Genomic DNA, 107,855 nt, shown 5'->3' on the forward strand with positions numbered 1-107,855 from the left:
AAAAGGGGCCGTGAGGCCCCTCAAATCGACAGGAAAACCGATGAAACCCGCTCGCGCGAACCTCAGATCCAGCCTCGCGAAACGCGTGCGTCGAAAATCGGCCGCTAAATCAGCGTAGCCCTAGCTAGTTGGCCTGCTCGCGCTGATGCACGAGATCGACCACAACGGGCTCAAGCATCTGCTCGATCCTTTGCGCGGCCGCCCTTCCTAGCGGCCCCCGAAGAAGAGCCCCGGCCACCGGCCTTCGCGACCTCCCTCAGCGGGTTCGCCGCTTGTGTAGGACACGTCTATTGCTGGCCCGCCCCCGTTTACATCGCCCGCGGTCCTCCCCCGACGAAGCCCCCCATTGGCTGCGCGCAACCATGTAGTCACACCAACCAAGGAGCAGTACACATGAAAAAACTTTCCCTGATCGCCGCCGTCGTCGCCTTGGGCACGGCCTGTGCCATGCCCGTGATGGCTCAAGACACGATGACGATGGGCTCGGGCCGCAGCACTGCCAATACGCAATCCACGGCCGCCGCTCCGGACACGGCGAGCACGTCCACGCAGACGATGGGCGCCGGCCCGTCCGACATGGGCTCTTCGTCGACGACGCAGCGTGACGACCATCGCGACATGGGCTGGATCGGCCTGCTCGGCCTGGCCGGCCTGCTGGGCCTGCGCCGCAAGCGCCACGACCACCACGAAAACTACAACCGCACTTCCACCGCGCGCTGATGTTCTTCTTCTTCTCGAACAAGCTCGGCTGGGTCGGTTCGATCCTGGTCTCTCTCGTGCTCTCGCTGCTGGTCTGGGCCTTGTTGAAGCTCTTCTAGCGCAGGGCGGTTGACGGTGCGGGGTGGGCCCAGGCTCACCCCGCTTTGCTTCAGCGCGCGACAATGCCAGCATGTCGGACCCGCTCGACCTCCTCGTCAAAACCGAAATGCCCTACGGCAAGCACAATGGCACGCTCATCGCGGACCTCCCCGGCAACTACCTGAACTGGTTCGCCCGCGAAGGCTTCCCCCCGGGCCAGCTGGGCCGCCTGCTCGCCCTGATGCACGAGATCGACCACAACGGGCTCAAGCACCTTCTCGATCCCTTGCGCAACCGACGTCCCTAACGCCCGCCAAGAGGCATCGGCGGCAGCGAGCGCAGGTAAGCCATCATCGCCGCAATGTCGGCATCGGTCATCAGGCGGTACGCCGCCGTCGGCATCACGGGCTTGTACTTGATCCCCTGCGGGCTCACGTTCTCGCGCAGCGCCGCCGCGAACTGCGCTTCGCTCCAGTCGCGCAGCCCGCTCTCGTGCGGCGTGAGGTTGCGGCTCAGGCTGTCGCCGTACGGCCGCTTCAGCAGCTGGCCGCCGGCGCCCGTGAACTGCTTCAGCGGCTTGCCGCTGTCGTCTCGCGGCGTATGGCAACCCATGCGGCGCGGTAGCTTTCGAAGGGCATGGGCGGCCCGATGACGCTGCCGTCCGGCCGGATGCCCTCGCGGATCGCGCGCGCCAGTTCGGCATCGGTCCACTTGCCGATGCCCGTCTCGGGGTCCGGCGTGATGTTGGACGCGAATGCGCGATACGCCGGCTCCGGCAGCGCGATCCCGCCGGCCAGGCCGAGGGCGGGCTTGCGCTCGCCATTCAAAGCCTCCATCCGTGACGATCACAACGGTAGCGCGATAAACTGCGCCATGCCCGACACAGCTCGCGCAACGTCTCGCCGCCACGCGGTGGTGGCATTCTGTGCGGGCGTCCTGGCGGCACGCTTTGCGCGTGCCCAGGCCAAGGTCCATCGTATCGGTTACCTCACCCCGGGTGCAAACGGCAGCGCCCTCCAGAACGCTTTCTTCCAGGGCATGCGCGCGCTGGGCTATGTCGAAGGCGCCAATCTCGCCGTCGAAAAACGTTTCACCGGCAACCAGTACGAGCTGTTCCCCGGCCTTGCGGCCGAACTCGTGAAGCTGAAGATGGACGTGATCGTCGCCGTCACGACCCCCGCCGCGCTCGCGGTGCAGAAGGCAAGCAGCACGATCCCCACGGTTGCCATCTCCGTGAGCGACCCGGTGGCCTCCGGCCTTGCATCGAGCCTGGGGCGGCCGGGCGGCAACGTCACGGGCATGTCGGACACGACCACGGACCTCGCCCCGAAGCTGCTCGAGCTGTTGAAGAGCCTCAAGCCGGCACTTGCGCGCGTGGCACTCCTGGTCAACCCTGGCAATCCCAATCACCTGGTCTACGCCAACGCGTTCCCGCCGGCGGCTACCCAGTTCGGTGTGGCGGTTGCTCGTTACGACGCAAGCTCGGTGCAGGAGCTGGAGCGCGCCTTCACCCTCATGGCCGATGCGCGGCCGGACGGGCTGGTCGTTGCCACCGACGCATTTCTCTATAACCACAGTGCGCTGATCGCGAAGCTTGCATTGGCCAACAAGCTGCCTGCGGTGTTCGCATACCGGCAGGAAGCGCTCAATGGCGGGCTGATGAGCTATGGGCCCAGCAGCCTGGACCTCTTCCGCCGCGCCGCGGGCACGGTGGACAAGATCCTGCGGGGCGCCAAGCCGGGCGAACTGCCCTTCGAGCAGCCGACGCTGTTCGACCTTGTCGTCAATCTCAAGACGGCGAACGCGCTCGGCATCAAGGTGCCGCAGTCGCTGCTGGTGCGCGCCACCGAAGTTGTCGAGTAACGCGCAACCCCAGCTCATCCACATCTCCGGGGTAAGCTGAGCGGCTACGTTCCAGGGGAGACCTCCATGCCGCAACAAGACTTGCCCGGCGCACCCGAACCCGCCGACATCGACTTCACCCGCCGGCGCCTCATGCTCGGCGCGGGCTCCGCCATCGCGCTCGGCAGCACACTGGGCCTGGCCGCATGCGGCGGCGGCGGCGACGCGGAGAAGGAGCCCTTCGGCTTCGGCGTCGCGAGTGGCGACCCGCTGGCGGACCGCGTCATCATCTGGACGCGTGCGAACCGGCTCTCGGAGTCGGTCACGCTGCAGTGGGAGATGGCGCTCGACACGTCTTTCACCAACATCGTGAAATCGGGCACCGCGCTGGCCGAACTCGCGCACGACAGCACCGTGAAGGTGGACGTGACCGGCCTGCAGCCCGCCACCACGTACTTCTACCGGTTCAAGAACGGCTCGGTCATTTCCGAAACGGGCCGCACGCGCACGCTGCCGGTCGGCGGCGTGCAGCAGGTCAAGCTCGGCGTTTTCTCGTGCGCCGCCTATTCGATCGGGCAGTTCCACGTCTACAACCACGCCGCCGCCCGCGGTGACCTCGACGCAGCGCTCATGCTGGGCGACTACATCTACGAGACGGGCCTCACCGACACCGAGCAGCTGGCCGCGCGCGTCATCGGGCGCGAGGCCGACCCGAAGGGCGAACTGCACACGCTCAACGAGTACCGCCTGCGTTACCAGCGCTACCACTCCGACGCCGACCTGCGCGGCATCCGCCGCAACATGCCGCTGATCGGCGTGTGGGACGACCACGAGATCGTCAACGACCTGTGGCGCGATGGCGCAGGCGGGCACGACCCGGCCACCGAAGGCAGCTTTGCCGCGCGCAGGGCCGCGGCCGTGCAGGCGTACCACGAGTGGATGCCCACGCGCACCGGCACGGACCCGCTCAGGATCTACCGCTCCTTCGACTTCGGCAACCTGGTGTCGCTGCACATGCTCGACACGCGCCTCATCGGCCGCGATGCGCCGATCGGCCGCGACGCTTACCTCGCAGGTGCGGCGGACGCGCCGGGCCGCCAGATGCTCGGCCCCGAACAGGAGGCGTGGCTGGCCGCGGGGCTGCAGGCATCCTCTGCCACGTGGCAGGTGCTGGGGCAGCAGGTGGTGTTCGGCGGCATGCGCATCCCGCTGTCCGTCTACGACAACTTCAGCGAGGACGCGATCAACGCCTTCCTCGCCGCGCTGGACACGCCGGAGGCCTCGCGCAGCGACGCGCAACGCGCGCTCCTCGCACAGCCGCGCATCGGCTACGAGCTCACCAACTGGGACAGCTTTCCCGCGGCGCGCGAGCGCGTGATGGCGATGGCTCGCGCCGGCGACAGGAACCTGGTGGTGCTCTCGGGCGACAGCCACAACGCGTGGGCGCACGACCTGCGCGACGCGGCCGGCCGTCGCATCGGTGTGGAGTTTGCAACCCCCTCGGTGACGTCGACGGGCCTGGAGATCGCGCACCCGAAGGTCGCGCGCGGCTTCCTTGCCGATTCGTTCCTGCGCATGGTGCCGGACCTGAAGTACGCGGACACCGCGCGGCGCGGCTACGTGGCGGTGAATTTCACGCCCACGTCGGTCACGGGCGAGTTCGTGTTCGTGACTTCCGTCCTGGAGAACAACTATTCGGCGGCCGTGGGCCCGGCGCTGCAAGCGCAGGCGGGGCCGGCGGGGCGCGAACTCAGGAGGGTGTAGGGGCAGGGAACTGGCGGGCGGCCGCCGGTGCGCTACAGTTTGAGCCTCATCAATGGATGAGCTCGACCCCGTCGGGAGACTGTCGCATGGAAAACGAATCGCCGCCTCCGCGTCCGCTTGCCGGCGGCAACGGCGACATGCTCACGCGGGCCGAAGAAATGGCCAAGGTAGGCGGCTGGGTCACCGATCTGGCCGACCGCACTTTGGCCTGGACGCCCGGCATGCATGCGATCCACGGCGTGCCCGCGGACTACAAGCCGTCCTTCAACGAACACCGCCGCTTCTTCGACGACGCATCCAACGCGCAGATCGACCGCGCCGCCGATGCGGCGGTCAAGGAGGGCAAGGGCTGGGACCTGCAGTTGCCGATGCGCCGCCCGGACGGCTCGCAGGTCTGGGTGCGCTCGGTGGGCCACGTGGAATGGCAAGAGGGGCGTGTCCGCAGGCTGGTGGGTACCCTGCAGGACATCACGGAGCTGCACGAGCGCGAGGTGAAGCTGGCGGCCGCGAACGAGCTGCTCCACTCCGTCGTCGACAACCTGCCCTGCGGCCTGAGCGTGTTCGACGAATCGCTGCGCCTGCTGGTCGACAACGCGGAATTCAGGCGGCTGCTCGGCCTGCCCCCGTCGCTCTTCGCGGACGGCGCGGTGGACTTCCAGCGGATCATCCGTTTCAATGCCGACCGCGGCGAATACGGGCCCGACGCCGATGCGGCATTCGAGTCGATCGTGGCGCGCGCGGCGGCGCCCGTTCCGCACGCGTTCCACCGCACGCGGCCAAACGGCACCGTCCTCGACATCCGCGGCGCGCCGCTGCCCCGCGGCGGCTTCGTCACCACGTACATGGACGTCACCGCGGAGAGCCGGATGCGGGAGGCCCTGCGCCGCAGCGAAGAGCGCCAGGCGCGTGCCCTGGATGCGTCCCGCGTCGTGCTCTGGGACTACGACGCCGCAGCGGACGTGCTCTACCTCTCCGAACGCTGGTCGGAGCTGATGGGGGAGCCCCGTGCCCCGACGGTCACCTCGATGTCCGCCCTGGTCGCACGCATTCCGCAAGAAGAGCGCGAGGCCGTGCGCGCAGCGTGGTTCGCCGCGTTGAGAGGCACGGCCGGCCAGTTCACGAGCGAACACCGGGTGGTCGCCGCCTCCGGCAACGAGGTCTGGTTCATGGTGCAGGGCAGGGTGGTCGAGAGGGACACGGGCGGCAGGGCACTGCGAGTGACCGGTACGAATACCGACATCACGCGCCGCAAGGCGATGGAGAGCGCGCTGGAGGCCGCCAAGGCCGCGGCAGAGCGGTCCAATCGGGCAAAGAGCGACTTCGTTGCCACGATCAGCCATGAGATGAGGACGCCGCTGCACGGCGTGCTGACCTTGCTGCGGCTGATCCCCGCGCAGCACGACCCCGCCGTTGCGGCAAGGTATGCGGGGCTCGCGGAGTCCAGCGCGCAGGCCATGCTGAAATTGATCGACGAGCTGCTCGACGACAGCAAGCTCGAGGCCGGCAAACTCCAGATAGCTGCCGCGCAGTTCGACCAGGAGGCGATGCTCGACGAGCTCGGCGCGGTCTTTCGCGAGCGCGCACGCGAGAAGGACCTCGAGTTCGTCGTCCAGCGTGGCGCGGGCGTGCCCGGGTACGTCAGGCTGGACGGTTTTCGCCTGCGGCAGATCCTGCAGAACCTGCTCGCCAACGCGATCAAGTTCACCGGGTCGGGGTCGATCACGCTGGCCGTCTCGTGCGAAGCGGACGGCATGCTCGCCTATGAGGTGCGGGACACCGGCATCGGCATGAGCGAGGGGGCACTCGCGCGCTTGTTCGACCGGTTCCACCAGGCCGACGCTGCGACGGCAGCGCGCTTCGGCGGAACGGGGCTGGGGCTGGCCATCTCGAAGGAGCTGGCCCAGCTGATGGGGGGCGACATCACGGTGACGAGCGAGGAGGCGGTGGGTACCCGATTCCTGCTGCGGGTTCCCTTCGAACCGTGCGATGCGCCCCGGCACGGCTTCGCGCCGACGGCGGCGCCGGTGGCGCAGCCGATGTACAGGCGCGATGGCAGGGTGGTTGTCGTGGACGACAACGAATTGAACCGGCTCGTCGCCTGCGAACTGCTCAAGCGCCTCGGCGTGAAAGAGGTGGACACGGCGACCGACGGGCACGCCGGAGTGGAACTTGTACTTGCGCGCCGGCCCGACCTCGTGCTGATGGATTGCCAGATGCCCGGGTTGGACGGCTACGAAGCCGCAGCGCGCCTGCGGCAATCCGGCTATGACGGCGGCATCGTCGCATTCACGGCGGGGCAAGGCGAGGCGGAGCTTGCGCGTTGCAGGGCGGCGGGCATGGACGCCACGCTGGGCAAGCCCGTGGACGTGCAGACGCTGCGTGCCGTCCTCGACCAATGGCTGGTGCGGGATGCGCAGCGTACCGAGCTGGACTTCAACCGGGCCGCTTTCGAGGACCGCTTCGCGTCGGATCGTGACCTGGGCCGCATGGCGCTGGTGATCTTCGTGGAAACCGGGGCTTCGGACATTCGCGCGCTGCTCGAGGAAGCGCAGCGCGGTGACCGCCAAGCCATCCACAGGATCTCGCACAAGCTGGCCGGCAGTGCCGGTACCGTGGCTGCCGACCGGGTGTGGAAGCTGTCCACATGGCTGGAGGCATTCGCCGCGGAAGCCGCGATCGACGAGCTCGGGCAAGCGGCGCAGAAGCTTCGCGATGCGTTTGACCGCTTCGCGGGCGCGGCGCAAGCTGAGCTCGCTCGGCGCGGGCAGGGTGACCGGTAACCGGCTGCTGGCCGAGCTCGCGGGTGGCTGGGCGCCGATTGCTTTGATCGTCAGCGATACCGCGGGTCGTTCGGGAAGCGGTCGTACGCGTTCGGCACGCCGTCGCCGTCGTTGTCGTACTGCGGCGCCATCGCGTACGGCGTGCCACTGGAGATCACGTTGCCGTACTGGTCGACGTAGGTCGGCTGGCTCACGATGGTCTGCCGGCCGTCCTTGTCGACCTGCACCTGGCGGCCGTACGCGTCGGTGTACACCTGCACGATCGTGCCGGCCGGGCGCGGGTCGTACGGGATGCCGAAGATGCTGGAGATGGCGTTCCCCACGCTGTCGATCACGTCGGCTTGCGCCACACCGCCGAACGCGCATGCAGCCACGGCGGCTGCGGTCAAGATGAACTTCTTCATGAGCTACTCCTGTGCGGATCATTCCGCTTTCAGCCATTGCAACCGCGAGCCGGCAGCAGCGGCAGCAGTGCACCGGCCGCGCAGGTGTGCGGCGAGTCCTGCGCGGCTGTAGGCCCGGGAGGCTCATACTTGGCCCCATGAAAACCATCACGCTGCCCAGCGGTGAAACAGTGCCTGCGCTGGGCCAAGGCACATGGATGCTCGGCGACGACCCGGCTCGCCGCCAGGAAGAGATAGCGACCATCCAGCTTGGTATCGACCTGGGGCTCACGCTGGTGGACACGGCAGAGATGTACGGCGACGGCCGCAGCGAGTCGCTCGTCGGCGAGGCCATCGCGAGGCGGCGCGACGACGTGTTCCTGGTCAGCAAGGTCTATCCGCACAACGCTTCGCGCGCCGCGATGCGCCGCTCGTGCGAGGCGAGCCTGCGCCGGCTGCGCGTGGAAACGCTGGACCTGTACCTGCTGCACTGGGAGGGCAGCGTTCCGCTCGGCGAAACCGTGGAGGCTTTCGAGGCGTTGCAGCGGGCGGGGAAGATCCGGCAATGGGGCGTCAGCAATTTCGACACGGATGCGATGGAGCGCCTCTGGCGCACGCCCGGCGGCGATGCGTGCCAGACGAACCAGGTGCTCTACAACCTCGGCAGCCGCGGCATCGAGTGGGACCTGCTGCCCGCCATGCGCGCTCGCGGGCTGCCCGTCATGGCGTATTCGCCGTTCGACCAGGGGCGGCTGCTGCGCAACGCGAAGCTCGTGCGGTTCGCCCGCGCGTGCGGGATGACGCCTGCGCAGGTGGCGCTGGCGTGGCTGCTTGCGCGTGACGGGGTGATTGCGATCCCGAAGACGGGGCGGCGGCAGGCGCTGGAAGAGAACGTTGCGGCTTCCGCGCGACCGCTGTCCGCCGACGAGCTGGCCGAACTGGACAAGGTGTTTGCGCCGCCCGCGGGTGCGACGCCGCTTGCGATGCTGTGACCATGGGTGACGATCTCGACCGGGCGATCCACGAGGACATCGTGCTCGTTCCCCACCGCCCCGAGTGGGCGATGGCGTTCGAGCGCGAGAAGGAGCGCCTGCTCGGCCTCTACCCTCGTGAGTTCGTGCAGATCGAACACTTCGGCAGCACCGCCGTCCCGGGCATGCCGGCCAAACCGATCATCGACATGCTTGCGGGCGTGGCTGCCATGAGCAGTGCGGACGCATTGCTGGAGTCGCTGCTGTCCAACGGCTACACGACCTCGCGCGAGTTCAACGCGATGCTGCATGACCGCAAGTGGTTGATGCGCGCCAGGGACGGGCGGCGCACCCACCACCTCCACATCGTGGAGTACGGGGGCATGCAGTGGCGAGACCGGCTGCGCTTCCGTGATGCGTTGAGGCAATCGCCGGGGCTCGCGCAGTCGTATGCGGAGCGGAAGGCGCGCCTTGCCGTCGCGCATCGGGGTGACCGGGAAGCCTATACGGACGCGAAGAGCGGGTTCGTGGCGCGCGTGCTTGCGTTGCAGCCGTGATCGCCCGGCTACGGACGACTCCTTTTGCCGCGCGCCTTAGTAGAAGATGCCACCAAGGCCTGCGCCTCCTTCACCCTGCTGCCCACGAACCGCGTCCAGAAGTGCTCGTCGTGCATCCGGTCCTTGTAGAAGGGCACGGAAGAGAGCCGTTCTTTGTACAGTCGTGACGCCAGGAGGACCAGCTGCTCGAAGTCCTCCTTGCCCGAGTAGGCGGGCGATATCACCCGCTCCGAGAGGGGAACGGTCAGGCGCTTGGAACTGGCGAGCGTGGACATCGTAGGTGATCGAGTTTGCCGCTGGTTCGGCAGCAGGCCAGTTCGAGCAACGTTGTTGCAAGTGACTCGGCGGGATCTGCGTTGGCGATGGGGTTCGGAGCCTCCATTGCTCAATTCTGCCTCCAGTCCTCGAGGCCCAGCCAAGGTAGCGTCCACGCGAGCCCAATGCGCACAGGGAGCCTCCTACACTCCGGCCCATGCGCCGGTATCGGATCAACGCCGCCGTTACCTCGCGCTGAACTGCCAGCCGCTGCCATACCGCAGTTCGGTGAACGCAAGCGGGCGCGGCTGCCCCGCCGGCAGCACGATGTGCCAGAGGTGATCGAACTCGTTGCGTGGGTAGCAGCTGTTGTCCGTGCACGGAACGGGAATGCCGAGGCGGTTCAGCACCGCGTAGATGTTCTCGCTGTTCAGTGCCGCCAGGGCCACACTCCCGGGCGGAAGCGACAGCAACGCGTGCGCAATCGGCTCGATCGGGGCACGGCGCGAAGTCTGGTCGGTCACTGGCTGCCCTTCCAGCATGGAACCGGGCTTCGGGAGCTGGACGATCTCCAGCGCGTGCACTTGCGCGATGCCATCAAGCATCTGCCTGGCCCGCACCTGTGCGTGGCGAAGAGATGCGTGAAGCGCACGCCCTTCACTGTTTCGGCGAGTTGTTGCGCCCGCGCGCGGCCCTGCGCGCTGAGCGGCAGCGTCTCGGGCCGTGAAGCGTCTGTCTCGGCGTGGCGCACGATGATCACGGTCACCGGCTTCTGCGCGCCACCAGGTGCGAGGGAGCTGCTGGATTCCGGCGTCGTGCTGCACGCAGCAACAAAGGTGGCAGCCGCCAGGACGAACAATGTTTTCATCCGTATCACCCCCGCTCGAACACGAGCAACAGGTTGTTCGCAGGCATCGGTTGCCGCCGCGTCAAGGCGAGGCCATTGCGCGCGGCCTGAGCAGCAACATCATCCAGCTGCCGAATCCCCCACGACGGATCCCGCGCCCGCAAGCTCTCGTCGAACTCAAGGTTGCTCGGGGCCGTCGTGACGTTCTTCTCGAAGTAGGGCCCATACGTCACCAGCACGCCGCCAGCCGCGAGGTGCCGTGCGGCTCCGGCCATGAGCCCGACGCACGCCTCCCAAGGCGCGATGTGGATCATGTTCGCGCAGAAGATCGCGTCGAACTTGCCCGTCACCGGCCACTGCGGCTGCATCACGTCGAGCCACAGGGGAGGCAGCACATTGCCCAACCCGGACTGCGCAGCCCTCTCGGCGATGACGGGCACCATGTCCGCATCGAAGTCCGTCGGCTGCCACGTCCACCCGGGCAGGCCGGCGGCGAACCACACCGTGTGCTGCCCCGTCCCCGAAGCGATCTCCAGCGCGGTGCCGCGCTCACCCAGGAGGGCCCTGAGCTGCGCAAGGATGGGCTCCTTGTTGCGGTCGGCGGGCGCGCTGTGGGGGAGGGTGGACATGACGAGCGAGGCTCAGGATAACGCCGAAAGCGCACATACTCCACCCAGCCCCCAAGGAGCCCACCATGTCCAGCCACGTCTACAAGATCCTCGAACTCACGGGTTCGTCGCCCACCGGCATCGAGGATGCGGTGAACACCGCGCTCGCCAAGGCCAGCGAAACCGTTCGCAACCTGCAGTGGTTCCAGGTCGTCGAAACGCGCGGCCACATCCAGGGCGGCAAGGTCGCCCACTGGCAGGTCACGCTCAAGGTCGGCTTTACGCTCGAGTGACAGGGATCAGCGCCCGCACGACCCCAGCCACGGGTCGTAGCACCAGACGGTGGCGGGCGCCATTGGTGCGCCCATCACCACGACGGTCGGCATCGGTGAAGTGACGACGGCTGCGCGTTGCGGCGGTGCCGTGCTGCACGCGGCGAGACCGGCCACGACGATGAGAGAGAAGAGGATCCTGGACATCGCATTGCTCCTTGGTCCCAGCATCGGTCGCGGACACCCGCTTCGCAGTGGGAATAACGACTGACCTCATGTCGGTGTGGACAGGCTGAGCAGTGCGCCATGCGGGTTCCCACACGTTCGAGGACTTCGTCGCTGCCGCGCGCCAGAAGACGCTGGCCGTCGGCAACGGCGGCAACGGCTCCACTTGGCACCTCGCGGCGGCGTCTATCGAGGAGAAGACCGGCCTGAAGTTCACGCACGTGCCGTTTGGCGGTGCGGCGCCGGCGATCCTGTCGCTGCTCGGTGGCCACCTCGACGCGGTGACCGTGAGCGCCGCCGAAGTGTCGACGCACGTAGCGGGCGGCAAGCTGAAGGTGCTCGCGGTCATGGGCGACCAGCGCATCAAGGGTTTCGAGAAGGTGCCCACGCTGAAGGAGCGCGGTGTCGACGTGGTGATGGGCACGTTCCGCGGCCTCGCGGTTCCCAAGGGCACGCCGCAGGACGTCGTGGATGCCTTGCGCGCGGCCACCGCGAAGACGGCGCGCGAGCAGTCCCTGCTCGACGCGCTCGACAAGCAGAACATGGGCTATGCGTATGCCGAAGGCGATGCGTTCCGGCAGCTGATGGCACGCGACCATGCGACGTTCAAGACGCTGATCGGGAAGCTTGGGATCAAGCCGTAGCGTCTTCGTGCAAGGCCGCCACCGCGCCCGCGAGCCCGCGAGCTCGTGATCGGGAACGGCCGCTTGAGGGCTTCAGGTCCCCGCAACCAGCCTGGCTTGTGCGTCCTGGAACGCCCGCTCCAGCGTCTGGGCGCTGGCGAGCTCTTTCTGGATCCGCGCCACGGCCTCGGGCGCACGGTCCGCGGGGTCCTCGATGGCGAGTTCGATCAGCGTCAATGCATAAGTCAGGCGCTCCCCGTGCAAGGCGCCGAGTGCGTGCATCAGGTGCACGGATTCCCAGGCGTCGGGCTCCCGGCCGTCGGCGACACGGATTTCCTTGAGGACCGCCAGCGCGAATGCGGCGACGACCTGGACCTTCTGGTCCCTGTTCATCTCCCGGAAGGCGCGGTCGGTGGGGGCGAGGTTGTAAAGCTGGTCTCGGTTCATGAGCCTGCCCATTATTCCAGTGCACGGCGACCGCGTCGCGCAGGTTCACAATTGCGCCTATGACTTCGCCCCGCCTCAACACGATCGAGCGCAGCACGCTCTGGGACCGTGCCTATGTCGCCCTGAAGGACGCGATCCTGGCGGGCAAGTTCGCGCCGGGCAGCCGCGTGGTGCTGCGCCAGGTGGCCGACGACCTGGGCATCAGCCTCACGCCGGTGCGCGATGCCGTGAACCACCTCATCGCCGAGAAGGTGCTCGATCGCGGCGGCCTCGGCCCCGGCGGTGCGGCGATCGTGCCGCTGCTGGATGCGGACCAGTTCAGCCAGCTCATGACCATCCGCAGCAGCCTCGAACCCATGGCTGCCCAGGCGGCGGCGGCGCACACCACCGCCGAGGGCTTGCACGCCGTCGAGCGCCTGCTCGTGGAGATGAAGCGCTCGGTGCAGGAGAACCGCACCGAGCAGTACCTGCAGGCGCACTACCAGTTCCACTTCCGCATCTACGAGATGTGCCACATGCCCATCGTGGAAGAGATCATCGAGAACGCCTGGCTGCGCTGCGCGCCCACGCTGCGCCTGGCCTTGCCCGAATACATCCCGGGCCTGAAGCGCTACGAGTGCCACGTTGCCACGCTCGCCGCGCTCGCCCGCGGCGACGGCGCGTCGGCGGCGGCGGCCATCCGCTCCGACATCGAGAGCGCGCGCGAGGACATCACGGCCCTGCTCGTGCAGCAGCAGGAACGGCGCGCCCACGGCTGAGGCGGCATGCCCCGGCGCTGCGGCGGGACATCCAAGCTCGGCTTTGTTGTTTGTTATAACATTGCGCCTGAGTCCAGCCCAGACCTCACCAGGAGACACCCCCATGCGCAAATTCATTGCCCGCCTCGCGGCGGCCGCCCTGACTGCCGCCTGCCTTGCCGCAAGCGCCGCCGACCCGTTCCCCAACAAGGAGATCAAGCTCGTCGTGCCGTGGAACGCCGGCGGCTCGAACGACATCGCCGCGCGCCAGCTGTCGAGCATCCTGGCCGAAGACGGCATCCGCCTGATCGTCGAGAACGTGCCGGGCGCCACCGGCTCCATCGGCATGACCAAGGTCGCCAACGCCGAGCCGGACGGCTACACCATCGGCATGGGCACCAGCTCCACGCTCGCGCTGATCGCGCAGGGCCTGACGCCGCTGAAGAACGAGCAGTTCGCGCCGATCGCGCGCGTCACGCTCGACCCGCTGGTGCTGCTGGTGCCGACGGGCGCCCCGTACGCCAAGGACCTGCCCACCTTCCTCGACTACGTGAAGAAGAACCCCGGCAAGGTGTCGATCGGCACGCCCGGCAACAACAACCTCAACCACATCTTCGCCGTGATGACGGGCCGCGCCGCCGGCACCGAGATCATCGCCGTGCCGTACACCGGCGGCGCCAAGGTGATCACCGACCTGGCCGGCAAGCAGATCCAGGCCGCCGTGCTCAAGCCCTCCGAGAGCAAGGGCCAGATCGACGCCGGGCTGGTCAAGCCCATCGCGGTGTTCGCCAACGAGCGCCTGAAGAACCTGAAGGACGTGCCGACCTTCAAGGAAAAGGGCTACGACGTGTTCCCGTACGGCCCGCTGGTGCAGATGGCCTACCTCGTCGCGCCGGCCGGCACGCCGGCACCCGTGCGCGAGAAGCTCACGCAGATCTTCCACAAGGCCATCCAGAGCCCGAAGTTCCGCCAGCCGACGGAAGCCGCCGGCGCCGTCGTAGACGACGTCACCGGTGCCGCACTCGAGCGCGAGATCAACAACGTCCAGAAGTCGCTCAACGAAGTGGGCAAGAAGGTCTTCGTGGCCGAGAAGAAGCAGTAACGCCATGACCACGTCCACCATCAAGAAAGTCACCTGCCACGTGGTCTCCGCGCCCGTGGAGCGCCCCTTCACCTCGTCGCGCGGCTGGCTGTACAAGACCCGCGGTTCGTGCATCGTGGAGATCGAGACCAGCGACGGCATCGTCGGCTGGGGCGAGTGCTACGGCCCCTCGGCCGTGGCCAAGGCCTTCATCGACACGCAGTTCGGCCCGCGCATCATCGGCCGCGACGCCTTCGACGTGGAGGTGATCTGGGAAGACCTGTACAACCGCATCAAGGACTACGGCACCACCGGCATGGCGATCTCGGCGCTCTCGGGCATCGACATCGCGCTGTGGGACATCATCGGCAAGTCCACCAACAAGCCGATCCACAAGCTGATCGGCGGCGCCTACCGCAGCGAGGTCACCTGCTACGCCACGGGCCTCTACTTCATCGACATGGACCGCCTCATCGAGGAAGCGGTGGAAGAGGGGTGCGAGTTCGCCGAGCAGGGCTTCCAGGCCATCAAGATGAAGATCGGCCTGGGCGACCCCAAGCTGGACATCCGCCGCGTGGCCGCGGTGCGCGAGGCGATCGGCGACAAGGTGCGCCTGATGGTCGACGCCAACCACTGCTTCACCGTGCCGCAGGCCATCCGCATCGGCCGCGAGCTGGAGAAGCTGGACATCGAGTGGTTCGAGGAGCCGATCTCCCCCGAGGACGTCGACGGCTACATCGAAGTGACGCGCGCGCTGGACATGGCCGTGGCGGGTGGCGAGAACGCCTTCACCCGCTGGGGCTTCCGCGACCTGGTCGTGCGCAAGGCGATGGATATCGTGCAGCCGGACGTGTGCGCCGCCGGCGGCATCAGCGAGTGCCGCAAGATCGCCGCGCTGGCGATGACGCACGGCGTGGAATGCGTGCCGCATGCCTGGGGCTCCGCCATCGGCGTGGCCGCCACGCTGCACTTCCTGGCCGCGCTGCCGGACCAGCCGCCGTCCTATCGCCCGATGCCGCCGATGCTGGAGTTCGAGCAATGCGAGAACCCCTTCCGCGACCACCTGTCGCGCGAGCCGATCGTGCAGCAGCGCGGCAAAGTGCAGATCCCCACGGGCGCGGGCCTGGGCATCGAGATCGACCGCAAGGTCCTCGACAAGTACCGCGTCGGCTGAAGCGATGAGGTTCGTCACCTTCACCGGCGCGTCCGGCACACCCACCACCGGCGTCGTGCACGGCGAGCAGGTGCTGGACCTCTCGCACCCGGCCTGTGCCGCGATCGTGGGCGGCACGGCCCCCACGCTGCTGCAGATGGTGGAGCAGGGCCTCGCGCGCTGGGCCGACCGGCTCTCGAGTGCCGCGGTTCCTGCGCAGGCGCTGCGGCCGCTCGCGCAGGTGAAGCTGCTTGCGCCGCTGCGCCCCGGCAAGATCGTCGGGGCCGCCTTCAACTTCACCGACGCGCTGGCCGAGCGCAACATGAAGGAGCCGGCCGAGCCGGTCACTTTCGTGCGCTCCGGCTGCACGGTGGTGGGGCCCGGCGAGCCGATTCTGATTCCGCCCGACGTCGGCAACGTGGGCTACGAAGCGGAGCTCGCGGTGGTGATCGGCAAGCGCGCGCTGCGCGTGAGCCCCGAGCAGGCGATGCGCTGCGTGGCCGGCTACACCGCGCACAACGACGTGAGCGGCAGCGACCTGGTCAAGGGCGACGGCGGCAACTTCGTGCGCGGCAAGAACCTGCCGGCATCGTCGCCGCTCGGCCCGTGGATCGCGACGCCGGACGAAGTGCCGGACCCGTACGCCGTGCGCATCCGCCTCGACATCGATGGGCGGCCGCTGCAAGATGGGTCCACCGCGACGATGCTGTTCCGCATCGCCGAACTGATTTCATACGTCTCGCATCGCATGCCGCTGGAGCCCGGCGACGTGATCGCAACGGGCACGCCTGCCGGCGTCGCGGCGATGCACACGCCTGCGGCATGGCTTGCTCCGGGACAGACCGTCACGGTGGAAGTCGAGGGCTTCGGCCGCCTGTCCAACCCGGTGCAAAGAGGGGAGCCTTTCCTTGAAAACTAAGCCGCGCGTCCTGCTGACGAACCCGATCCACCCGCAGCTGCTGCCTGTCCTGGAGCAGCATTGCGAGGTGGTGCTCGCGCCCGGCACGAAACCGGAGACGCTGGAACGCCTGGTCGCGGACGTCGAAGGCCTCGTCGTGCGCGCGCAGTTGCCGCCCACGATCTTCGATCACGCGCCGAAACTGCGCGCGGTCGTGCGGCATGGGGTCGGCCTCGACATGATCCCGGTGGAGGCTGCCACCGCCAAAGGCATTCCCGTGGCCAACTTGCCGGGCTCCAACACGCAGGCGGTCGTCGAGTACTGCCTGGCCGCGATGCTGCACCTGCGCCGCGGCCTCGCCACCCTCGATGCGCGCCTGCGCAGCGATGGCTGGGCCGCAGCGCGTCCGCTCGCGGACCGCGGCACCGAGCTCGGCGGCAGCACGCTGGGCATCGTCGGTGTCGGTGCCATCGGCAGCCGACTTGCCAGCCTGGGCAACGCGATGGGCATGCGCGTGCTGGGCCTCACCCGCCGCCCGGACAGCCTGCCCGCGGGCGTGAACGCCGCGGACAAGGCGACGCTGTTCGCGCAAGCGGATGTCGTGGTCCTGTGCTGCCCGCTGAACGAGCAGACGCGCGGCCTGGTGGATGCAGCGACGCTGGCCACCATGAAACGCGACGCGATCCTCGTCAACGTGTCGCGCGGTCCCGTCGTCGACACGCCGGCCCTGCTGGCCGCGCTGCGTGAAGACCGGCTGGGCGGCGCGGCGCTCGACGTGCACGACAAGCAGCCGCTCACCGGCGAGGAGCCGGTGTTCTCTGCGCCCAGGCTGCTGCTGACGCCGCACGTGGCCGGCATCACCGACACGAGCATGCGGGCCATGAGCGAGGGCGCGATCGCCACGTTGCTGGCCCTGCTGCGCGGCGAACGCCCCGCCAACGTGGTCAACCCCGAAGTCTTCCGCTGAACAACCTTTCACACTGAATCCCATGCGTATCGCCGACATCCGGGCCGTGCCCATCTCCTTCCCCGTTCCCGCCGACAAGTCGGTGCGCCTGGGCATCGGCCGCAGCGTCAAGCGCGACTCGGTGCTCGTGCGCGTCGAGACCGACGAGGGCCACGTCGGCTGGGGCGAAGCCCACCACGGCCGCTGCCCCGGTGCGATCGCCAAGCTGATCGACACCACGATGCGCGAGCTGGTGCTGGGCCTGGACGCGCACGACGTGGCCGGCGTCTGGGCGCGTGTCTACAAGATGCAGCTGGCCAGCCACGGCATGGGCGCGGCGGCCGCTCTCGCGCTGAGTGGCGTGGACATGGCGCTGTGGGACCTGAAGTGCCAGGCCACCGGCCTGCCGCTGGTGCAGTTGCTGGGCGGCTCGGCCAAGCCGATCAAGGCCTACGCGGGCGGCATCGCCCTCGGCTGGCAGGACCCGGCTTCGCTGGCCGAAGAAGCACAGCGCTACGTGCAGCAAGGCTACCGTGCGCTCAAGCTGCGCATGGGCGATACGCCGGTGCGCGATATCGCGCGCGTGCGCGCCGTGCGCAAGGCCGTCGGCGACGAGATCGACATCCTCACCGATGCCAACACCGCGTACACGCTCGACGACGTGCGCCGCGTGATGCCGGCCTTCGAGGAGTGCGCGGTGGGCTGGCTGGAAGAGCCGTTCCCGCCGCAGGACCGTCGCGCCTATGCGATCGCCGCGGGCCTCGGGCGCGTGCCGCTCGCCGCGGGCGAGAACCACTACACGCGCTACGAGTTCGCGACGCTGCTGGAAGACGGGCACGTGCAGTTCGTCCAGCCGGACCTCTCGAAGACGGGCGGCGTGACCGAGTCGATGCGCATCGCCGCGATGGCCAGCGCCCAGAAGCTCACCGTGAACCCGCACACCTCGGCGACGGCGATCAACATGGCGACGAGCATCCACTTCCTGTGCGCCGTGGACAACCCCGGCTACTTCGAGGGCGACGTCACCGCGCTCAACCCGTTCCGCGACCACATGGCCGACAAGGCGCCTTATGCGCTGGACGACAAGGGCTGCGTGCGGCCGCACGAAGGCGTGGGCATCGGCCTGAAGATCGACCAGCACTTCATCTCGGAGCATCCGCTGATCGAAGGCCCCTGCTACGTGTGAGGGCCTGCCGTAGAGCAGGCAACGTTGGTACATTCCGCTCATGAGTGAACCGACCCCCGCCGAACTCAACGCCCGCCGCATGTGGGACGCCCGCGTCGCACGCCAGCCGTACGCGAACCTGCCCGACTCGGGCACGCCGCTGTCGATCGAGGAAGCGTACGCAGCGCAGGAAGCGTACTGGCGCCTCGCGGAGCCGGTGTACGGCCCCGTCGCGGGCGTGAAGGTCGCGACCACCACGAAGGTGATGCAGCAGCTGATGGGCATCACGCACCCGTGCGGCGGCGCGATCTTCGCAAAGACGGTCCATGCTTCGCCGGCTCGCATCTCGAAGGGCTCGTTCGTCAACATGCGCGTGGAGAGCGAGATCGCATTGAACCTCGGCACCGACATGCCGGCTGCGAGAGCGCCATGGACCGCCGAAACGGCCGCGCAATGCGTTGCCGGCGCGATGCCCGCGTTCGAGTTGATCGAGGACCGCAACGCCGTCTACAAGGAGACGCGTGCTACGTCGATGATCGTCGACAACTGCTGGAATGGCGGTGTGGTGCTCGGGCCGATGAAGAAGGTCGCACCCGGTGACGTCATCGGCGTAAAGGGCCGGCAAACGCTCAACGGCCAACCTTCAGGCGAAGGGAACGCCGAGAACCCCTATGCCACGCTCGCATGGCTCGCCAACCTGATGGCGTCGCGCAAGCTCGACCTGAAGAGCGGCATGGTCGTCATCACGGGCAGTGTCGTGCCGACGTTCTCCGTGTCGCCCGGCGACCGCGTGGTGTTCACGGTCGAGGGCTTGGGCGAAGCCGTGCTGGACGTCACCTAGAACTGCGGCGGCAGTTCCTCCACGCGCGCGTTACGTTTCTCGACGTGGAACTGCTCGGCCATGGCGGCCGGCTGTTCGGGCGCCTTGATTTCGACGACGGGCCGGCTCACCGCCTCGGGCGGCAGCCCGAGCCACAGGAAGAGGGCGGCCAGGGCAAGGACGAACGTCAGGGCCGAGTAGCTGCGCCAGTGCTTCATGAGTCCTCCGTGCGTGGTGAAGCGGGTTGCTCCAACCTAGTCCACGGAGGCGGTTATTTCTTCACTCGATCGGGTGAGCGGGTGCGAAACCGTACACACCTGGCTCGAAGTGAAATGAAGTTCAGGGCGACAGGCCGAAAAAGCCGAGCAGCGCGTCGACCTGCCCGCTCAACATGTGCACGCCCGCGTGGGTCGGCAGCCCGCGAGCGCCTGCAGCGGCGAGCAGCGGTGTCCACGCCGGCTTCAACACGATGTCGACGACGAGGGTGCCGCTGCGCACCGCGGAAAGATCGACGGGAAGTTTGTCGCCATCCGGCGGCGCGCAGTTGACGATGACGTCATGGCGCTGCGTGTCCTCATCGCCCTGCCGCCGTGCGCTCACCGCAACTTTGGGATGGACCTGGCCGACCGCTTCGGCAAGCTGCCGCGCGCGTTCGCCGTCCCGGTCGACGAGGGTGATGCTTGCCGCTCCCTCGGCGGCGATCGCATGCGCAATGGCGCGGCCCGCGCCGCCGGCACCGACCATCAGCACGTGTCGCCCTTGCAGTGCATGGCCGTGTTGCCGCAGCCCCTCGATGAAGCCTGCGCCGTCGTAGTTGTCCCCCACGAGGCGCCCATCGCTTTCCTTGCGGATGGCGTTCACCGCGCCCGTCAATCGTGCGGCAGGAGCGAGTTCGTCGACGAGGGCACAGACGGCCACCTTGTGCGGCACGGTGACCACAAGGCCGTCCCAGTTGGCGCTCTGGCGGAAGAGGGCGATCGCACCGGGCACCGCCGACGGCGGCACTTGCATCGGCACGAGCACGGCCGGTATCCCGTGCTTCCTGAACGCCTGGTTGAAGAGCCCCGGCGACCCGGCTTGCTCGATCGGGTCCCCGATGATCGCGAAGAGCCTTGTCGCACCCGACAGCGGCAGCGGCAAGCCCAGCGGCGCGCCCGTCTCGCTCACGCCAGCCCCGCCGCTAGAAGCCTCTCGTTCAGCGGGCGCTTGCGCGGCTGCAGGCGCCCCGCGAGCTGCATGGGCTCCGAGCGGAAGATCCGCTCGTCCATCAGGCGCAGGTCCTTCGAGATCGCGGGCCGGAAGCCCATCTGGTCCAGGACCTCGCGTTGCAGGTCGATGCCGGGGGCGACCTCGATCAGTTCGAGGCCGTCCTTCGAGCTGCGGAAGACCGCCCGCTCCGTGACGAAGATCGTTTCCTGCCCGCGCTCGCGCCCGTAGTCGCCGCTGTACGAAACCTGGCCCACTTTCTCCACGAACTTGTGGTGCCTGCCCTCCTGCGCGATGCGCAGCTTTCCGTCGCCCGTTTCGATCTTCAACCCGCCCGCCGTGAGCGTCCCGCCGAAGACCATCTTCTTCGCGTTCTGGCTGATGTTGATGAACCCGCCCACGCCGACCACCTTGCCCGCAAAGCGGCTGATGTTGACGTTCGAGCGCGGGTCGACCTCCACCGCCGACAGGAACGCGATGTCGAGGCCGCCGCCGTCGTAGAAGTCGAACTGGTAGGGCTGGTCCACCATCGCCGCGTAGTTGCGCGCGGCGCCGGCGTCCAGGCCACTGGCGGGCGCACCGCCGATCAGCCCCTGTTCGTTGGTCAGCACGATGCTGTCCAGCACCTTCTCCTCGGCGGCAATGATGCCGATGCCGGTGCAGATGCCCGAGCCGATGTTGCACACCGCGCCGTCCTGGAGTTCCATCGCGCAGCGCCGCGCCACGATCTTGCGTTCGTCGAGCGGCAGTTTCGGGAACGCGTCGAGAGGTATCCGGATCTGGCCGGCGAACGCGGGGTCCTGCCGGGTCTGGTACGTCTGCATCTGGTCGGCGTCGACGACGACGAGGTCCACGAGCAGGCCGGGGATCTTCACCGTCTTGCCGGGCAGGGCGCCGCGTTGCGCGAGGCGCTTGACCTGCACGATGACGAGGCCGCCGCAACGCCGTGTCGCCTGCGCCATGGAGAGCATCTCGCCGAAGATCGCTTCGTCCTCCATGGAGATGTTGCCGTCTTCGTCCGCGGTCGTGCCGCGCAGGAAGGCGACGTCGATCTGGAACGGCTTGTAGAACAGCCACTCGCGGCCGGCGAGCTGCACGAGTTCCACCAGGTCGTCCTTCGCGCGCTCGCTCTGGCGTCCACCCGCCTGGCGCGGGTCCACGAACGTATGCAGGCCCACGTGGGTCAGCAGCCCGGGGCGGCCCGCGGCGATCTCCCGCATGAGTTGCGACAGCGCGCCTTGCGGCAGCGTGTACGCCTCGACCTGGTTGGCGGCGGCCATCTCCGCAACCGCGGGCGCATCGACGATCGTGCCGCAGACGATGCGCTTGAGCAGGCCGGGCTTCGCGAAGCGCGACACGCCGCGATGGCTGCGATCGCCGATGCCGACGGGGTGGAGCGACGTGATGTCGCGCGGGGCCCCCTCGGAGAGGAACCGGCGCTCGACGGCTTCGATCAGCGACTCCGGCACCGCATGGCCGGACCCCGAACCCCCGATCAAAACCGTGTCGCCGTCCTTCAACAACGCCGCGGCGGCCTCTGCAGTAATCACGCGCATAACAACCTTCACGCATCCTTGGATGCTGAAAGTCTAGGACTTATTTACAGGTAAGTCAATTGCGCTTTCGCTTCGTACGGCCGGTGCTCGAGGGCGCGTGAGGGCCCGCGTACGCGGAGAGCACCACCCTCGAGAATGCGTCGAAGAAAAGTTCGAGCCTGTCGAAGCCGCCGGTGCCGTGCGTGAACACCGACGAACTGTTGACGATGTTCAGGATCAGGAAGGCGAGGTCCTGCCTCGGCGTGGACTCGTCCAGTTCGCCGCGCCGCCACGCATCGTCGACGGCGGTGCGAATGAGCTCGTGAAGGGTCGAGGTGAACGACGCGAGGCTCTTGCGCGCGTCGTCGCTCAGGGCCTGGCTTTCGAGCCGCATGCGGCCGATCAGGCTCCACGTGTTGCCGCCGTCGCGCCCCTTGTTGACCTGCTGGTAGCGCTCCCAGTTGTACTCCACGAGCTGCCGCAGCTTCTCGGGCAGCGACTTGTCCGCGGCGAGCCAGATCGTCCGGTGGCGCGCCTCGACCTCCGCCACGTAGTCGGCGATCACCTCGTCCACCAGTCCGTTCTTGTTGCCGAAGTGGTAGTGGATGTTCGTGGTCGTGATCCCGAGCTCCATCGCGATGTCGCGGAAGCTCACGCCGTTGAGCCCGTGGACGGTGAGAAGGCGTGTGGCCACCTTCTTGATGGCCTGGCGCATCTCCACCTTCGGGGCGTCGGCGCCGCCGCGCACCTCGGCAGCGGCGGGCTTGGCTGCGGGGCGGCGTCCGGGGCCCTTCTTGACCGCTGAGCGTTCCATGCGGTGCGATGGTAGCGTCAATGCCCGGCAGCGGACATCCGGATGAGCAGCTGCGTCTCGCCGTCCTGGATGGTTTCGCCGCGCTGGTTCACCACGCGCATGCCCAGCGTCACGATGCCGCGATCGCCCCGCCGCGTCGTCCGCTTGGCCACCACCCACAGCCGCGCATGGATCCGGTCGTTCGGCAGCAGCGCCGCCCGGAAGGACCAGTTCCAGCCGAGCGTGGCGATGCCCAGCAGCCGCACGGAGCACCGCGTCTTCAGCCCGTCCGCCATGGCCAGGCCCAGCAGCCCGTGCGCGATGCGCCCGGGAAAGCCGGCCTCGCGGGCGAACTGCTCGTCCATGTGCACGTCGAACAGGTCGCCGGTGAGGCCCGCGAACCCGACGATGTGCGCTTCCGTGACGGTCACGCCGGCGGTTTCGTACCAGTCGCCGGGTTCGAGCTGGTCGAAGGCGTACTCTCCCGCGGGGAGCTGGCGGCCGGTGTCGGCGGCAGGTTGGGGTGTCGTGTCCATGGCTTCGGCACTTCCTGGATGAATGGGCTTATCTTACTTGCTTATCGATAAATAAGCTGTTGTAATTTGCAGATGGCCTCAGTCAGCATCTCCAACGTGCAGAAAAGCTTCGGCGAGGTCGAGATCCTCAAGGGCGTCTCGATCGACATCGCGGACGGCGAGTTCGTCACGCTCGTCGGCCCCTCGGGCTGCGGCAAGTCCACGCTGCTGCGCATGCTCGCGGGCCTCGAGAAGATCTCCGGCGGAACGATGGCCATCGACGGGCAGGTCGTCAACGACCTGCCGCCCAAGGACCGCGACATCGCGATGGTGTTCCAGAGCTACGCGCTGTACCCGCACATGACCGTGCGGGAGAACATGGCCTTCTCCCTGCGGATGCGGGACGCTTCCGCCGAGGAGACGCGGGCCAAGGTGGACCGGGCGGCGGAGATCCTCGGCCTGGGCAGCCTGCTCGACCGGTTCCCGAAGCAGCTTTCGGGCGGCCAGCGGCAGCGGGTCGCGATGGGCCGTGCGATCGTGCGCAACCCCAAGGTGTTCCTCTTCGACGAGCCGCTGTCCAACCTGGACGCGAAGCTGCGCGTCGCGATGCGCGGCGAGATCAAGGAGCTGCACCAGCGCCTGCGCACGACCACCGTCTACGTCACGCACGACCAGATCGAGGCGATGACCATGGCCAGCAAGGTCGTGGTCATGCGGGAAGGGCGCGTGGAGCAGGTCGGGCCGCCGCTGGCGCTGTACGACCGCCCGGGCAACATGTTCGTCGCGGGCTTCATCGGCTCGCCGTCGATGAACTTCATCCCGGGGAAGGTGTCGGGCGGGGAGTTCCTCGCCGACTGCGGGCTGCGCCTGCCCTTGCCCGGCGCGCCGGCGGACGCGCAGCGTGCCGTCTACGGCATCCGCCCCGAGCACTGCAGGCTCGACCCGGCCGGCTTCGAGATGAACGTCGTCGTCGTCGAGCCGTCGGGGTCGGAAACCCAGATCGTCCTGCGCCAGGGCGGCCAGGACCTCGTGTGCTTGGTTCACGACCGCGTCGACGCGCAGCCGGGGCAGGCGGTGCGCGTGCTGCCCGACCGCGCCAAGGCCCACCTCTTCGACCCGGAGACGGGTGTGGCATTGACTTTCTAGTAAGTAAGTGAGACGATGGCTCGCCGGTCCGCGCACCGGCAGCCGTTTCAACATTCAGGAGACAGTGATGGGATTCCACCGCGAATCGTTCGCCAGGCCGCTGGGCTGGTTGCGCCACCTGGCCGTGGGCACCGCCATGTTGGCATCCGCCCATGCGGCTTTCGCGCAGCAGGCGCTGGTCATCAACACCGACCGCAGCGGCACGGGCCAGAAGGCCGCCTTCAACAAGATCGTGGCCGACTTCGAGGCGCAGAACCCCGGCGTGAAGGTGACGGTGAACTACAGCGACGTGGAGTCGTACAAGACTTCCATCCGCAACTTCCTGGTGACGAGCCCGCCGGACATCGCGTTCTGGTTCACCGGTGCCCGCATGCGCGCCTTCACCAAGCGCAACCTGTTCGAGGACCTGTCGGGCTTCCTGAAGGAGAACAAGCTCACGGACACGATGAAGCCCTTCATTCCCGCGGTCACCGACGGGGGCAAGCAGTACATGATGCCCACCAACATGACCACGTGGGGCTTCTATTACAACAAGCAGGTCTTCGACAAGGCCGGCGTCAAGGTGCCCACGACGTGGACCGAGCTGATGACGGCCGCCGGCAAGCTCAAGGCGTCCGGCATCGTGCCGTTCACCATCGGCACGCGCGACCTCTGGGCCAACTCGCTGTGGTTCGACTACCTGAACCTGCGCACCAACGGCCTGGACTTCCACATGCAGCTCATGGACGGCAAGGTGAAGTACACCGACCCGCGCGTGAAGAAGGTCTTCGAGCTGTGGGCCGACCCGGTGAAGAAGGGCTACTTCCTGGAGAACGCTTCGTCCTACGGCTGGCAGGAAGGCATCCCGTTCCTGTCGCAGGGCAAGGCGGCCATGTACCTGCTGGGCCCGTACGTGCGCACGTCGCTGCCCGCCGAGATGCACGCGAACATCGGCTTCTTCCCGTTCCCGGCGCTCGACCCGAAGATGCCGAACTACGAAGAGCTCTCCGTGAACGGCGTGGGCATTCCCAAGGGCGCGAAGAACAAGGACCTCGCGAAGAAATTCCTGAAGTTCTTCGCCGAGAAGGACAACAACATGCTGTTCGCCAAGGGCGGCGCGGTGCTGCCGTCGCGCATCGACGTGGCCATCACGGACGACCCGTACGCGGCCGAACAGTTCGCCCACGCGAAGGGCGCGAAGGGGTCCTCGCAGTTCTACGACCGCGACACCGACCCCGACATGGCGCAGGCCGGCATGCGAGGCTTCCAGGAGTTCCTGCAGCAGCCCGACCGCGTCGACGCCATCCTCGAGCGGCTCGAGAGCACGCGCGAGCGGATCTTCAAGTAAACCCGCGCACCAGGAGGAAGAGCGGTGCGTCAGTTGTGGCTCAGGCACCAGTCCTGGTTGACCCCGGCACTCCTGCTCTTCCTGCCCGTGCTGTTGTTCGGCACGGTCATCGTCGCATCGGCGGTCCAGAGCGTCTGGTTCGGGTTCTTCGACTGGGACGGCACCGGCCCGAAGACCTGGGTCGGGCTGGGGAACTACCGGGAGCTGTTCGGCGACCCGCAGTTCCTCGTCTCCCTGAAGAACAACGTCATCTGGCTGGTGCTGTTCCTGCTGGCGCCGGTCATCGGCCTGGCGCTCGCCCTGTTCCTCAACCAGAACCTGCCGGAAATCCGCGTGGTCAAGGCGGTGTTCTTCATCCCGCTGGTGCTCGCGCACGTGATCATCGGCGTGGTGTTCGCGTGGTTCTACGACCCCACGTTCGGCCTCCTCGCGATGGCTGCACGTGCCATCGGCGTGACGCCGGTCGCGATCCTCTCGAACGAGCACCTGGTGACGTTCGGCATCATCGTCGCCGCGTTGTGGGCGCAGGTGGCTTTCTGCCTGGTCCTTTTCCTGGCGGGCCTGTCGCAGATCGACCATGAGCTCGTCGCGGCGGGCCGCCTCGACGGCGCGACCGGCTGGCGCCTCTTCCGGTTCATCGTGCTGCCCCAGCTGAAGTCCGTGACCTTCGTGTCGGCCATCATCACGGTCATCATGTCCCTGCGCAACTTCGACATGATCTCGGTGATGACGCAAGGCGGGCCGTACGGCCGCTCCACCGTGCTCGCCTACCAGATGTACGACGCGACGATCTTCAGTTATCGGGCGGGGTACGGCGCCGCGATCGCGACCGTGCTCTTCGCCATCATGAGCATCTACATCGGCTGGTTCCTCGTGCATACCCTGCGCGAGGAAAGGAGGCGCCGCTGATGTACCCCGCGCCCATCGCAGACGCGTCGCCTTCGCGCCGGCTCGCCTATCGCGTTGCACTCTACGTGTCGATGCTGCTGTGGATGGCGCCCTTGATCGCCATCTTCATGACCGCCGCGCGGCCGCAGGACGACCTGCTCGCGGGCAACTACTGGGGCTGGCCCAGCAAGATCGCCTTCGCCGACAACTTCCGGCAGGTGTTCGCCACGTCGCCGATGGCCGGTTTCTTCGTCAACAGCGTGGTTGTGACGGTCGCGACGGTCGCGGGAGTGCTCGTGTTGAGCACGCTTGCCGCCGTGGCATTGGCCAAGTACGAGTTCCGCGGGCGCACGTTGCTGTTCGCCATGTTCATCGCGGGCAACTTCCTGCCGTACCAGATCCTGATGATCCCGGTGCGCGAGCTGGCCGTCGGCCTGGGCCTGTACAACACGGTGTGGGCGCTCGTGGTCTTCCACACCGCGTTCCAGACAGGGTTCGCGACGCTCTTCCTCAGGAACTTCATCGCCGGCCTGCCCGAGGAGCTCTTCGAGGCCGCCCGCATCGAGGGCGCCAGCGAATTGCGCATCCTGCGCGTCATCGTGGTCCCGCTCATCCGGCCCGCGCTCGCGGGGCTGGCCGTGCTCGTCTTCACGTTCGTGTGGAACGACTACTTCTGGGCCCTCGCCCTTGTCCAGAGCGATGCGGCCAAGCCCCTGACCCTCGGGCTCGCTGGCTTGAAAGGCGAGTGGCTGACGGCGTGGAACCTGATTTCGGCCGGTGCATTGATGGCGGCGTTGCCGCCCGTGCTGCTGTTCTTCTTCATGCAGAAGCACTTCGTCGCGGGGCTGACGGCCGGCGCAGTCCGCGGGTAGGCGTTGGCTGACACGGCCAGCCGTGTCCTGGCCCGAAGATGGGTCCATGCGGATCGCCACCTACAACGTCAACGGCGTCAACGGCCGCCTTCCCCGTTTGCTCGAATGGCTGGAGGAGACCAGCCCCGACATCGCATGCCTGCAGGAGATCAAGACCGGCGACGCCACGTTCCCGGCCGCGAAGATCGAGGCGGCGGGCTACGGCGCCATCTGGCATGGGCAGAAGTCGCACCACGGCGTGGCCATCCTCGCGCGCGGCGAGGTACCGCGCGAGGTGCGCCGCGGCGTGCCCGGCAATGACGAGGATTTCGAGGCCCGCTACATCGAGTGCGACTACCACGGGCTGCGCATCGCTTCGGTCTACCTGCCCAACGGCAACCCGGCGCCCGGGCCTCGGTTCGACTACAAGCTGGCCTGGCTCGCGCGCCTGCATCGCCATGCACGCACGTTGCTTGATTCGGACGTGCCCGCTGTGCTGGCAGGCGACTTCAACGTGGTGCCCACCAACGCCGACATCTACAACTGGTGGCTGTGGCAGGCCGATGCGGTGCTGCAACCGGAAACGCGTGAAGCGTGGCAACGCTTCCTCGCCGAGGGCTGGACCGACATCACGCGGGCGCGGCATCCGGACGAACGCCTCTACACCTTCTGGGTGAATGCGGACGCGTTCCGCCGCAACGCGGGCTTCCGCATGGACTTCCTGCTTGCGAGCCCGCCGGTGGTGCCGCTCGTCACCGCCGACGGCATCGACCGCGAGTACCGCGGCCGCGAGAAGCCGAGCGACCACACGCCGGTGTGGATCGAGCTCGCCTGGCGGTGACTTGCGCGCGGCGTGCTAAGTTCGCGCTTTCGGCTCCGCGCGAGGAGGGACCCGCCCATGGAAACCGACTACCTGGTCATCGGCGCCGGCGCATCCGGCATGGCCTTCGCCGACACGCTGCTCGACGAGGCACCGGACGCGCACATCACGCTCGTCGACCGCCATGCCAAACCCGGCGGCCACTGGAACGACGCGTATTCCTTCGTGGGCCTGCACCAGCCCTCGGCGTTCTACGGTGTCAACTCCATGGAGCTGGGCTCGCTGCGCAAGGACGAGGACGGGCCGAACAAGGGCATGTACGAGCTGGCGAGCGGGCCGGAGATCAGCGCCTACTACGACAAGGTGATGCAGCAGCGCATGCTGCCCAGCGGCCGCGTGAAGTTCTTCCCGATGAGCGAGTACGCGGGTGACGGCCGCATCGTGTCGCTGCTGTCCGGCGCGGTCACGCAGGTCGGTGTGCGCCGCAAGGTCGTCGATGCCACGCGCTTCTCGCCGACCGTACCGTCGACGCACAAGCGCAACTTCCAGGTTGCCGACGGCGTGCGCGTCGTGCCGCCCAACGAGCTGCCGCAGCTGTGGCACACGCGCGAGGGCGAGACGCCGCCGCGCGCGTTCTGCATCGTGGGCGCGGGCAAGACGGCCATGGACGCCGGCGTGTGGCTGCTGCGCCATGGCGTGCCGCCCTCGGCCATCCATTGGGTGATGCCGCGCGACTCCTGGGTGCAGAACCGCCAGTGCGTGCAGCCGGGCGCCGAGTTCTTCTTCCACACGATCGGCGGCGAAGCCAGCCGCATGGCCGCCTGGGCACAAGGCACCTCCATCGACGACGTGTTCCTGCGCATGGAGAAGACCGGGCAGATGCTGCGCATCGACCCGTCGCGCACGCCCACCATGTACCACTACGCGATCCTCTCCACGGGCGAGGTCGAGCTGCTGCGCAGCATCACGCAGGTGATCCGCATGGGCCGCGTCGAGTCGATCGAGCCCGGCGAGCTGGTGATGCAGCAGGGGCGCGCGGCGATGGCGCCCGGCACGCTGTACATCGACTGCACCGCTTCCGCGCTGCAGTTCCGCAAGGCCGAGCCGGTGTTCCAGGGCGACCGCATCACGGTGCAGCTGCTGCGCGCGCCGCTCATCACGCTCAGTGCCGCGGTCACGGCGTACGTCGAAGTGCACGGCGCGGACGACGCGCAGAAGAACGAGATGTGCAAGCCGGTGCCGCTGCCGCGCAACCTGGCGGGCTATGCGCCGGCCACGCTCGTGAGCATGTCCAACCAGATGCGCTGGTCGCAGGACGCCGCCTTGCGCACGTGGCTGCGCAACTCGCGTCTCGATGGCTTCGGCAAGCTCGTTGCCGACGTGGGCAAGGACGATGCCGAGAAGCAGGAGGTTCTTGCCCGCTTGAAGACCAGCGCGATGGCCGCGGTCGGGAACATGCAGAAGTTGATGGCGGGCGGTTAGCTCGCCAGCCGCTCACCGTCCTGCAGGTCGCCGGCCGGCCCCGCTGCCGCCGCGCCGCGCTGCGCGCGCTCGTACGCCACGGCCGGCGCGAGCGCCGCGTCCGGCAGGGACGGAAAAAGCCGCCCCAGCAGCCAGCCGACGCGGGCGCGCCGCGGCACCACGATGAACTTGCGGTTGCGCGCCACGCCGTCCAGCGTCTCGGCGGCCATCCTGTCCACGGGGTAGGGCATGCCGCTCACCTTGGTGAGGTAGCGGCGCACGTCCGGCAGCCACCAGCCGGCGCCCGCCTCGGGCGGTATTTGCGAGGCGAGTATCGGCGTCTCGATCACGCCGGGGCACACGACGCTCACGCGCACGCCGAACGGCGCCGCCTCCACGCGCAGGCTGGCGCTCAGCCCCACCACCGCGTGCTTGGTAAGCGCGTACGGCGTCAACAGCGGCGCGGGCCCGAGCCCGGCCATCGAAGCCGTGTTCACGATGTGGCCGAAGCCCTGCTGGCGCATCAGCGGGTACGCGGCCTGCACGCCGTGCACCACGCCCCAGATGTTGATGTCGACGACGCGATGCCAGGCCTCGAGCGGGATCTCGTGCACCTCGCCGCCCATGCCGATGCCGGCGTTGTTGAACATGTAGTCGAGGCGCCCGCGCTCGCGCGCGAATCGCTGCACGGCGTCACTCGTGGCAGTCGCATCGCACACGTCGAGCGTCATGCTGGTTGCGCTGCCGCCGCACTCCTGCGCGACACGCTGCGCGCCGGCGCCATCGATATCGGTCACGCAGACGCTCGCGCCGCCCGCCGTGAGGGCCTTCGCCAGTGCGCGGCCGATGCCGGACGCGCCGCCGGTGATGAACGCCGTCTTGCCTTGCCAGGTGCCCATGGTGTGCTCCTCAACGAGTCTGCGTCGGGGCATTGTAGGAAGAGGCCGCCTCACTGGGAATCGAAGAACCGCTCCCACTCGGCGCCCGGCGCCGCCTCGATGCGCAAGCCACCGGGCAAACGCACCGCGAGCGCATGCAGCCACAGCCGCTGCGCGCCGAAGTACGCCGCCGCCGCGCGATTGAGCGGGCCCTTGCCATGCGTGGAGTCCCCCACGATCGGGTGCGCGATGTGCTTGAGGTGCAGGCGCACCTGGTGGCGCCGGCCGGTGACGGGTTGCGCTTCCACAAGTGCGGTGCGCGTGGTCGCGTGGCGCTCGTCCACGCGGAACGGCCACTCGTGGCAGGCAAGGCGCTGGAAGCGCGTGAGCGCCTCGCGGTGCGGCTGCCCCGCCGAGGGCTTCTCGGGGTCGCGCGCGAGCGGGTGGTCGATCGTGCCGCTCTCGGGCGGCCAGCCGCGCACGAGTGCCAGGTAGCGTTTCTCCGTGGCCTCGAAAGCCGCCGCGAAGTGGCGCGCCGCTTCGGCCGAGCGCGCGAACAGCAGCACGCCGCTGGTGGCCTTGTCGAGGCGGTGCAGGGGAAACAACTTCTCGCCCAGCTGGCCCTCCAGCGCCGCGAGCGCCGTCTCCCGCTCGTGCGCGTCGAGCCGGCTCGGGTGCACGAGCAGGCCGGCGGGCTTGTCGATGGCCACGAGGTCCGCGTCGAGGTGGAGGATCTTCAGCATGGGGGCGGTGGGGACCTGATCTGCCTCAAGTCGCGCGGCGGCGGATGGCTCATCCTTCGGTGCTGCCGATCCTACCGCTCGACGACCGCCCCCTCGATGGCCCACCCCTCCCTCCAGTACCTGCGCGACTACGAGTCGCTGTACGGCGTGTGGGCGCGGGCGAACGAGGCCGCGGACGCGGCCGAGAAGGCGCTGGAGGGCAACGGGTCGGCCGAGGCGGAAGCCCAGGCCCAGCAGTTGCGCCGCGCCGCGGACGATGCCTTCGAGGCGCTGGCGATCTTCATCCGCAGCAACCCCCTCTGACTAGGACGATTCCTAGGCGCCCTCGGCCGGCGCGCCGGGGGTAACTAGGAACCGGCCGATGTGCCATTTCAGCAGGCGCCGATTTTGCGGAACGTCGATCGCGGCCAAAGTTCCACCCATGCAAGCCGCCGCCCACACCACCCCCGTCCAGTTCGTCCCCCGCACCGCGATCGCCGCCCGCGGCGCCGCGCCGCTGGCCACCAACTGCTCCGCCTGCCACCTCAAGGAGCTGTGCCTGCCCTGCGGTTTGCCGGGCGAGGACGTCGAGCGGCTGGACCAGCTGCGGTTCGCCCGCCGCCGTGTGAAGCAGGGCGAGGCCCTTTACCAGGCGGGTGAGAAGTTCGGCTCCATCCACGCGGTGCGCTCGGGCACGTTCAAGACGGTGCTCACGCTGCGTGACGGCCGCCAGCAGGTGACCGGCTTCCACATGGCCGGCGAGATGATGGGCATGGACGGCCTGGCCACCGGCAGGCACGCCAGCGCCGCCGAAGCGCTGGAAGACTGCGAGGTGTGCGTGGTCCCCTATGCGCACCTCACCCAGCTGGCAGCCAGCAACAGCAGCCTGCAGCACGTCGTGGGCCGCCTCATGAGCCGCGAGATCGTGCGCGAGCACAGCCTGATGCTGTTGCTCGGCTCCATGAACGCCGAGGAGCGCCTGGCCGCTTTCCTGGTGAACATCTCGCAGCGCCTGCAGGCGCGCGGCTACTCCGCCACCGAATTCCACCTGCGCATGATGCGCTCCGAGATCGGCAGCTACCTCGGCCTGAAGCTCGAGACGGTCAGCCGCACGTTCTCGCTGTTCCAGTCCATGGGCCTGCTCGCCGTCGACAAGAAGCATGTGCGCATCCTGGACATGGAGCGCCTGTCTTCCACGATCGAAGCGCGGGTGCACTGAACCGGTTTTTGCATGGGTCTCCTCTGAAGCTTGGGCCGCACGGCGACGTGCGGCCTTTTTTCTCGCCCCGTCGTCAAGGGTGCCACGTCGCCCGCAGCGCCGTCGCCGGCATCGCGCCCAGCACTTCGCCCAGCTTCTTCGCCGCCAGCACCGTCGGTGCCGCGTGCCGCGCCAGCACGCCGGCCGTCAGCCGCTTGATCGGGCCTGCGGTGCTCACGGAGCCGAGCACCGTCCCATGCGGGCCGCGCACGGCAGCGGAGACGCTCGCCACACTCGAATTGCGTTCGCCGCGCGTGATGTGGAAGCCGCGCCGGCGGATGCGTTCGTAGAGATCGCCCGGCTCGCCGAGCGCGGCCACGATAACGCGCCCGGCCGAGCCGCGGTCGAGCGGGAACACCTCGCCGGGGCGGATCTGGCTCTGCACGCCGGCTTTGCCCTCGCAACGCATCAGGCACGCGCGCAGGTTGCCCTCGAACACGAAGAAGGACGCGGCTTCGCCCGTGGATGCACTCAGCCGGTGAAGGATGGGCTCGATCGCGGAGTCGAGGTCGAACTGCGCCTGGTAGCGCGAGCCGATCCAGCCGGCCGCCGGCCCCAGGCGCCACGCGCCGTCTTCGCGCCGCACCAGGAAGCGCGCCGCCGCCAACGTGCGCGCGAGCCGCAGCACCGTGGGCTTGTGCATGCCCGTGCGCCGCGCGAGCTCGGCGAGCGGCAGGTAGAGCTCGTTGCCCTCGAACGACGTGAGGATGGACAGGGCACGCGCCACGGCGTTGACGTTTTCGTGGCGCACGGCCTTCGCGGGCGCTTCGCCCACGAGCAGCTGCTTCAGCGCGTCCGAGGGTGGATGGGAGTCGGCCTTGCGCGGCATCGGGCGATGGTACCGTGAGGGGGCGGCCCGTTACGCCAGGCGTAACGCATTGCGGCGCACGGGCCTCCTTGCGGATCATGGCGTCCTCGATCCCCAGGAGACCCTTTCATGACCCGCATGCCGTGCAGCCGCCGCGCCTTCCTCGCCTCCACCGCGGCCTTTGCCGCCTTCGGCGCCAGCGCGCAGGGCGGCTCCGCTGCCGGCCCGACGCGCATGGTGATCCCCTTTGCCGCCGGCGGCGCGACGGACGTGCTCGGCCGTGACCTGGCCAAGGCGATGAGCGGGCCGCTGGGCCAGGCCTTCGTCGTCGAGAACATCGGCGGCGGCGCAGGCGTGCCGGCCTTGCAGAAAGTGACGAGCGCTCGCCCCGACGGCACGACGTTGCTCTTCGCGGCCTCCGGCAACATCACCGCGCAGCCGCTGCTGCAGAAGCCGCGCGTGGACATCCTCACGCAGCTTGCGCCCGTCGGCATGATCGCCACCGCGCCCCATGTGCTGGTGGTCACGTCGAAGATGCCGTTCAAGACGGTCGCCGACCTGGTGGCGTACGCGAAGGCCCATCCGGGCGAACTCAACTTCGGCTCCGCCGGCGTCGGCGGCCTGGCCCACCTGGGCACCGAACTCTTCGCCCGCGCGGCGAAGATCGACGTCAAGCACGTGCCGTATCGCGGCGCATCGGCCGCGCTGACGGACCTCGTCTCGGGCCAGATCCATGCGATGTTCGGCACGATGCCGTCCTTCACCGGCATGGTGCAGAACGGCTCCATCCGCGCGATCGGCCTCACCGCGCGCACCACCGCCAGCTCGCTCAAGGCGATCCCGCTGATCTCGGCCACGGTCCCCGGTTTCGGCTACAACAGCTGGAACGGCCTGTTCGCTCCCGCCGGCACGCCCGCGCCCGTCATCGCGCGCATCTACGCCGCGATGAAGCAGGCCGCGGCCGACCCCGGCGTGGTGAAGCGTTTCGACGAGCAGGGCGTCGACATCGACCTCGCGGATGCGGCCGAACTCGCCGAGATGATCCGCAAGGAGCGGGCGACCTGGGACAAGGTGATCCGGGAAGCGCACATCGAGGTGAATTGAGGGCGCGATGAAGCTACTGTCGCTCGACGATTACGAGACCGCGGCGCGGCGCCACCTGCCGCGGCCCATCTTCGCGTACATCTCCGGCGGCGCTGAAGACAACGCGTCGCTGCACGACAACCGCGCCGCTTTCGCGGAGTACGGCTTCGTCACGCGCGTGCTGCGCAACGTGTCGCAGCGAAGCCAGGCGGTGGAGCTCTTCGGGCGGCGCCATGCGTCGCCCTTCGGCATCGCGCCCATGGGCATCAGCGCGTTGAGTGCCTATCGCGGCGACCTTGTCCTCGCGCGCGCAGCGGCCGCCGCCCATGTGCCGATGATCATGAGCGGCTCGTCGCTGATCCGTCTGGAAGACGTGATCGCTGCCGCACCCGACACATGGTTCCAGGCTTACCTTCCAGGTGACACGGGCAAGATCGAAGGGCTGGTGGACCGGGTGATCCGTGCGGGCGTGAAGACGCTCGTGCTCACCGTCGACACCGCCGTGCTCGCCAACCGCGAGAACAACGTGCGTGCGGGGTTTTCCACGCCGCTGAGGCCGAGCCTGCGGCTGGCGTGGGAGGGCATCACGCATCCGCGCTGGACCGTCGGCACGTTCCTGCGCACGCTGGCCAATCACGGCATGCCGCACTTCGAGAACTCCTTCGCGACTCGTGGCGCGCCCATCCTCTCGTCGAGCGTGATGCGCGACTTCGCCGCCAAGGACCACCTGGACTGGGAGCACCTCGCGCTGATCCGGCGCCGTTGGAACGGCACGCTCGTGGTCAAGGGCATCATGAGCCGCGACGATGCCTGCAAGGCACGCGACATGGGCGCGGACGGCGTCATCCTGTCCAACCACGGGGGGCGCCAGCTCGATGGCACCGTGTCGCCGCTGCGCGTGCTGCCGGAGGTGGTGGCCGCGTTGGGCCCCGGCTTCCCGGTGATGATGGACAGCGGCATCCGGCGCGGCACGGACGTGCTCAAGGCACTTGCGCTCGGTGCGAAGTTCGTCTTCGTCGGCCGGCCCTTCCAGTACGCGGCGGTTGTCGGCGGCGAGGCGGGTGTGCGGCAAGCGTTGCGCATCCTCGCGGACGAGGTCCAGCGTGACCTGGGATTGCTGGGGCTGGTGTCCGTGGAGGAACTGGATACCGCACAGCTGCGCGCACTTGCGGCTCGGCAGTAAGCCCCTTACCGCTGGCCCGAACGGTCCGACGCAGATGCTGGACCCTCGCCGATGCCGCCAACCCCTGCTCGGCAGCATGCTTTCTTCATGTCCTTATGAGGAGTTCGACATGAAACACATCAAATTGATTGCTGCTCTCGCAACGGCCGGTAGCCTCTTCGGTATGGCCGGCGCCGCCCACGCCATCGCGCCGGCCGCGGCCCTGGGCCTCGCGGCCATCAGCGGCGCCGCCATCGGCAGCTCCGCGCAGGCCAACCACGACATCAACAAGCAGGCTCCGCAAGCCGCCGTGGTGGTGCCGGCGAACCCGACCGTCGTGATGGGTGCGCCCGCGGCGACGGTGATCACCACCACCCCGTCCGACCCGGTGTTGAACGGCACGCTTCCGTCGGTCACCAACTACGACCACGACGGTGACGGCGTGCTCAACAACGTCGACCGCTACCCGAACGACCCGAGCAAGAGCTGACCGGCGAACGCTGGTTGAAAGGGGCACCCCGGTGCCCCTTTTTTTCATGGCTTCTGCGGCGCGCGAGGGCGAGGGCCCATCTCGGCGCGGCTCGAAAGCGCGCCGTCCTCCGTCAGTTTCATCAGGATGTCGGCATACCACGCACAGTTGAGCCCCAGGGTCTCGTCCTGCACGAGGTCGCGCGTGCCCATGTCCAGCCGGCCGGCGTGCACGCCCAGCAAACGCCATGGCATGCGCTCGCCGGCCTCCGCACCGGCCCAGCGCATGACGACGGGCGCCCCGCTCGAGCCGCGGTGCATCCGCGCATCGGTGAGGAAGTAGCCCTCGCCCTGGAAGCGGATGCCGAACGGTGACGCCGTGATCGCCTGCCGCACGACCGGCAGGTAGTGCACCGTGTCGTAGAAGCCGAGCGGAAACCCGGGCACCAGCAGCGGCTCGCCAACGCCGACTTCAGGTACGGTCAGATGGCGCGGCTCGAAAGCGCACAACACGTGCGCCTCCGGCAAGGCAGCGCGGTCGAGCTCGAGCACGGCGATGTCCACCTCGCCCCCCGAATCGACACCCTGGTGCCACACGGCACGCCCGTCGCGGTACAGCGGGATCGACTGCACGACGGTGCGCGTGAGGTCGGTCGCGTCGATGTGCAGCACGATCTCGACCCGGTCGGGGAAATGCCCCGTCGGCTCGTCGTGCAGCACGTGCCGGCTTGTCACGGCGAACAGGCGTTCGCCGCGCGAGAAGAAGAAGCTGGTGGCCGCCGTCAATGCCTGCCGCCCGCGGAAGGTGGACATCCGCGTCGTGCTGAACAGGAGGGGGTCGATCATCGATCAGGTGGTGGCGAGCCGGCCCATGCTAACCCATCGTGCCTGGGCGCAAGGGGTTCGTGCGGCGCCTGGCGCCTGCAGCTGCAGGCTCGCGCCGTCCAATGCACGCTCCGAAGTGAAGTAAACTTCCCACATGGCAGGAGCATCCCGAGCCCGTCCTCTCGACCCCATCGTTTCCGAGCTCGTCCGCGCGCGGAAGGCGCGGGGCTTGAGCCAGCAGGAAGTCGCCGACAAGGCAGGGATCAGCAGGCGTGCGCTTGTCGCCATCGAAGCCGGTGGCGACTGCACGCTGAGTACCTTGCGCGGCTTGTGCGCGGCGCTCGGCGTCGACCTCACGCCGAGCTGGACGAGCGCCGGCGACGAGCTTCATGCACGCAGCTTCGCGACGGCCGATGCGATGTCCGCCCACCAGGAGCAACGCGAAGTCGCGCAAGCGCTTCGGGTGCAGGCGATGCTGCCTTTCGAGCGCGCGAGATGGCTGGCGTCCACCTGGGGCGCGCTGCAGCGCCAGGCGGTCGGCTTGCAGCGGCACTCGAAGCCCGCGTCGGCGGGATCGGCAAGGCACTTCGCGTCGATGGATGCGAAGAACCGCTTCGACGAGCAGCGCGAGATGCAGAGCGCGCTGGACCTGGCCCTTTCGAGGCAGCGCCGGTGAGCCGCCAGCCCGCTCCCCGGCAGCCGACCGAGGGCGACATCGCTTTGCTTGCGAAGGCGCTGGGCGACTGCGGCGTGGAGTACGTGGTCATCGGCGGCGCAGCGATGGCCCTGCATGGCTTTCCCCGGATGACACGCGACATCGACCTCTTCGTGCCGGTGGACCCGAACAACAACGCACGCTTGCTCAAGGCGCTGCGGGCGCTGCCCGGCAGCCGGGCCGCTGTCTCGCAGCTGGACCCGAAATACATGGACCGGGGCCATTCGACCGCGCTCGAGGGAGAGATCGCCATCGACATCCTGTACGTGGCCGCGCACAGGACTTTCGAGGACCTGCGCGACCATGTCCAGCGCGTCGATCTCGATGGCATACCCGTGTGGACGCTCGACATCGATGGAATGTTGATGACGAAGAAGACGGCGCGGGAGAGCGACGTGCCCGACCGGCTGAAGCTGGAGCGGCTGAGGACCGCGCTGCACGACGCCGAACGACAGCGGCGCGAGCACAGCCTTGCCGGCCTGCGGGCCGACGGCTCCGCAGCCGTGCGGTTCTTCGCGGCCATGGCGCAGGCCGCCGCAAGTGCCGCCGCGAAAGCCGCGGTCGACTGGAAGCACCTCGAAGAAGAAGTGCTCAAGGCCGGCAGCAAGGACCGCGCGATCGACGTACGCGACCTCGCAGAGGCGCTTTGCCGGCACAGCCCCGGCGCCGTGTACCCGACGAGGCAGGCGTGGCTGAGGGAACGTGCGCAGGCGCTGGTGCGTGCTGCCGCGACGAAGCGCAAGCAGTGATGCCAAGGCTCCACATCCTCCCCAACGGCGTGCGGCTGCTCGCCGTCCCTATGCCCCACGTCCAGAGCGCCAGCGTGGGCGTGTTCCTGCGCGTCGGTTCGCGCGACGAGACGCCCTCAACCAACGGCATCGGCCACGTGCTGGAGCACATGGCGTTCAAGGGGACCGCCACGCGCACCGTGCAGGCGATCAACCTCGATGCGGAACGGCTCGGGGCCGATGTCAATGCGTTCACGGGCAAGGACTCCACCGGCTACTTCATGACGGGCCTCGGCCGCCACGCGGAGCAGCTGCTGCGCATGACGGCCGACATCGTGCTGAACAGCACGTACCCCGAGGCCGAGCTGCAGCGCGAGCTCGATGTGATCCGCCAGGAAGCCATCGAATACGAGGAGGACCCGGAGGACAACTGCGGCGACCTGCTCGATCGCGCCGTCTGGGGCGACGACCCGATGGGGATGCCGATCATCGGCACGGTGCGCAACATCGAAAGCTTCACGCGCGACGATTTGGTGCGCCATGTGCGGCGCCACTACGGCGCGGAAAGAACGGTCGTCGCCGCGGCTGGCAACTTCGATGTCGATGCGTGGATGGCAAGCGCCGCGAACCTGTTTGCCGCGATGCCGCGTTCGGGGGACTTGTCCGCGTCGAGCGCGCCGGGCCCGGCACCGTATGTCGGCCAGGCGCTCGGACGCCGCTTCACGCAGGTGTCGCAGGTCTTCCTGAACATGGCGTTCCCGCTCGCGCCCGCGCGGCAGGAGGAGTTTGCGCAGCAGCGCTGGCGCGTGGCTGCGTCGCTCGCCGCGTACCTGTTCGGCGAAGGCATGTCGTCGCCGCTGTCGGACACGGTGCGCGAGCAGCTGGGCCTCGCCTACAGCGTTCACACGACGGTCGATGCCGGCGACGCCTGGGCCAACTTCGTGGTGCAGGCCGTCACCACACCCGACAAGGTCGACGCGCTGGTGGCTGCCACGGGCAAGCTGCTGCGCGAGCAGGCGACGGCGATCGACCCGGTGCACCTGGAGCGCGCGAAGAACCAGCTGACCGTGTCGCGCGTGCGCGCCGGCGAGCGGACCTACGCAACGATGGAGTACGCGGTCGAGGAACTCTTCGCGAGCGGGACCGTCACGTCGCTGGAAGAGTCGCTCGCAATGATCGACAGCATCGGGGCGGACGAAGTGCGGGCGGTGTTCGAGCGGATGCTGGCGCATCCGCCGGCTTTGGCGATCACCGGCAAGGGCGCGAGTGCGCGGGCGGCGCGGCAATTGGCGGCGTCGCTGGCGGCGGGGTTGCGCTAGCGGACCGTCACGTGGGGTACGGGCAGGGACCGCCGAGCTGGTATCTTCCCGCCATGGACCCCGCAGCAGTTGGTTTCTGGGGCGCGTACTTTGGTGTTGCCATCGTCGCATTTCTCGCCGGAGCCTTCCCTCTGGCACAAGGCCTTCCGAGGGTCGCGCTGCTCATGGCAGCGGCGCCGGCCCTCAACTCGGCCTACGTCGTCGCCGCACTCGGGTGGTTTCCCGGCGGGCCGGACGTCAACCTGCGCATCCAGGGCCTCGTCGCCCTGCACAACTCGCTCGCGCTGAGCGCGCTCATGCTTCTGATGCTGCGCACGCAGGGCTGGGTGTGGCGCGCGTGGTTCGGCACGGTCGCCGTCGTCCTGGTGATCGCCGCGGTTTCGTTCGCGCTCCCGCCGCGCACCGCGATGCTGCTGGGCACGGGCTATGCGACGCTGTGCACGTGGGTGGCGCTGGCACTGCTCTTCAGCCCGCGCGGGTTGCGTCACCACCGCCTGGCGTGGCTCGCCGTCGCCAGTGTCGGCAGCGTTTCGCTCGGTTTGATCTCCACGGCGTGGATCGCGGCGGCGGGGCCCGGGGTGAGCTGGCAGGCGCACGCGTTCGCTGCGGCCGTGGTCGCGGCCCACGAGATCTGCATGGCGTTCGCGGTGTGGGGCCAGTTCTCGCACCTGGCCGAGCTGCAACTGGTGCGGGCCTACGGGTCCGGCTACGACCCCGTCACGCGCATGCGGTCTGTGGAAACAGCGGGCCAGTTGATCAACTCGGTGTTCTCTTCGGGCAGCGGCCGCATCGGCGCCATCGGCATCACGGTGTCCAACCTCTACGCGCTGGAAAACCTGCACGGGCGGGCCGAGCAGCACCAGGCGCTGTTCGTGCTGGCCACGCGCCTGCGCAACACGTTGCCGCAAGGCACGCAGATGTGCCGGCTGGGCACGGACACGTTCCTCTTGCTGCTGCGTCGCGTACGCGACGAAGGCGAGCTGATGCTGCTCGCACGCCGCATCCGCGAGCGGCTGGGGCGGCCTGTCACGCTCGGCAGCGGCGAGAAACCTTCGGAAGTGCACCTGGGCGCGCACGAGTGGCGGCCGGAGTTCGGCGTCGGGATCATGGTGGTTGCGGCCGACCAGAACCGCGCGGCCGCGGTCAACGCGGTGCGCAACCTCTCGCGCACGGCGCTGGCGTACCCGAGCCGGGTCGCCTGCTACAGCGAAGAGCAACGCGAGGTCGCGGAGCGCAGCACGTTCACGCCGGCCACGCCGGCATCCTGACCCGCAGGCTCAGTGCGAGGTGCCTTCCGAGCGTGCCAGCTTGTTGCCGAGGTTGTACTTGCCCACCGGCTTGCTCATCGGGATGCGCTTGACCTCCTCGAGCGTCGCCGCGTCGTAGACGATCAGCGCCCCGTCGTTCTCCCACAGGCTCACGAGCGCATGGCGCCCGTCGCGCGTGAACTCGACGTGCGCGACCGTGCGGCCCGGCGCGGGCCTGAGCGTGCGCACCGGCTCCAGCGTGCGCTTGTCGATGACGAGCAGCGTGTCGCGCGCAGTGGGGCTCATCATCGAATCGATCCACGCATAGGGCGTGTTCTCGTGGCTGCGCATGAAGAAGCCCGGCCCGGGCGTGGCCACCTGCTTCACCGGCTTCCAGCCGTTCATGTCGATCACGCTGACCACGCCGTCCTTCAGGTTGGGCGTGGCGAGCACGCGCGTGCCGTTCCACGCGAAGGTGATGCCCGAGCCCAGGTGCGGCATGCCGGCGAGCGGCACGGTGGCGACGCGGCGGCGGATGTCGAGGTTGACCACCTGCGCCTCGCCGCCGGCGCGGCTGGTGCCGATGGCATGGCGGTACGGGCCGTCGAAGAAGAAGTCGTCCAGCGGCTCGTCCAGCGGCGTGCGGCGCACGTTCAGGTAGCCGGGCTTGGCGATGCCTTCGCCGAGGCGGTGGTCGTGCACGAGGCCGTCATGGATCGGCTCGGCCCTGGGGTCGTACGAGATCTCCCACAGCTCGGGGATGTCCTTCAACGCGACGACGAAGCTGTTGCGCGGTGCGGCGTCGTAGACCGCCGACACACGGGATGACTGCTTGCCGTCGAGCGTGGCGGCCGCATAGGAGCGCACGAGGTCGAGGTCGGCGTCGAAGAGCGCCAACGAATGCGGCAGGTAGTTGGCCGCCATCACGTGCCGCCCGTCCGCGCTGACGGCCACGTTGCGCATGTTGAGGCCCGCGCGCACTTCGGCCACCACGCGCAGGTTCCACAGGTCGTACTTGGTGATCCAGCCGTCGCGCGAGCCGAAGTACACGTAGCGGCCTTCGGGCGAGAACTTCGGCCCGCCGTGCAGGGCGAAGCGGGAGGGGAAGCGGTGGATCACGGCGAGCTTGTCGCCGTCGACGAGCGAGACGTGGTGGTCGCCGCCTTCCACCACCACGAACAGGTTCATCGGGTCGGCGGCCCACTGCGGCTTCGCGGGCCACGTGCGTGAAGCGGCGTCGAAGGTGCGCGAGGCGCGGATGTCGTCGTCGCTCCAGCGCGGCGCGGGCACCACGGGCGTGTAGATCCACGCGCCGAGCGCGGCAATCTGTTCGGGCGCGAGCTTGTCCGCAAAGCCCGGCATCTGGCTCGCGGGCCGGCCCTCGCGGATCACCTTCAGCGCCTCGGGTGCGCGCAGGCGCTCCAGGCTTTGCGGCAGCAGCGCGGGGCCCATGCCGCCGAGGCGCTGCGCGCCGTGGCAGGCGGCGCAGTGCGTGGCGAAGAGGGTGGGGGCGTCGGGTTGCTGGGCATGAGCTGCTGCCGCCGTGAGCCCAAGCATCCAGAGAATCCACACTTCACGCCATTTCATGTTCGATCCCCAGTTCGGCGTCTTCCAGGTAGCACCCCGGGTCCTCCGCCCACGCATTCCCCGTCACCTGCTGCGCCCGCACGCGCGTGTTGCCGCCGCAGATGGCTTGCTGCGGGCAGGCCGCGCACCGCCCCTGCAGCGGCCGCGGCTTGCGCTTGAGGCCGTCCATCAGCGCATCGCCGCGGTCTTCCCAGATCGCGGAGAACGGCCGCTCGCGCACGTCGCCCAGGTCGTGGTGCCACCACATCGTGTCCGGGTGCACGTGGCCGAGGTTGTCGATGTTGGCGACACCCACGCCCGACGCATTGCCGCCCCACGCCACGAGCCGCTCGCGCAGCGGCGCCGCCCACTCGGGCCAGCGCGCCTGCACCCAGCGCAGCAGGTACACGCCGTCGGCGTCGTTGTTGCCGCTGACGTATTCGGCGGGTTCGGCGTTCCAGGCGGCGCTCCACGCCGCCTGGAACAGCCGGTCCATCGCCTCGCGCGTGGCGGCGAAACGCGCATCGCGCGCGCGGTGGATGTTGCCCCGGCCCGCGTAATTCAGGTGCGAGAAGTAGAACTTGCCGATGCGCTCGGCGCGCATCAGCTCCAGCAGGGGCGCGAAGTCCTGCGCGTTCATCGCGGTGAGCGTGTAGCGCATGCCGACGTTCAGGCCTCGACCCTGCAACATGCGAAGCGCCGCCAGCGACGCATCGAACGCGCCTTCGAGGCGGCGGAACCTGTCGTGCGTCTCGCGCAGGCCGTCGAGGCTGATGCCCACGTAGTCGAAGCCGTGCGAAGCGATGCGGTCCGCCATGGCGGCGTCGATCAGCGTGCCGTTGGTGGACAGGCCCAGGTGGAAGCCGAGTTCGCGCGCGCGCCTCGCCACCGCCCAGAGATGGGGTGACAGCAGCGGCTCGCCGCCGGAGAGGATGAGCGCCGGCACGCCGTAGGCCTTCAGGTCGTCCAGCACGGCCAGCATCTGCGCTTCGTCGAGCTCACCGGGGTACGCATGGTCGGCGGACAGGGCATAGCAGTGCTTGCACGTGAGGTTGCAGCGGCGCGTGAGGTTCCAGATCACCACGGGGCGCGGCCCGCCCGCTCGTGCGCGTGTTGCAGGCGCCGCCGGGTAGCGGCCGGTGCGTTCGGCCTGCGCCACTTCGCGCAGGTACTGGGAGATGCGGAGCACGGGGTCCTTCTTTCTTGCTGGCTTCCTTCAGGGCATCGCCAGGCGCAGGCCGGTCTTCTTGAGCACGCGGGTGCTGTAGAGGATCTCGTGCCCCCGGCACGCCTCGCCCAGGATGCCCGCCACCGCCTGCGCCTGCAGCTCCACGCCCGCGCGCGAGCGGCTGTGCAGCATGACGAACAGGTTGTAGGGCCAGCCGGGCAGGGCGCGCGTGCGGCGGTAGCAGTGCGTCACGCCCGCGAGGCGGCCGATGCGCTCGCCGAGCTCGTCGACGTGGCGGTCGTCCACGTCCCACACCGTCATGCCGTTGGCCGTGTAGCCGAGGCGGTAGTGGTTGGCCACGGCGCCGATGCGGCGGATGACGCCGCGCTCCAGCAGCGCGGCCAGGCGCGCCTGCACTTCGCGCGCGTCCACGCCGAGCATGGCGCCGAGCGCCTCGTAGGGCTGCGGCACGAGAGGCAGGCCGCTTTGCGTGGCGGCGATCAGCTGGCGGTCCAGCGCCTCCAGCGGCACCACGCCGGTGAGCTGGCGCGCCGGCATCGGCGCGGCGGGGGGCGGCAATGCGGCGCCATCGGTGCACGCGGGCAGGCGCAGCTCCACGCGGTACTCGCGCTCCTTCGGGAAGCTGTGCACCGCCAGGCCCGTCTCCCGCTCGATCGCGGCGATGCACGCCTGCGTGCCTTGCTGCGTGTCGCTGGCCACCACGAACCACATGTTCAGGCGATGTTCGCGCCGGTAGTTGTGCGCGACTTCGAGGTGCGCGTTGACCTGCGTCACGACTTCGTCGAAGCGCGCCTCGGGCACTTCCAGCGCGGCCAGCAGGTAGTTGCCGCCCGCGCGCTCGATCTGGTAGAGCGGGCCGATGCGCGTGAGCACGCCGCCGGCGAGCAGCCGGGCCAGGCGCTCGAGCACCTCCTCTTCCGGCAGGCCCAGCGCCGCGCCGACCTCGGCAAACGGGCTGTCCGCGAGCGGGAAGCCCGTGTGCAGGTGGTCGATGAGCCTGGCGTCCACCGTGTCGAAACCGGCGGCGTTCATGCGGCCCTACCTTTCTCAGTGCCGAGAGATCGGTGCCTGGTGTGGCATGCCATGATGGACGCCAGGCGGCGGGAGGGGATGGCTTTCATGCTGGCTGCACTCGATGGCTCCGGAGGCACCTCCCCCTCTCCGCCCTCCCTTTTCGACCGCTGATTAGGCTTTGCGAACGATCGCTATGTAGGGCGTAGCCGGCGAGGAAGGGTTGCCTTGTGCTTCGTGAAGGAGACGGCTCATGACCACCTATGTCGGCATCGACATTGCCAAGGAGGTTCACTGGGTGTGCGCCATTGATGTTGCGGGCGCCGTCTTGTTGAACCGGAAGCTTCTTAACTCCCCGGAGGATCTGTTGAGGCTCACGGATGAGCTGCGGCAGCTGCCCGCCCCCGTGCGCGTGGGCATCGACGTGCTCGGTGGCATCGCCGCGCTGGCGCAGGCCGTGCTGCTCGATGGGGGCTTTGCTCTCGTGCATGTGCCCGGCCTTGCCGTCAACAGGGCACGCCAAGGCACCGTGGGAGGCGAGTCCAAGAGCGACCCGCGTGATGCGCGTGTGATTGCCGATCAGGTGCGCACGCGCGCCGATCTGCGCGTGGTCAGCGCCGAGACCGAGCTGGACATCGAGTTGCGTTTGCTCGTCTCGCGCCGTCACGACCTCACGACCGATCAGACGCGGCGCCTGGCGCGCATGCACGACCTGTTGGTCGGCATCTTCCCCGAGCTCGAACACGCACTGGACCTGACCAGCAAGACGGCGCTGACGCTGCTGGCGCGTTACGTCACGCCTGAAGAGTTGCGCAGCGCCGGTGACGCGGGCATCGCCGCGCAGCTGGGACCGCTGGCGCGACGCAGCTTCGGCCGCGAACTGATCGAAGTGGCCTTGCGGTGCGCTGAGCGCCAGCGCATCGCCGTGCCTGGCCAGACGTTGACCGCGCGCCTGATCAAGGAGCTCGCCGTCGAAGCCTTGAGCTGCATCGTGCGGCTCAAGGCATTGGACAGCGAGATCGAGCAGCGCCTGGCTCTCCACCCTGATGCGGCCCTCATCCTCAGCCTGCCCGGCATGGGGGCCATCCTCACGGCGGAATTCATCGCCCAGGCAGGCTCCATCGCACGATTCAAGTCGGCTGACAGCCTCGCGGCCGCGGCCGGCCTCGCACCGATCCTGAAGCAGTCCGGCAAGACCCGCTGGCTCAAACGCCCCAGCGGCGGCAGCAAAGGCCTCAAACGTGTGTTCTACCAATCGGCCTTCGCCTCGCTGCGATGCGCCGACAGCAAAGCCTTCTACGCGCGCAAGCGCCAGGAAGGAAAGCGGCATCACCAAGCCTTGATCGCCTTGGCCCGCCGTCGCGTGAACGTCCTGTGGGCGATGCTTCACAACCGCCAGCCGTTCATCGCATCCCTTACGCACTCTTCTTGACAAAGACATTAGGCTGCCTCCAGCGGCTCGGCGAAGTAGCGCCCGCCCGTCTGCTTGAAGCGGCGGACGCTGAACAGCGTCTCGTGCGGCAGGTTCGAGGCGCCGGCCGCGGCGAGCGCACTGCGCACCAGCGCGCGCACCTCGGGCCGCTCGCGCCCGTGCACCATGAAGTAGAGGTTGTAGGGCCAGCCCTCGGCCGGCACGCGGCGATACGCGAGCGTGACGCCGGGCTGCGCGCCGATGCGCAGGCCGATCTCGTCGGCAAGGCGCGCAGGCGCGTTCACGACGGTCATCGCGTTCGAGTCGAAACCCAGGCCGTGGTGCCGCACCACCACGCCGAAGCGGCGCAGCGTGCCGTGGGCCTTCCATTGGTGCAGCGTGCGCAGCACCACGTCCGCCGGCCAGCCCAGGTGCCTCGCCCACGCGTTGTACGGGCGCGGGATGAGCGGCATGCCGTGCTCGGCCAGCGCCGCCAGCGGCTGCTGCCACGGCGCCACCGGGTCGCACTGCGGCTCGGGTGCCTTGAGCGGCCTTGCCGCCGCGTGGCGCGCGCGCAGGTCGAACGCGAGGTCGACGCGGTAGGCGCGCACCATGGGCAGGAAGAGCGCCGGCACATCGGCGGCCTGCGCGATGCGGTCGGCGGTTTCACGCACCGCGGCCTCGTCGCGCGCGGTCACCACGTACCAGAGGTTCCATTCGTGGTCGCGCTGGTAGTTGTGCGTGACGCGGAACTCGTGGCTCACGGCGTCGGCCACCGCCGGCAGGCGGTCGTAAGGCACCTTGAGCGCGCACAGCGCGGCCGCGCCCCCTGCGCCGCGCCGCCACACGGCGCCGATGCGGCTGATGTGGCCCGCGCGCCTGCCTGCGCGCAAGGCCTGCAGCACGTGCTGCTCGGTGGTGTAGAGCTCCTGCGCGATGGCATCGAAGGGCCGCTCCACCAGCGGGAAGTGGTGCTGGTAGTCGTTGAGCAGGGCGAGGTCCTGGGGGTGCAACTGCATGCGGGTTGTCCTGCTAGAGGCCGATGCGGCCTGCGCGCGCGCTGAAGAAGATGCCGCTGGGCTGCGGCACGGGCAGCTGCGCGAGCGTGGCGAACGACGCGGTGTCGACCACCGTCACGCGGTCGGCGTCGCGCGAGCTGATCCACACGGCCTCGCCGCGCGGCGTGAATTCCATGTGCAGCACCGCCTTGCCGGGCTGCAGCGTGCGCACCACCTGTTTCGTCACCGTGTCGATCACCTGCACGTTGTCGTAGTCGGGCACGGCGAAGTTCACCCACACCTGGCGGCCGTCGGGCCGCGCCATGACGAACACGGGTTGCCCGGCGACGGGCACGCGCGCCACTTCCTGCCATGTGAGCGTGTCCACCACGAGCACCTCGTGGCGGCCGATGGCGGGCAGCCAGGCCTCGCGGCCGGCGACGGCCCAGCCGCGCAGGTGCGGCATCTTGTAGACGGGCAGCGGCGTCTCGCCGCGGCCGTAGCCCGGCAGGATGCGGCGCACGCGCGGCTCGCGCTCCCACAGGTCGATGTGCGCGAGCCCGTCCTGGCCGAACAGGCCCGCGATGTAGTGGCGGCCGTCGGGCGTGACGAGCGCGTCGTAGGGCTGGCGGCCCACGCCGGCGAACTTCGTGATGCGCGGCTGCTTCGCGTCGGAAAGGTCGGCGATCCAGATCTCGCCCGCGTCGAACAGCGAGAAGATGAAGCGCGAGCCGGGCAGGTCCGCCAGGCCCACCACGCGCGAGCGTTGCGTGCTGCCGTCGGCGGCGATGTACGTGGCGGGTATGTCCGCCACCTGGGCGAGCGTGCGCGCATCGAACACCTTCACGCCGCCGGGTGTGTAGTTCTGCGCGGCGACCAGCCTGCCGTCCTGCGAAATGGCGCCGCCGATGCTGTTGCCGGCCTGTTGCACGCGCGCGAGGATGCGCTGGCGTGCGACGTCGACGTGCGTCATCGCGCCGTCGCGGCCGAAGACGTAGGCGCTCGCGCCGTCGCGTGCATAGACGACGCTCGCGTGGGAGAGGTCGCCCAGGCCGTCGATGCGGCCGAGCAACCGCCGCTCGGTGGTGTCGACCACGGCGAGTTGGCCGCTGGCGCGGGCCACGACGACGCCGAGGTCACCTGTGCCGCGCGGCGCGGGAAGATTGCCGCAGGACGAAAGTGCCAACCCGCTTGCGGCGGCCATGAATGCGCGCCGCCTCATCGCGCCTCCTGCGGGAAACCCAGTTGCAGCTGCCGCGCGATCCAGCGCGCCTCCTCTGCGGAAAGCATCGGCGCCCAGCCCGGCATGGGGGTGCCGGGCCGGCCGTTGCGGATGGTGGCCTCGAGCGCTTCGAGCGGCCAGTCGCCCAGGCGCGCCGCCGTGAGCGCGGGGCCGAGCCCGCCGGTGAGGTGCATGCCGTGGCAGGACCCGCAGTCCTGCCGCACCATGCGCACCAGCTCGCGCTGGCGCGTGGCATCCGGTTGCGCGGATGCGGCAACGCACAGCGCCGCCCCCACCAGCAGCAGCAACAGCCTGTCACCCCGGGCTCGACCCGGGGTCCATCGTCGAGCGCTGCTCTCCACCGTGGATGCCGGGTCGAGCCCGGCATGACAGTCCTTCATCTCAGTACACGTCGTGCTGCGTGTTGTAGACGTTGAAGTGCCCCGTCGGCGTGACGAGCTTCGGGTCCTTGATGATCGCCTTGGGCTTGAGCGTCCTGTCGTCGATGACGACGATGGCGCTCTGCTTGTCCTTGGCGGACCACACCGACACCCACACCTCGTCGCCGGCCTTGTTGTACTCGGGCTGCAGCGCGCGCATGGCACCGCCGTCCTTGATGCCGGCCCACTCGGCGATGGGCAGCACCTTGTAGCCCTTGTCGAGGTTGTTGATGTCGAACACCGCGATCGACTGCGAGATCTTCGGGTCGGGGTTCAGCGGCGTGTCGACGTACAGGTTGGTGGACTTCGGGTGCGTCTTGAGGAAGAGCGAGCCGCCGCCCTGGCCCTTGAGCGTCTGCACCACCTTCCAGGCACTGGCCTTGTTCTTCACGGGGTCGGTGCCGATGAGGGAGATGGTCTCGTCGCCGAGGTGGCCGGTGGACCACACGGGCCCGAACTTCGGGTGCTTGAAGTTGGCGCCGCGGCCCGGGTGCGGGATCTTGCCCACGTCGATGAGCTGCGTGAGCTTGCCTTCCTTCAGGTCCACCGCGGCAATCTTGTTGCTCTGGTTGGCCGCCACCATGAAATAGCGCTTGGTGGAGTCGAGCCCGCCGTCGTGCAGGAAGCGCGCGGTGCCGATCTCGGTGACCTTCAGCGCGTTCACGTCCGCGTAGTTGACCAGCAGCGTCTTGCCGGTCTCCTTGACGTTGACGATGAACTCCGGCTTGAAGTGGCTGCCGACGATGGACGCCACGCGAGGTTCGGGGTGGTACTCCTGCTTGTCCACGGTCATGCCGCGCGTGCCGACGATGCGCATCGGCTCGAGCGTGTCGCCCTTCATGATCACGTACTGCGGCGGCCAGTAGGCGCCCGCGATGGCGAACTTGTCCTCGTAGCCCTTGGCCTTGCTCGTCTCGACGGACCGCGCTTCGAGGCCCACGCGCAGCTCGGCCACGTTGTCGGGCTTTTCCATCCACAGGTCGATCATGTTGATCTTGGCGTCGCGGCCGATCACGTAGAGGTAGCGCCCGGACGCGGACAGGCGCGAGATGTGCACCGCGTAGCCCGTCTTGACGATGTTGATGATCTTCTTGGTGTCGCCGTCGATCAGCGCCACCTCACCCGTGTCGCGCAGCGTGGTGGAGAAGATGTTCTGCACGTTGTACGCGTTCATCTTCTTCTTCGGGCGCTGGTCCGGTGGCACGATCACCTTCCACGTGGCCTTCATCTGCTCCATGCCGAACTCGGGCGGCTGGGGCGGGTCGTGCTGGATGTAGCGGGCCATCATGTCGACCGTCTTGTCGTCGAACTCGCCGGACGTGAGCCAGTTGGGCATGCCCGCGGGCGAGCCGTAGGCGATGAACACCTTGAGGTAGTCGGTGCCCTTGCCGAGCGTGATGTCGGGCGTGAGCGGCTTGCCCGTGGCGCCCTTGCGCAGCACGCCGTGGCAGCCCGCGCAGCGCTCGAAGTACAGCTGGCGTGCCTTGTCGAACTCCGCTTGCGTCATCGCCGGCGCCTTGGGGTTGGTGCTCTGGTACATCGGCTCCGTCGCCAGCGGCGAGCCGCCCGCCTGGTAGTTCACCTCGGCAGGGGGCACGGCCTTGTGCGGCGCCGGCTGCTGCGGCGGCTGCTGCTGCGCGAGGGCGAGCCCCGATGCGGCGACCGTGGCGAGGGCCAGGGCCGTGAGGCGGTTGCGTCGTGTCGACATTGCTTCTCTCCTTGGGATGATTGCGGTCGATCATCCGCAAGGGCGTGCCATTCATCCTTGATCTGGTTCAAGGCTGCGGACGCAGGGCACGCGGACCATGCACGCATGGAAAAACAAGGCAAGGTGTGGCTCGTCGGCGCGGGCCCGGGTGCGGCGGACCTGCTCACGGTGAAGGCGGCGCGGCTGCTCGCGAACGCGAAGCTCGTGCTCTACGACTGCCTCGTGGGCGACGGCGTGCTGGACCTCGTGGCGCGCGGCGCGCGGCGGGTGTACGTGGGCAAGCAGGACGGCAACCACACGCTGCCGCAGGAAGAGATCAACGAGCTGCTCGTGCGGCTGGCGCGCGAGGGCAACGACGTGGTGCGGCTCAAGGGCGGCGACCCCTACGTGTTCGGGCGCGGAGGGGAGGAAGCGCTGGCGCTGGCCGAAGCGTGTATCGAGTTCGAGGTGGTGCCCGGCATCACCGCGGCGCAGGGCATGGGTGCGTATGCGGGCATCCCGCTCACGCACCGCGACCATGCGTCGAGTGTCGTCTTCGTGACGGGCCATGGCCGCGACGCCGCATCGCAGCCGGACTGGGCCGCATTGGCGCGGCCGCGCCAGACCGTGGTTTTCTACATGGGCGTGGGTTCGCTCGCGCGCATCTGCCGCGAGCTGGTGGCGCATGGCCTGCGCGCGGACACGCCAGCGGCGGTGGTGGAGCAGGTGTCGCTGCCGCAGCAGCGCGTGGTGCAGGCGACGCTGCTGACGCTGCCCGCCGTCGCGACGGCGCAGGCCGTGAAGGCACCCGCGCTGGTGGTGGTGGGCGAGGTGGTGCGCCTCAACCGGCAGCTGGGCTGGTACCTTCGGCCGGCCGCGGATTCGCAGCCGGGGGCGGCGCGAACAGGATCTTCGCGAGCTGTTCACGGTTCGTGACGAGGTCGGCCACGGTGTAGCTGTCGAGCACGCCGAAGAAGGCGACGAGCGCTTCGCCGAGCACGCCGCGCAGGCGGCAGGTGGGCACGATCGCGCAGTCGCAGCCGCCGCCGGCGAAGCATTCGGCGAGGACCGGGTCGCCTTCGGTGGCGCGGATGACGTTGCCTACGCGGATGTTCTCCGGTGCGGTGGCCAGCTGCATGCCGCCGCCCTTGCCGCGCACGTTGGCGAGCATGCCCGCCTTTCCGAGGAAGTGGACGACCTTGACGAGGTGGTTCTCCGGGACCGAGAACGCGGCCGCCACCTCCGCGATCGTCGCGCGTCGTTCGGGCTGCGTGGCCAGGTAGATCAGCACCCGCAGGCTGTAGTCCGTGAAGACCGTGAGCTTCATAGGTGGTTGGAGCATGCAAGTTCTCGGCCGCGGGCGTATTGAGCGGAGTCAACTACCGAGACGTATGGGTGCCCTGTTAGAACTAACAGTTCACAGGCGGGCCCCGCCGCCATTAAGGTCCCACCCGGATCGAAACCGAGGGGGGACCTACCGATGCCGACGATGCTTCTGGCGCGCATTCGCGCGTTCATGAGCAGTACCGCGCCTGCGCTTCTTGCAGCCGCGTTTTTCTTCTTTCCTTCACTGCCGGCGCATGCCGGCGGGCAGGTGCAAGTCCTGTCCAGGTGCACGGCCTCGTGGTGGGCCGCTTCGCAGCGGTGGACCGCAAGCTGCGTCAAGGAAGACGCGTGCATCAAGTACCGCGGCACGCGCACTTTCCAGGGCATCTACACGGCGATGTCCGGCAACCAGTATTGCCAGTACACGGACGGGACGATGAACACCGTGTCGGGGCTGTATGCGGAGCCGGGCGACTTCTCGTGCCCGGCGAACGCCACGCTCGGCTTCACGGCCTGGGGGTCGTTTCCGACCTGCTTTTGCGACGACCCGTACTTCACGACGGACGGGGTCGGTTGCACGACGCCTACGCCGCGGACTGTGGCTTCCAATGGCGGAAGGACCATCAACGTTGGTGAGGGCCCCGTAGTCTTCACGGCCACGGTGATGCAGGGCACGCCGAAGGCGGGTGTGATGGTGCTGCTGTATCCGCACACGGGGAACTTCGGGGGCTTCACGTTCGAGAGTACGCCGTACACCGATGCGAACGGGCAGGTGCGGATCAAGTACTCGTCGACGTGGGACCTGGTGGGCGCGACTCGCGAAGCACTGGTGTCGATTGCGTGCGAAGGCTGCACCAACCGCGCCGTGGTGAAGATGACGGTGCTGGGGCGGCCTGCCTTGCAGGCGCAGATGTGCCACCGCACCGAATTCCCGATCGAGCTCACGAGCGGCACGAAGCTGCTGGAAGAAGCCGACTTGCAGGATGCAGCGCTGCATCCGCTGGAGTTCACGCGGCATTACGCCAGCCGCTGGGACGAGCTGCCTGCGGCGGGCCTTGGAACGCACTGGAGCCACAACCACGCGCATCGAGTGGCGCTGGGAACCGAGTGGCGCACGGTCCTCTTCGGTGATGGGACATCGAGCCGTTTCCGCAATGCAGCCGTCCCTGCTGGCGCGGGCGCGAACTGGTCCTGCCCCTCCGGCGTGGACTGCCCGCCGCCAGCTGTAGCGACCTCAGGGCCTGCCACTTGGCAGGCCGACGGCAACGCGGACTCGATGACCGACGAGGGCGATCGCATCGTCGTGAGGCGCCTGCACGACGAAACGGTTTACGAGTTCGAGAAGGCCACCGGCCGCCTGCTGGTGATGCGTGGCAGCAACGGTTGGGCCTATACCTATGGTTATGCGGGCGGCCAGCTTGCGCGCGTGAGCAATGCGTTTGGCAGGTCGATGACGTTCGACTGGGATGCGGCCGGGCGGCTCGTTCGTGTCGTCGGGGCCGACGGCAATAGCGTCTCGTTCGGCTTCGACAGTGCCGCACGCCTTGTTCAGGCGACGCACAGCATGGGCACCGGCCGTGCCTACCTCTATGAGGACACCCGCTGGCCGAACGCAGTCACAGGCCTCGTCGACGAGCGCGGCCAGCGCTGGGGCAACTACGCCTACGACGCGAGCGGCCGTGCGGCCGTGAGTGAACTGGCTGGCGGCGCGCACCGCCGCAGCGTTGCCTACAGCGAGCAGTCCACCGCGGTCAGCGATGCACTGGGCACCACGCGCAACTACCAGTACTCCCGCATGACGGGAGCAGCAAGTGGTTTGGCGCTCACGCAGTCGAGCACGCTGGGCGTCGCAGGCGAGAGCGTTGCGCAGCGCACGCTGGATGCCAACAGCCTTGTGGTGAGTGAAACCGACTTCCTCGGCATCACGACCCTCTTCACCTGGGATGGGACGCGCCGCCTGCAGACGGCGCAGACCCGCGCTGCCAACCGGCCCGAAGCGCAGACGACGCAGACCGATTGGCATCCGACGCTGCGTCGGCCTGTGCGCGTCACGGAACCGGGTCGCATTACAGAGTCCACGTGGGACGCCTTGGGCAACCTGCTCACCCGGACCGTAACCGACACGGCGACGGGCGAAGTGCGCACGTGGCGCTGGACCTACGCCGCGAACAACCTGCCCACGTCCATGACCGACTCAGAAGGCGCCACGTGGCAGTACGCGTACGACAGCGTGGGCAACCGCATCCGAGAGAAGGACCCGCTCGGCCTGGAGACGGTCTACACGCATGACGCCGGCGGGCGCGTGCTGACGCAGACTGATCCCAGCGGACTCGTCACCCGCTACACCTATGACGGCCGCGGCCGATTGCTCACGCAGGTGCGTGGCAGCGAGGCGAGCAGCTACACCTACACGCCCACGGGGCAACTCGCCAGCGCCACGCTTCCCAACGGCTACCAGGTGCAGTACACCTACGACGCCGCGCAGCGCCTCGTAGGTGCCTCTGACAGCCAGGGTGGCGTCATCGCGTACACCTTGGACGGCGAAGGCAATGCCGTGCGACAAGACGTGAAGGATGCCGCGGGCAACATCGCGCTGACGACATCACGCGTCATCAATGCGCTGAACCAGGTGGCTGCGGTCCAAGGCGCCGCCGGTCAAAACACCCAGCTGTCCTACGACGCCAACGGCGAGCGCGTCGCGCAGACCGACCCGCTGAACCAGACGACGCGCCAGTCTCTGGACGCGCTGCGCCGGATCACGGCAACCACCTTCGCGGACAACGAGTCAGCTTCGCAGGCATGGAATGCGCTGGACCAGCTTACCGAGGTGACCGACCCGAAGAACGTCAAGACCTCTTACGCCGTGAACGCGTTCGGCGAAGTCATGCGTGAGAGCAGCCCGGACATCGGCACGGTCACCTTGAAGCGCGATCGCCGCGGCGACGTGGTCGAGAGCCGCGATGCCAAAGGCCAGGTGACGCAGATCGAGCGCGATGTGCTCGGGCGTCCCGTCGTGATCCGCTACCACGCGGGCAGCACCGTGCGCATCACCTACGACATCGCCGGCTTCATCTCCAAGATCGAAGACAGCTCGGGCCGCACCTTGTACACGCGGGACTTGCATGGCCGCGTGCTGGACAAGACAACCTTCACGAACGACAACCCCAGCAATCCGAGTTCGTACCGGGTGGCTTACAGCTACACCAATGGCGACCTGACGGGAATGGTGTACCCGAGCGGCCTGAAGGTGGTGTTCAAGCGCACAGCCGGGCGCATCACCGGCATCGACGTGCTGGAGCCGGGGAAGAACAAGACGTGGGTTGCTCTCGTCAGCAACTTGAAGCACACGCCGCTCGGCCAGCCGAAATCGTGGGACTGGTTCAACGGCGCGAAGGCGAACCGCACCTTCGACCAGGACGGGCGCATGACCTCCAACGAGTTCGCGCGCTACACCTATGACGCCGCCGCAAGGATGGTCGGCATCACCCAGGACTTGTGGGCGAGCCGCAGCGTGGTCGTCGGCACGACAACCGTCTCCGAGCTGTACACCGTGCCGATCACGTGGACGGCCGGCTACGACAAGCGCAACCGGCTAACGACCTTCGAGCGTGCGGGCGCGAAGAGCGTCTACACCTACGACGCGAACTCGAACCGGCTCACCGCGATCGAGACGCAGGGTAGCGACGTGGACCTCGAAGGCACGTTCGATGCGCCGAACCTCGCGCAGAGCTCGAATCAGGCCCTGAAGATCGACCCGGCAAGCAACAGGTTGCTCGGCTTCACGCAGACACTCACGAAGACGCAGAACGGCCAGGCTGTTTCCACGACGAACGCCACGGTCAATTTCAGCGTCGACGAGAACGGGGCGATGACCAGCGACGGGCTGCGTAAGTTCGTTTACGACGATATGAACCGGCTTAGCAGAGTGGAGATCGTCAAGGACGGCGAAGCCGCTGCAGTGCGCTATCTCCATAACGCACTCGGGCAACGTGTGTTCAAGAGCGAACCCGAAGTGGCTCAGACGCTGCCGAATGAAAGCGAACTCGGCAACGCCTTCGTCAACTGGCTGCGCAAGAACTTTGATTGGCTGTTTGCGAAAGGGAGTGCAGCGACCGCGAGCCTCGGGCAAGCATTCGTGTACGGCGATGGCCAAATGCCGGAGTGGGCACTCCTTGGTCACTACGGCAACGGTTCTGCCACAGGCAAAGGAAACGCCGAGTACATCTGGATTCCCACGGGGAACGGAACCGCGGTTCCAGTGGCTGTCTACAGCAATGGAAAGCTGTATGCAATCCACTCCGATCACCTCGGAACCCCGCGAGTTGTCACCGACAACTCCAAGCAGGTCGCATGGCAATGGCCTTATTCGGCGTTCGGAAGCAACAAGCCGTCCGGGCCGCTGGTCTCTGTTACAGCAGGAACGGCCACTCGTTTGGCTGCCACCAGGCCATCGACTGCACTATCGCTGCTGTTGCCCGGGCAAACACCAGACGCTGAAAGTGGTCTGAACGAGAATTTCTGGCGGACTTATTGCCCTTCGTGCGGGCGCTATATCCAGCCCGATTCCACCGGCTTGAGAGCGGGCCTCAATCGATATGACTATGCGCTCCAGAACGGGCTGAATTACACGGATCCCGAGGGCAAGGCCGTACCGATTGCAGTCGCGTGCCTGGCCAATCCCTTGTGTTCCGCAGCCGCTTTGGCTGCGAGCGTCGCGGTCTTGAAGGCGTGCAGTGACGTCGCCAATGACGTCATTCGCGACTGGGCGACTCGTGATGAAGCGAAAGAGGAACCCAAAAAGGACGTAACCAAGCGCCCTTCGCGAGTACGAAAAGGGACCGAGCAGGCCAATTGGGACGAGGCTGAGGACGGGGCCGATGGGAACAAGGTGTGTTCGACGTGTGACAGGGAGGTCACCTCCAAACCCGGTGAGAAAGGCAAGGATTGGGACAATGACCACATTCCGCCTTGGAGAGACCGCGACCTGGGCGGCAAAGACCGCAAGGGGGTGCTTGATGAATACAATCGCGGAACCCGCCTTCGCTGTATCCAGTGCAACAGGAGCGACAATGGCAGATGACGAGCTGGTCGGGCTGCCCGCGCATATCGAAGATCACATCGGCCCGATCTCGCAAGGGTGGTCTGATGAGTCGAGGGTGCACGGCATCCAGGTGGTGGAGATCGCCGATCGGCCATGTTCCGGCGTGAACACGCTGGGGACCATCGGCTTGAGCCACCATCCCCTGAGCACTCCAAGCTCGAAGAGGATTCGTCAGGAACTGCTTTTGAGTGCGGAGCGCCGCTTTGACGATCGAGAACTCGCAAAGCTGTTGCTCTACGTGGCTGAAGAACGCCTGTCGAAAGGCAATGCTTTGCTGAGAGGCCAGGTTGTGCCGCTTGGTGCGCCGGTGATAAGCGGCTCGAAGTTGACGGAGGTCTTTGTGACCAATCCGTCCCCCTTCGAAGAAGCCTTGGTCGAGTTTTCCTCGGTACCGCCATTGGTGTTTGCATATTTGATCCCCGTGTCGCCGTCCGAAGCGATGATGGTCCGATCGAAAGGCTGGAGATGGTTCGAGGAATACCTGCAGGTTGAGGATCCGAATATTTGGGATCTGCACAGAGTACCTTCCCTCGCGTAGGCACTGATGGTTCATTCGACCCGTGCAGGCCACGCTTCTACGCGGCCTCCGATTCATTTCACATTGACGAGCGAGGCTCAGGCAATGACCTTCATGGCCTTTCCCGACCGCCGCCTGGGTGTCTATTGCTGCGGACATGTGTTCAGGCGCGAACGAGGCGTCCGTCTGGTGTCTCACGAAGACGGTGACTGGCAGTTCCTGTGCGGGGATGTCGATCACGTGGATCCGGACGAGCCGTACCATGTCAGTGTCGGCGTTCTTCTGGAACGCGACCCGACGATCGATACCGTTTCAGACCTGGAGAGCGACTGGGCGGCTGAGCGGACCGACGTTCATGCACGTTGGATTCGAACGCCTTGCGCGCCTCAAGCTTGATAGCCGGCACACTGAACTCGGACTCCATCCAGCGAGCCAAGCCGGTTCTTCTGAAAACCTGCAGGCCTTGCAGTTCACGAGGCCGGCGGTTCGTACCAACTTGACGAACGAGGTTCTAGAGGTGATGACCGATCAACTGAACAATTTCGCGTATCCCGTCGTCGTCTGGAGAGAGGGCTACTTCTATCTGGCCCTCTCGGACGATGACCTGTGTGCTCATCGCCGATCCCTCTTCGCGGACAAGGTGCGTCGCTCCCGGGCAGGTGAATGGAAGCTGCTGAGTTCCCAAGGTCGCGTGTTCGACATCACTGACTGGAACGAAATCGCTCCCGCCGGGGGTCTCAGGAAGCTGGGTCTGCGGTTGACGGGCTCCACTCTGGCATGTCCCGTGTTGATGAACGAGCGCCAACTGCGCCTGGACGAATTCAAGTCGAAATTGCTTGCCGCGACCCAGAGCTGCTATGAGGGTGACAAGGGATCGGCCTTGCAGCAGATTGCTTTGGCGATTGGGGGCGCCAGATCGTTCCAGGAAGCGATCTGTGCGTTGTTGGTACGGTGACCAGCGCCGAGGCGATTGGACATCACTTGGGTCTGACTCTCTCTATTGGCGCCGTTCTCCTCGCAGTGGCTTTTGCAGTTTCCCTTTGGCTGGCGCAGCGGAACGGCAAGCGCGCACGCGATCTCGCATATGTGCGTAACCGGTCGCGGTTGTCAAATGTCCCGATCGACTTGGCTCGGCAAGCCGCCATGGCCGCTACTTCAAACTGGCCGCGGAAGCTGAATGAAGCCGGTGCTATCGAAACGGCAAGCTCGTTTTCGAACGTGATCGGAGAATTCGTAAGTACGTTTGCAGAGCTTGCCAGGCCGAACGGCGCCCTTCGACTCGGCTCGAACTTCGTTGCTGCATCCAATTACCGGCAAGGGATGACCGTGGTTGGAAAGTCCGACTATCTGGAGATTTGCGTCCGGCCTGGATCGGAGACAGTCTATGTAATCGATGGGAGCGAGGGCGAAGAGGTGGGCGATACCTATCCTTCCATTTTTCACCTCCTCATGGACTACGCCGATGCAGCTTGTTGACCTGATGAGTCGCTGACCTCGGAGCGATGGGTACTGCTCCGAGTCCACTGTTAAACCGGCGTGGGTAAACGTGAATAGTCCGAAAAAATTCCTTCGGCCCGCAGCCTGCATCTTCGCAGGGATAGTTGCTTGGTCGACGAGCGAAAGCCTTCTCTGGGTTCCGGCGCTTCTTCTCAGCTTGTTCTTTTTCGGCGTTGATGTCCTGTTGTTTGACAAGAGCACTTCGCCGCACCTCGGCATGGACAAAGAGCGCGGATCGAGTCCACTGGGCAAGCTTGGTACCTACACAGTTGACGGGACGACGTCGTATGGCCTGTTCATCGAATTGGCTGGGCATTCGGTCTTCGTCGACCTAAGGGAGGATGAGGAGCTTGAGACGCGGGAGAGGCACGCCCTCTTTCTGTATCAGCAGGCTCCCGAGCTGGAAAGGAACCTGCTCGAGTTCCTTGCCCGGAATCCTGAGTTTCACGGCAAGCGGGTGACATATATCGGCCTGCATTCGCCCGACGTGAGGCAAGCGGAAGTCTTCTGGGAAAGCCCTGCTGACACTTTAGACGCCGCGACTAGAGCGAGATCGCCCCCCGCTGCCCCATCGCCCCCCGCCACCGCAGCAAATTCGGATGCTGCTCCCCCGCCTTCACCTTCACCACGCGCGCAAAATCCACAGCCACCACCGCCGTGATGTCCACCAGGCTGAACCGGTCCGTCGCGACGTACTCGCGCCCCGCCAGCCGCTCTTCCAGCACGTCGAAGAACTGCTGCACGCGCTTCAAACCGCGCTGGCCCAGCTCGGGGATCTGCACGTAGTCGTTCGGGCCGGGCAGCGCGCGGTTGGCGAGCGAAGGCGCGGTGTTGCGCATGGCCTCGGCGATGGCCATCAAGCCCTCGAATTCCACCCGCCAGTTCCAGTGCGCGACCTCCGCCTTCTCCAGCGGCGTGATGCCCATGAGGGCAGGCTCGGGATAGCGCGCTTCGAGGTACGCCGCTATCGCCGCGTTGCTGGTGAGCTTGCCGCCTTCTTCCGTCACAAGCACCGGCACTGTGCACAGCGGGTTGATCGCGCGGAAAGCGTCGCCCAGCTGCTCGTTGTTGCGCAGGTCCACCTGCACCGTCTCGTGCTTCACGCCCTTCTCGGCGAGCAGGATGCGCGCGCGGCGCGGGCTGGGGGCGGTCGAGCAATCGTAGAGGGTGATCATGCCTGCACCTTGTCCTGTGTCTTGTTCTCGAAGTCCGACGCGTCGTGCCGCTCGTGCAACTGGCTCGAGGGCTCGCCCCACGTGCGGTTGACCATGCGGCCGCGGCGCGCGGCGGGCCGCTGCGCGATCTCGTTCGTCCAGCGCAGCACGTTCGTGTACGCCTGCACCTGCAGGAACTCGCCCGCGCCGTACAGCTGGCCCTTCGCCAAAGCGCCGTACCAGGGCCAGATGGCAATGTCCGCCAGCGTGTAGTCGTCGCCCGCGATGTAGCGGCTGTCGGCCAGGCGCTTGTCCAGCACGTCGAGCTGGCGCTTGGTCTCCATCGCGTAGCGGTCGATGGCGTACTCGATCTTCTCCGGCGCGTACGCATAGAAGTGGCCGAAGCCACCCCCGAGGAAAGGCGCGCTGCCCATCTGCCACATCAGCCACGAGAGGCACTCGGCACGCGCGGCGGTTTCGGTGGGCATGAACGCACCGCCGAATTTCTCGGAGAGATAGAGCAGGATCGCGCCCGACTCGAACACGCGGACCGGCTGCGGGCCGCTGCGGTCGACCAGCGCGGGAATCTTGGAATTGGGGTTGATGGCTACGAACCCGCTGCCGAACTGCTCGCCCTCGTTGATCTTCACGAGCCACGCGTCGTACTCGGCGCCCTTGTGGCCGAGTGCGAGCAGCTCCTCCAGCATCACCGTCACCTTCACGCCGTTGGGCGTGCCCAGCGAATACAGCTGCAGCGGGTGGCGGCCCACCGGCAGCTCCTTGTCGTGCGTGGCACCGGCGACGGGCCGGTTGATCTTGGCGAACCGGCCACCGTTCTCGCGGTTCCAGGTCCACACAGCGGGCGGCGTGTACTGCGTTTCCATGTCTTGTCCTTCAGGCCGAAGCCGCTGCGGGCAGGGCGCCCAGTTTCGCCGAGATGGCGTCCGCGCACCGTACCAGTTCCTTTGCCGCCTTGCTCGCGGGGTCCGCACTCAGTGCGGCACTCGGGCCGATGGCGGTGAGCGCCAGCACCATCTTGCCGAAGCCGTCGAAGACCGGGGCGGAGATGGCGCTCACGCCCTTGACTGTGCCGTCGACGATGGAGGCGAAGCGCTGCTCGCGTACCTTGCGCACCTCCGCCTCGAAGCGCGGGTCCAGCCGCTGCTTGGGCGCGCCCGCTTCGAGCGACAGCGCATCGAGCACCTTCTCGCGCGGCATGAAGGCCGCGAACAGCTTGCCCGACGCCGTCTCGCGCAGCGACACCACCGTGCCGTGCCGCATGTTCACGTGCACGGCGGTGGGGCCTTCCTCCAGCCGCACGAAGGTGGGCCCGCGGTTGCCCCAGATCGCGATGCCCACCGTCTGCCCGATGGTTCGCGCCAGCGCGGGCAGCTCGGCACTGGCCAGCCGGATAGGGTCGACCTGCTGCAGGCTGATCAGGCCCAGCTGCAGCGCGAGCGGGCCAAGGCCGTAGTAGCCCGTGGCAGGGTCCTGCTGGATCAGGCCGAGCTTGCCGAAGCTCACGAGGTAAGGGTGCGCCTTGGCGGCGTTCATGCCGGCTTCGGCGGCCAGGTCCTTCAGCGGCGTGGGCCGCGCCAGGTGCGCCAGCGCCAGCAGCAGCTGGCCGCCCACCTCGATGCTCTGGATGCCGCGCGACTCGCGTGCGGCGCCTTCTTCCCCAGGGTCGCTGGAATTCATCGTCCGTATTTTTACCTAGCCGAATGGATTAGACATTATCTAACGCATTGACTAAGATCAAACCTTAGACATTGACGAACGCATTTCACATGAGCAAAACTTTTGCCTCCCAGGCCGACCTCGAGGAAAAGCGGGTCAGCTTCACCCGGCTCTCGGACAACGCGTATGCGTACACCGCCGAGGGCGACCCCAACACGGGCGTGATCGTGGGCGACGACGCCGTGATGGTCATCGACACGCAGGCCACGCCGGTGATGGCGCAGGACGTGGTGCGCCGCATCCGCGAGGTGACGGACAAGCCGATCAAGTACGTGGTGCTCAGCCATTACCACGCGGTGCGCGTGCTGGGCGCCTCGGGGTACGGGGCGGAGCATGTGATCGCCAGCCGCGACACCTACGACCTGATCGTGGAGCGCGGCGAGCAGGACAAGGCCAGCGAGATCGGCCGTTTCCCGCGCCTTTTCCGCGCGGTGGAGTCGGTGCCCGAGGGGCTCACGTGGCCGACGATCACTTTCAGCGGCGCGATGTCGGTCTGGTTGGGCAAGCTCGAAGTGCAGTTGCTGCAGCTCGGGCGCGGCCACACCAAGGGCGACACGGTGGCGTGGCTGCCGCAGCAGCGCATCCTCTTCTCCGGCGACCTCGTGGAGTTCGACGCCACGCCGTATGCCGGCGATGCGTACTTCAAGGACTGGCCGCAGACCCTGGACAACCTCGCGAAGCTGGACCCCGTGGCGCTGGTGCCCGGCCGCGGCGCGGCGCTCACCACCCCCGCGCAGGTGCGCGAGGGCCTGGCCGGCACGCGCGCCTTCATCAGCGACGTGTACGCGAGCGTGCAGGCCGGCGTGAAGGCCGGCAAGGACCTCAACGCGGTCTACAAGGAGACGTACTCGAAGCTCGAGCCGAAGTACGGCCACTGGGTGATCTTCGACCACTGCATGCCCTTCGACGTGACGCGCTGCTACGACGAGGCCACGCAGTACCCCGACCCGCGCATCTGGACGGCCGAGCGCGACGTGCAGATGTGGCAGACGCTCGAAGGTTAGCCATGGATTACCAGAAGCTGGTGTTCGACTACGTGCGCTCGCGCGACCAGGACGCGGCGCGACCGGTGCGCCGCCCCGTCGTCATCGTCGGCGCCGGCCCCATCGGCCTGAGCCTCGCCATCGACCTCGCGCAGCGCGAAGTGCCTGTCGTGCTGCTCGACAACGACAACGTGCTCTCGGCCGGTTCGCGCGCCATCTGCTTCGCCAAGCGCACGCTGGAGATCTGGGACCGGCTGGGATGCGGCGGCCGCATGGTGGCCAAGGGCGTGTCGTGGAACAAAGGCCGCGTGTTCCTGCGGACCGAGGAGGTGTACAGCTTCGACCTGCTGCCCGAAACAGGCCACGAGCGCCCGGCCTTCATCAACCTGCAGCAGTACTACGCCGAGGGTTACCTTGTGGAGCGCGCACAGCAGTTGCCGCTGGTGGACATCCGCTGGAAGAACAAGGTGGTGGCGCTGGAGCAGCGTGCGGACCATGCGCTGCTGACCATTGAAACACCCGAGGGCAACTACCAGCTCGAGGCCGGTTACGTTGCCGCGTGCGACGGCTCGCGTTCAACCGTGCGGCAGTTGCTCGGCCTCGAAAGCAAGGGCCGTGTGTTCAAGGACCGGTTCCTCATCGCCGACGTGAAGATGAAGCTGCCGCATCCGGCCGAAAGGTGGTTCTGGTTCGACCCGCCCTTCCACCGCAACCAGAGCGTGCTGCTGCACATGCAGCCGGACGGCGTGTGGCGCATCGACTTCCAGCTGGGCTGGGACGCCGACCCCGAGAAGGAGAAGCGCGCCGAGAACATCATCCCGCGCGTCAAGGAGATGCTCGCGCACTCGTCGCTGAAGGATGCGGAGTTCGAGCTGGAGTGGGCGAGCGTCTACACCTTCTCGTGCCTGCGCATGGACAGCTTCCGACATGGCCGCGTGCTGTTCGCAGGCGACTCCGCGCATGGCGTATCGCCGTTCGGTGCGCGCGGCGCGAACTCCGGCGTGCAGGACGCGGAGAACCTCGCGTGGAAGCTCGCTGCCGTGCTGCAGGGCCAGGCACCCGATGCGCTGCTGGACACGTATGCGTCCGAGCGCGAGTACGCCGCCGACGAGAACATCCTCAACTCCACGCGCGCCACCGACTTCATCACGCCCAAGAGCGAGGTGAGCCGCTTGTTCCGCGATGCCGTGCTGCACCTCGCGAAGGACCACGCATTCGCGCGCACGCTCGTGAACAGCGGGCGGCTCTCGGTCCCGGCGGTACTGCACAACTCGCCGTTGAACACGCCCTCCGATGAACCTGCGCAAGGCCGCATGGTGCCCGGCGCGCCCGCGCTCGACGCGCCGGTACTCCGGAGAGATGGCAGTGGCAGCTGGCTGCTGCGCGAGCTGGGGCAGGGCTTCACGCTGCTGGTGGCCGGCGACGCTTCGGCTGCAAACGACCTGCGGCGCGCCGGCGAAGGGATCGCACCGCTCAAGGTGCTGTCCGTAGCGGCAGGGGCCGAGCCGAGTGCCGGGCTCGCGCAGGGGCACGACCTCGCCGACCCGCAAGGCCTCGTCGCCCAGCGCTACGACCTGCGCCCCGGCACCGCCGTGCTGCTGCGCCCCGACCAGCACGTGTGCGCCCGCTGGCGCGCAGCCGACGCCGCTGTCGTGCGCGCCGCGATCAACCGCGCGCTCGCCCGCGCCTGAAGGACAAGCGATGCCCCTGAACACCGCCCCCAACCTCGAAGCCCCCGACGACTTCTACGAAGCCCTGATCGAGGCCCACAAGGACCTCGACCTCGCGCAGAGCCAGGCGCTGAACGCGCGCCTGGTGCTGCTGCTGGCCAACCACATCGGCCGCCAGGGCGTGCTGCGCGAAGCGCTGCGCGCTGCCCGCGGCAACAACCCTTGACCCACCCGGAGACACACCGATGAACCTCAAGCAACTCTCCCGCCGCACGCTGCTGGGCGTGGCCTTCGCCGCTGCCACGCTGCCGCAACTCGCAGCCGCCGACGAGCGCCCGCTCGAATGGGTGGTGGGCTATGCCGCCGGCGGCGGCTCCGACGCCGTCGCGCGCGCCGTGGGCGATGCCATGAGCAAGACCCTGGGCCGCGCCGTGGTCGTCAACAACAAGCCGGGCGCTGCCACCAACATCGCCGCGCAGTACGTCGCCACGTCGAAGGACTACGGCAACATCATGTTCACGGCGGACTTCGCCACGCTCGCCGCGAACCCGTGGCTGTTCAAGAAGCTGCCCTACAACGCGGACAAGGACTTCATCCCGGTCGGCATGCTCGCGCGCTTCCCGATGCTGCTGGTGGTGCACCCCGGCGTGCCCGCGAAGAACTACAAGGAGTTCGTGGAGTGGGCGAAGTCGCAGGCCAACGGCATCAGCTACGCGTCCGCCGGCAACGGCAGCCCGCACCACCTCGCCGGCGAGCTGCTGCGCGAGCGATCAGGCCTCAAGATGCAGCACGTGCCGTATCGCGGCGCGGCACCGGCGGTGCAGGACCTCGTGGGCGGGATGATCCAGGTGGGCCTGATGGACAGCGCCAGCGTGCAGCAGTACATCGCCGCCGGCAAGCTGCGCGCCATCGGCGTTGCGAGCCCCGCGCGCCTGCAGGTAATGCCGGAGGTGCCGACGCTGGCCGAGCAGGGCCTGAAGGACTACATTGCCTATGCGTGGCAGGGCCTCGTGGTGCCCGCGGGCACGCCGCCCGAGACGGTGATGAAGCTCAGCCAGGCGCTGCAGGTGGCGCTGGACTCAACCGCCGTGAAGGCGCGCTTCCAGGTGCTGGCCCTCGAATCGATGAAGGGCACGCCCCAGCAGATGGCCGAGTTCGCGCGCAACGAACGCCAGCGCTGGGGCAAGGTGGTGCAGACTGCGGGCATCCAGCTCGATTGATGGAGGGTTCATGTCCCTGACGTACCAGTCCGGCTTCGGCAACGAGTTCGCGAGCGAGGCGGTCCCCGGCGCCTTGCCGCAGGGCCGCAACAGCCCGCAGCGCGCGCCGTTCGATTTGTATGCCGAGCTCGTTTCGGGCACCGCGTTCACCGCGCCACGCGCGGAGAACCGGCGCACGTGGGTGTACCGGCGGCAGCCCTCGGTCGTCTCCGGTGCGTTCGCGCCGTACGAGCAGAAGTGGTGGTTGAGCGGCGCCGCGGCCGGTGCGGGCGTGCTGCCCGAGCCGCTGCGTTGGGGCCCGTTCGAGATCCCTTCGGAGCCCGCGGACTTCACCGACGGCATCCGCACGGTCGCAGCCAATGGCGACGTCATGGCGCAAAGCGGGGTGGCCGCGCACGTGTACCTGTGCAACCGCTCGATGGACCGGCGCGCGATGGTGAACGCGGACGGCGAGATGCTGCTAGTGCCGCAGCAGGGGCGGCTCGTGATCCGCACCGAGCTCGGCGTGCTGGAGGTGAAACCGGGTGAGGTTGCGCTGCTGCCGCGCGGCATGGCCTTTCGCGTCGACGTGCCGGACGGCCCCTCGCGCGGCTACATCTGCGAGAACTACGGCGCGATGTTCCGCCTGCCCGAGCTCGGCCCCATCGGTTCGAACGGGCTTGCGAACGCTCGCGACTTCCAGGCGCCGGTCGCGGCGTACGAAGACGGATCGAGCGGTTGCGAGCTGGTGAAGAAATTCGCGGGGCGCTTCTGGCGCACGCAACTGAAGGCCACGCCCTTCAACGTGGTCGCATGGCACGGCAACCTCGCGCCACTGAAGTACGACACGGCCAACTTCATGACGATCGGCTCGATCAGCTTCGACCACCCGGACCCGTCGATCTTCACGGTGCTCACATCGCCATCGGACACACCGGGCACTGCGAACTGCGACTTCGTGATCTTCCCGCCGCGCTGGCTGGTGGCCGAGGACACGTTCCGCCCGCCCTGGTACCACCGCAACGTGATGAGCGAATTCATGGGTCTCGTGTACGGCCAGTACGACGCCAAGCCGCAGGGCTTCCGCCCCGGTGGCGCGTCGCTGCACAACGCCTTCGTGCCGCACGGGCCGGACGAAGAGGCTTTCGAGAAGGCGAGCAGCAGCAATCTTCAGCCGCACAAGCTGGACAACACGCTGGCCTTCATGTTCGAAAGCCGCTGGCTGTTCCACCCCACCGCGTATGCGCTGCAAGGCGGCGCGCTCGACAAGGACTACGCCCAGTGCTGGGCCGGCCTGCAGGACAAGTTCAAGCCATGACGATGCTCGACGAAACGCATGACCCGGCGCTGCGCAGCTGGGTCGAGTCGGCCAATGACGCCGGCACGGATTTCCCGATCCAGAACCTGCCGTTCGGCCGGTTTCGCCGCGCGGGCAGCGGCGAGGACTTCCGCGTCGGTGTCGCCATCGGCGACCAGGTGCTGGACCTGCGAGCCGCCGGGCTGCTGGATGATGCGGACCTCAAGCCGCTGATGGCGTCGGGGCCCGCGCGGCGCCGCGATCTTCGCGCGCGGCTGTCCGCCGCCTTGCGCGAGGGCAGTGCACAGCGCGACGCGCTCGCGAAGTGCCTCGTGCCTCAAGCGCAAGCCGAGATGGCCGTGCCTTGCACCATCGGCGACTACACCGACTTCTACACCGGCATCCACCACGCCACCGCCGTCGGCAAGCTGTTCCGCCCCGACAACCCGTTGCTTCCGAATTACGAGTGGGTCCCCATCGGCTACCACGGACGCAGTTCGTCCATCGTGCCGAGCGGCACGCCGGTGCGCCGCCCACGGGGCCAGACGCAACCGCCGGGTGCGGCGCAACCGGTGTTCGGCCCTTGCCAGCGGCTCGACTACGAAGTGGAGCTGGGCTTCTTCATCGGCACAGGCAACGCGATGGGCCAGCCGGTGTCCATCGACGATGCCGAGGAACATCTCTTCGGCGTGACGCTCTTCAACGACTGGTCCGCGCGCGACATCCAGGCGTGGGAGTACCAGCCGCTCGGGCCCTTCCTGTCGAAGAACTTCGGCAGCACGATCTCACCTTGGGTGGTCACGCTCGAAGCGCTCGCACCTTTCCGCGCGCCGCTGAAGCGCCCCGCCGGCCATCCCGATCCGCTGCCTCATCTCGATTCGAAGGCCACGCGCGAAAGCGGCAGCCTCGACATCCGCCTCGAGACGTGGATCCAGACCGAGGCAATGCGCAAGGCCGGGCAACCGGCGGTGCGGCTTGCAACGAGCAATGCAGCCGACGCCGCTTTCTGGACGCCTGCGCAGCTCGTCGCGCACCACACGTGCGGCGGCTGCAACCTGCAGCCGGGCGACCTCTTCGGCTCCGGCACCTTGTCCGGTCCATCGCAGGAGCAGTCCGGCTCGCTGCTGGAACTCACGAAAGGCGGCAAGGAGAAGGTGAAGCTGCCCAATGGCGAGGAGCGTTCGTTCCTGCAGGATGGGGATGCGCTCGAATTGCGAGGTGTGTGCGAGCGGCCAAGGGCTCGGCGCATCGGGTTTGGCGCGTGCGCCGGAATGATCGTCGGTTGAAACGCAGGATCAAGGATCGATCGGCGGCCCCACGATCCGCTTGATCTGCTTCTGGATCGAGCCGCGCCGCTCCTTGATCTGCAGCGACTCCGCGAACGCCCGCTCGGCCCCGGCGAGGTCGCCACGGCGGCGCATCTCGGTGGCGCGGATCAGTGCAGCGGCTTCCTGCTCCATCAGGAGGTGCAACTCGGAGCGCAAGAGGTTCAGGTCCGGGTCCATCGTTCGGCTGCGTCGCAAGATGATGCCTCGGCCGCAACGCGCACCACGTAAGCGGGCCGCTACAACCTGTTTCCCTTCACCGAGCAACTTCACTCGCCCGAGGGCGCCGAGCTCGTCAACGCGTGAGTATCTGGCCGACAATCGCCTCGGCAGCGCAACCGACAGTGGAACCCCTCGCGCGCAAATAGCATCGAACCAAGCAGTCATTCGAGCCACGGACATGAGTACGCAGGGAGCATCCACACCCAACGAAGGCGCCCCCACGGGCGAAAGCGCAACCGGCAGCGGTGAAGGCTCCGTCACGGCGCTGCAGCACATGAAGCGCCAGCGCCAGCAGCAGCAACAGCAGCAACCTCGCAATGACCTGCTTGGCGGTGGCAATCGCGAAAGCCACCCGGGCGAGGGCGGGGGTTGATCACGCCACGGCTCGGCAGCGGTTAGAACACGTACATCCGGAAACAAAGCACAGCTCGGCGTAAGCAAGGTCCTACACGCGACGCTCGCGCATGAGCATCTAATGTGCGCCGTGCAACGAAAACAGATGTTCGACGCGGGCCGGCCGCCGCCCGTGGGCCAGCTCCTCCTCGACGAAGAACGGCGCCAGTGGCGAGTGGAAAGCGTCATCCGCAGCGCCAGCATCCAGGACTACTTCCTCGTTCGCCTGAAGCGGTTGCAGGAGGGCGAGACCGCGGACGGCGGCATGCGCGTGCTGTCGCCGACGGAGTTCGCGTCGATGATCCGCGAGCGGCGGCTCATCCCGTTCGGGCCGGAGGTGCAGCCGCCGGCCCCTTGAGTGCGTGAACCTTCGCACAGCTGAGCAAGTACCTGACACCGTTTCGGCGGCGCATGTGTGCTCCGCCTACATTGAAGCCGCAGGCCGGCTCGCCAGAATCCCATCCATACATGGGAGATGGCAGCATGATCCGGAATCGATTGGGCGCAATGGCCTTCGCGGTCGTACTCGCGGCAGGCCTGCAGGGCTGCGGCGGCGGCAGCAGCAACGACAGTTCATCCACGCCCTCGCCGCAAGCGCAGGCAACCGCGCCGACCGCGATGGCGATGCTCTCTTCGAGTGACACGGCGCTGCGCCGGCAGACGCAGTACGGCCCGGTGCTGGGCGCTCGCGACTCCGCCACCGGCACGCTGCAGTGGCTCGGCATCCCCTACGCCAAGCCGCCGGTTGGCGATTTGCGCTGGCGTGCCCCCGTCGAGCCCGACCCGTGGCAGGACGTTCTGCAGGCGCGCAGCTTCGGCGCATCGTGCAGCCAGGCGGGGCGCTTGTTCAGCCCCTCGGCCGATGGCAACACCTTCAGCCTCTCGGTGCGCGACACCATCGGCAAGCCGGTGGGACAGGAGGACTGCCTCACGCTCAACATCTGGCGCCCCGAGAAGGCCGCGGGCAAGCTGCCGGTGATCGTGTTCATCCACGGCGGCAGCAACGTCGTCGGCTACTCCGCCGACCCGATGTACCACGGTGGCACGCTCGCGTCGAAGACGAACGCGGTGGTGGTGACCGTCAACTACCGCCTCGGCATGTTCGGCTGGTTCGACCTCGCGCAGCTGAAGACGGGCGACCCCGCCAACGACTCCGCCAACTTCGGCACGCTGGACCACATCCAGGCGCTGCGCTTCATCCAGCGCAACATCGCGTCCTTCGGCGGCGATCCGTCCAACGTCACCGTGATGGGCGAGTCCGCGGGCGCGGTGAACGTGTGGGCGCTGCTCGTGTCCCCGCTCGCCAATGGCCTGATGCACAAGGCCGTGTCCATGAGCGGCGGCCTGTCCGTGAAGACCAATGGCGATTCGCGCGACTACGCCACCAAGCTGATGCGCGCGCTGCTCAAGGCGGACGGCAAGGCCAGCGACGACCTGAGCGCGGACCTGTACATTTCCTCGCTCACCGCCGCCGAAGTCGCCGCGTACATGCGTTCCAAGACGGCCGACGAGATGATCCGCGTCGCGGTCGCCAACAAGCTGCCGGACGCACCGGCCGTGCTCACCGACAACTACGTCATCCCGTGGGCGCCCAATTCCGCCATCGCATCGGGCAACTACAACCGCATGCCCATGCTTGCCGGCAACAACCTCGAAGAGGGCAAGCTGTTCGGCGGCCTGGTCGGCGCTTACAAGCCCACCGACTACGACCGCTTCACGATGATGTACACGTTCGACCCGAACGCCGCCACGGGGCTGACGGACGCGGACTTCATCCAGCCGCAGTTCCTGCCCGTCGAGCAGCCCGGCACCGGCTGGAACGACGTGGCGTACGCACTGACCACGGGGGTGTTCACGTCGCTCACGCAGCACTCGATGAACTCGCTGATCCTGCAGCAGCCCACGCAGACCTGGTACTACCGCTTCGACTGGCGCAACGAGCCCGCGCCTTTCCGCAATGTCTACGGCGCGGTGCACGCGCTCGACCTGCCGTTCTGGTTCGGCAACTTCGGCAAGAACTTCTTCTCGTTCGCCTTCAACGACGTCAACCAGCCGGGCCGCCTGCAGCTGTCCGAGTCGATGATGGCGACGATCGGCACGTTCGCCGCCACGGGCCGCCCGGAGAACCCGAAGCTGGGCGTGCTCGCGTGGCCCAACTGGCCCGCCGGCGTGGTGCTCGACGCGACGAATGCGGAGCAGCGCGTCAACGTGCTGCCGGTGGTGCTGCCCTAGGGCGCATCCCGTGTGAGGTTCCACAGCCGCAGGGCGATGTGGATCTCCAGCGCGCGGCTGGCGTTGCCGAGGTGGCCGATGAGGTCTTCGATGGTCGCCAGCCGCTGCCGCACCGTGTTCACGTGGATGCCCAGGCGCTGCGCGGCCAGCTTGGCGTTCTGGTTGCTGTCGAAATAACTCAGGAGCGTGGGCGCCAGCTCGGTGCCGCGCTTCTCGTCGTAGCCGGTCAGGGCGCCGATGGTGGACTCGAGGAAGGCGGCCAGGCTTTGCTGGTCGTGCGTCTCGAACAGCGTGGAGTACAGCGCCATCTCGTTCTGGCTGACGATGTGGCCCTGCACGCCGAGGCGGCGCAGCACGGGCAGCGCGCGGCGCAGCATCAGGAAAGCGGCTGGCAGGCTCGGGGCGCCCGAGAGCGGCCGCGACACGACGCCGCGCCACTGCGCCCCCGCCCCGTTGCGGGCAAGCTCCGTCACGACTCGGCGCACATTCTCGGCCTGCGTGGTGGCGCACAGAACGGTGAGCACGCCATCCATCTCGTCGAAGATCGCATGCGGCAGCAGCTTGCCGGTGCGCAGCCGCCGCGCGACTTGCCCGGCGTTCGGCTCGCCCAGGTCGAGCAGCAGGAAGGTGCAGGGCTGCGTGAGCTCCAGGCCGAAGCGCGCCGCGCGCTCGCACAGCACCGGCACGTCGTCCTGCCGCGGGGAGACGAGGGCACGCAGCAGCGAGGACTCGTCGCGGCTCTGGCTGGCCTCGCTGCGTTCGCGCGCGAGCAGCACGATGCCCACCACGCTCGTCGCGCGCTCGAAGGTGCGGACCGACATCTCGTCGAGCGCGTCGCGCCGGAAGAGCAGCACCGAGCCCAGCATGTCGTCGCCGGCGATCACGGCGTTCACGCGGCAGGCCTCGCCGTCCACTTCGTAAGCGAGCACCGAGCGGCCGACCTGGCGGCTCTCGCGCACGGCCTTGGCAAGCGCGCTGCTGTGGTGTCCGTTGGGTTCGTAGCGCAGCGCGGCGGCGCCGTCGTAGCCCGGGGCCGTGCCGCGCGCGATCACCTGCGCGGCTTCGTCGAGCACCAGCAGGCAGCCCTGCATCAGCTGCGCGACCGCTTCGCACAGCGTCGCCAGCGACGCGCCGCGAGCCAGCAGCGACGTCATCTGCTCGTGCGCCTCGGCGGCCGCCTGCACCTTGCGCGCGTGGCGCTCCAGCTCGGCGCGCGCCGTTTCGGCGCTGGCGCGCGCGGCGTTCGCCTGCTCGAACGCCTTCGCGTTCTTGATCGCGACCGCCGCGTGCGTGGCGAGCGTGGAGAGGATGGAGATGTTGTGCGCGGTGTGCGTGCGGTGGTAGCGGTCGGCCACGAACAGCAGGCCGATCACCTCGCCTTCCCACAGCAGCGGCACGCCGGCGACGGCGGCCACGCCTTCGTCGCGGAAGGTCGCGTCCAGCGCGGGGTCGTGCGTGAAGCGCGTGTCGCTCAGGTAGTCCGGCGTGGTGAAGGGCAGGCGCGTGCGCACGACCACGCTCACGATGCCGTGGTCGTTGCTCGCGGTCATGTTGCCGGTGCTGCGCGCGAGCGCGCCGTCGACCGCGATCACGTGGAAAGCCTCGAGGGCCGTGTCGTACGTGGACAGCCATGCGACCTGCGAGCCCAGCATGTTGCGTGCGCGCGAGACGATGGCTTGCAGCAGCTCGGCCAGGTCGAGATGGCTCGAGAGGTCGCGCGCGGACTCGATGACGGCGAGCATGCCGCTTTCGCGCTGCTGCGACAGCTCCAGCCGGTTGCGCAGCGCCATCGCCATGCGCACGAGTTCGATCAGCCCGGCCTTGTCGCCTTCGCTGTCGGGCAGCGACTCGGCTTCGGCCAGCCGCGCCGCGAAGTCGTCGGCGCCTGCGCCCTGGTGCAGCAGCCGGATGAGGTCCCAGGCGATCGCCTGCGCGGCGTCCGCCTTGATGTCCGTGGACATGCGAAACATTCCTTTCGGGTGGCAGAGGCTAGGGCGCTTCGGCGTTGCAGCCCCTAGGGTTTGTCCCGAGTGGGTTGCCCACATCGGGTGCAAGCGAGGAGTGTGCGCCTTGCATATAGGTTCCGTGCGAGGGCTTGGACACAGTGTTGTCCGATGCAGCGCCTGAACATCGTCGACTCGCTCAGGCCGCAGCCCGGCCTGAGGGTGCTGGTCACCGCCGGCGCCAACGGCATCGGTGCGGTCATCGCGCGCGCCTTCCACGAGGCGGGCGCGCACGTGCACGTGTGCGACATCGACCGCGCGGCGCTCGACCGGCTTGCCACCGAAGCACCCGGCATCAGCAGCAGCGCGGCCGACGCCTCGATGGCCAGGGACGTGGACCTCGTGTTCGACGACGTGCGCGGCACGCTGGGCGGGCTGGACGTGCTGGTCAACAACGCCGGGATCGCGGGGCCCACGGCCGCCGTGCAGGACACCGACCCCGAACTATGGGAGCGGACCGTGGCGGTGAACCTGGGCAGCCAGTTCCTCTTCGCACGGCGCGCGGCGCCCCTGTTGAAGGAGTCGCGCGCCAACCCGTGCATCGTCGCCATGAGCTCCGTGGCGGGCCGGCTGGGTTGCGCGCATCGCACGCCGTATGCAGCGACGAAGTGGGCAGTGGTCGGCCTGATGAAGTCGCTGGCCATCGAGCTCGGTCCGCACGGCGTGCGCATCAACGCCATCCTGCCCGGCGCCGTGGACGGCAAGCGCACCGACGGCGCGACGCGCGAGGCGTGCTCGCGCAGGACGTCGCTGCGCCGCATGGTCACCGCCGAGGACGTGGCGGCCATGGCGCTGTTCCTGTGCTCCCCGGCCGCGCGCAACGTCACCGGCCAGGCCGTGAGCGTGGACGCGAACACCGAGTACCTCTGACGGGCCCTTCCACAACACAAGGAGACACCATGAACCCAGCAAAGACGAACATGCGCGCCCGCTTTACGCTCGGCTGCGTGGCCGTGGCCGTGGCCGTGGCCGTGGCCGCGTTGGCCGCGTGCGGCGGTGGCGGCAACGACGAGCCTCCCGCGTCGGCACCGGCCCCGCAGGCGCAGGCGCCGATGGCGTGCGGCGAGCTCGTGAACATGGCGATCCCGGCGTCGGCGATCGGGCTGCCGACGACCGGTGCGACGGTGACCAGCGCGACCGTCGTGGCCGCCAGCGGCAGCGGCGCCGCAGCCGTGCCCGAGCACTGCCTCGTCAACGCGGCCATCGCCCCCGTGGACGCCACCGCGCCGAAGATCCTGATGCGCGTGGCGTTGCCGGCGACGTGGAATACCAAGGCCCTGATGCTCGGTGGCGGCGGGTTCGACGGCAGCATCCCCAACGTGGTCGGCAACGTCTCGAACGGCGCGACCGACCAGCCGCTGCCGGTGGCGCGCGGCTATGCCGTCTTCGGCAGCGACTCGGGCCACCAGGCGGGCGCCCGCGCGTCCCTCGACGGCACCTTCGGCCAGAACGACGAGGCGCTGCGCAACTGGGGCGGCGACGCGCTGAAGAAGACGCGCGACACCGCGATGTACATCATCAACAAGCGCTACGCGGCCGCACCGGCGAAGGCGTACTTCTCGGGCGGGTCCACCGGCGGGCGCGAAGCGATCCAGAGCATCCAGCGCTGGCCGGCCGACTGGGACGGCGCGATTGCGTGGTACCCCGCGTGGAACCAGGCCTCCGCGATGCTCGGTGGGCAGGCGGGCACGCTGGCGCTCACCAAGCCCGGTGCGTATCCCAACTCGGCCAAGCGGCTCGCGCTGATGACGGCGGCGCTGCAGGCCTGCGACACGCTCGACGGCGTGGCCGACGGCCTCATCAGCAACCAGAACGCGTGCAATGTGCGCTTCGACCCCGCGACGGCCACGCTCAACGGCGCGCCGCTGCGCTGCGCCGGCGGTGCGGACACGGGCGACACGTGCCTGTCCGACGCGCAGATCACCGCCGTGAAAGCGATCAACACGCCGGTGCGCTTCGGCTTCGCGCTGGGCAGCGGCGAGACGGGCTACCCCGGCTACAACGTGTGGGGCGCGGACCTGGGCATCACGGCACCGGCGACCGCGGTGTCGGGCACGGTCGCGTTCCTGAACCTCGCGTCCACGGCACCGGCCAACCCGATGCCGGCCACCGCGCCCTACATCAGCCAGCAGCTCGATGGGGTGCTGAAGAACATCATCACGCGCGATGCGAACTTCAACCCCTTGTCCTTCGATCCGCTCGGCCCCACGGCTCTCGCGGACCGCTGGGGTGTGCTCAGCCGGATGATCGACGTTTCGAGCGACCTCTCGGGTTTCGTCAACAAGGGCGGCAAGCTGCTCATGGCGCACGGCGTGCACGATGTGCTGGTGAGCTCGCGTGCGACGGCCGACTTCTACTCGCGGCTGCTGCAGCAGTTCGGGCAGGCGAAGCTGGACACCTTCGCGCGTTACTACGAGATCCCGGGGCTCGGCCACGCGGTCAGCAGCCAGTTCAATGCCACGTGGGATGCACTGACAGCGCTGGAGCAATGGGCCGAGAAGGGCACCGCGCCCACGGGCCAGGTGACGCGCGACACGGTCGGCGTGCCCGGCCGCACGCGGCCCCTGTGCGAGTACCCGAAGTGGCCGCAGTACAAGGGCACGGGTGACGTCAACTCGGCTGCGTCGTTCACATGCGTGGTGCTGTAAGCGACATCGTCGCGGCGGACGCGCAACCTGTGTTGCACGCAGCCTGGCTACCTGCGGCCCACACGGCGCGGCAGGCTGCGGCCGATGACGACGAGCCGCTGCTCGCGTCCAGCGAACGCGCGGCGCTCAATGGCAGCGAGTGGTTCGCCGCGCTGCCCATGAGCGTGCGCCATGACCTGCTGCGCCGCTGCCGCGTGCGACGTTACCGTGAAGGCGAGCCGCTGCACGGCGGCTTGCGCGGCATCGGCCTCGACGCGGTGGCATCGGGCGCCGTCGCCATCGCGATGCGCGAGTCGCCCGAGCTTGCGTTCGACTACCTGCCTGCGGGAACGTGGCTCGTCGACCCGGCGCTGTTTGCCGGCGGCGAACGTCGGCACGTGGTTGTCGCGCATGCCGGCACGAGCATCGTGAGCATCGGCAGCGATGCGCTCGCCGAGGCGATGGGGCGGCACTTCGGGCTGGAGCAGGCTTTGCTGGGCCTCAGCCACGGCCTGCTGGCGTCGCAGTGCGAGATCCTCAGCGAGCTCTCCGGCCCGGACCTGCGCACGCGTCTCGCGCGCTGCCTGCGGCGCCTCGCCGCGCGCTTCGGCGAGCCCGAGCCGCGCGGCGTGCGCATCGCGCTGGAGCTGAAGCAGGACGCGCTCGCAACGCTGGTGCGCGGCTGCAGGGCGCGGGTGAACCTGCACCTGAAGGCACTGGAGCGTGCGAGCGTGCTCGTGGTGGAGCGGCAGATCGTGGTGCGGGACGAGCGCGCGCTGGCAAGTCATTGCTGACTGCGCGGGCGTCGCGGGCGCCGTGGCGCTACGATGCGGCCAAGGAGACCCCGCGATGAAGTCCAGAAGAAGCATCCTCCGCGGCCTTGCCGCCACTGCGGCCCTGGCCGCCCTCGCAGGCACCGCGTCCGCGCAGGCCTTCCCCACCAAACCCATCACGCTCGTCGTGCCCAACCCGCCCGGCGGCCTCGTCGACGGCTCGGCGCGGCTGCTCGGCGACCCGCTCTCGCGCCTGATCGGCCAGTCCGTCGTCATCGACAACCGCGGCGGCGCGAGCGGCAACGTGGCCTACGGCAACGTGGCGCGTGCGGCGCCGGACGGCTACACGCTGCTCGTGTCGTATTCCGCGTACCACGTGGGCAACCCATCGCTGTTCCCCCGGATGCCGTGGGCGCAGAAGGACCTGGCACCGGTGGCGCTGATCACCGCGGCCACCAACCTGATCGCGGTGCATCCTTCGGTGCCCGCGAACAACCTGAAGGAATTCGTCGCGTTCCTCAAGAAGAACCCGGGCAAGCTCAGTTATGCGTCGCAGGGCAACGGCTCGCTCTCGCACGTGGGCACCGAGATGTTCAAGATGCAGACCGGCACGAGCATGGTCCACATCCCTTATCGCGGCTCGGGCGCGGCGATCGCGGACGTGCTGTCCGGGCAGGTGCAGGTGTTCATGACCACGCCGCCGTCGGTGATGGGGCACATCCAGGCCGGCAAGCTCAAGGCACTTGCGGTGACGAGCAAGGCACGCCACCCGGGCGTGCCGCAGGTGCCGACGACGAGCGAAGCGGGCATGCCCGGCTTCGAGCTCGAAGCGTGGGTCGGCATCTTCGCGCCGGCCGGCACACCGCCCGACGTCATCAACAAGCTCACGACGACGATCCAGCAGGCGCTGGAGTTGCCGGAGACCAAGACGCGCGCCACGGCCGCGGGCATCGAGCTGCGCTACCTGCCGCCCGCGCAGTTGCAGGCGCTGGTGGACCGCGAGACGGCGTTCTGGGCCAAGACGATCTCGGCCGCGAAGATCACCGCCGACTGAGCTTCATGCGATAGCACGCCGCATCCAGCCGGGCCGATCCTGCGTACCGGCCTGGCAAGGAGATGCGCGTGAAGAAGTTTCTGGCTGCCGCCGCTGCGGCGTTGCTGATCGCGGGTGCGGCGGCCGATGCGGCCGCGCATGACACATGGCTGGCCCGGGGCGCCGAGCCGGGCCGGGTGCAACTGCTGTTGTCCACGGGCAATCGTTTCCCCATTGCCGAGTTCGCACCGCCGGTGTCGAGCATCGAGCGCGCCGGCTGCACGGACGCCAGCGGGGCCGTCCACAACCCGAACCCCGTCGGGGACGCGACCGCCGCGTTGCGGCTCGTACTTGCCCCGCGCGATGGACAGGCGCTTGCCTGCCATGTGCAGCTCGTCCCGTTCGACATCGAGCTCACGCCGCAGCTGGTCGAGGTTTACCTGCGGGAGATCCGCGCGCCGGACAGCGTGCGCTCCGCCTGGGAGCAGATGCGCAAGGCCGGCAAGCCCTGGCGCGAGCGCTACGTGAAGTTCGCGCGCATCGAGCTCGCAACCGCGGCCGGTGACGAGTCGCCCGCGCAGTGGCGCACCTTGCGCGAGGCAACACCCGGCGCGCCGCTCGAGATCGTGCCGGGCGGCACCGCACCGCTGCAAGCCGGCCGCGAGGCCGTCTTTCGCGTGCTCGCATCGGGCCGGCCGGTGCGCGATGTCCCCGTCGAACTCGTCAGCGACCGCAGCCCCGTGGGCGTCTGGCTGCGCAGCGATGCCGACGGCCTGCTGCGCGTGACGATCCCGTTCGCGGCCGATTGGCTGCTGCGTGCCACGGTGCTCGACCTTGCAGGCGATGCGTGGAACAGCCGCTTCGCCACCTTCGCCTTCACCGCGCGCGCGCCCTACGCAGCACCGGCCGCGGCGGATTCGAGACCTCGCAACGCGATGGGGTTTGCTGCCCGGCCGTAATCCACGCGCACGCATCCGGCGTATCGGCTGCTCCCCAACCCACGCAGCAAGGAGAAGACATGCACAGGACCCGGATCGCATCGGCCGCCGCCCTCGTGGCGGCCGCCGCCCTCGCAGGCGGCACGGCGCTGGCCTCGAGCCATCGCGAAGCGCCTTTCCTCACCACCAGCCCCAAGGTGGACGCCACCGACTTCTACATGTTCCGCAGCTACGAAGGCGTCGCGGCCAACGGCAGCGGCGGCCGGGCGGATTACGTGACGCTCATCGCCAACTACATCCCGCTGCAGGCGCCGTACGGCGGGCCCAACTTCTTCCAGATGGACCCGAACGCGCTGTACGAGATCCACGTCGACAACAACGGCGATGCGGTGGAGGACCTGACGTTCCAGTTCCGCTTCAGCAACCGCCTGAACAGCGTGTCGCTGCCCATCGGCGCCGCCGGCGCGCAGAAGTCGGTCGCGATCCCGCTCGTGCAGGCCGGCGGCGTGAGCGCCGTTTCGGATGCGAACCTGAACGTCAACGAGACGTACACCTTGACGCTCGTGCGCGGCGACCGCCGCAAGGGCACGGGCCAGGCCGTCACCAAGGCGTCGGGCGGCGCCACGTTCGAGAAGCCGGCGGACTTCATCGGCACCAAGACCTTCGGCAGCGTGGCCAACTATGCGGCCTACGCGGCGCGCCACGTGCATGAGATCCGCGTGCCGGGCTGCCCCGCGGGCAAGGACACGGGCCGCGTGTTCGTCGGCCAGCGGCAGGAAGGCTTCGCGGTCAACCTGGGCCCGATCTTCGACCTGGTGAATGCGCCGCTCGCGGTGATCACCAACCCCGCGAACATCAACGCGGCCGCGGCCAACTCCATCCAGGGCTACAACGTCACCTCGCTGGCGCTCGAAGTGCACAAGGACTGCCTCACCGCCGGCACGGACCCCGTGATCGGTGGCTGGACCACCGCGAGCCTGCGGCAGGCCCGCCTGTTGTCCGGGGCGCCGGCGGCGGGGCTGCAGGCCAACGACAAGCCCGGCGGTGCATGGACGCAGGTGTCGCGCCTCGGCCAGCCGCTGGTCAACGAGGTCGTGATCGGCCTGAAGGACAAGGACAAGTTCAACGCCTCGAAGCCGAAGGACGACGCGCAGTTCCTGGACTACGTGACGCACCCCACGCTGCCTGCGCTGCTCGGGCTCGTGCTGACCGGCAAGGCCGACGGGCTGGCCCCGACGAACTTCCCGCGCACGGACCTCGCGACGGTCTTCCTCACGGGCATCCCCGGCGTCAACAAGCCGGCGACGGCGGCGCCTTCGGAGATGCTGCGGCTGAACACGTCCACGCCGCCGGTGCCGTTCGCGGCGCAGAACCGGCTGGCCATCGTGGGCAGCCTCAAGTCGTCGGGCAGCGATTTCGCGGGCTTCCCGAACGGGCGGCGGCCGAAGGACGACGTGGTGGACATCGCGCTCGCCGCGATGCTGGGCGGCTTGTGCATGGCCAACGGCGACAACGACACGCTGAAGCTCAACACCGTGCCGGGCACCTCGATCACGTCGGCGTGCAAGCCGTCGAGCGTGCCGGCGGGCGCGGCGTCGCTCGACGTGCACGACGCGGTGGACCAGGCGGCCGTGCCTTTCCTCGCGGGCTTCCCGTACCTCAACACGCCGAACCCCGGTTCGCAGTGAAGGATGCCGCCATGAAACAGCAAGCACGCATTTCCCTGCGCGTGGCGGTGCTCGCCGCCCTGGCTGCCAGCACCGCGTTGCTCGCCGGTTGCGGCGGTGGCGGCGGCGACGAGCCCGTCGCTGCCGGGCCCGCGCCCGCGCCCGCGCCCGCGCCGGTGCCCGCGCCGCCGCCGGCCTCGCAAGTGCCCGCTTCCGCGACGACGAGTTCGGCCGGCGCCGTCGCGTTCGTCAGCGCGACGGCGGCGGCGAGCAGCGAGGGCGCCGAGCCACTCGTCGTGGGCGACGCCACGCTCGCGACGTCCGACTCGGACGAGCCGCAGGTGCTCTGACAGGCGACGGTCACTGCATGAAAGCGACGCCCGCCGGCCGTCCGGCGGGCATCGCTCATCGCGCGAAGGGATTCAGGACTTCGACCTTGAACGGTTTGAAGTCCGCAACATTGCGCGTGACGACAGCCAGCCCATGAACGCGTGCTGTCGCGGCAATCATCGCGTCTTCCCTGAGTGTTTCGGACCGCCGGTGCATCAGCCTCGCCCACTCCCGGAAAGAGGCCGCATCCATCGGCAGCACATTGAAGGTGCCGGTGACCTGCCCCAGCCAGGACTCGAGGGCTTCGGCCTTTGCGGGGTCCTGCAGCCGGGTGATCTCGATCCCCGCCTGGATTTCACCGATGGTGACGGCCGACACGTGCATGTCCACGTCCGGCGTTGCGCGCAGCCACTGCAGCACCCCGCCATGAGGCTTGGGCTTGCGCAGCTCGGAGACCACGTTGGTGTCGAGGAGGTACACGAGCTCAGCGCAGCACCGGCGGCCGCCGGCTTTTCACCACGCCACGCGCAGGCACCGGGATGTCGGCACGGGCTTCGTCGGAAAGCAGCAGCTCCTTGAGCGTGGGGCGCGCTTGCGCCTGCAGCCGGCGCCACTCGTCCGCCGCCACGAGCACAGCCGCTTCGGCGCCACGGCGGGTCACCATCTGGGGGCCATCGGTCAAGCATTTCTCCAGGAATTCGCTGAACCGCGCCTTTGCATCCTGCACGGGCCATGACTGCATTGCGAACCTCAACTGACTAGTTCGCTGACTAGTTTAGCACGACCAGCCCGGAGCGTGTGGTCGGGCCGCTCAGAAGATCGTTCGGCGTGCCATCCGCAACCACCCGGGCGCGTCGAGAGACCAGCGCCGGACGATCTCGCGAGCGCGTGTGGCGAGAACTTGCTCCTTCGGGACCTCGCCGCAGTGAGCGACGACGACCACGTTGCCGGCTTCGGTGGGCGGGAACTGCCACACCGTCCGTGGCTGCAGCGCGTTGCGGATGCGCGCGACGCTCTCGCGCACGTCGAGGTCGCGGCCGATCAGGTTGACGGCCATCGTGCCGCATTCGCGCAGGCAAGCGCGGCAGTTCGCGTAGAACGGCTCGGTGTCGAGGGCGGGTTTCTCGACGTCGGCGTCGTAGGCGTCGACCTGCATCACGTCGAAGCGGCCTGCGTTCGCGGGGTCGGCAACGAACTGCGCCGCGTCCGCGTGCACAACCCGCAGCCGCTCGCCATCCGCCGGCACCATGAACTGCGTGCGGCAGATCTCGATCACCCGCGCATCGATCTCCACCGCCGTGGCATGCATTTGCAGGATGCGATGCGCGAACTTTGTCAGCGACCCCGCGCCGAGCCCCAGCGTCACGAGGTGCTTGCCCGAAAGCGCCGCGAGGTCGTGGAACAACAGCCACGCCGACATGCGCACCGCGTATTCCAGCTCCAGGTCGTCCGGCGCCGCGATGCGCATCGCGCCCTGGCACCAGCGCGTGCCGAACTTGAGCAGGCGCAGCCCCTGGGTTTCGGTGACTTCGATTTCCATGCACCCGATAATGCCGCTTTCGAAAACCCGCCGACATGAAGCGACCCGAGCTCCCCGGCCACGAACTGTTCGTCTCCACCGCCGCCGGCCAGGGCGAGGTGCTGACGCTGCGCTTCATCTCCGACATGCTGCCCGGCGCGCCGCCTTCGGCGTACGTGCTGCACGCGTTCGAGTGCATGCAGCCCGAAGTGGCGCTGGCCTTCGTGCGCCGCGTGATGGATGCGGGCCGCATGGTGCAGCTCTCGTGGCGCGCCGAGCGGCTGGTGCTCTCGACCAGCGAGCGCGAGGAATACCTGCTCACGGCGCGGCGCTTCACCGGCAAGCCCGCCGAGCCGAGCATGGCCGAACTCGCCGACGCGATGAAGCGCGTTTACGCCTGCTACCTCGCCGCCAACAAGGCCAGCCGCCGCTCCGTCGCGCGCCTGCAGCGCGTGCGCGACCTGCTGCTCGAACAGGCACGGCGCATGCGCGGCGCCGCGGCCGGCCACGGGCCGGACAGCGAGCTCGCCGCGGTGTACGCGCAGCACGCCGAGTTCATCGAGCGGCTCTTCAACGAAACCGAAGCGTGACTTCCGGCGACGCCGGGTTCGTGCAGCGGCTCTTCAACGAAACGGAAGCCTAAGCCACGCCCGTGGCCGTGAGGTGCAGCAACCGGTCGGCCCGCGCCGCCGCCGCTTCGGAGTGCGTCACCAGCACGAGCGCGGTGCCATGTTCGCGCGCCTGCGCCAGCAGCACGTCGAGCACCCGCGCGGCCGTGCCCGGGTCGAGGTTGCCGGTGGGCTCGTCGGCGAGCAGCACGCGCGGGCGATGCACGAGTGCGCGCGCGATGGCGACGCGCTGCAGTTGCCCGCCGCTCAGCGACTGCGGCAATCGCGCGCCGAAGCCTTCGAGGCCGACGGCCGCGAGCATCGAGTCCACACGCTTGGCATCGGGCCGCCCGAGCAGCAGCAGCGGCAGGCCGACGTTCTGCGCGACGTCCAGGTGCGGCAGCACGTGGAAGGCCTGGAAGATGAAGCCCAGCTTCTCGCGGCGCAGCAGCGCGCGGGCTTCGTCGCCCAGCGTGCCGAGGTCCACGCCGTCGATGCGCACCGTGCCGGCGTCCCAGGTGTCCAGGCCCGCGATGCAATTGAGCAGCGTCGATTTGCCGACGCCCGATTCGCCGACGATGGCGACGAATTCGCCGGCGTGGACTTCGAGGTCGACGCCTTCGAACACGGCCTCGTCGCCGTAGCGCTTCGCCAGCCCGCGAACTTCGACAACGGCACCTGGGGCGCTCGCCCGGGCGCCGCCCGGCACCGTCGCACTCATCGCGCCAGCTCCTCGGCTCGCGCCACCACCTGCGCAATCGCATCCGGCGCGTCGCACGCGATCACCTGCCGCCGCGGCATCGAGCGCAGCCAGGTGAGCTGCCGCTTCGCGAGCTGGCGCGTGGCGAAGATGCCGCGATCGCGCAGTTCGGCCATCGGGAAGGCGCCGTCCAGCGCCTCCCACGCCTGCCGGTAGCCCACGCTGCGCATGCTGGGCAGGCCGGGGTGCAGGTCGCCGCGCGCACGCAGCGCCTCCACCTCGCCAAGGAAGCCGCCCGCCAGCATCGCGTCGAAGCGCTGCGCGATGCGCTCGTGCAGCCAGCCCCGGTCCCGCGGCTCCAGCGAGAGGAACAGGGCCGGCGCCAGCCCGGCACTTCGCCGCTCGCCGTGGAAGGACGACAGCGGCCGCCCTGTCGAACGAAAGACCTCCAGCGCGCGCTGGATGCGCTGCGAGTCGTTGGGCGCGAGGCGCGCTGCCGTGACAGGGTCGACGCGCGCCAGCTCCTCGTGCATCGCCGGCCAGCCGCGCGCGGCGGCTTCCTCGTCGATGCGCTGTCGCACGCCCGCGTCGGCGGGCGGCATCGCGTCCAGCCCCTCGAACAGCGCCTTGTAATAGAGCATGGTCCCGCCGACCAGCAGGGTCGCACGGCCACGCGCGGCGATCTCGCCCACGAGCCGCGTCGCATCCGCCGCGAACTCGGCGGCGCTGTACGCCTGCACCGGGTCGCGGATGTCGACCAGGTGGTGCGGCACCTGCGCGCGCTCCGCGGGGGTGGGCTTGGCCGTGCCGATGTCCATGCCGCGATAGACCAGCGCCGAGTCGACGCTCACGATCTCGCACGGAAGCCGGCCTGCGATCGCCAGCGCGGCCGCCGTCTTGCCGCTGGCTGTCGGGCCGGCGAGGGCGATCACGGGGGCGGAAGCAGGCATCCGGTCGAGCGTAGCATCCCCGTCCGCATGTTGTAGGACAACAGCGCTTCGCAACCGCCGAGCTGGGCGCGACTCGCATGCGACGCACATAATGGGTTGTTTCACCCGAGCCGAAGACGCAAAGATCTTGAGCGCCGCCCTGGACCTCCCCGAGAAGTACGACAGCAGCGTGCAGCAGCGGCTGCAGCTGCTGATCGACGCCGTCACGGACTACGGGATCTTCCTGCTGGACCCCGATGGCTACGTCGCCTCGTGGAACTCCGGCGCGCGCAAGCTCAATGGCTACGAGCGCTCCGAGATCATCGGCAAGCACTTCTCGGTGTTCTACCCGCCCGAGGCCGTGGCCGCCGGCTGGCCCGACGAGGAGCTGCGACGTGCACGCGCGCAAGGCAAGTTCGAGGACGAAGGCTGGCGCATCCGCAAGGACGGCACGCGCTTCTGGGCCAACGTCATCATCACGGCCCTGTTCGAGCCCGACGGGCGCCTCACCGGCTTCGCCAAGATCACGCGCGACCTGACCGAGCGGCGGCGCGCCGAGGAGCAGCTGCGCGAGAGCGAGGAGCGCTTCCGCCTGCTGGTGGACAGCGTGCGCGACTATGCGATCTTCATGCTCGACCCGCAGGGCATCGTGCGCAGCTGGAACGTGGGCGCGGAGGCCATCAACGGCTACAAGGCCGGCGAGATCATCGGCAAGCACCTGAGCGTCTTCTACACGGCCGAGGACATCGCGGCGCGCAAGCCGGAGATCGAGCTGGAAGTGGCGGCCACGCAGGGCCGCGCCACCGACGAGGGCTGGCGCAAGCGCAAGGACGGCACGCTCTACTGGTCGAACGTGGCCGTCACCGCCATCCGCAACCGCGACGGCGAGCTGATCGGCTTCGCAAAAGTGACGCGCGACATGAGCGAGCTGCGCCGCCTGCAGGAGCTGGAGCTGTCGAGCCAGCGCATGAACGAGTTCCTCGCGATGCTCGCCCACGAGCTGCGCAACCCGCTCGCGCCCATCCGCAACGCCGTGACGATCATGCAGCTGGAGACGCTGAACAACCCGGTGCTGCGCAACTGCCGCGACGTGATCGACCGGCAGCTCACGCACGTGACGCGGCTGGTGGACGACCTGCTGGACATCGGCCGGCTCACCTCCGGCAAGATCACGCTGCGCAAGGAGCTCGTGCCTTACGCCGACATCGTGCAGCGCGCGGTGGAGACGGCGCGGCCCGTCGCGGAGGCACGGCGCCACACGATGACCATTTCGCTGCCGCCGTACCCGGTCCACGTCAACTGCGACCCCACGCGCATCTCGCAGGTGATCCAGAACCTGCTGGTGAATGCCGCGAAGTTCACGCCCGAGGGCGGGCGCATCGAGCTGTCGGTGGTGCAGGAGTCCGGCTTCGTGGTGACGTCGGTGAAGGATACCGGCCGCGGCCTGGAGCCGCACGAGATCAGCCACATCTTCCAGCTGTTCGCGCAGGGCGAGCAGGTCAACCCCAACGAGAGCGGGCTGGGCATCGGGCTCACGCTCGCGCGCTCGCTGGTCGAAATGCATGGCGGCACGCTCGATGCCACGAGCGCCGGCCTGGGGCAGGGCAGCACGTTCACCTTCCGCCTGCCGGCGTCCAAGGCCGTGCCCGCGAGCGACGACGAGAGCGTCGAGGCGCCCAAGGAGCCGGGCCGCCGCATCCTCGTCGTCGACGACAACCGCGACGCGGCCGACAGCACGACCGCGATCCTTCGCTTGCTGGGTTACCAGGTCGAGGCTGCCTACGAGGGGCAGGCCGCGCTGGCCGCTGCCGCGCGCCTGAAGCCCGACGTGGTGTTGATGGACCTGGCGATGCCCGGCCTGGACGGCTTCGAGACGCGGCGCATGCTCAAGTCCATGCCGTCGATGGAGCACGTGTACACCGTCGCGATGACGGGCTTCGGGAACGAGGACGACAAGCAGCGCACGCGCGCCGCGGGTTTCGACGCGCACCTGACCAAGCCGGTGGAGCTCGATGGCCTGATCCGCCTGCTGAACGATGCACGCGAGCAGATGCACGGCGGCGGCGCATCGTCATAACGGCAAGCTCGTCCTTACAATGGGCTGCAATGAAGCCGCCCCTCGCGATCGAACTGGCCGGCGGGCCCCTTGCCAAGGGCCGTCTCCCGGCGATCTGCGCGCCGCTGGTGGGGGGCACGGCCGATGCGCTGGTGGAGGAAACCGCCGCCGTCGCCGAGAAGGAGCCCGACCTGCTGGAGTGGCGGGTGGACTTCTTCGAAGCCATCGCCGACACCGACCAGGTGCTGGAGACCGCGTGGCGCATCCGCCAGGCCGCACCCGGCATCCCCTTGCTCTTCACCCGCCGCTCGCGCCGCGAAGGTGGACAGCCCATCGACCTTGCCGAGGACGCGGTGCTGGAGCTGTACCACGCTGTCTGCAAGAGCGGGCTGGTGGCCCTCGTCGATTACGAGATGAGCAACGAGCCGGACCACGTGAGCCGCGTGCGCAACCTCACGCGGCGTTGCGGCGTCAAGCTGGTCCTCTCGTACCACAACTTCCAGGAGACGCCGCCGGAGGCGCAGCTGCTGGCGCGCCTGCGGCAGGCCGCGCAGCTCGATGCCGACGTCGGCAAGGTGGCCGTGATGCCGCGCTCGCTGGAGGATGTGCTCACCGTGATGCATGCCACGCTGAAGGCGTCGCGCGAGGTGGGCATCCCCGTCATCACGATGGCCATGGGCGGCTGGGGTGCGCTCACGCGCCTGTGCGGCGGGGTGTTCGGCTCGGCGCTCACGTTTGCCGTGGGGGCGAGCAGTTCGGCGCCGGGGCAGGTGCCGATCGAGGATGTTCGCGCCGCGTTGGCCCTGATCCGCAAGGCGATGGGCGAAAGCTGATTCAGCGGAACGAGAACAGCTCGCGCAGCGCTTCGCGGTATTTCTCGCGGCCGACGGACATCGTGCTGAAGTGCGAGCCGCCTTCGACGAGTACGAACTTCTTCTTGCCCGTGGCCGCTTCGTAGAGCTTGCGCCCGAGCTCGCTCGCGATCAGCGAGTCGTTGCTGCCGTGCACGACGAGCAGGGGCGAGCCGATCTTGTCCACCTTGCGCACCGACTCGAAGCGCTGCGTGATCAGCGGGCCGATCGGCAGCCAGCCCCACTTCATGGAAGCCGCCACGTCGGGGATCGACGTGAAGGTGCCTTCGACGATGGTGCCTTGTTCGTCGTCCACGCGCGAGGCGAGGTCGATGGCGATGGCGCCGCCCAGCGAGTGGCCGAAGATGTAGCGCGGGCGGTTGGGGTACTTGGCCGCGAGCCAGTCCCACGCGGCGCGGGCGTCCTCGTACGCCATCTCCTCCGAGGGCAGGCCGGGTGTGCTCTTGCCGAAGCCGCGGTAGTCGATGGCCAGCACCGAGAAGCCGTGCTCCTGCATGCGCTGGATGCGCGGGGCCGAGCCTTCGACGTTCCAGCGGGCGCCGTGCAGGTAGAGCAGGACGGGCGCGGTGTCCGGGCGCTCGGCGGCCGGCAGCCAAAGGCCGTGCAGCCTGATCGGCTGGCCCGTGACGCGCGAGCCGAATTCGACCCAGACGTGTTCCATGCCCTCGGCGTGCTGCGAGCTGGCGCCCCAGCTGCGGTCGCTGGGCTGGAAGATCCAGGCGCGCTGGCGCTCGTCGAGCGTGGTGCAGCCCATCGTCAGGGCGGCGGCGAGGGCGGCGAGGGTGAGGACGAGACGGCTTTTCATGGCAGTCATGGCAGAGTCTGCCTGAACGGGAAAAGTTTCGCCGGGAAGTGTTTCAGCGGCCGCGCAGGAAGAGCGCGTCAAGCTCCTTGACGGTCACCTGCCGCCACGTCGGCCGCCCATGGTTGCACTGGTCGGAGCGCTCGGTCTCCTCCATCTGCCGCAGCAGCGCGTTCATCTCGTCGATCGTGAGGCGGCGGTTGGCGCGCACGGCGCCGTGGCAGGCCATCGTGGCGAGCAGTTCGTTCCTTGCGCGTTCGACCACGCTCGCCGAGTCGTGCTGCGCGAGCTCGGCGAGGACGCTGCGGGCGAGTTCGACGGCGTCGCCCTGCGCCAGCGTGGTCGGAACGGCGCGCACCGCGAGCGTCTTCGGGGACAGCGCGGTGATCTCCAGGCCCAGTTGCGCCAGCGTCGTCGCGCTCGATTCAGCTACCGCCACTTCCTGCGGCGTGGCGGCGAAGGTGGCGGGGATCAGCAGCGGCTGGCTCGCGATCTCGCGGGCGTCCATCTGTGCTTTCAGTCGCTCGTACACGATGCGCTCGTGCGCCGCGTGCATGTCGACGACCACCAGCCCGTGCGCGTTCTCGGCGAGGATGTAGATGCCTTGCAGCTGCGCGATCGCGCGGCCGAGCGGCCATTGGATCTCGTCATTCCCGCGGAGGCGGGAATCCAAGGCTTCAGGAACGCTTTGGGTTCCCGCCTCCGCGGGAACGACCGTGGGGGCCCACAGCGTCGCAATATCCGAAACCTTGTGCCCCAGCGGCATCTCCGGCTGCCGCCACACCGGCTGCGGCGGCAGCGACTCGGTCACAGGCGTCATCGGCAATACCGGCGCACCGGCTCGCGGCGCGGCCAGCGCGTATTCGATCGCATGCCGCACGGCCTGGTGCACCTCGCGGCTGTCGCGGAACCGCACCTCGATCTTCGTCGGGTGCACGTTCACGTCCACGCGAGCCGGGTCGATGTCCACATACAGCGCATAGACAGGATTGCGCTGGCCATGCAGCACATCCTCGTACGCGCTGCGCGCCGCATGCGTGAGCACGCGGTCGCGCACATAGCGCCCGTTGACGTACGCGAACTGCCAGTCGGCGCGCGACCTTGCCGCATCCGGCACGCCCGCGCGCCCGGTGACACGCAGCGGCCCCATGCGATGCTCCACCTCGACGCTCTGCACGACGAAGTCCTCGCCCAGCACGTCCGCCAGCCGCTGCTCGCGCGTGGCGGGGCGCCACTGTTCGACCAGCCTGCCTTCATGCCACACGGCAAAGCCGACGTCCGGCCGCGCGAGCGCGTGGCGGCGCACGGCTTCGAGGCAATGCGCCATCTCGGTGGCATCGGTCTTGAGGAACTTGCGGCGCGCCGGGGTGCTGAAGAACAGCTCCTTCACTTCGACGGTCGTGCCCACGGAGCGGGCCGCAGGGCGCAGCTCGCCGCTGCTGGCTTCGAGCATGAAAGCGGTGGACTGCTCAGCGGTGCGCGACAGCAGGGTGAGCTCCGACACCGAGGCGATGGCCGCCAGCGCCTCGCCGCGGAAACCCATCGTGCCGACCGACTCCAGGTCGGCCAGTGACGTGATCTTGCTGGTGGCGTGTCGCCGCAGGGCGAGCGGCAGTTCCTCGCGTGCGATGCCGCCGCCGTCGTCCTCGACAGACACCAGCCGCACACCGCCCGCGAGCAACCGCACCGTCACTTGCGTGGCGCCCGCATCGAGCGCGTTGTCCACGAGCTCGCGCACCACCGACGCGGGCCGCTCCACCACCTCGCCGGCGGCGATCTGGCTCACGAGCTCGTCGGGCAGTTCGCGGATGGGGCGTTTGGAGGGAGGGGACAGCACGGCGCTCACACCCGCATTCTAGGTGGGGCTACAATCCGCGCCCCCCATGAAGCCCTATTGCGCCATCGACTTCGGCACGTCCAATTCCGCCATCGCGATCGCGGCGGCGGGCGGGCGCATGGCGCTCGTGGACGTGGAGGCGGGGCAGCGCACCATGCCGACCGCGGTGTTCTACCTCGTCGAAGGCCGCAGCGCGTACGAAGAACCGCTGCGCCTCTACGGCCGCGAGGCACTCGCGACTTACGTGGAAGGCCACGAAGGGCGCCTGATGCGCTCGATGAAGAGCATCCTCGGCTCCAGCCTCGCCGACCAGTACACCGACGTGGGCGGCGGCCACACGGTGCGGTACATGGACGTGGTCGGCGGCTACCTGCGGCACCTGAAGTCGCTCGCCGAACGCGACGCCGGCGCGCCATTGCAACGCGCGGTGCTGGGCCGGCCGGTCTTCTTCGTCGACGACGAACCGGAGCGCGACCGCCAGGCGCAAGCCACGCTCGAAGCCGCGGCGCGCAGCGTGGGCTTCAACGAAGTGAGCTTCCAGTACGAGCCCATCGCCGCCGCGCTCGACTACGAGCAGGGCACGCAGCACGAGGAGCTGGTGCTCGTGGCCGACATCGGCGGCGGCACGTCGGACTTCTCGCTCGTGCGCGTGGGCCCGCAACGCCGCGAGCGGCTCGACCGCAAGGACGACATCCTCGCCAACCACGGCGTGCACGTGGCCGGCACCGACTTCGACCGGCAGGTGGAGCTCGCCACGATCCTGCCTGCGTGCGGCTACCGCGCCCTCGGCCCCGCGCGGCCCGGCCAGCCGGCGCGCGAAGTGCCCAGCCGCGTGTACTTCGACCTCGCGACGTGGCACCTCATCAACACCGTCTACACCGCGCCGCGTGTGCACGAGCTGCGGCACATGAAGTCGTTCTACGCCGACGTGCAGCAGCATGCGCGGCTGATGCGCGTGGTGCAGGAGCACCTCGGCCATGCGCTGCTCGGCCAGGCCGAGGCCGCGAAGATCGCGGTGGCGCAGGGCGGCCCGGCGAGCATCGACCTGTCGCGGCTGGAGGCGGGGCTCGCTTCGGCGCTCGACGAGCCGCAAGCCGTGCAGGCGCTCGATGCCGACCTGCACAAGATCGCCGATGCGGCGCAGCAGACGTTGCGCATGGCGGGCGTGCAGCCGCAGCAGGTGGACGTGCTCTATTTCACCGGCGGCTCCACCGGCTTCGAGCCGCTGGTGGCGCGCATCGCCGCTTGCGTCCCCGGCGCGCGCGTGATCCACGGCGACCGCCACGCCAGCGTCGCGCAAGGCCTCGGCGTGCACGCCCAGCGCCTCTACGCGCAGGGATAATCCGCCGATGGACATCATCGCCTTCCTGATCGACTTCATCCTGCACGTCGACCGGCACCTCGAAACCTTCGTCAGCACCTACGGCGCCTGGGTTTATGCGCTGCTGTTCCTCATCATCTTCGTTGAGACGGGCGTGGTGGTGATGCCCTTCCTGCCCGGCGACTCGCTGCTGTTCGTGGTGGGCGCGCTGTGCGGGCTGGGGCTGATGGACTACTGGACGTCGTGCGGGCTGCTGCTCGCCGCGGCCGTGCTCGGCAACCAGAGCAACTACACCATCGGCCGCTACTTCGGGCCCAACGTGTTCCAGTGGGAGCACTCGCGCTTCTTCAACAAGAACGCCTTCAACCAGGCGCATGCGTTCTACGAGAAGTACGGCGGCATCACCATCGTGGTGGCGCGCTTCATGCCCTTCCTGCGCACCTTCGCGCCCTTCGTGGCCGGCGTGGCGCAGATGACGCGCCGCAAGTTCAGCTTCTACGACGTGACCGGCGGCGCGCTGTGGGTCGTCGGCATCATCACGGCCGGCTACTTCTTCGGCAGCGTGCCGTGGGTGAAGGCGAACCTCGAGAAGATCATCTGGGCGATGATCCTGATCCCCGGCTTCATCGTGATCGGCGGGGCGATGCGGGCGCGCTTCAAGGCGGCGCGCACGTGACGCCGAGGCCGGCCCGCCGGGCTGGCCGGAATTGATAAGCACGCGTATTATCTGGCGCCATGAACGCGCCGGAAACCCTCACCCGCTGGTCCACCCCGGGCTCCAGCCGCGTGCCCTTCTGGGCCTACACGGACGCGCAGCTGTACCGGCGCGAGCTCGACCGCATCTTCTACGGGCCCCACTGGTGCTACGTCGGGCTCGAGGTCGAGGTGCCGAATGTCGGCGACTACAAGCTCAGCTGGGTCGGTGAGCGTTCGGTGATCCTGGTGCGCGACCGCGTGGCGCCGAAGGACCGCGGCACCGACACCGGCATCCGCGTGGTCGAGAACCGCTGCGCACACCGCGGCGTGCGCTTCTGCCAGCAGCCGCACGGCAACGCACGCAGCTTCGTCTGCCCGTACCACCAGTGGACGTACAAGCTCAATGGCGAACTGGCGGGCCTGCCGTTCAAGGACGGCGTGAAGGACGGCGACTGCGTCAACGGCGGCATGCCGGCGGATTTCGACGTGAAGCAGCATGGCTTGACGAAGCTGCGCGTCGCCGTGCTGCACGGGCTGGTGTTCGCCACCTTCAGTGAGGATGCCGAGCCGTTGGAGCAGTACTTCGGCCCGAACGTCATGCCGTGGCTGGACCGCATCTTCAAGGGCCGGCAGCTCACGCTCCTGGGCTACAACCGCCAGCGCATCCCGGGCAACTGGAAGCTGATGATGGAGAACATCAAGGACCCGTACCACCCGGGCCTGCTCCACACCTGGTTCGTCACCTTCGGGCTCTGGCGCGCCGACCAGAAGAGCCGCATGGTGATGGACGAACACGGCCGCCACGCGGTGATGATCTCGCGCCGCAACGAGGGCGGCGAGAACAAGACCGTGACCGAGGGCGTCACCAGCTTCAAGCAGAACATGGCGCTCAACGACACGCGCTTGCTCGACGTGGTGCCGGAGCCGTGGTGGAAGGTGCCCGACCCGTCGAACCCCGGCAGCGACATCATGCCGACGGTGACGATGATCACGCTGTTCCCCTCGCTCATCATCCAGCAGCAGGTGAACTCGCTGTCCACGCGGCACATCGTGCCGCGCGGCGAGGGCGAGTTCGACTTCGTGTGGACGCATTTCGGGTTTGCGGACGACAGCGAGGAGATGACGCGCCGCCGGTTGCGGCAAGCCAACCTATTCGGCCCGGCGGGCTTCGTCAGCGCCGATGACGGCGAGGTGATCGAGTTCAGCCAGCAGGGCTTCGCGCAATGGGGCGAGGACGGCGAGACCTTGTGCGAGCTGGGAGGCACCGGCACCGGCGGCACCGAGCACATGGTCACGGAGACCCTCATCCGCAGCATGTATGCCTACTGGAAGAAGGTGATGGCCGAATGAGCACGGAGCTGATGCTGCGCCTGGAGATCGACGCGCTCAACGCCGACTACGCCGCCGCCCTCGACGAGCGCCGCTTCGACGACTGGCCGGAGTTCTTCGTCGACGACGCGAAATACACCGTGCAGGCCCGCGAGAATTACGACCGCAAGCTGCCGCTCGCGCTGATCGCGCTGGAAAGCAAGGGGATGATGAAGGACCGCGTGTACGGCATCACGCAGACCATCTACCACGGGCCGTACTACACGCGGCACGTGGTGGGCCCGGCGCGCATCACGGCGGGCGAGGGGGAGCGCATCCGCGCGGAGGCGAATTACGCGGTCTTCCGAACCCGGCCCGGCGATGCGAGCGAGGTCTACAACGTGGGGCGGTATGTCGACGAGATCGTGCGAACAGGCGGCGGGCTGAAATTCGCCCACCGCCTGTGCGTCTACGACAGCGAGATGGTCCTCAACTCGCTGATCTACCCGGTCTAGGGTCTGCTATCCAGCGCTTAGCGCTTGGCAGCCTTGTTGCCCAGGTAGCCGCCGGCCACGGCACCGGCGATGGCGCCGCCCGTACCCGCAACGGCGTCACCCAGCACGCCACCCACCACGGCGCCGCCGACGGTACCCACCGTCGTGCGGTCCATCGAGGCGCAGCCGCCCAAACCCAGCATGGAGGCGGCCACCAGGGCCGCAGCAACGATACGCGTCTTCATGTCTTCACCTTCCTGAATTGTTGGTCGGGCCCTCCTGTAGGCCCCGTGTGGCGACTTTAGGAACACCGCCGCAGCCGGGCTGTAGGAACCGCTTGACGGGGGGTGTCGGCACCGCGCACGATAGGTTGCAGGCGCGCTGCGGGCCGATGAGGTTCCGGCGGCGCGCAAGGAGGCCATGCATGGACACACGCAACATCGCCGCGGTTTGCACCGCCCTTCTTACCTGTGGTTTCGCGGCCGCGCAGGAACCGCCGGGCGTGCGCGTGCTCGTGAGCGCCGTCCACCAGAAGGGCGACGTGGTGTACAGCTACCAGATCGAGAACGAGTCGGACAGCGCCATCGACTACCTGCGCCTCGGTTCGCTGGAGCCGGGCAAGGAGCTGCCCGCGACGCCGTGGAAGGCGAACCCCTTGCTATCGGACATCCCGTCGCCGGTGCCCAAGGAGCAGTGCTATGCGTTCAAGAGCATGACCTGCGAGGTGGCGGTTTTCCAGACCTTCGCGATGACCGAGCCGCGTGCGCTGCTCGTGATGCGAGGGGCGGAATTGCATGCGGTGCATGCGTCGGGCTTCTCGGCGCCGGAGTTGATCAAGGCCCGCACGGCCAGCACCGTGGCGCTGGTGCGTGTGCCGGGGGGTGCGGCGGGCTACCTGACCGTGCCTGCTGCCGTCGGGCTTTACGACCGCCAGCCGAACGACGAGCAGGGCCGGCCCGTGCGCGAGCTGCAGGTGGCGCTGACGAAAGCGGATACGACGCCGCCGGTGCTCACCGGTGCGGCGGCCGTCGAGAAGCAGGGGCCGATGCTCGAAGTGCGCGTGAACCTGCAGGTGAAGGACGACGTTGATCCGGAGCCCGAAGTGCAACTCGTCTCCGTGACCGCCAACCAGCCGCTGCTGCCGCGCGACGTGCAGTCGGGCGACATGCGCCGCATGCTGCTGCGGCCCGTGAAGGGCCGCGTCTACCAGCTGACGTACAAGGCGATCGACGCGTCGCAGAACGCGGCGCAGCTCGTCATCCCGGTCTCGGGCGAACCGAAGTAACTAGACGACCCGGCTGCGCGCCAGCGGTGGGTTCTTCGCGAAGTAGCGCTGGATCCCGCGCATCAGCGCATCGGCCAGTTCGTCCTGGTACGAAGCAGTGCGCAGCTTGGTTTCTTCCTCCGGGTTGCTGATGAAGGCCGTCTCCACCAGCACGCTCGGGATGTCGGGCGCCTTCAGCACAGCGAAGCCCGCCTGCTCGACCTTGGCCTTGTGCAACTTGCCGACGTTGCCGATCTCGCCGAGCAGCGCGCTGCCGAGCTTGAGGCTGTCGTTGATCTGTGCCGTGGTGCTCATGTCGAGCAGGGCGCGCGCGACGTGCTGGTCCTGCGTGCGCACGTTGACGCCGCCCACGAGGTCGGCGCTGTTCTCCTTGTTCGCGAGCCAGCGTGCGGCGGCACTCGACGCGCCGGTGCGCGAGAGCGCGAACACGCTCGCGCCGCGCGCCTGCGGCTCGACGAAGGCGTCCGCGTGGATGCTCACGAACAGGTCCGCCTGCACGCGCTGGGCCTTCTGCACGCGCACGTGCAGCGGCACGAAGAAGTCCGCGTCGCGCGTCATGAAGGCGCGCATCGGGTTTCCGTTGACCGTTGTCGCGTTGATGCGCTCGCGCAGCTTGTGCGCGACGGAGAGCACCACGTCCTTCTCGCGCGTGCCCGCGGGGCCGACGGCGCCGGGGTCCTCGCCGCCGTGGCCGGGGTCGAGGGCAATGATGATCATGCGGTCGGTCTTGGACGGCGGGGGCGCGGGTGCAACCGACAGCGTCTGCGATGGCGACAGCTGCGGTGTGGGCACCGAGGGCCGCGGCTGGGTCTGTTTGGCGATCAGCTCCGCGATGGGGTCCACGGCGGGCGCGGGCGCGGCCGCCGGCTTCTCGCGCAGGCGCTCGGCGATCAGCGCTTCGAGCGGGTCCACCGGTTTCGCGGGGTACAGGTCCACGAGCAACCGATGCTGGTACGCCGCCACCGGCGGCAGGTTGAACACCTGCGGCAGCGCCTGCTGCTTCAGGTCGATCACGAGCCGCACGCCGCTGGCCGCGCCGCTGCCCACGCGGATGCCCGCGATGTACGGGTCGTCGGTCTGCACCTTGGCGACCAGCTCGCGCAATTGCGGGTTGAGCTCGATGCCCTCGATGTCGATCGCCAGCCGCGGCGGCGACTGCACCACCAGCGACTTCGCGGTGAGGATGCCGTCGGACTCGATCGTCACGCGCGTGTAGTCCGGTGCGGGCCACACGCGCACGCCGAGGATGCTCGCGCCGAACGCAATTTCGGCTTGGCCCAGCAGCAGGACCAGCGTGCCGGCCTGGAGCACGTCGCGGCGTTTCATGCCGGGCCCGGCCATGTCGCGCGCCTTCATGCCAGCAACTCCTGCCCGCGCACCGTCTGCGCCTTGAGCGCCACGCGGCGGATATCGTCGGCATCGGCGTCGATGCGAACGACGAGGTCGGCCACGGGCAGCAGGCCTGCCGCCTTCTCCGGCCACTCGGCGATCTTCAGCCCCGGCTTGGCGAAGATGTCGCGAAAGCCCGCGTCTTCCCACTCGCGCGGGTCGCCGAAGCGGTAGAAGTCGAAGTGCCAGATGGGGAACTTCGCGTTTTCGTACGGTTCCACCACCGCGTAAGTCGGGCTCTTGATGCGGCCCTGCACGCCCAGGGCGCGCAGCAGGTGGCGCACGAGCGTCGTCTTGCCGGCGCCGAGGTCCCCCTGCAGTTCGACGTACGCGTCGGCGAGTGCGGGTGCCGCAGCCAGCCGGGCGGCGAACAGCCCGGTGTCTTCCTCGTTGCGCCAGACTTCGGCGCGGATAATCGGCAAGTGACGTTCAGCGGCGCTCAGGGCGGCTCCCATTTACTGGCCCAGGTACGGCATTGGGCCCTCGAACTCGGATTTTCCCAAATCGGGGTGGCCGGCGTCGACCTTTCCGCCGCCGAGCCGGGCCTTGCGGCCTGGCTGGATAACGGTTTCCACGGCGAGATGGCCTACATGCAGGCCCATGGTTTACGCAGGGCGCGGCCCGCGGAGCTCGTGCCGGGCACCGTGAGCGTGATTACCGCACGCATGGACTACCTTCCCGCAACAACCCCCGAGGGCTGGCAGGCCATCGAGTTCGAGCGGCTGCAACGCCCCGGCGAAGCCATCGTTTCGCTCTACGCCCGCGGCCGCGACTACCACAAGGTTCTGCGTTCGCGCCTGCAGAAGCTGGCCGAGCGCATCGCGCAAGCCGTCGGCCCGTTCGGCCACCGCGTCTTCACCGATTCGGCGCCCGTGCTGGAAGTGGAGCTCGCATCGCGCAGCGGCCAAGGGTGGCGCGGCCGCCACACGCTGGTGCTGGACCGCGAGGGCGGCTCGATGTTCTTCCTCGGCGAGATCTACGTGGACCTCGCGCTGCCGCCCACCGAGCCTGTCACCGACCATTGCGGCACGTGCAGCGCCTGCATCGACGTGTGCCCCACCGGCGCCATCGTCGCGCCGTACCGGCTGGATGCGCGGCGCTGCATCTCGTACCTGACGATCGAGCACCCGGGTTCCATCCCGGTCGAACTGCGCCCGCTCATGGGCAACCGCATCTACGGTTGCGACGACTGCCAGCTCGTCTGCCCCTGGAACAAGTTCGCGCAGCGCAGCCCGCTGCCGGACTTCGAGGCACGGCCCGAGCTCACCGGCCGCACGCTCGTGGAGCTGTTCGCGTGGAGCGAGGAGGAGTTCCTCCGGCGCACCGAGGGCAGCCCGATCCGGCGCATCGGGCACGAGCGGTGGCTGCGCAACATCGCCGTCGCGATGGGCAATGCCCTGCGCGCCGGCGAAGACGAGGCAATCCGCGTCGCCCTCGCATCGCGCCGCGAGACGGCCAGCCCGCTGGTGCGCGAGCACATCGACTGGGCTCTCGCGGGATGATGGTATACAGGCGAGATCGAACGGAGGGGGTCCTATGAAGCGCAAGTCTTCCGGCAAATGCGAGCAGGCGCTCGAGTCGCCGCGCGCCGGAATCGCTTCCTTGGTGGAGGCACTCGACATGTTCGAGCCGGGATTCGTCCTCGAGCGCAGCCAGCCTCACCTGAACCCGCCCAGCACCCCCAGCGAGAACGGCAGGCTCGCGAGGCCGAGCACGGTCGAGATCGTCACCAGCGCCGCGACGAAAGCGCCGTTGTAGCCCATCCGTGCGGCGAGCACGTAGCAACTCGCGGCGGTCGGCAGGCCGGCATACGCAAGCAACACCAGCGTCTGCGTGCGGTCGAGCTGCAGCGCGTGGGCAAGACCCCATGCGACCAAAGGCGAAGCGACGTGACGGATCACGAGCAGCGACACCGCCAGCGCCTTCGCGCGTTGCAGGCTGCCGAACTGCATGCCGGCCCCCGCGGTCATCAGCCCGAGCGCGAGCGAGGCCGCACCGATGCGCGTGAAGCTCTGCTCCATGAAGCCGGGAATCTTCAGGCCGAGGAAGTTGCCCGTGAGCCCCACCGTCGTCGCGATGATCAGCGGGTTGCGCAGCAGCGCGGAGCCCAGGTGCATGCCGCCGTGGCGCGCCATCGGCCACACGGCGCCGACGTTGACCACCGGCACGCAGAAGCCGATGAGCACAGCGATCAGCATCAGGCCCTGCGGGCCGGCGACCCGCTCCGACATCGCGAGCGCGATGTAGGAGTTGAAGCGAAAGGCCACCTGCGCCGCACCCGCGTGCTCGCGCGCGTCGATGTATTTGCGCAGCCCGGGCAGGTGAGGCACCGCGTAGGCCATCGCGATGCCGGCCGCGCCGAGCGCGAGGCCCGCGCCGATCAGGCTGGAGGTGGCGCCGATGTCCAGTGGGCTCTTGAGGATCGACTGCACCAGCAGCACCGGGAAGAGCACGTAATAGACGAGGCCCTCGACCTGTTCCCACACCGGCCGGTCCAGCGGCGTGTAGCGGCAGATCAGGAACCCGGCGAGGATGAGCGAGAAGTCGGGAAACAGCAGTTCGGCGAAATTCACCAGCGCGAGCATAGCGGCCTTACCGGGAGTAACCCTTATGTGGAGTCCACAGGCCCGGCCGCGCGCGAGAAGTTAGGATGGTGGATTCCTCTCAACGCTTCCAGGAGTCAACAATGAATCGCCGTGATTGGGCCGCGTTCGTGGCAGCCGCCGTGGCCCTGCCCACCGCATTCGCGCAGGCCTATCCCAACAAGCCGGTCAAGCTGGTGGTGCCCTTCGCACCCGGCGGCACCACCGACATCATCGCCCGCGTCATCTCGGAGCCGCTCGGCAAGGCCCTCGGCCAGCCCGTGGTGGTGGAGAACAAGGCCGGTGGCGGCGGCGTGATCGGCGCGACCGAAACCGCGCGCACCGCGCCGGACGGCTACAACCTCGGCGTGGCCACCGTGTCCACCACCGCGGCCAACCCCGCCATCAACCCGAAGATCCCGTACAACCCGGTCACGGACTTCACGCCCATCATCAACATCGCCGCGACGCCCAACATCATCGCGGTGCACCCGAGCTTCCCCGCGAAGGACTACAAGACCTTCATCGAGGTGCTGAAGAAGAACCCGGGCCGCTACTCCTACTCGTCGTCGGGCACGGGCGGCATCGGCCACCTGCAGATGGAGCTGTTCAAGAGCCTGTCGGGCACCTTCGTCACGCACATCCCGTACCGCGGCGCGGGCCCGGCGCTCAACGACACCGTCGCCGGCCAGGTGCCGATGATCTTCGACAACCTGCCCTCGGCGCTGCCCTTCATCAAGGAAGGCCGCCTCATCCCGATCGTGGTGGCCGCGCCCACGCGCGTGAAGGACCTCCCCAACGTGCCGACGTTCAAGGAAGTGGGGCTGGAGCCGGTCAACCGCATGGCGTACTACGGCATCTACGGGCCGAAGGGCCTGCCCGCGGACATCGTGACCAAGGTGCACGACGGCGTGGTCAAGGCGCTGCAGGACCCGGCGGTGAAGAAGCGCATCGAGGAGACCGGCTCGCTGATCGTCGCCAACACGCCGCAGCAGTTCGCCGACCAGATCAAGGCGGAGTTCGCGGTGTACAAGAAGGTGGTGGACCAGGCGAAGCTGAAGCTGGACTGACCTGCCGGCACCGGATCAGCGCCTACTGGCAGTAGGCGCTGCAGTACTGGCGCGCCGTCTGCCCGGAGTTGTAGGCTCGAAGCACGTCGGTGAGGTACGAGCACATGCGTGCCTGGTTCGTCGTCTCGCCCGCGCATGCGTGGGCGAACGCGGCCTGGCAGATCAGGGCCGTCTGCGGGTCCGCCGTCGGCCCGCGGTAGGTGCCCAGCCGGCTGCAGCTGCCCACGGAGGTGCTGCCCCCGCCGGACCTGTCGTCGCCGAAGAGCCCTCCGTTGCCGCTCGTGCCGGACCCGCCGCTGGTGCTGCCGCTGGTGTTGCTGCCGCCGCAACTGGTCAGTTGGACCGCGCGGCCGTTCACCAGCGTCCACTTCTCCTGGCATGCGATCGTGATGCCCCCGCCGGTGCGGCCGGTCGTGCCCGAGCTGCCCCCGGTCGATGCCGAGCTGGTGCCCGAGCCCGTGGTTCCGCTGCGCGGCGTTCCGGTCGACGAGACAGGTTGGCCCGTGCCGACATTTCCCACGTTGCTGTTCGCGGCGTTCGCGCCTGCGAGGTTGGCGGCCGTTGCCGTCTGCCCGGCGACGATCGCGTCGGCGTAGGCCGAGCAATACGTCGACGAATAGAGGGTGGGCGTGCCGTCGTAGCACTGGTCGAAGGCCGACTGCCAGCGCGAGCCGCTCGAGCTGCCGGTGGCGCTCGAGGTGGTCGATGTCGTGCTGGAACCCGCTCGCGGCGTACCTGTCGACGAAACCGGTTGCCCCATCCCGATGTTGCCGACGTTGCTGTTCGCCGCGTTCGCGCCGGCGAGGTTCGCGGCCGCGGCGCCCTGGCCGGCCGCGATCGCGTTCGCGTAGGCCGTGCAATAGGCCGTGTTGTAGAGCGCCGGGGTGCCGTTGTAGCAGGTGTTGTAGGCAGCCTGGTACGAGGACGATGCGGACGTGCCCGAAGAGGACGCGCCCCGAGCCCCCGTGGTGTTGGCCGGGTTGCTGCCGTGCGCCTGGTACGTGCTCACCTGCTGGTTGTAGCCGCGCGCGGCGCTGCCGTACGTGGCGTCGGTTTCCAGGTTGCCCAGCAGGCGCGCGAGGTTGGCGACGATCTGGCCTCGCACCGAGGGGCCGTATGCCGCGAACACCTGGGTGACGGCGGCGAGCAGCACGTTGTAGGAAGCCGCGTTGACGCTCTGCGCGGTCACGCCCAGGTTGCCCAGGATGCGCGCGGTGAAAGCGGCGTCGGACAGCGTGGCGAATTCCGAGGCGAACTGCGCGGCCAGCGCGGCACCGTCGCCGCTCACCTGCGCGGCGAACGACGTGAGCTCCGCGTTGCTCGGGGCGCCGCCGTAGAACGCCAGGTAGATCCGCGTGGCGGTGCGGGCGCTGTCGCTTGACGCCGTGGAAGGAGGCGACTGGAGCGCCAGCGCCACGGCACGCGCCAGCGGGTCCGCCTGCGCGGCCTGCGTGGCCTCGGCCACCGTCACATCGTTGCCGCCACCGCCGCATGCCTGCAGGGCCGCGGCCAGGAGCATCACCAGGGTCGTCTTGCGCATCTCATCCTCCCGATCCATTGCGTCGGTGCGGATGCTAGGTGCGCGGGCCACCCCCGGTCTTCCCCCATTCGGGCGATGCGCGGGTGGTATCTTTCGCCCCAATGTCCGACCCCGCCATCGACGGCTTCATCGACGCGCTCTGGCTGGAAGAGGGCCTGGCGAAGAACACGCTGGCCGCCTACCGGCGCGACCTCGCGCTGTACGCGCGCTGGCTGAAGGAGAACCGCGGCAAGGGGCTCGATGCGAGCGAGGTGCACGACCTCGAGGGCTACCTCGCCGCGCGCCGCGCGGGCAAGAACAGCTCCGCGCAGCGGCGCCTGACCGTGTTCAAGCGCTACTTCCGCTGGGCCGTTCGCGAGCGGCTCATCGTGGCCGACCCGACGCTCAAGCTCGTCCCGCCCAAGCGCATGCCGCGCAACATCAAGACGCTGACCGAGGCGCAGGTGGAGGCGCTGCTGGCCGCGCCCGACGTGGACACACCGCTGGGCCTGCGCGACCGCACGATGCTGGAGCTGGTGTACGCGAGCGGCCTGCGCGTGAGCGAGCTCGTCACGCTCAAGACCTTCGCCCTCAGCTTCAACGAGCACGTGCTGCGCGTCACCGGCAAGGGCAGCAAGGAGCGGCTCGTGCCGTTCGGGCAGGTCGCCTCCGACTGGCTGAAGCGCTACATGGCCGAAGCGCGCGGGGCGATCCTCGCCGGGCAGCAGACCGAGGACCTGTTCGTCACCGCGCGCGGCGCCGGCATGACGCGGCAGATGTTCTGGGAGGTGGTGAAGAAGCACGCGCGCGCCGCCGGCATCACGCAGCCGCTGTCGCCGCACACGCTGCGCCACGCCTTCGCCACGCACCTGCTCAACCACGGCGCGGACCTGCGCGCGGTGCAGATGCTGCTCGGGCACGCCGACATCTCCACCACCACCATCTACACGCACGTCGCGCGCGAGCGGCTCAAGAGCCTGCACGCGCAGCACCACCCGCGCGGGTAGTCAGGCGGTTGCGGCGAGCAGCTCGCGCAGGGCCGCGGCTGGCAGCGGCTTGTGCAGCAGCTTGCGGCCCGCGTTGCGCGCTTTGAGCAGGCGCTCCGGCGCCGTGTCGCCGCTGACCAGCACGCCGGGCGTCGGCCCGGCGACCGCCTCGACCCGCTCGAACACGCGCAGCCCGCTGTCGTCGCCGCGCAGGCGGAAGTCCGCCAGCACGAGGTCGGGCGGGTCCGACGCCGCAGCGGCGGCGGCTTCCTCGGAGCTCGACGCCTCCGAGCAGCGGCAACCCATCTCCTCCAGCAGCATGCGCATGCTCGTGCGCACCGCGGCCTCGTCGTCGACCAGCAGCACGTGCAGGTCGAACCGGTCCTGTGTGTCCGCCCGCGGCTGCGCCGGGAGGGCGGGCGGCGCGGCCGTGCGCGCCAGCACGAGGCGGAACGTCGTGCCTGCGCCGGGCGCGGATTCCAGCCGCAGGCGAACCCCCAGCACTTCGCAAAGGCGCCGCACGATCGACAACCCGAGGCCCAGGCCCTTGGAGCGGTCGCGTTCCGGGTTGCCGGCCTGGAAGAATTCCACGAACACCTCTTCGTGCAGCTGCTCGGGGATGCCGATGCCGGTGTCGCTGACGCGGATCTCCACGTCGTCGCCCACGTCGCGCACCGCGATGGCGATGCTGCCCTGCGGCGTGAACTTCAACGCGTTGTCGGTGAGGTTGCGCAGCACGCGGCGCAGCAGCTGCTCGTCCACCAGCACGTTGGCCTCGCTGCTCACGTCGAGCCGCGCGTCGAGCCCGCGCGCGCGAATGAGCGGCTCCACCTCGGCGAAGTGCCGCCGCACCAGGGCGGCGGCCGGCACGGCCTGTGGCCTCACGTCCACCACACCCGCATCGAGCTTGGACACGTCCAGCAGGCTGTCCAGCTGCTCGCCGAGCGCCTGCGCCACTTCGGAAAGCATGCCGACCATGCGCGCGCTGCGCTCGTCCAGCGGGCGCATCTCCAGCGCCGAAGCCAGCACCATCACCGCGTGCAGCGGCTGGCGCAGGTCGTGGCTGGCGGAGGCGAGGAAGCGCGTCTTGCTCTTGTTCGCACGTTCGGCGTCCGCCAGTGCCTCCTGCAATTGCGCGACGAGCTCCTGCTCGCGAAACCGGATCAGGCACGACTCGCGGAAGGTCTGCCAGGTCGACTTGCCGAACCCGAGCAGCATCAGCGCGTACAGGACGACGAGGATGGCGCTGCCGACGCCGATCAGGGGGCGCGCGTGCGTGTTCGGCAGCACGGCCCACAGCACGAGCAGCGGCACCATGATCGGCCCGCCGTACGCGACGATCGAGCCACGGTAGCCGGCGGACGTGCTGATCGATCCCGTGGCACAGGCGATCAGCACGATCGTCGCGAACGCCCGCTCGGCGACGTCCAGCGCGGGAAACGCCGCGAGGAACAGCGCGAGCACGCTGCCGTGCAGCACCGAGATACCGAGGCGCTTGCGCACGCGAAGCTGCCAGTCGCCCGACGCCGGGTCGGCCAGCGCCAGGATCACGCGGCGGATCGCCAGCTGCGTCCCCACCACCGCCACGACCCAGCCGGCGGCCAGCCACGCCGGCACGTAGGGCCACGCGATGACCGCCAGCACGCTCGCGCCGACCACGATGCCCAGTGCCGAGCGCCATTGCACCACCGCGCCCAGCCGCAGGAATTCGTCCATGACGAACGCCTGCGCGGCGGGGTTCGCGCCCTCAGTGGATGCGGACGCCGCGGCGGGCTGCGACATAGACGGCTTCGGCGCGCGAGTGCACCTGCAGTTCGTCGAAGACGGCGCGCACGTGCGACTTCACCGTCTCCGGCGAGAGGCCCAGGTGGCGCGCGATCAGCTTGTTGGAGTGCCCGCGCAGCATCGCGCGCAGCACGTCGCACTGGCGCGCGGTGAGGCCGGGGAAGGCGTCGGCCAGCTCCAGCTGCCCGCCCGCGGTGGCAGGCGCGCCGGCGGTTTCCAGCGCCGCCGCCGGCAGGAAGAGGGCGCCGCGCGCCAGCGTGGCCAGCGCAGCGCGAAACTCCTGCTTGGAAGCGTCCTTCGGGATGAAGCTGGCGGCGCCCAGTTCGACGGCCCTGCGCACCAGGTGCATGTCGCGCTCGCCGGAGACGATGACGATCGTCGACTCGGCGGCGGCTTCGTGCAGTGCCACGAGCGCGGCTTCACCGGTGAGGCCGCGCAGGTGCCAGTCCAGCAGGATGAGGTCGAACGGCGTTCGCGAGGCCAGCGCCATCGCCTCCTCGGCCGAGCCGCACACGGAGACCGCGAGCTTGCCGTCGATCTCCTCCAGCACCAGCTTGAGCCCCTCGGCGAACAGCGCGTGGTCGTCGCAAATCAGGATTCGCATGTGTCGGGCGCATTCTAGGGGGCCCGGCGACGGCGCCGTGGGCGGCTCGCTCCAGGCGGGCCCGTGTCACCCAGGCGCTGATTTCCTGAACCTCATCGAGAGGCTGAATCTCTCGGCCGGGTACACGATCCGCCCGGACAGGATCAGGCTTCCATCGGCCAGGTAGTACCGACGCACCACTTCCATGCCCGGCCCGCCTTCGCTGGCGGAAAGCAACCCGGCTTCGGCCTGCGTGAGCAGCGTCGCCCGCGCGTCCTGCCGGATCTCGTCGATCTCCACGCCGTATTCGCGCGCCAGCATCACGTGCGTGGCGCCATCGAGCTGCAGCAGGTGCTCCTGCACGCCGGGGTACCAGTCGCGCAGGTAGATCTCGGTCACGCCGAGCGGCACACCGTCGGAGCGGCGATGGCGCACACCCTGGATGTGGTGCCAGCCCGAACCGTCGGTGCATTCCAGCAGCGCCGCCTGTTCGCCGGTGACGACGATCTTGCGGATGCCGGAGATTCGCAGCTTCGCTTCGTGCGCGTATTCCGCGAGTTCGGACAAGGAGTTGATCGAATACGCGAAGTGCGCCTTCGGTGCCTGCTGCACGACGCGCGTACCGACGCCCGGCTGGCGCTCCACCAGCTTCAGTTGGGTGAGGTGGCGCAGCGCCTCGCGGATCGTCTGGCGGCTGCGCTGGAACTCCTCGCTGAGCTGGTGCTCCGTGGGCAGGAGGCCGCCGACGGGGTACGCGCCCGACGCGATGCGCGACATCAGGGTGGCGGCGATTCGTGCGTGCTGGGGCTGGTGGCCGTTGGTAGTCCCGTTCTCCTGCATCACGCGATGTTAAGGCTGGCCGCCACGTCGGCCCGCCGGCGCTCCATGGCCAGGCTCATCATCCGGCGGTCGCCGCCGATCCAGAAGATGGTGACGCCCATCTCGCGCCAGAAGGCGGCTTCCTTTCGCAGGCCCTCGGAGTCGGTCGCGAGCAGCACGGCCACGCTGTCGATGCCCCGCTTCGATGCCGCACCCACGATGCGCCGCAACGCGGCGACCACTTCGGGGTGCGCCATGTCCGCCTTGTGGCCCATCGCCTGCGCGAGGTCGAAGGGCCCGGGGACGATGGCGGAGATGCCGGGTACGTCGAGGATCGCATCGATGTTCTGCACGCCCTCGAAATCCTCGATCAGCAGCCAGACCTGCGTGTTCTCGTTGGACCACTTCGCGAAAGCGGGCCAGTCGCGCGCGAGGTGCCAGTTGGCGCGGGTGCTGGGGCAGGAGCCCCGCGCGCCGTGGCCGCTGTCGTCGAGGTACTTCGCGGCGCGGGTGATGGCGCGCGCCTCATCGGCTGTCTTCACGTTCGGCACGATCACGCCCATGGCGCCCGCGTCGAGCGCGCGCAGCACGTGGTGCGGCGTGTGGTCGGGGATGCGCACGAAGGGCGTGATGCCGACGCCGTCGGCGGCCCGCAGCATCTCCGTCACCCGGTCGAAGGCGAGGGAGCCGTGCTCGCAATCGAGCACGACGAAGTCGAGGCCGGCCACCCCGGCCATCTCGACGTTGTCCGGGCTGCCGGTCTGGATGATCACGCCCAGCGGCGACTCGCCCCGCTCACGCTTTTGCTTCACGAGGTTGGTTCTCTGTTTCATGCTTCTCTCGTTTCTTCAGGGTGTCATTCCGAGCAGGGCGCGCGTCTCGGCAACGGTGGCCGCGCGGCGGCGGCCGGCCAGCGCCTGTTCGGCGGTCAGCTGCACGAGCTGTGCGTTCGTGGGGCAGCCAAGTTCGGCATAGGCGTAGTCGCCGATGCCCGTCGAGACATGGCCGCCGCGCTCGATGGCCGCCGCGGCCACGTCGACGAGGTTGCCTTCGCGGCAGCACACCGACCATTCGAGCCTTCGCTGCGGCAGGAAGCGCAGGAGCGAATCCAGGCCGTCCACCGTGCCGGGGTGGCCGCCGAGGATGCCGCCCTCGGTGAGGACAAGGCACAGCAGCGCCGGGTCGTCGCGGACCCAGCCCGCCTGCACGAAGGTGTCCACCGTGCGCAGGCACGGGACGGTCCAGATGCACATCAGCTCCTTCAGGCCGAGCCGCTGCACTTCGCCGGCCAGCTGCTTGAGCGTCCCGACGGTGTTCACGTACGTCTTCGCCTGCGTGGTGAAGTCGCCGCGCGCGGCATCGAACTGGTCGAGGTTGGTGCTGCCCATGTCGAGCGGCGCGAAGTCGGGCCTCGTCGCCTCGTCCTCGCACAGCCGCGCGAGAGGGGCGATGCGTGTCGCTGCGTCCGGCGTCACGACGCCCGCCATCGTCGGATGGATCAGCACGTCGCAGCGCTCGCGGATCAGGCGGATGGCCTCCGCGTACAAACCCACGTCGTGCGCGGGCGAGCCGTCGCCGTTGCGCACATGGAAGTGCACGATGGCCGCGCCCGCTTTCCAGCAGGCGTAGGCGTCCTCGGCGATCTCCCGCGGTGACCAAGGCACGTGCGGGTTCTTCTGCCGCAGCGACCACTCGTTCAGCCGCGCCTCGATGATGACCGGTTTCGCCATCAATCGGCCTTGACGCCGATCTTGCGGATCAGGTCCGTCCACTGCGCGGTTTCGCTGCGCACGGTGGCGTCCAGCTCCTCCGGCGTGGAGGCGATGACGTTGATACCCAGCTTCACCTGCTTGTCCTTCAGCTCCGGGCGGTTCAGCGCCACCTTGATCTCGTCGCTGACCTTGCGGACGATGTCATTGGGGGTGCCCGCGGGCGCGAACATCGCGAGCCATGACGTGGACGCGTAACCCGGTACACCGGCCTCGGCGATCGTCGGCAGGTCCTGCAGCACGGGCGAGCGCGTCGCGCCCGTCCACGCGATCGGCTTGATCAGCCCGGCGCGGATGTTGGGCAGCGAGGTGGAGATCGCATCGAACATCAGCTGCACGTGGCCGCCGATCAGGTCCTGCATCGCGGGGGCCGTGCCCTTGTACGGAATGTGCTCCAGCTTCGTGCCCGCGAGCGAGTTGAACAGCTCGCCGCTCAGGTGGTTCACGCCAC

At 68.5% G+C, this 107,855-nt stretch carries 114 protein-coding genes and 1 pseudogene (1 of these 115 running past the window's edge); 65 read left to right on the forward strand and 50 right to left on the reverse strand.

The genetic code is table 11. The annotated features are described in order from the left end of the window. Positions 1-393: 393 nt before the first annotated feature. Together H8R02_RS14065 and H8R02_RS14070 are read left to right on the forward strand one after the other, a co-directional pair. A complete protein-coding gene (locus H8R02_RS14065; RefSeq protein WP_222622493.1) occupies positions 394-720 on the forward strand; it encodes a WGxxGxxG family protein in 327 nt (108 codons plus the stop codon). Positions 721-889: 169 nt separating this feature from the next. Beyond that, positions 890-1,105, forward strand: coding sequence for a DUF3820 family protein (locus H8R02_RS14070; RefSeq protein WP_187082073.1), 216 nt, complete (start codon positions 890-892; stop codon positions 1,103-1,105). On the opposite strand, the gene H8R02_RS14075 is transcribed toward H8R02_RS14070, so the two are convergent. Both H8R02_RS14075 and H8R02_RS14080 read right to left on the reverse strand, forming a co-directional pair. Continuing rightward, on the reverse strand, positions 1,102-1,410 hold the full coding sequence (locus H8R02_RS14075) for a c-type cytochrome (protein ID WP_187082074.1): 309 nt from the start codon (positions 1,408-1,410) through the stop codon (positions 1,102-1,104). The two genes, H8R02_RS14070 and H8R02_RS14075, sit on opposite strands and share 4 nt — an antisense overlap. Continuing rightward, positions 1,368-1,634, reverse strand: coding sequence for a hypothetical protein (locus H8R02_RS14080; protein ID WP_187082075.1), 267 nt, complete (start codon positions 1,632-1,634; stop codon positions 1,368-1,370). The genes H8R02_RS14075 and H8R02_RS14080 overlap by 43 nt, the downstream gene beginning before the upstream one ends. Before the next feature lie 37 nt (positions 1,635-1,671). On the opposite strand from H8R02_RS14080, the gene H8R02_RS14085 reads away from it, so the two are divergent. The 3 genes from H8R02_RS14085 to H8R02_RS14095 all read left to right on the forward strand — a co-directional run bounded on the left by H8R02_RS14085 (position 1,672) and on the right by H8R02_RS14095 (position 7,184). Next, positions 1,672-2,661, forward strand: coding sequence for an ABC transporter substrate-binding protein (locus H8R02_RS14085; RefSeq protein WP_187082076.1), 990 nt, complete (start codon positions 1,672-1,674; stop codon positions 2,659-2,661). A gap of 66 nt (positions 2,662-2,727) precedes the next feature. After that, positions 2,728-4,404 (forward strand): alkaline phosphatase D family protein, encoded by a 1,677-nt coding sequence (locus tag H8R02_RS14090; RefSeq protein ID WP_187082077.1) that lies wholly within the window; start codon positions 2,728-2,730, stop codon positions 4,402-4,404. Positions 4,405-4,490: 86 nt separating this feature from the next. After that, positions 4,491-7,184, forward strand: a complete 2,694-nt coding sequence (locus H8R02_RS14095; RefSeq protein ID WP_187082078.1) for a PAS-domain containing protein — start codon at positions 4,491-4,493, stop codon at positions 7,182-7,184. 50 nt (positions 7,185-7,234) lie between these two features. Here the strand turns inward: H8R02_RS14095 and H8R02_RS14100 are convergent, their stop codons facing one another. Next, positions 7,235-7,588, reverse strand: a complete 354-nt coding sequence (locus H8R02_RS14100) for a hypothetical protein (RefSeq protein ID WP_187082079.1) — start codon at positions 7,586-7,588, stop codon at positions 7,235-7,237. 137 nt (positions 7,589-7,725) lie between these two features. Between H8R02_RS14100 and H8R02_RS14105 the strand changes: the two genes are divergently transcribed. Both H8R02_RS14105 and H8R02_RS14110 read left to right on the forward strand, forming a co-directional pair. Beyond that, complete coding sequence (locus H8R02_RS14105) at positions 7,726-8,559, forward strand: aldo/keto reductase (protein WP_187082080.1); 834 nt, start codon at positions 7,726-7,728, stop codon at positions 8,557-8,559. A gap of 2 nt (positions 8,560-8,561) precedes the next feature. Further along, the gene (locus H8R02_RS14110) at positions 8,562-9,095 is read left to right on the forward strand and encodes a GrpB family protein (RefSeq protein ID WP_187082081.1); all 534 of its coding nucleotides are present in this window, start codon (positions 8,562-8,564) and stop codon (positions 9,093-9,095) included. Positions 9,096-9,103: 8 nt separating this feature from the next. Here the strand turns inward: H8R02_RS14110 and H8R02_RS14115 are convergent, their stop codons facing one another. The 4 genes from H8R02_RS14115 to H8R02_RS14130 form a co-directional block, all read right to left on the reverse strand. Then, positions 9,104-9,370: a hypothetical protein gene (locus H8R02_RS14115; protein ID WP_187082082.1), complete on the reverse strand. Its 267-nt coding sequence runs from the start codon at positions 9,368-9,370 to the stop codon at positions 9,104-9,106. Positions 9,371-9,595: 225 nt separating this feature from the next. Beyond that, positions 9,596-9,955 (reverse strand): hypothetical protein, encoded by a 360-nt coding sequence (locus H8R02_RS14120; protein ID WP_187082083.1) that lies wholly within the window; start codon positions 9,953-9,955, stop codon positions 9,596-9,598. Further along, a complete protein-coding gene (locus H8R02_RS30800; RefSeq protein ID WP_187082084.1) occupies positions 9,871-10,218 on the reverse strand; it encodes a histidine phosphatase family protein in 348 nt (115 codons plus the stop codon). Before H8R02_RS30800 ends, H8R02_RS14120 begins: the two co-directional genes overlap by 85 nt. Before the next feature lie 5 nt (positions 10,219-10,223). After that, entirely contained in the window at positions 10,224-10,826 is a 603-nt protein-coding gene (locus H8R02_RS14130; RefSeq protein WP_187082085.1) for a DUF938 domain-containing protein, read from the reverse strand. A gap of 65 nt (positions 10,827-10,891) precedes the next feature. On the opposite strand from H8R02_RS14130, the gene H8R02_RS14135 reads away from it, so the two are divergent. After that, positions 10,892-11,098 (forward strand): dodecin, encoded by a 207-nt coding sequence (locus H8R02_RS14135; protein ID WP_187082086.1) that lies wholly within the window; start codon positions 10,892-10,894, stop codon positions 11,096-11,098. Between the two features lie 6 nt (positions 11,099-11,104). Here H8R02_RS14135 and H8R02_RS14140 read toward each other — a convergent pair whose 3' ends face one another. Beyond that, positions 11,105-11,284, reverse strand: a complete 180-nt coding sequence (locus H8R02_RS14140; protein ID WP_187082087.1) for a hypothetical protein — start codon at positions 11,282-11,284, stop codon at positions 11,105-11,107. Positions 11,285-11,376: 92 nt separating this feature from the next. Here H8R02_RS14140 and H8R02_RS14145 point away from each other — a divergent pair, with 92 nt between their 5' ends. Further along, positions 11,377-11,946 carry a tripartite tricarboxylate transporter substrate binding protein gene (locus tag H8R02_RS14145; protein WP_187082088.1) on the forward strand — a complete coding sequence of 190 codons (570 nt, stop codon included), beginning with the start codon at positions 11,377-11,379 and terminating at the stop codon, positions 11,944-11,946. Between the two features lie 72 nt (positions 11,947-12,018). Here H8R02_RS14145 and H8R02_RS14150 read toward each other — a convergent pair whose 3' ends face one another. Further along, positions 12,019-12,372 (reverse strand): hypothetical protein, encoded by a 354-nt coding sequence (locus H8R02_RS14150; protein ID WP_187082089.1) that lies wholly within the window; start codon positions 12,370-12,372, stop codon positions 12,019-12,021. Between the two features lie 59 nt (positions 12,373-12,431). On the opposite strand from H8R02_RS14150, the gene H8R02_RS14155 reads away from it, so the two are divergent. The 7 genes from H8R02_RS14155 to H8R02_RS14185 all read left to right on the forward strand — a co-directional run bounded on the left by H8R02_RS14155 (position 12,432) and on the right by H8R02_RS14185 (position 19,193). Continuing rightward, entirely contained in the window at positions 12,432-13,130 is a 699-nt protein-coding gene (locus tag H8R02_RS14155) for a GntR family transcriptional regulator (protein WP_187082090.1), read from the forward strand. Between the two features lie 103 nt (positions 13,131-13,233). Then, complete coding sequence (locus tag H8R02_RS14160; RefSeq protein WP_187082091.1) at positions 13,234-14,211, forward strand: tripartite tricarboxylate transporter substrate binding protein; 978 nt, start codon at positions 13,234-13,236, stop codon at positions 14,209-14,211. A gap of 4 nt (positions 14,212-14,215) precedes the next feature. Next, positions 14,216-15,364: a mandelate racemase/muconate lactonizing enzyme family protein gene (locus H8R02_RS14165; RefSeq protein ID WP_187082092.1), complete on the forward strand. Its 1,149-nt coding sequence runs from the start codon at positions 14,216-14,218 to the stop codon at positions 15,362-15,364. A gap of 4 nt (positions 15,365-15,368) precedes the next feature. Beyond that, on the forward strand, positions 15,369-16,262 hold the full coding sequence (locus H8R02_RS14170; protein ID WP_187082093.1) for a fumarylacetoacetate hydrolase family protein: 894 nt from the start codon (positions 15,369-15,371) through the stop codon (positions 16,260-16,262). Further along, a complete protein-coding gene (locus tag H8R02_RS14175; RefSeq protein ID WP_187082094.1) occupies positions 16,252-17,208 on the forward strand; it encodes an NAD(P)-dependent oxidoreductase in 957 nt (318 codons plus the stop codon). The genes H8R02_RS14170 and H8R02_RS14175 overlap by 11 nt, the downstream gene beginning before the upstream one ends. Before the next feature lie 22 nt (positions 17,209-17,230). Next, positions 17,231-18,373, forward strand: coding sequence for a mandelate racemase/muconate lactonizing enzyme family protein (locus H8R02_RS14180; protein WP_187082095.1), 1,143 nt, complete (start codon positions 17,231-17,233; stop codon positions 18,371-18,373). Positions 18,374-18,413: 40 nt separating this feature from the next. Beyond that, positions 18,414-19,193, forward strand: coding sequence for a 2-keto-4-pentenoate hydratase (locus tag H8R02_RS14185; protein WP_187082096.1), 780 nt, complete (start codon positions 18,414-18,416; stop codon positions 19,191-19,193). Here the strand turns inward: H8R02_RS14185 and H8R02_RS14190 are convergent. From H8R02_RS14190 to H8R02_RS14210, 5 genes are all read right to left on the reverse strand, one after another. Continuing rightward, complete coding sequence (locus H8R02_RS14190) at positions 19,190-19,390, reverse strand: hypothetical protein (protein WP_187082097.1); 201 nt, start codon at positions 19,388-19,390, stop codon at positions 19,190-19,192. The genes H8R02_RS14185 and H8R02_RS14190 overlap by 4 nt on opposite strands. A gap of 121 nt (positions 19,391-19,511) precedes the next feature. After that, positions 19,512-20,339 carry a shikimate dehydrogenase family protein gene (locus H8R02_RS14195; RefSeq protein ID WP_187082098.1) on the reverse strand — a complete coding sequence of 276 codons (828 nt, stop codon included), beginning with the start codon at positions 20,337-20,339 and terminating at the stop codon, positions 19,512-19,514. Next, positions 20,336-21,934: an acyl CoA:acetate/3-ketoacid CoA transferase gene (locus H8R02_RS14200; RefSeq protein ID WP_187082099.1), complete on the reverse strand. Its 1,599-nt coding sequence runs from the start codon at positions 21,932-21,934 to the stop codon at positions 20,336-20,338. The genes H8R02_RS14195 and H8R02_RS14200 overlap by 4 nt, the downstream gene beginning before the upstream one ends. 55 nt (positions 21,935-21,989) lie before the next feature. After that, entirely contained in the window at positions 21,990-22,727 is a 738-nt protein-coding gene (locus H8R02_RS14205; RefSeq protein WP_255429351.1) for a TetR/AcrR family transcriptional regulator, read from the reverse strand. 17 nt (positions 22,728-22,744) lie between these two features. Beyond that, positions 22,745-23,242: a MaoC/PaaZ C-terminal domain-containing protein gene (locus H8R02_RS14210; protein ID WP_187082100.1), complete on the reverse strand. Its 498-nt coding sequence runs from the start codon at positions 23,240-23,242 to the stop codon at positions 22,745-22,747. 72 nt (positions 23,243-23,314) lie between these two features. Here H8R02_RS14210 and H8R02_RS14215 point away from each other — a divergent pair, with 72 nt between their 5' ends. The 6 genes from H8R02_RS14215 to H8R02_RS14240 all read left to right on the forward strand — a co-directional run bounded on the left by H8R02_RS14215 (position 23,315) and on the right by H8R02_RS14240 (position 29,735). Further along, positions 23,315-24,367 carry an ABC transporter ATP-binding protein gene (locus H8R02_RS14215; RefSeq protein ID WP_187082101.1) on the forward strand — a complete coding sequence of 351 codons (1,053 nt, stop codon included), beginning with the start codon at positions 23,315-23,317 and terminating at the stop codon, positions 24,365-24,367. A 67-nt stretch (positions 24,368-24,434) separates the two neighbouring features. Next, entirely contained in the window at positions 24,435-25,694 is a 1,260-nt protein-coding gene (locus H8R02_RS14220; RefSeq protein ID WP_187082102.1) for an ABC transporter substrate-binding protein, read from the forward strand. 57 nt (positions 25,695-25,751) lie between these two features. Further along, positions 25,752-26,603 carry a carbohydrate ABC transporter permease gene (locus H8R02_RS14225; protein WP_222622494.1) on the forward strand — a complete coding sequence of 284 codons (852 nt, stop codon included), beginning with the start codon at positions 25,752-25,754 and terminating at the stop codon, positions 26,601-26,603. After that, positions 26,603-27,454 carry a carbohydrate ABC transporter permease gene (locus H8R02_RS14230; RefSeq protein ID WP_187082104.1) on the forward strand — a complete coding sequence of 284 codons (852 nt, stop codon included), beginning with the start codon at positions 26,603-26,605 and terminating at the stop codon, positions 27,452-27,454. Before H8R02_RS14225 ends, H8R02_RS14230 begins: the two co-directional genes overlap by 1 nt. A 46-nt stretch (positions 27,455-27,500) precedes the next feature. After that, on the forward strand, positions 27,501-28,274 hold the full coding sequence (gene xth, locus H8R02_RS14235; protein ID WP_187082105.1) for an exodeoxyribonuclease III: 774 nt from the start codon (positions 27,501-27,503) through the stop codon (positions 28,272-28,274). 57 nt (positions 28,275-28,331) lie between these two features. After that, entirely contained in the window at positions 28,332-29,735 is a 1,404-nt protein-coding gene (locus H8R02_RS14240; RefSeq protein ID WP_187082106.1) for an NAD(P)-binding protein, read from the forward strand. Here H8R02_RS14240 and H8R02_RS14245 read toward each other — a convergent pair. Next, positions 29,732-30,613 carry an SDR family NAD(P)-dependent oxidoreductase gene (locus tag H8R02_RS14245; protein ID WP_187082107.1) on the reverse strand — a complete coding sequence of 294 codons (882 nt, stop codon included), beginning with the start codon at positions 30,611-30,613 and terminating at the stop codon, positions 29,732-29,734. The genes H8R02_RS14240 and H8R02_RS14245 overlap by 4 nt on opposite strands. A 50-nt stretch (positions 30,614-30,663) precedes the next feature. Beyond that, on the reverse strand, positions 30,664-31,335 hold the full coding sequence (locus H8R02_RS14250) for a pseudouridine synthase (RefSeq protein WP_187082108.1): 672 nt from the start codon (positions 31,333-31,335) through the stop codon (positions 30,664-30,666). Between the two features lie 96 nt (positions 31,336-31,431). Here H8R02_RS14250 and H8R02_RS14255 point away from each other — a divergent pair, with 96 nt between their 5' ends. Together H8R02_RS14255 and fnr are read left to right on the forward strand one after the other, a co-directional pair. Then, a complete protein-coding gene (locus H8R02_RS14255) occupies positions 31,432-31,638 on the forward strand; it encodes a hypothetical protein (protein ID WP_187082109.1) in 207 nt (68 codons plus the stop codon). 118 nt (positions 31,639-31,756) lie between these two features. After that, on the forward strand, positions 31,757-32,533 hold the full coding sequence (gene fnr, locus H8R02_RS14260) for a fumarate/nitrate reduction transcriptional regulator Fnr (protein ID WP_187082110.1): 777 nt from the start codon (positions 31,757-31,759) through the stop codon (positions 32,531-32,533). 73 nt (positions 32,534-32,606) lie between these two features. Here the strand turns inward: fnr and H8R02_RS14265 are convergent, their stop codons facing one another. Further along, the gene (locus tag H8R02_RS14265) at positions 32,607-33,401 is read right to left on the reverse strand and encodes an IclR family transcriptional regulator (protein WP_187082111.1); all 795 of its coding nucleotides are present in this window, start codon (positions 33,399-33,401) and stop codon (positions 32,607-32,609) included. A 108-nt stretch (positions 33,402-33,509) separates the two neighbouring features. On the opposite strand from H8R02_RS14265, the gene H8R02_RS14270 reads away from it, so the two are divergent. The 3 genes from H8R02_RS14270 to H8R02_RS14280 all read left to right on the forward strand — a co-directional run bounded on the left by H8R02_RS14270 (position 33,510) and on the right by H8R02_RS14280 (position 36,115). Continuing rightward, positions 33,510-34,484, forward strand: a complete 975-nt coding sequence (locus tag H8R02_RS14270; protein WP_187082112.1) for a Bug family tripartite tricarboxylate transporter substrate binding protein — start codon at positions 33,510-33,512, stop codon at positions 34,482-34,484. A gap of 7 nt (positions 34,485-34,491) precedes the next feature. Further along, positions 34,492-35,646, forward strand: coding sequence for an alpha-hydroxy acid oxidase (locus H8R02_RS14275; RefSeq protein ID WP_187082113.1), 1,155 nt, complete (start codon positions 34,492-34,494; stop codon positions 35,644-35,646). 109 nt (positions 35,647-35,755) lie between these two features. After that, entirely contained in the window at positions 35,756-36,115 is a 360-nt protein-coding gene (locus H8R02_RS14280) for a hypothetical protein (RefSeq protein ID WP_187082114.1), read from the forward strand. 44 nt (positions 36,116-36,159) lie between these two features. Here H8R02_RS14280 and H8R02_RS14285 read toward each other — a convergent pair whose 3' ends face one another. Continuing rightward, positions 36,160-36,939, reverse strand: coding sequence for a trypsin-like peptidase domain-containing protein (locus H8R02_RS14285; RefSeq protein ID WP_187082115.1), 780 nt, complete (start codon positions 36,937-36,939; stop codon positions 36,160-36,162). Between the two features lie 133 nt (positions 36,940-37,072). On the opposite strand from H8R02_RS14285, the gene H8R02_RS14290 reads away from it, so the two are divergent. The 4 genes from H8R02_RS14290 to H8R02_RS14305 are packed head-to-tail and all read left to right on the forward strand — an operon-like array spanning position 37,073 to position 40,948. Next, a complete protein-coding gene (locus tag H8R02_RS14290; RefSeq protein WP_187082116.1) occupies positions 37,073-37,594 on the forward strand; it encodes a helix-turn-helix domain-containing protein in 522 nt (173 codons plus the stop codon). Beyond that, entirely contained in the window at positions 37,591-38,382 is a 792-nt protein-coding gene (locus H8R02_RS14295; protein WP_187082117.1) for a nucleotidyl transferase AbiEii/AbiGii toxin family protein, read from the forward strand. The genes H8R02_RS14290 and H8R02_RS14295 overlap by 4 nt, the downstream gene beginning before the upstream one ends. Continuing rightward, positions 38,382-39,680 (forward strand): M16 family metallopeptidase, encoded by a 1,299-nt coding sequence (locus tag H8R02_RS14300; RefSeq protein WP_187082118.1) that lies wholly within the window; start codon positions 38,382-38,384, stop codon positions 39,678-39,680. Before H8R02_RS14295 ends, H8R02_RS14300 begins: the two co-directional genes overlap by 1 nt. A 53-nt stretch (positions 39,681-39,733) precedes the next feature. Continuing rightward, on the forward strand, positions 39,734-40,948 hold the full coding sequence (locus H8R02_RS14305) for a GGDEF domain-containing protein (protein ID WP_187082119.1): 1,215 nt from the start codon (positions 39,734-39,736) through the stop codon (positions 40,946-40,948). 9 nt (positions 40,949-40,957) lie between these two features. Here H8R02_RS14305 and H8R02_RS14310 read toward each other — a convergent pair whose 3' ends face one another. From H8R02_RS14310 to H8R02_RS30435, 4 genes and pseudogenes are all read right to left on the reverse strand, one after another. Then, positions 40,958-42,514, reverse strand: a complete 1,557-nt coding sequence (locus tag H8R02_RS14310; RefSeq protein WP_187082120.1) for a cytochrome D1 domain-containing protein — start codon at positions 42,512-42,514, stop codon at positions 40,958-40,960. Next, positions 42,501-43,682, reverse strand: coding sequence for a heme d1 biosynthesis radical SAM protein NirJ (nirJ, locus tag H8R02_RS14315; protein WP_187082121.1), 1,182 nt, complete (start codon positions 43,680-43,682; stop codon positions 42,501-42,503). Before nirJ ends, H8R02_RS14310 begins: the two co-directional genes overlap by 14 nt. Positions 43,683-43,709: 27 nt before the next feature. After that, positions 43,710-44,219, reverse strand: a complete 510-nt coding sequence (gene ahbB, locus H8R02_RS30430) for a siroheme decarboxylase subunit beta (protein WP_255429370.1) — start codon at positions 44,217-44,219, stop codon at positions 43,710-43,712. 75 nt (positions 44,220-44,294) lie between these two features. After that, positions 44,295-44,714 (reverse strand): annotated as a pseudogene (locus H8R02_RS30435) (Lrp/AsnC family transcriptional regulator); the annotation flags it as partial. A gap of 232 nt (positions 44,715-44,946) precedes the next feature. Here H8R02_RS30435 and H8R02_RS14325 point away from each other — a divergent pair. Continuing rightward, the gene (locus H8R02_RS14325; protein ID WP_187082123.1) at positions 44,947-46,125 is read left to right on the forward strand and encodes an IS110 family RNA-guided transposase; all 1,179 of its coding nucleotides are present in this window, start codon (positions 44,947-44,949) and stop codon (positions 46,123-46,125) included. Between the two features lie 8 nt (positions 46,126-46,133). On the opposite strand, the gene ahbB (H8R02_RS14330) is transcribed toward H8R02_RS14325, so the two are convergent. Genes ahbB (H8R02_RS14330) through H8R02_RS14345 form a run of 4 tightly spaced genes read right to left on the reverse strand, consistent with a single transcriptional unit; the run spans position 46,134 to position 50,472 of the window. Further along, positions 46,134-47,123 (reverse strand): siroheme decarboxylase subunit beta, encoded by a 990-nt coding sequence (ahbB, locus tag H8R02_RS14330; RefSeq protein WP_187082124.1) that lies wholly within the window; start codon positions 47,121-47,123, stop codon positions 46,134-46,136. Between the two features lie 13 nt (positions 47,124-47,136). Next, positions 47,137-48,324 carry a cytochrome D1 domain-containing protein gene (locus H8R02_RS14335; protein ID WP_187082125.1) on the reverse strand — a complete coding sequence of 396 codons (1,188 nt, stop codon included), beginning with the start codon at positions 48,322-48,324 and terminating at the stop codon, positions 47,137-47,139. Then, the gene (locus H8R02_RS14340) at positions 48,321-48,725 is read right to left on the reverse strand and encodes a c-type cytochrome (protein ID WP_187082126.1); all 405 of its coding nucleotides are present in this window, start codon (positions 48,723-48,725) and stop codon (positions 48,321-48,323) included. The genes H8R02_RS14335 and H8R02_RS14340 overlap by 4 nt, the downstream gene beginning before the upstream one ends. 1 nt (position 48,726) lies before the next feature. Then, positions 48,727-50,472, reverse strand: a complete 1,746-nt coding sequence (locus H8R02_RS14345) for a nitrite reductase (RefSeq protein ID WP_187082127.1) — start codon at positions 50,470-50,472, stop codon at positions 48,727-48,729. 105 nt (positions 50,473-50,577) lie between these two features. Here H8R02_RS14345 and cobA point away from each other — a divergent pair, with 105 nt between their 5' ends. Then, complete coding sequence (gene cobA / locus H8R02_RS14350; protein ID WP_187082128.1) at positions 50,578-51,387, forward strand: uroporphyrinogen-III C-methyltransferase; 810 nt, start codon at positions 50,578-50,580, stop codon at positions 51,385-51,387. Here cobA and H8R02_RS14355 read toward each other — a convergent pair. Continuing rightward, positions 51,293-51,793, reverse strand: a complete 501-nt coding sequence (locus H8R02_RS14355) for an RrF2 family transcriptional regulator (RefSeq protein ID WP_255429352.1) — start codon at positions 51,791-51,793, stop codon at positions 51,293-51,295. The genes cobA and H8R02_RS14355 overlap by 95 nt on opposite strands. A gap of 138 nt (positions 51,794-51,931) precedes the next feature. Here H8R02_RS14355 and H8R02_RS14360 point away from each other — a divergent pair, with 138 nt between their 5' ends. From H8R02_RS14360 to H8R02_RS14380, 5 genes are all read left to right on the forward strand, one after another. After that, positions 51,932-56,857: an RHS repeat-associated core domain-containing protein gene (locus tag H8R02_RS14360; RefSeq protein WP_187082129.1), complete on the forward strand. Its 4,926-nt coding sequence runs from the start codon at positions 51,932-51,934 to the stop codon at positions 56,855-56,857. Then, the gene (locus tag H8R02_RS14365; RefSeq protein ID WP_187082130.1) at positions 56,847-57,416 is read left to right on the forward strand and encodes a suppressor of fused domain protein; all 570 of its coding nucleotides are present in this window, start codon (positions 56,847-56,849) and stop codon (positions 57,414-57,416) included. Before H8R02_RS14360 ends, H8R02_RS14365 begins: the two co-directional genes overlap by 11 nt. 84 nt (positions 57,417-57,500) lie before the next feature. Then, positions 57,501-57,791: a hypothetical protein gene (locus H8R02_RS14370; RefSeq protein WP_222622496.1), complete on the forward strand. Its 291-nt coding sequence runs from the start codon at positions 57,501-57,503 to the stop codon at positions 57,789-57,791. Positions 57,792-57,915: 124 nt separating this feature from the next. After that, a complete protein-coding gene (locus H8R02_RS14375; protein ID WP_187082131.1) occupies positions 57,916-58,350 on the forward strand; it encodes a hypothetical protein in 435 nt (144 codons plus the stop codon). Then, positions 58,347-58,871, forward strand: coding sequence for a hypothetical protein (locus H8R02_RS14380; protein WP_187082132.1), 525 nt, complete (start codon positions 58,347-58,349; stop codon positions 58,869-58,871). The genes H8R02_RS14375 and H8R02_RS14380 overlap by 4 nt, the downstream gene beginning before the upstream one ends. 563 nt (positions 58,872-59,434) lie before the next feature. Here the strand turns inward: H8R02_RS14380 and H8R02_RS14385 are convergent. From H8R02_RS14385 to H8R02_RS14395, 3 genes are read right to left on the reverse strand one after another with little or no spacing between them, the layout of a single operon-like run. Beyond that, complete coding sequence (locus H8R02_RS14385) at positions 59,435-60,067, reverse strand: glutathione S-transferase family protein (RefSeq protein ID WP_187082133.1); 633 nt, start codon at positions 60,065-60,067, stop codon at positions 59,435-59,437. Continuing rightward, entirely contained in the window at positions 60,064-60,930 is an 867-nt protein-coding gene (gene yghU, locus H8R02_RS14390) for a glutathione-dependent disulfide-bond oxidoreductase (protein ID WP_187082134.1), read from the reverse strand. Before yghU ends, H8R02_RS14385 begins: the two co-directional genes overlap by 4 nt. A 10-nt stretch (positions 60,931-60,940) precedes the next feature. Further along, positions 60,941-61,744, reverse strand: coding sequence for an IclR family transcriptional regulator (locus H8R02_RS14395; protein ID WP_187082135.1), 804 nt, complete (start codon positions 61,742-61,744; stop codon positions 60,941-60,943). A gap of 89 nt (positions 61,745-61,833) precedes the next feature. On the opposite strand from H8R02_RS14395, the gene H8R02_RS14400 reads away from it, so the two are divergent. Genes H8R02_RS14400 through fahA form a run of 6 tightly spaced genes read left to right on the forward strand, consistent with a single transcriptional unit; the run spans position 61,834 to position 68,218 of the window. Continuing rightward, positions 61,834-62,787: an MBL fold metallo-hydrolase gene (locus H8R02_RS14400; protein WP_187082136.1), complete on the forward strand. Its 954-nt coding sequence runs from the start codon at positions 61,834-61,836 to the stop codon at positions 62,785-62,787. A gap of 2 nt (positions 62,788-62,789) precedes the next feature. After that, positions 62,790-64,457, forward strand: a complete 1,668-nt coding sequence (locus H8R02_RS14405; RefSeq protein WP_187082137.1) for an FAD-dependent oxidoreductase — start codon at positions 62,790-62,792, stop codon at positions 64,455-64,457. Between the two features lie 10 nt (positions 64,458-64,467). Beyond that, entirely contained in the window at positions 64,468-64,662 is a 195-nt protein-coding gene (locus H8R02_RS14410; protein ID WP_187082138.1) for a DUF2783 domain-containing protein, read from the forward strand. A gap of 19 nt (positions 64,663-64,681) precedes the next feature. Next, the gene (locus H8R02_RS14415) at positions 64,682-65,656 is read left to right on the forward strand and encodes a Bug family tripartite tricarboxylate transporter substrate binding protein (RefSeq protein ID WP_187082139.1); all 975 of its coding nucleotides are present in this window, start codon (positions 64,682-64,684) and stop codon (positions 65,654-65,656) included. 10 nt (positions 65,657-65,666) lie between these two features. Then, positions 65,667-66,953: a homogentisate 1,2-dioxygenase gene (gene hmgA / locus H8R02_RS14420; RefSeq protein ID WP_187082140.1), complete on the forward strand. Its 1,287-nt coding sequence runs from the start codon at positions 65,667-65,669 to the stop codon at positions 66,951-66,953. Continuing rightward, a complete protein-coding gene (fahA, locus tag H8R02_RS14425; protein WP_187082141.1) occupies positions 66,950-68,218 on the forward strand; it encodes a fumarylacetoacetase in 1,269 nt (422 codons plus the stop codon). The genes hmgA and fahA overlap by 4 nt, the downstream gene beginning before the upstream one ends. Positions 68,219-68,227: 9 nt before the next feature. On the opposite strand, the gene H8R02_RS14430 is transcribed toward fahA, so the two are convergent. Beyond that, positions 68,228-68,437, reverse strand: coding sequence for a hypothetical protein (locus tag H8R02_RS14430; protein WP_187082142.1), 210 nt, complete (start codon positions 68,435-68,437; stop codon positions 68,228-68,230). Between the two features lie 220 nt (positions 68,438-68,657). Between H8R02_RS14430 and H8R02_RS14435 the strand changes: the two genes are divergently transcribed. The 3 genes from H8R02_RS14435 to H8R02_RS14445 all read left to right on the forward strand — a co-directional run bounded on the left by H8R02_RS14435 (position 68,658) and on the right by H8R02_RS14445 (position 71,104). Continuing rightward, on the forward strand, positions 68,658-68,852 hold the full coding sequence (locus H8R02_RS14435; RefSeq protein WP_187082143.1) for a hypothetical protein: 195 nt from the start codon (positions 68,658-68,660) through the stop codon (positions 68,850-68,852). 111 nt (positions 68,853-68,963) lie between these two features. Beyond that, a complete protein-coding gene (locus H8R02_RS14440) occupies positions 68,964-69,230 on the forward strand; it encodes a hypothetical protein (RefSeq protein ID WP_187082144.1) in 267 nt (88 codons plus the stop codon). 149 nt (positions 69,231-69,379) lie between these two features. Beyond that, positions 69,380-71,104 carry a carboxylesterase/lipase family protein gene (locus H8R02_RS14445; RefSeq protein ID WP_187082145.1) on the forward strand — a complete coding sequence of 575 codons (1,725 nt, stop codon included), beginning with the start codon at positions 69,380-69,382 and terminating at the stop codon, positions 71,102-71,104. Here H8R02_RS14445 and H8R02_RS14450 read toward each other — a convergent pair. After that, positions 71,101-73,065, reverse strand: coding sequence for a helix-turn-helix domain-containing protein (locus H8R02_RS14450; protein WP_255429353.1), 1,965 nt, complete (start codon positions 73,063-73,065; stop codon positions 71,101-71,103). The two genes, H8R02_RS14445 and H8R02_RS14450, sit on opposite strands and share 4 nt — an antisense overlap. Before the next feature lie 162 nt (positions 73,066-73,227). Between H8R02_RS14450 and H8R02_RS14455 the strand changes: the two genes are divergently transcribed. The 7 genes from H8R02_RS14455 to H8R02_RS14485 all read left to right on the forward strand — a co-directional run bounded on the left by H8R02_RS14455 (position 73,228) and on the right by H8R02_RS14485 (position 80,495). Continuing rightward, a complete protein-coding gene (locus H8R02_RS14455; RefSeq protein WP_187082523.1) occupies positions 73,228-73,977 on the forward strand; it encodes an SDR family oxidoreductase in 750 nt (249 codons plus the stop codon). A 29-nt stretch (positions 73,978-74,006) separates the two neighbouring features. Continuing rightward, entirely contained in the window at positions 74,007-75,755 is a 1,749-nt protein-coding gene (locus H8R02_RS14460; protein WP_255429354.1) for a tannase/feruloyl esterase family alpha/beta hydrolase, read from the forward strand. Continuing rightward, positions 75,740-76,528, forward strand: a complete 789-nt coding sequence (locus H8R02_RS14465) for a Crp/Fnr family transcriptional regulator (RefSeq protein ID WP_187082147.1) — start codon at positions 75,740-75,742, stop codon at positions 76,526-76,528. The genes H8R02_RS14460 and H8R02_RS14465 overlap by 16 nt, the downstream gene beginning before the upstream one ends. A gap of 55 nt (positions 76,529-76,583) precedes the next feature. After that, the gene (locus H8R02_RS14470; protein WP_187082148.1) at positions 76,584-77,561 is read left to right on the forward strand and encodes a Bug family tripartite tricarboxylate transporter substrate binding protein; all 978 of its coding nucleotides are present in this window, start codon (positions 76,584-76,586) and stop codon (positions 77,559-77,561) included. Positions 77,562-77,629: 68 nt separating this feature from the next. Beyond that, positions 77,630-78,499, forward strand: a complete 870-nt coding sequence (locus H8R02_RS14475; RefSeq protein ID WP_187082149.1) for a DUF4198 domain-containing protein — start codon at positions 77,630-77,632, stop codon at positions 78,497-78,499. A gap of 59 nt (positions 78,500-78,558) precedes the next feature. Continuing rightward, positions 78,559-80,166, forward strand: a complete 1,608-nt coding sequence (locus tag H8R02_RS14480; protein ID WP_187082150.1) for a DUF4331 domain-containing protein — start codon at positions 78,559-78,561, stop codon at positions 80,164-80,166. A gap of 11 nt (positions 80,167-80,177) precedes the next feature. After that, complete coding sequence (locus H8R02_RS14485; protein WP_187082151.1) at positions 80,178-80,495, forward strand: hypothetical protein; 318 nt, start codon at positions 80,178-80,180, stop codon at positions 80,493-80,495. Positions 80,496-80,550: 55 nt separating this feature from the next. Here the strand turns inward: H8R02_RS14485 and H8R02_RS14490 are convergent, their stop codons facing one another. The 3 genes from H8R02_RS14490 to H8R02_RS14500 all read right to left on the reverse strand — a co-directional run bounded on the left by H8R02_RS14490 (position 80,551) and on the right by H8R02_RS14500 (position 82,015). Further along, positions 80,551-80,955 (reverse strand): type II toxin-antitoxin system VapC family toxin, encoded by a 405-nt coding sequence (locus H8R02_RS14490; protein WP_187082152.1) that lies wholly within the window; start codon positions 80,953-80,955, stop codon positions 80,551-80,553. A 4-nt stretch (positions 80,956-80,959) separates the two neighbouring features. Next, the gene (locus H8R02_RS14495) at positions 80,960-81,217 is read right to left on the reverse strand and encodes a type II toxin-antitoxin system Phd/YefM family antitoxin (RefSeq protein WP_187082153.1); all 258 of its coding nucleotides are present in this window, start codon (positions 81,215-81,217) and stop codon (positions 80,960-80,962) included. A gap of 69 nt (positions 81,218-81,286) precedes the next feature. Then, complete coding sequence (locus H8R02_RS14500) at positions 81,287-82,015, reverse strand: spermine/spermidine synthase domain-containing protein (RefSeq protein WP_187082154.1); 729 nt, start codon at positions 82,013-82,015, stop codon at positions 81,287-81,289. Positions 82,016-82,050: 35 nt separating this feature from the next. On the opposite strand from H8R02_RS14500, the gene H8R02_RS14505 reads away from it, so the two are divergent. Next, positions 82,051-82,584: a hypothetical protein gene (locus tag H8R02_RS14505; protein WP_187082155.1), complete on the forward strand. Its 534-nt coding sequence runs from the start codon at positions 82,051-82,053 to the stop codon at positions 82,582-82,584. A 49-nt stretch (positions 82,585-82,633) separates the two neighbouring features. Here the strand turns inward: H8R02_RS14505 and H8R02_RS14510 are convergent, their stop codons facing one another. Beyond that, on the reverse strand, positions 82,634-83,323 hold the full coding sequence (locus tag H8R02_RS14510) for an ABC transporter ATP-binding protein (protein ID WP_187082156.1): 690 nt from the start codon (positions 83,321-83,323) through the stop codon (positions 82,634-82,636). Further along, positions 83,320-84,252, reverse strand: a complete 933-nt coding sequence (miaA, locus tag H8R02_RS14515) for a tRNA (adenosine(37)-N6)-dimethylallyltransferase MiaA (RefSeq protein WP_187082157.1) — start codon at positions 84,250-84,252, stop codon at positions 83,320-83,322. The genes H8R02_RS14510 and miaA overlap by 4 nt, the downstream gene beginning before the upstream one ends. Before the next feature lie 91 nt (positions 84,253-84,343). On the opposite strand from miaA, the gene H8R02_RS14520 reads away from it, so the two are divergent. Further along, positions 84,344-86,308, forward strand: coding sequence for a PAS domain-containing hybrid sensor histidine kinase/response regulator (locus tag H8R02_RS14520; protein WP_187082158.1), 1,965 nt, complete (start codon positions 84,344-84,346; stop codon positions 86,306-86,308). Positions 86,309-86,337: 29 nt separating this feature from the next. Further along, the gene (gene aroD, locus H8R02_RS14525) at positions 86,338-87,120 is read left to right on the forward strand and encodes a type I 3-dehydroquinate dehydratase (RefSeq protein ID WP_187082159.1); all 783 of its coding nucleotides are present in this window, start codon (positions 86,338-86,340) and stop codon (positions 87,118-87,120) included. Position 87,121: 1 nt separating this feature from the next. Here the strand turns inward: aroD and H8R02_RS14530 are convergent, their stop codons facing one another. Next, positions 87,122-87,964, reverse strand: a complete 843-nt coding sequence (locus tag H8R02_RS14530) for an alpha/beta hydrolase (protein ID WP_187082160.1) — start codon at positions 87,962-87,964, stop codon at positions 87,122-87,124. A gap of 52 nt (positions 87,965-88,016) precedes the next feature. Beyond that, positions 88,017-89,807, reverse strand: coding sequence for a DNA mismatch repair endonuclease MutL (gene mutL, locus H8R02_RS14535; protein WP_187082161.1), 1,791 nt, complete (start codon positions 89,805-89,807; stop codon positions 88,017-88,019). A 37-nt stretch (positions 89,808-89,844) separates the two neighbouring features. Between mutL and H8R02_RS14540 the strand changes: the two genes are divergently transcribed. Genes H8R02_RS14540 through H8R02_RS14555 form a run of 4 tightly spaced genes read left to right on the forward strand, consistent with a single transcriptional unit; the run spans position 89,845 to position 93,638 of the window. After that, positions 89,845-91,140 (forward strand): Hsp70 family protein, encoded by a 1,296-nt coding sequence (locus H8R02_RS14540; RefSeq protein WP_187082162.1) that lies wholly within the window; start codon positions 89,845-89,847, stop codon positions 91,138-91,140. A gap of 7 nt (positions 91,141-91,147) precedes the next feature. Next, positions 91,148-91,795, forward strand: coding sequence for a DedA family protein (locus H8R02_RS14545; protein WP_187082163.1), 648 nt, complete (start codon positions 91,148-91,150; stop codon positions 91,793-91,795). A gap of 59 nt (positions 91,796-91,854) precedes the next feature. After that, complete coding sequence (locus H8R02_RS14550; protein WP_187082164.1) at positions 91,855-93,165, forward strand: aromatic ring-hydroxylating dioxygenase subunit alpha; 1,311 nt, start codon at positions 91,855-91,857, stop codon at positions 93,163-93,165. Beyond that, positions 93,162-93,638 (forward strand): aromatic-ring-hydroxylating dioxygenase subunit beta, encoded by a 477-nt coding sequence (locus H8R02_RS14555; RefSeq protein ID WP_187082165.1) that lies wholly within the window; start codon positions 93,162-93,164, stop codon positions 93,636-93,638. The genes H8R02_RS14550 and H8R02_RS14555 overlap by 4 nt, the downstream gene beginning before the upstream one ends. A 17-nt stretch (positions 93,639-93,655) precedes the next feature. On the opposite strand, the gene H8R02_RS14560 is transcribed toward H8R02_RS14555, so the two are convergent. Then, positions 93,656-93,862, reverse strand: a complete 207-nt coding sequence (locus H8R02_RS14560; RefSeq protein WP_187082166.1) for a YMGG-like glycine zipper-containing protein — start codon at positions 93,860-93,862, stop codon at positions 93,656-93,658. A 179-nt stretch (positions 93,863-94,041) separates the two neighbouring features. Here H8R02_RS14560 and H8R02_RS14565 point away from each other — a divergent pair, with 179 nt between their 5' ends. Next, on the forward strand, positions 94,042-94,902 hold the full coding sequence (locus H8R02_RS14565; RefSeq protein WP_187082167.1) for a hypothetical protein: 861 nt from the start codon (positions 94,042-94,044) through the stop codon (positions 94,900-94,902). Here the strand turns inward: H8R02_RS14565 and H8R02_RS14570 are convergent, their stop codons facing one another. Both H8R02_RS14570 and tsaE read right to left on the reverse strand, forming a co-directional pair. Next, positions 94,903-96,258 (reverse strand): N-acetylmuramoyl-L-alanine amidase, encoded by a 1,356-nt coding sequence (locus H8R02_RS14570; protein ID WP_290428054.1) that lies wholly within the window; start codon positions 96,256-96,258, stop codon positions 94,903-94,905. Then, complete coding sequence (gene tsaE, locus H8R02_RS14575; RefSeq protein ID WP_187082168.1) at positions 96,255-96,746, reverse strand: tRNA (adenosine(37)-N6)-threonylcarbamoyltransferase complex ATPase subunit type 1 TsaE; 492 nt, start codon at positions 96,744-96,746, stop codon at positions 96,255-96,257. The genes H8R02_RS14570 and tsaE overlap by 4 nt, the downstream gene beginning before the upstream one ends. 3 nt (positions 96,747-96,749) lie before the next feature. On the opposite strand from tsaE, the gene queG reads away from it, so the two are divergent. Beyond that, positions 96,750-97,793: a tRNA epoxyqueuosine(34) reductase QueG gene (gene queG, locus H8R02_RS14580; protein WP_187082526.1), complete on the forward strand. Its 1,044-nt coding sequence runs from the start codon at positions 96,750-96,752 to the stop codon at positions 97,791-97,793. A gap of 156 nt (positions 97,794-97,949) precedes the next feature. Here queG and H8R02_RS14585 read toward each other — a convergent pair whose 3' ends face one another. Then, positions 97,950-98,876: an AEC family transporter gene (locus H8R02_RS14585; RefSeq protein ID WP_187082169.1), complete on the reverse strand. Its 927-nt coding sequence runs from the start codon at positions 98,874-98,876 to the stop codon at positions 97,950-97,952. A gap of 101 nt (positions 98,877-98,977) precedes the next feature. Between H8R02_RS14585 and H8R02_RS14590 the strand changes: the two genes are divergently transcribed. After that, positions 98,978-99,943 carry a tripartite tricarboxylate transporter substrate binding protein BugE gene (locus tag H8R02_RS14590; RefSeq protein ID WP_187082170.1) on the forward strand — a complete coding sequence of 322 codons (966 nt, stop codon included), beginning with the start codon at positions 98,978-98,980 and terminating at the stop codon, positions 99,941-99,943. A gap of 22 nt (positions 99,944-99,965) precedes the next feature. Here the strand turns inward: H8R02_RS14590 and H8R02_RS14595 are convergent, their stop codons facing one another. Then, on the reverse strand, positions 99,966-101,483 hold the full coding sequence (locus H8R02_RS14595; RefSeq protein ID WP_187082171.1) for a hypothetical protein: 1,518 nt from the start codon (positions 101,481-101,483) through the stop codon (positions 99,966-99,968). A 101-nt stretch (positions 101,484-101,584) separates the two neighbouring features. Between H8R02_RS14595 and xerD the strand changes: the two genes are divergently transcribed. Further along, complete coding sequence (gene xerD / locus H8R02_RS14600) at positions 101,585-102,469, forward strand: site-specific tyrosine recombinase XerD (RefSeq protein ID WP_187082172.1); 885 nt, start codon at positions 101,585-101,587, stop codon at positions 102,467-102,469. Here the strand turns inward: xerD and H8R02_RS14605 are convergent, their stop codons facing one another. The 6 genes from H8R02_RS14605 to H8R02_RS14630 all read right to left on the reverse strand — a co-directional run. Further along, on the reverse strand, positions 102,470-104,230 hold the full coding sequence (locus tag H8R02_RS14605) for an ATP-binding response regulator (protein ID WP_187082173.1): 1,761 nt from the start codon (positions 104,228-104,230) through the stop codon (positions 102,470-102,472). It lies immediately after the preceding gene. Next, the gene (locus H8R02_RS14610) at positions 104,196-104,837 is read right to left on the reverse strand and encodes a response regulator (protein ID WP_187082174.1); all 642 of its coding nucleotides are present in this window, start codon (positions 104,835-104,837) and stop codon (positions 104,196-104,198) included. The genes H8R02_RS14605 and H8R02_RS14610 overlap by 35 nt, the downstream gene beginning before the upstream one ends. A 66-nt stretch (positions 104,838-104,903) precedes the next feature. After that, a complete protein-coding gene (locus H8R02_RS14615; RefSeq protein ID WP_187082175.1) occupies positions 104,904-105,656 on the reverse strand; it encodes a GntR family transcriptional regulator in 753 nt (250 codons plus the stop codon). Beyond that, entirely contained in the window at positions 105,656-106,468 is an 813-nt protein-coding gene (locus tag H8R02_RS14620; protein WP_187082176.1) for an HpcH/HpaI aldolase family protein, read from the reverse strand. The genes H8R02_RS14615 and H8R02_RS14620 overlap by 1 nt, the downstream gene beginning before the upstream one ends. Before the next feature lie 15 nt (positions 106,469-106,483). Further along, positions 106,484-107,365, reverse strand: coding sequence for a beta-keto acid cleavage family enzyme (locus tag H8R02_RS14625; protein WP_187082177.1), 882 nt, complete (start codon positions 107,363-107,365; stop codon positions 106,484-106,486). Beyond that, on the reverse strand, positions 107,365-107,855 hold the 3' portion of the coding sequence (locus H8R02_RS14630) for a tripartite tricarboxylate transporter substrate binding protein (RefSeq protein ID WP_187082178.1). It continues 484 nt past the right edge of the window; the window shows 491 of its 975 coding nt (coding positions 485-975); its start codon lies off the right edge, out of view; its stop codon occupies positions 107,365-107,367. The genes H8R02_RS14625 and H8R02_RS14630 overlap by 1 nt, the downstream gene beginning before the upstream one ends.

The organism is Ramlibacter albus, assembly GCF_014297445.1.
Lineage (GTDB): Bacteria > Pseudomonadota > Gammaproteobacteria > Burkholderiales > Burkholderiaceae_C > Ramlibacter > Ramlibacter albus.

What these genes read in the sequence shown, in the direction of transcription:
- H8R02_RS14215 (WP_187082101.1), top strand. Translation starts at nt 23,315, where the DNA reads ATGGCCTCAGTCAGCATCTCCAACGTGCAGAAAAGCTTCGGCGAGGTC.
- H8R02_RS14555 (WP_187082165.1), top strand. Translation starts at nt 93,162, where the DNA reads ATGAGCACGGAGCTGATGCTGCGCCTGGAGATCGACGCGCTCAACGCC.
- H8R02_RS30800 (WP_187082084.1), bottom strand. Translation starts at nt 10,218, where the DNA reads ATGAAAACATTGTTCGTCCTGGCGGCTGCCACCTTTGTTGCTGCGTGC.
- fnr (WP_187082110.1), top strand. Translation starts at nt 31,757, where the DNA reads ATGCAAGCCGCCGCCCACACCACCCCCGTCCAGTTCGTCCCCCGCACC.
- H8R02_RS14065 (WP_222622493.1), top strand. Translation starts at nt 394, where the DNA reads ATGAAAAAACTTTCCCTGATCGCCGCCGTCGTCGCCTTGGGCACGGCC.
- H8R02_RS14465 (WP_187082147.1), top strand. Translation starts at nt 75,740, where the DNA reads ATGCGTGGTGCTGTAAGCGACATCGTCGCGGCGGACGCGCAACCTGTG.
- H8R02_RS14395 (WP_187082135.1), bottom strand. Translation starts at nt 61,744, where the DNA reads ATGAATTCCAGCGACCCTGGGGAAGAAGGCGCCGCACGCGAGTCGCGC.
- H8R02_RS14540 (WP_187082162.1), top strand. Translation starts at nt 89,845, where the DNA reads ATGAAGCCCTATTGCGCCATCGACTTCGGCACGTCCAATTCCGCCATC.
- H8R02_RS14415 (WP_187082139.1), top strand. Translation starts at nt 64,682, where the DNA reads ATGAACCTCAAGCAACTCTCCCGCCGCACGCTGCTGGGCGTGGCCTTC.
- H8R02_RS14620 (WP_187082176.1), bottom strand. Translation starts at nt 106,468, where the DNA reads ATGAAACAGAGAACCAACCTCGTGAAGCAAAAGCGTGAGCGGGGCGAG.
- H8R02_RS14105 (WP_187082080.1), top strand. Translation starts at nt 7,726, where the DNA reads ATGAAAACCATCACGCTGCCCAGCGGTGAAACAGTGCCTGCGCTGGGC.
- H8R02_RS14070 (WP_187082073.1), top strand. Translation starts at nt 890, where the DNA reads ATGTCGGACCCGCTCGACCTCCTCGTCAAAACCGAAATGCCCTACGGC.
- H8R02_RS14385 (WP_187082133.1), bottom strand. Translation starts at nt 60,067, where the DNA reads ATGATCACCCTCTACGATTGCTCGACCGCCCCCAGCCCGCGCCGCGCG.
- H8R02_RS14470 (WP_187082148.1), top strand. Translation starts at nt 76,584, where the DNA reads ATGAAGTCCAGAAGAAGCATCCTCCGCGGCCTTGCCGCCACTGCGGCC.
- H8R02_RS14300 (WP_187082118.1), top strand. Translation starts at nt 38,382, where the DNA reads ATGCCAAGGCTCCACATCCTCCCCAACGGCGTGCGGCTGCTCGCCGTC.
- H8R02_RS14520 (WP_187082158.1), top strand. Translation starts at nt 84,344, where the DNA reads ATGGGTTGTTTCACCCGAGCCGAAGACGCAAAGATCTTGAGCGCCGCC.
- ahbB (WP_187082124.1), bottom strand. Translation starts at nt 47,123, where the DNA reads ATGCAGTTGCACCCCCAGGACCTCGCCCTGCTCAACGACTACCAGCAC.
- H8R02_RS14405 (WP_187082137.1), top strand. Translation starts at nt 62,790, where the DNA reads ATGGATTACCAGAAGCTGGTGTTCGACTACGTGCGCTCGCGCGACCAG.
- H8R02_RS14135 (WP_187082086.1), top strand. Translation starts at nt 10,892, where the DNA reads ATGTCCAGCCACGTCTACAAGATCCTCGAACTCACGGGTTCGTCGCCC.
- H8R02_RS14435 (WP_187082143.1), top strand. Translation starts at nt 68,658, where the DNA reads ATGAGTACGCAGGGAGCATCCACACCCAACGAAGGCGCCCCCACGGGC.
- xerD (WP_187082172.1), top strand. Translation starts at nt 101,585, where the DNA reads ATGTCCGACCCCGCCATCGACGGCTTCATCGACGCGCTCTGGCTGGAA.
- H8R02_RS14165 (WP_187082092.1), top strand. Translation starts at nt 14,216, where the DNA reads ATGACCACGTCCACCATCAAGAAAGTCACCTGCCACGTGGTCTCCGCG.
- H8R02_RS14355 (WP_255429352.1), bottom strand. Translation starts at nt 51,793, where the DNA reads ATGCTCCAACCACCTATGAAGCTCACGGTCTTCACGGACTACAGCCTG.
- H8R02_RS14080 (WP_187082075.1), bottom strand. Translation starts at nt 1,634, where the DNA reads ATGGAGGCTTTGAATGGCGAGCGCAAGCCCGCCCTCGGCCTGGCCGGC.
- H8R02_RS14120 (WP_187082083.1), bottom strand. Translation starts at nt 9,955, where the DNA reads ATGCTTGATGGCATCGCGCAAGTGCACGCGCTGGAGATCGTCCAGCTC.
- H8R02_RS14130 (WP_187082085.1), bottom strand. Translation starts at nt 10,826, where the DNA reads ATGTCCACCCTCCCCCACAGCGCGCCCGCCGACCGCAACAAGGAGCCC.
- H8R02_RS14450 (WP_255429353.1), bottom strand. Translation starts at nt 73,065, where the DNA reads ATGTCCACGGACATCAAGGCGGACGCCGCGCAGGCGATCGCCTGGGAC.
- H8R02_RS14500 (WP_187082154.1), bottom strand. Translation starts at nt 82,015, where the DNA reads ATGGAAATCGAAGTCACCGAAACCCAGGGGCTGCGCCTGCTCAAGTTC.
- H8R02_RS14285 (WP_187082115.1), bottom strand. Translation starts at nt 36,939, where the DNA reads ATGATCGACCCCCTCCTGTTCAGCACGACGCGGATGTCCACCTTCCGC.
- H8R02_RS14485 (WP_187082151.1), top strand. Translation starts at nt 80,178, where the DNA reads ATGAAACAGCAAGCACGCATTTCCCTGCGCGTGGCGGTGCTCGCCGCC.
- H8R02_RS14205 (WP_255429351.1), bottom strand. Translation starts at nt 22,727, where the DNA reads ATGGAACGCTCAGCGGTCAAGAAGGGCCCCGGACGCCGCCCCGCAGCC.
- H8R02_RS14605 (WP_187082173.1), bottom strand. Translation starts at nt 104,230, where the DNA reads ATGTCGCAGCCCGCCGCGGCGTCCGCATCCACTGAGGGCGCGAACCCC.
- H8R02_RS14270 (WP_187082112.1), top strand. Translation starts at nt 33,510, where the DNA reads ATGACCCGCATGCCGTGCAGCCGCCGCGCCTTCCTCGCCTCCACCGCG.
- H8R02_RS14140 (WP_187082087.1), bottom strand. Translation starts at nt 11,284, where the DNA reads ATGTCCAGGATCCTCTTCTCTCTCATCGTCGTGGCCGGTCTCGCCGCG.
- H8R02_RS14560 (WP_187082166.1), bottom strand. Translation starts at nt 93,862, where the DNA reads ATGAAGACGCGTATCGTTGCTGCGGCCCTGGTGGCCGCCTCCATGCTG.
- H8R02_RS14265 (WP_187082111.1), bottom strand. Translation starts at nt 33,401, where the DNA reads ATGCCGCGCAAGGCCGACTCCCATCCACCCTCGGACGCGCTGAAGCAG.
- H8R02_RS14590 (WP_187082170.1), top strand. Translation starts at nt 98,978, where the DNA reads ATGAATCGCCGTGATTGGGCCGCGTTCGTGGCAGCCGCCGTGGCCCTG.
- H8R02_RS14585 (WP_187082169.1), bottom strand. Translation starts at nt 98,876, where the DNA reads ATGCTCGCGCTGGTGAATTTCGCCGAACTGCTGTTTCCCGACTTCTCG.
- H8R02_RS14305 (WP_187082119.1), top strand. Translation starts at nt 39,734, where the DNA reads ATGGACCCCGCAGCAGTTGGTTTCTGGGGCGCGTACTTTGGTGTTGCC.
- H8R02_RS14595 (WP_187082171.1), bottom strand. Translation starts at nt 101,483, where the DNA reads ATGCGCAAGACGACCCTGGTGATGCTCCTGGCCGCGGCCCTGCAGGCA.
- H8R02_RS14335 (WP_187082125.1), bottom strand. Translation starts at nt 48,324, where the DNA reads ATGAGGCGGCGCGCATTCATGGCCGCCGCAAGCGGGTTGGCACTTTCG.
- aroD (WP_187082159.1), top strand. Translation starts at nt 86,338, where the DNA reads ATGAAGCCGCCCCTCGCGATCGAACTGGCCGGCGGGCCCCTTGCCAAG.
- H8R02_RS14170 (WP_187082093.1), top strand. Translation starts at nt 15,369, where the DNA reads ATGAGGTTCGTCACCTTCACCGGCGCGTCCGGCACACCCACCACCGGC.
- H8R02_RS14180 (WP_187082095.1), top strand. Translation starts at nt 17,231, where the DNA reads ATGCGTATCGCCGACATCCGGGCCGTGCCCATCTCCTTCCCCGTTCCC.
- H8R02_RS14325 (WP_187082123.1), top strand. Translation starts at nt 44,947, where the DNA reads ATGACCACCTATGTCGGCATCGACATTGCCAAGGAGGTTCACTGGGTG.
- H8R02_RS14480 (WP_187082150.1), top strand. Translation starts at nt 78,559, where the DNA reads ATGCACAGGACCCGGATCGCATCGGCCGCCGCCCTCGTGGCGGCCGCC.
- tsaE (WP_187082168.1), bottom strand. Translation starts at nt 96,746, where the DNA reads ATGGGAGCCGCCCTGAGCGCCGCTGAACGTCACTTGCCGATTATCCGC.
- cobA (WP_187082128.1), top strand. Translation starts at nt 50,578, where the DNA reads ATGGAAAAACAAGGCAAGGTGTGGCTCGTCGGCGCGGGCCCGGGTGCG.
- yghU (WP_187082134.1), bottom strand. Translation starts at nt 60,930, where the DNA reads ATGGAAACGCAGTACACGCCGCCCGCTGTGTGGACCTGGAACCGCGAG.
- H8R02_RS14085 (WP_187082076.1), top strand. Translation starts at nt 1,672, where the DNA reads ATGCCCGACACAGCTCGCGCAACGTCTCGCCGCCACGCGGTGGTGGCA.
- H8R02_RS14565 (WP_187082167.1), top strand. Translation starts at nt 94,042, where the DNA reads ATGGACACACGCAACATCGCCGCGGTTTGCACCGCCCTTCTTACCTGT.
- H8R02_RS14530 (WP_187082160.1), bottom strand. Translation starts at nt 87,964, where the DNA reads ATGAAAAGCCGTCTCGTCCTCACCCTCGCCGCCCTCGCCGCCGCCCTG.
- H8R02_RS14505 (WP_187082155.1), top strand. Translation starts at nt 82,051, where the DNA reads ATGAAGCGACCCGAGCTCCCCGGCCACGAACTGTTCGTCTCCACCGCC.
- H8R02_RS14370 (WP_222622496.1), top strand. Translation starts at nt 57,501, where the DNA reads ATGACCTTCATGGCCTTTCCCGACCGCCGCCTGGGTGTCTATTGCTGC.
- H8R02_RS14545 (WP_187082163.1), top strand. Translation starts at nt 91,148, where the DNA reads ATGGACATCATCGCCTTCCTGATCGACTTCATCCTGCACGTCGACCGG.
- H8R02_RS14510 (WP_187082156.1), bottom strand. Translation starts at nt 83,323, where the DNA reads ATGAGTGCGACGGTGCCGGGCGGCGCCCGGGCGAGCGCCCCAGGTGCC.
- H8R02_RS14615 (WP_187082175.1), bottom strand. Translation starts at nt 105,656, where the DNA reads ATGCAGGAGAACGGGACTACCAACGGCCACCAGCCCCAGCACGCACGA.
- H8R02_RS14240 (WP_187082106.1), top strand. Translation starts at nt 28,332, where the DNA reads ATGGAAACCGACTACCTGGTCATCGGCGCCGGCGCATCCGGCATGGCC.
- H8R02_RS14150 (WP_187082089.1), bottom strand. Translation starts at nt 12,372, where the DNA reads ATGAACCGAGACCAGCTTTACAACCTCGCCCCCACCGACCGCGCCTTC.
- H8R02_RS14400 (WP_187082136.1), top strand. Translation starts at nt 61,834, where the DNA reads ATGAGCAAAACTTTTGCCTCCCAGGCCGACCTCGAGGAAAAGCGGGTC.
- H8R02_RS14340 (WP_187082126.1), bottom strand. Translation starts at nt 48,725, where the DNA reads ATGAAGGACTGTCATGCCGGGCTCGACCCGGCATCCACGGTGGAGAGC.
- H8R02_RS14100 (WP_187082079.1), bottom strand. Translation starts at nt 7,588, where the DNA reads ATGAAGAAGTTCATCTTGACCGCAGCCGCCGTGGCTGCATGCGCGTTC.
- xth (WP_187082105.1), top strand. Translation starts at nt 27,501, where the DNA reads ATGCGGATCGCCACCTACAACGTCAACGGCGTCAACGGCCGCCTTCCC.
- H8R02_RS14220 (WP_187082102.1), top strand. Translation starts at nt 24,435, where the DNA reads ATGGGATTCCACCGCGAATCGTTCGCCAGGCCGCTGGGCTGGTTGCGC.
- H8R02_RS14445 (WP_187082145.1), top strand. Translation starts at nt 69,380, where the DNA reads ATGGCCTTCGCGGTCGTACTCGCGGCAGGCCTGCAGGGCTGCGGCGGC.
- H8R02_RS14160 (WP_187082091.1), top strand. Translation starts at nt 13,234, where the DNA reads ATGCGCAAATTCATTGCCCGCCTCGCGGCGGCCGCCCTGACTGCCGCC.
- H8R02_RS14365 (WP_187082130.1), top strand. Translation starts at nt 56,847, where the DNA reads ATGGCAGATGACGAGCTGGTCGGGCTGCCCGCGCATATCGAAGATCAC.
- H8R02_RS14075 (WP_187082074.1), bottom strand. Translation starts at nt 1,410, where the DNA reads ATGGGTTGCCATACGCCGCGAGACGACAGCGGCAAGCCGCTGAAGCAG.
- H8R02_RS14570 (WP_290428054.1), bottom strand. Translation starts at nt 96,258, where the DNA reads ATGAAGGCGCGCGACATGGCCGGGCCCGGCATGAAACGCCGCGACGTG.
- H8R02_RS14410 (WP_187082138.1), top strand. Translation starts at nt 64,468, where the DNA reads ATGCCCCTGAACACCGCCCCCAACCTCGAAGCCCCCGACGACTTCTAC.
- H8R02_RS14230 (WP_187082104.1), top strand. Translation starts at nt 26,603, where the DNA reads ATGTACCCCGCGCCCATCGCAGACGCGTCGCCTTCGCGCCGGCTCGCC.
- H8R02_RS14275 (WP_187082113.1), top strand. Translation starts at nt 34,492, where the DNA reads ATGAAGCTACTGTCGCTCGACGATTACGAGACCGCGGCGCGGCGCCAC.
- H8R02_RS14110 (WP_187082081.1), top strand. Translation starts at nt 8,562, where the DNA reads ATGGGTGACGATCTCGACCGGGCGATCCACGAGGACATCGTGCTCGTT.
- H8R02_RS14460 (WP_255429354.1), top strand. Translation starts at nt 74,007, where the DNA reads ATGAACCCAGCAAAGACGAACATGCGCGCCCGCTTTACGCTCGGCTGC.
- H8R02_RS14250 (WP_187082108.1), bottom strand. Translation starts at nt 31,335, where the DNA reads ATGCTGAAGATCCTCCACCTCGACGCGGACCTCGTGGCCATCGACAAG.
- ahbB (WP_255429370.1), bottom strand. Translation starts at nt 44,219, where the DNA reads ATGCCGGCGCGCCAGCTCACCGGCGTGGTGCCGCTGGAGGCGCTGGAC.
- H8R02_RS14610 (WP_187082174.1), bottom strand. Translation starts at nt 104,837, where the DNA reads ATGCGAATCCTGATTTGCGACGACCACGCGCTGTTCGCCGAGGGGCTC.
- fahA (WP_187082141.1), top strand. Translation starts at nt 66,950, where the DNA reads ATGACGATGCTCGACGAAACGCATGACCCGGCGCTGCGCAGCTGGGTC.
- H8R02_RS14310 (WP_187082120.1), bottom strand. Translation starts at nt 42,514, where the DNA reads ATGAAATGGCGTGAAGTGTGGATTCTCTGGATGCTTGGGCTCACGGCG.
- H8R02_RS14185 (WP_187082096.1), top strand. Translation starts at nt 18,414, where the DNA reads ATGAGTGAACCGACCCCCGCCGAACTCAACGCCCGCCGCATGTGGGAC.
- hmgA (WP_187082140.1), top strand. Translation starts at nt 65,667, where the DNA reads ATGTCCCTGACGTACCAGTCCGGCTTCGGCAACGAGTTCGCGAGCGAG.
- H8R02_RS14090 (WP_187082077.1), top strand. Translation starts at nt 2,728, where the DNA reads ATGCCGCAACAAGACTTGCCCGGCGCACCCGAACCCGCCGACATCGAC.
- H8R02_RS14375 (WP_187082131.1), top strand. Translation starts at nt 57,916, where the DNA reads ATGACCGATCAACTGAACAATTTCGCGTATCCCGTCGTCGTCTGGAGA.
- H8R02_RS14190 (WP_187082097.1), bottom strand. Translation starts at nt 19,390, where the DNA reads ATGAAGCACTGGCGCAGCTACTCGGCCCTGACGTTCGTCCTTGCCCTG.
- H8R02_RS14360 (WP_187082129.1), top strand. Translation starts at nt 51,932, where the DNA reads ATGCCGACGATGCTTCTGGCGCGCATTCGCGCGTTCATGAGCAGTACC.
- H8R02_RS14095 (WP_187082078.1), top strand. Translation starts at nt 4,491, where the DNA reads ATGGAAAACGAATCGCCGCCTCCGCGTCCGCTTGCCGGCGGCAACGGC.
- H8R02_RS14155 (WP_187082090.1), top strand. Translation starts at nt 12,432, where the DNA reads ATGACTTCGCCCCGCCTCAACACGATCGAGCGCAGCACGCTCTGGGAC.
- H8R02_RS14430 (WP_187082142.1), bottom strand. Translation starts at nt 68,437, where the DNA reads ATGGACCCGGACCTGAACCTCTTGCGCTCCGAGTTGCACCTCCTGATG.
- H8R02_RS14210 (WP_187082100.1), bottom strand. Translation starts at nt 23,242, where the DNA reads ATGGACACGACACCCCAACCTGCCGCCGACACCGGCCGCCAGCTCCCC.
- H8R02_RS14345 (WP_187082127.1), bottom strand. Translation starts at nt 50,472, where the DNA reads ATGTCGACACGACGCAACCGCCTCACGGCCCTGGCCCTCGCCACGGTC.
- H8R02_RS14115 (WP_187082082.1), bottom strand. Translation starts at nt 9,370, where the DNA reads ATGTCCACGCTCGCCAGTTCCAAGCGCCTGACCGTTCCCCTCTCGGAG.
- H8R02_RS14200 (WP_187082099.1), bottom strand. Translation starts at nt 21,934, where the DNA reads ATGCGCGTGATTACTGCAGAGGCCGCCGCGGCGTTGTTGAAGGACGGC.
- miaA (WP_187082157.1), bottom strand. Translation starts at nt 84,252, where the DNA reads ATGCCTGCTTCCGCCCCCGTGATCGCCCTCGCCGGCCCGACAGCCAGC.
- H8R02_RS14625 (WP_187082177.1), bottom strand. Translation starts at nt 107,365, where the DNA reads ATGGCGAAACCGGTCATCATCGAGGCGCGGCTGAACGAGTGGTCGCTG.
- H8R02_RS14245 (WP_187082107.1), bottom strand. Translation starts at nt 30,613, where the DNA reads ATGGGCACCTGGCAAGGCAAGACGGCGTTCATCACCGGCGGCGCGTCC.
- H8R02_RS14495 (WP_187082153.1), bottom strand. Translation starts at nt 81,217, where the DNA reads ATGCAGTCATGGCCCGTGCAGGATGCAAAGGCGCGGTTCAGCGAATTC.
- H8R02_RS14290 (WP_187082116.1), top strand. Translation starts at nt 37,073, where the DNA reads ATGGCAGGAGCATCCCGAGCCCGTCCTCTCGACCCCATCGTTTCCGAG.
- H8R02_RS14255 (WP_187082109.1), top strand. Translation starts at nt 31,432, where the DNA reads ATGGCCCACCCCTCCCTCCAGTACCTGCGCGACTACGAGTCGCTGTAC.
- H8R02_RS14280 (WP_187082114.1), top strand. Translation starts at nt 35,756, where the DNA reads ATGAAACACATCAAATTGATTGCTGCTCTCGCAACGGCCGGTAGCCTC.
- H8R02_RS14550 (WP_187082164.1), top strand. Translation starts at nt 91,855, where the DNA reads ATGAACGCGCCGGAAACCCTCACCCGCTGGTCCACCCCGGGCTCCAGC.